At 62.9% G+C, this 112,838-nt stretch carries 109 protein-coding genes and 2 pseudogenes (2 of these 111 cut by a window edge); 55 read left to right on the top strand and 56 right to left on the bottom strand.

From position 1 onward, the window contains the following. The 3 genes from ftsH to AC57B1_RS38585 form a co-directional block, all read right to left on the bottom strand. A protein-coding gene (gene ftsH / locus AC57B1_RS38595) for an ATP-dependent zinc metalloprotease FtsH (protein ID WP_496420280.1) crosses the window boundary here: on the bottom strand, window positions 1-709 show its 5' end (the start). It extends 1,265 nt beyond the left edge of the window; the window shows 709 of its 1,974 coding nt (coding positions 1-709); its start codon is at window positions 707-709; its stop codon lies beyond the left edge, outside the window. Window positions 710-758: 49 nt separating this feature from the next. After that, on the bottom strand, window positions 759-1,271 hold the full coding sequence (locus AC57B1_RS38590) for a BCAM0308 family protein (RefSeq protein ID WP_496420279.1): 513 nt from the start codon (window positions 1,269-1,271) through the stop codon (window positions 759-761). A gap of 121 nt (window positions 1,272-1,392) precedes the next feature. Continuing rightward, on the bottom strand, window positions 1,393-2,043 hold the full coding sequence (locus AC57B1_RS38585) for a BON domain-containing protein (protein ID WP_408354614.1): 651 nt from the start codon (window positions 2,041-2,043) through the stop codon (window positions 1,393-1,395). Between the two features lie 406 nt (window positions 2,044-2,449). Between AC57B1_RS38585 and AC57B1_RS38580 the strand changes: the two genes are divergently transcribed. The 4 genes from AC57B1_RS38580 to AC57B1_RS38565 all read left to right on the top strand — a co-directional run bounded on the left by AC57B1_RS38580 (window position 2,450) and on the right by AC57B1_RS38565 (window position 7,224). Beyond that, a complete protein-coding gene (locus AC57B1_RS38580) occupies window positions 2,450-2,923 on the top strand; it encodes a hypothetical protein (RefSeq protein WP_091793578.1) in 474 nt (157 codons plus the stop codon). Window positions 2,924-3,056: 133 nt separating this feature from the next. Beyond that, the gene (ppsA, locus tag AC57B1_RS38575; protein ID WP_408185774.1) at window positions 3,057-5,483 is read left to right on the top strand and encodes a phosphoenolpyruvate synthase; all 2,427 of its coding nucleotides are present in this window, start codon (window positions 3,057-3,059) and stop codon (window positions 5,481-5,483) included. Between the two features lie 37 nt (window positions 5,484-5,520). Continuing rightward, entirely contained in the window at window positions 5,521-6,453 is a 933-nt protein-coding gene (locus AC57B1_RS38570) for a 1-phosphofructokinase family hexose kinase (protein WP_496420278.1), read from the top strand. Window positions 6,454-6,549: 96 nt separating this feature from the next. Further along, complete coding sequence (locus AC57B1_RS38565) at window positions 6,550-7,224, top strand: phosphoribosyltransferase (protein WP_496420277.1); 675 nt, start codon at window positions 6,550-6,552, stop codon at window positions 7,222-7,224. A gap of 11 nt (window positions 7,225-7,235) precedes the next feature. Here the strand turns inward: AC57B1_RS38565 and AC57B1_RS38560 are convergent, their stop codons facing one another. Continuing rightward, on the bottom strand, window positions 7,236-8,246 hold the full coding sequence (locus AC57B1_RS38560; protein WP_496420276.1) for an acetyltransferase: 1,011 nt from the start codon (window positions 8,244-8,246) through the stop codon (window positions 7,236-7,238). Between the two features lie 420 nt (window positions 8,247-8,666). On the opposite strand from AC57B1_RS38560, the gene AC57B1_RS38555 reads away from it, so the two are divergent. Continuing rightward, window positions 8,667-9,248: a lipocalin family protein gene (locus tag AC57B1_RS38555; RefSeq protein WP_496420275.1), complete on the top strand. Its 582-nt coding sequence runs from the start codon at window positions 8,667-8,669 to the stop codon at window positions 9,246-9,248. Between the two features lie 34 nt (window positions 9,249-9,282). Continuing rightward, the gene (locus tag AC57B1_RS38550; protein WP_496420274.1) at window positions 9,283-10,290 is read left to right on the top strand and encodes an LOG family protein; all 1,008 of its coding nucleotides are present in this window, start codon (window positions 9,283-9,285) and stop codon (window positions 10,288-10,290) included. Window positions 10,291-10,314: 24 nt separating this feature from the next. Here the strand turns inward: AC57B1_RS38550 and AC57B1_RS38545 are convergent, their stop codons facing one another. The 4 genes from AC57B1_RS38545 to AC57B1_RS38530 form a co-directional block, all read right to left on the bottom strand. Next, on the bottom strand, window positions 10,315-10,965 hold the full coding sequence (locus AC57B1_RS38545; protein WP_408354596.1) for a BON domain-containing protein: 651 nt from the start codon (window positions 10,963-10,965) through the stop codon (window positions 10,315-10,317). Window positions 10,966-11,155: 190 nt separating this feature from the next. Beyond that, window positions 11,156-13,648: a cation-translocating P-type ATPase gene (locus AC57B1_RS38540; protein WP_496420273.1), complete on the bottom strand. Its 2,493-nt coding sequence runs from the start codon at window positions 13,646-13,648 to the stop codon at window positions 11,156-11,158. A 2-nt stretch (window positions 13,649-13,650) separates the two neighbouring features. Next, window positions 13,651-14,139, bottom strand: coding sequence for a carboxypeptidase regulatory-like domain-containing protein (locus AC57B1_RS38535; protein ID WP_496420272.1), 489 nt, complete (start codon window positions 14,137-14,139; stop codon window positions 13,651-13,653). A gap of 134 nt (window positions 14,140-14,273) precedes the next feature. Continuing rightward, the gene (locus AC57B1_RS38530; protein WP_408354588.1) at window positions 14,274-15,227 is read right to left on the bottom strand and encodes a universal stress protein; all 954 of its coding nucleotides are present in this window, start codon (window positions 15,225-15,227) and stop codon (window positions 14,274-14,276) included. A 456-nt stretch (window positions 15,228-15,683) separates the two neighbouring features. Here AC57B1_RS38530 and AC57B1_RS38525 point away from each other — a divergent pair, with 456 nt between their 5' ends. From AC57B1_RS38525 to AC57B1_RS38515, 3 genes are all read left to right on the top strand, one after another. Beyond that, window positions 15,684-15,971, top strand: a complete 288-nt coding sequence (locus AC57B1_RS38525; protein ID WP_496420271.1) for a hypothetical protein — start codon at window positions 15,684-15,686, stop codon at window positions 15,969-15,971. A gap of 8 nt (window positions 15,972-15,979) precedes the next feature. Continuing rightward, window positions 15,980-16,234 carry a hypothetical protein gene (locus tag AC57B1_RS38520; RefSeq protein ID WP_408354582.1) on the top strand — a complete coding sequence of 85 codons (255 nt, stop codon included), beginning with the start codon at window positions 15,980-15,982 and terminating at the stop codon, window positions 16,232-16,234. A gap of 73 nt (window positions 16,235-16,307) precedes the next feature. Next, window positions 16,308-16,961 carry a nitroreductase family protein gene (locus tag AC57B1_RS38515; RefSeq protein ID WP_408185764.1) on the top strand — a complete coding sequence of 218 codons (654 nt, stop codon included), beginning with the start codon at window positions 16,308-16,310 and terminating at the stop codon, window positions 16,959-16,961. 61 nt (window positions 16,962-17,022) lie between these two features. Here AC57B1_RS38515 and AC57B1_RS38510 read toward each other — a convergent pair whose 3' ends face one another. The 10 genes from AC57B1_RS38510 to atpD all read right to left on the bottom strand — a co-directional run bounded on the left by AC57B1_RS38510 (window position 17,023) and on the right by atpD (window position 24,336). Further along, window positions 17,023-17,499, bottom strand: a complete 477-nt coding sequence (locus AC57B1_RS38510) for a universal stress protein (protein WP_408354579.1) — start codon at window positions 17,497-17,499, stop codon at window positions 17,023-17,025. Window positions 17,500-17,715: 216 nt separating this feature from the next. Then, on the bottom strand, window positions 17,716-18,567 hold the full coding sequence (locus AC57B1_RS38505; RefSeq protein ID WP_091793541.1) for a F0F1 ATP synthase subunit gamma: 852 nt from the start codon (window positions 18,565-18,567) through the stop codon (window positions 17,716-17,718). After that, complete coding sequence (locus AC57B1_RS38500) at window positions 18,564-20,132, bottom strand: F0F1 ATP synthase subunit alpha (RefSeq protein WP_496420270.1); 1,569 nt, start codon at window positions 20,130-20,132, stop codon at window positions 18,564-18,566. The genes AC57B1_RS38505 and AC57B1_RS38500 overlap by 4 nt, the downstream gene beginning before the upstream one ends. Beyond that, entirely contained in the window at window positions 20,110-20,859 is a 750-nt protein-coding gene (locus AC57B1_RS38495) for a F0F1 ATP synthase subunit B (protein WP_496420269.1), read from the bottom strand. Before AC57B1_RS38495 ends, AC57B1_RS38500 begins: the two co-directional genes overlap by 23 nt. Before the next feature lie 9 nt (window positions 20,860-20,868). Continuing rightward, entirely contained in the window at window positions 20,869-21,117 is a 249-nt protein-coding gene (locus AC57B1_RS38490) for a F0F1 ATP synthase subunit C (protein ID WP_091793534.1), read from the bottom strand. Continuing rightward, window positions 21,114-21,809, bottom strand: a complete 696-nt coding sequence (locus AC57B1_RS38485; protein ID WP_496420268.1) for a F0F1 ATP synthase subunit A — start codon at window positions 21,807-21,809, stop codon at window positions 21,114-21,116. Before AC57B1_RS38485 ends, AC57B1_RS38490 begins: the two co-directional genes overlap by 4 nt. Further along, window positions 21,806-22,099, bottom strand: coding sequence for an N-ATPase subunit AtpR (locus AC57B1_RS38480; protein WP_408354570.1), 294 nt, complete (start codon window positions 22,097-22,099; stop codon window positions 21,806-21,808). The genes AC57B1_RS38485 and AC57B1_RS38480 overlap by 4 nt, the downstream gene beginning before the upstream one ends. Next, on the bottom strand, window positions 22,092-22,409 hold the full coding sequence (locus tag AC57B1_RS38475; protein ID WP_408354567.1) for an AtpZ/AtpI family protein: 318 nt from the start codon (window positions 22,407-22,409) through the stop codon (window positions 22,092-22,094). Before AC57B1_RS38475 ends, AC57B1_RS38480 begins: the two co-directional genes overlap by 8 nt. Further along, on the bottom strand, window positions 22,406-22,864 hold the full coding sequence (locus AC57B1_RS38470) for a F0F1 ATP synthase subunit epsilon (RefSeq protein WP_408185758.1): 459 nt from the start codon (window positions 22,862-22,864) through the stop codon (window positions 22,406-22,408). The genes AC57B1_RS38475 and AC57B1_RS38470 overlap by 4 nt, the downstream gene beginning before the upstream one ends. Continuing rightward, window positions 22,861-24,336 (bottom strand): F0F1 ATP synthase subunit beta, encoded by a 1,476-nt coding sequence (gene atpD, locus AC57B1_RS38465; protein ID WP_496420267.1) that lies wholly within the window; start codon window positions 24,334-24,336, stop codon window positions 22,861-22,863. Before atpD ends, AC57B1_RS38470 begins: the two co-directional genes overlap by 4 nt. Window positions 24,337-24,598: 262 nt before the next feature. Between atpD and arcD the strand changes: the two genes are divergently transcribed. Genes arcD through argF form a run of 3 tightly spaced genes read left to right on the top strand, consistent with a single transcriptional unit; the run spans window position 24,599 to window position 28,368 of the window. After that, window positions 24,599-26,080, top strand: coding sequence for an arginine-ornithine antiporter (gene arcD, locus AC57B1_RS38460; protein WP_496420266.1), 1,482 nt, complete (start codon window positions 24,599-24,601; stop codon window positions 26,078-26,080). Between the two features lie 26 nt (window positions 26,081-26,106). Further along, a complete protein-coding gene (locus tag AC57B1_RS38455; RefSeq protein ID WP_496420265.1) occupies window positions 26,107-27,324 on the top strand; it encodes an arginine deiminase in 1,218 nt (405 codons plus the stop codon). Between the two features lie 45 nt (window positions 27,325-27,369). Beyond that, window positions 27,370-28,368, top strand: coding sequence for an ornithine carbamoyltransferase (argF, locus tag AC57B1_RS38450; RefSeq protein ID WP_408354552.1), 999 nt, complete (start codon window positions 27,370-27,372; stop codon window positions 28,366-28,368). Window positions 28,369-28,433: 65 nt separating this feature from the next. Here the strand turns inward: argF and AC57B1_RS38445 are convergent, their stop codons facing one another. After that, complete coding sequence (locus AC57B1_RS38445) at window positions 28,434-28,931, bottom strand: phasin family protein (RefSeq protein ID WP_496420264.1); 498 nt, start codon at window positions 28,929-28,931, stop codon at window positions 28,434-28,436. A gap of 47 nt (window positions 28,932-28,978) precedes the next feature. Continuing rightward, a complete protein-coding gene (locus tag AC57B1_RS38440; RefSeq protein ID WP_091793490.1) occupies window positions 28,979-29,668 on the bottom strand; it encodes a CBS domain-containing protein in 690 nt (229 codons plus the stop codon). Between the two features lie 264 nt (window positions 29,669-29,932). Between AC57B1_RS38440 and adhP the strand changes: the two genes are divergently transcribed. Next, window positions 29,933-30,958, top strand: a complete 1,026-nt coding sequence (gene adhP / locus AC57B1_RS38435; protein ID WP_496420263.1) for an alcohol dehydrogenase AdhP — start codon at window positions 29,933-29,935, stop codon at window positions 30,956-30,958. Between the two features lie 85 nt (window positions 30,959-31,043). On the opposite strand, the gene AC57B1_RS38430 is transcribed toward adhP, so the two are convergent. The 3 genes from AC57B1_RS38430 to AC57B1_RS38420 all read right to left on the bottom strand — a co-directional run bounded on the left by AC57B1_RS38430 (window position 31,044) and on the right by AC57B1_RS38420 (window position 32,595). Next, window positions 31,044-31,310, bottom strand: a complete 267-nt coding sequence (locus AC57B1_RS38430) for a UDP-glucose 4-epimerase (RefSeq protein ID WP_496420262.1) — start codon at window positions 31,308-31,310, stop codon at window positions 31,044-31,046. Window positions 31,311-31,441: 131 nt separating this feature from the next. Next, entirely contained in the window at window positions 31,442-32,092 is a 651-nt protein-coding gene (locus AC57B1_RS38425) for a BON domain-containing protein (protein ID WP_091793486.1), read from the bottom strand. Between the two features lie 74 nt (window positions 32,093-32,166). Continuing rightward, entirely contained in the window at window positions 32,167-32,595 is a 429-nt protein-coding gene (locus AC57B1_RS38420; protein WP_091793483.1) for an Hsp20/alpha crystallin family protein, read from the bottom strand. Window positions 32,596-32,902: 307 nt separating this feature from the next. Between AC57B1_RS38420 and AC57B1_RS38415 the strand changes: the two genes are divergently transcribed. Further along, window positions 32,903-34,552: a bifunctional aminoglycoside phosphotransferase/ATP-binding protein gene (locus AC57B1_RS38415; protein WP_496420261.1), complete on the top strand. Its 1,650-nt coding sequence runs from the start codon at window positions 32,903-32,905 to the stop codon at window positions 34,550-34,552. A gap of 152 nt (window positions 34,553-34,704) precedes the next feature. On the opposite strand, the gene AC57B1_RS38410 is transcribed toward AC57B1_RS38415, so the two are convergent. Then, entirely contained in the window at window positions 34,705-35,175 is a 471-nt protein-coding gene (locus AC57B1_RS38410; RefSeq protein WP_496420260.1) for a hypothetical protein, read from the bottom strand. Between the two features lie 275 nt (window positions 35,176-35,450). On the opposite strand from AC57B1_RS38410, the gene AC57B1_RS38405 reads away from it, so the two are divergent. After that, window positions 35,451-36,572, top strand: coding sequence for a PAS domain-containing sensor histidine kinase (locus AC57B1_RS38405; protein WP_496420259.1), 1,122 nt, complete (start codon window positions 35,451-35,453; stop codon window positions 36,570-36,572). Here AC57B1_RS38405 and AC57B1_RS38400 read toward each other — a convergent pair. After that, a complete protein-coding gene (locus AC57B1_RS38400; protein ID WP_496420258.1) occupies window positions 36,517-37,377 on the bottom strand; it encodes a potassium channel family protein in 861 nt (286 codons plus the stop codon). The two genes, AC57B1_RS38405 and AC57B1_RS38400, sit on opposite strands and share 56 nt — an antisense overlap. Before the next feature lie 13 nt (window positions 37,378-37,390). Continuing rightward, a complete protein-coding gene (locus AC57B1_RS38395) occupies window positions 37,391-37,651 on the bottom strand; it encodes a hypothetical protein (protein ID WP_496420257.1) in 261 nt (86 codons plus the stop codon). A gap of 57 nt (window positions 37,652-37,708) precedes the next feature. On the opposite strand from AC57B1_RS38395, the gene AC57B1_RS38390 reads away from it, so the two are divergent. From AC57B1_RS38390 to acs, 6 genes are all read left to right on the top strand, one after another. Further along, complete coding sequence (locus AC57B1_RS38390; protein WP_496420256.1) at window positions 37,709-37,903, top strand: hypothetical protein; 195 nt, start codon at window positions 37,709-37,711, stop codon at window positions 37,901-37,903. Between the two features lie 294 nt (window positions 37,904-38,197). Beyond that, a complete protein-coding gene (locus AC57B1_RS38385; RefSeq protein ID WP_408354527.1) occupies window positions 38,198-38,437 on the top strand; it encodes a type 2 periplasmic-binding domain-containing protein in 240 nt (79 codons plus the stop codon). Between the two features lie 57 nt (window positions 38,438-38,494). Beyond that, complete coding sequence (locus tag AC57B1_RS38380; RefSeq protein ID WP_408354524.1) at window positions 38,495-39,958, top strand: MBL fold metallo-hydrolase RNA specificity domain-containing protein; 1,464 nt, start codon at window positions 38,495-38,497, stop codon at window positions 39,956-39,958. A gap of 100 nt (window positions 39,959-40,058) precedes the next feature. After that, the gene (locus tag AC57B1_RS38375) at window positions 40,059-41,090 is read left to right on the top strand and encodes an Acg family FMN-binding oxidoreductase (protein ID WP_496420255.1); all 1,032 of its coding nucleotides are present in this window, start codon (window positions 40,059-40,061) and stop codon (window positions 41,088-41,090) included. A 39-nt stretch (window positions 41,091-41,129) separates the two neighbouring features. Continuing rightward, on the top strand, window positions 41,130-41,801 hold the full coding sequence (locus tag AC57B1_RS38370) for a nitroreductase family protein (RefSeq protein WP_496420254.1): 672 nt from the start codon (window positions 41,130-41,132) through the stop codon (window positions 41,799-41,801). A gap of 312 nt (window positions 41,802-42,113) precedes the next feature. Further along, on the top strand, window positions 42,114-44,090 hold the full coding sequence (gene acs, locus AC57B1_RS38365) for an acetate--CoA ligase (protein ID WP_496420253.1): 1,977 nt from the start codon (window positions 42,114-42,116) through the stop codon (window positions 44,088-44,090). Between the two features lie 316 nt (window positions 44,091-44,406). On the opposite strand, the gene AC57B1_RS38360 is transcribed toward acs, so the two are convergent. The 3 genes from AC57B1_RS38360 to AC57B1_RS38350 are packed head-to-tail and all read right to left on the bottom strand — an operon-like array spanning window position 44,407 to window position 46,357. Beyond that, window positions 44,407-45,447 (bottom strand): zinc-dependent alcohol dehydrogenase family protein, encoded by a 1,041-nt coding sequence (locus AC57B1_RS38360; protein WP_408354512.1) that lies wholly within the window; start codon window positions 45,445-45,447, stop codon window positions 44,407-44,409. A gap of 42 nt (window positions 45,448-45,489) precedes the next feature. Further along, window positions 45,490-45,963 (bottom strand): universal stress protein, encoded by a 474-nt coding sequence (locus AC57B1_RS38355; protein WP_408354509.1) that lies wholly within the window; start codon window positions 45,961-45,963, stop codon window positions 45,490-45,492. 40 nt (window positions 45,964-46,003) lie between these two features. Further along, window positions 46,004-46,357 carry a hypothetical protein gene (locus AC57B1_RS38350; RefSeq protein WP_496420252.1) on the bottom strand — a complete coding sequence of 118 codons (354 nt, stop codon included), beginning with the start codon at window positions 46,355-46,357 and terminating at the stop codon, window positions 46,004-46,006. 255 nt (window positions 46,358-46,612) lie between these two features. Here AC57B1_RS38350 and chrA point away from each other — a divergent pair, with 255 nt between their 5' ends. Continuing rightward, on the top strand, window positions 46,613-47,830 hold the full coding sequence (gene chrA, locus AC57B1_RS38345; RefSeq protein ID WP_496420251.1) for a chromate efflux transporter: 1,218 nt from the start codon (window positions 46,613-46,615) through the stop codon (window positions 47,828-47,830). Between the two features lie 169 nt (window positions 47,831-47,999). Continuing rightward, a complete protein-coding gene (locus AC57B1_RS38340) occupies window positions 48,000-49,631 on the top strand; it encodes an oleate hydratase (RefSeq protein WP_496420250.1) in 1,632 nt (543 codons plus the stop codon). 188 nt (window positions 49,632-49,819) lie between these two features. Here AC57B1_RS38340 and AC57B1_RS38335 read toward each other — a convergent pair whose 3' ends face one another. Next, window positions 49,820-50,335 (bottom strand): flavodoxin family protein, encoded by a 516-nt coding sequence (locus AC57B1_RS38335; protein WP_408354497.1) that lies wholly within the window; start codon window positions 50,333-50,335, stop codon window positions 49,820-49,822. Window positions 50,336-50,563: 228 nt separating this feature from the next. Here AC57B1_RS38335 and AC57B1_RS38330 point away from each other — a divergent pair, with 228 nt between their 5' ends. From AC57B1_RS38330 to AC57B1_RS38300, 7 genes and pseudogenes are all read left to right on the top strand, one after another. Beyond that, complete coding sequence (locus AC57B1_RS38330; protein ID WP_496420249.1) at window positions 50,564-51,400, top strand: universal stress protein; 837 nt, start codon at window positions 50,564-50,566, stop codon at window positions 51,398-51,400. Window positions 51,401-51,437: 37 nt separating this feature from the next. Next, window positions 51,438-51,944, top strand: a complete 507-nt coding sequence (locus tag AC57B1_RS38325; protein WP_408354491.1) for a universal stress protein — start codon at window positions 51,438-51,440, stop codon at window positions 51,942-51,944. Next, window positions 51,941-52,768, top strand: a pseudogene (locus AC57B1_RS38320) (universal stress protein). Before AC57B1_RS38325 ends, AC57B1_RS38320 begins: the two are co-directional and overlap by 4 nt. A 274-nt stretch (window positions 52,769-53,042) precedes the next feature. After that, complete coding sequence (locus tag AC57B1_RS38315) at window positions 53,043-54,413, top strand: PAS domain-containing sensor histidine kinase (RefSeq protein WP_496420248.1); 1,371 nt, start codon at window positions 53,043-53,045, stop codon at window positions 54,411-54,413. Continuing rightward, window positions 54,410-55,060 (top strand): response regulator, encoded by a 651-nt coding sequence (locus AC57B1_RS38310; protein WP_091793440.1) that lies wholly within the window; start codon window positions 54,410-54,412, stop codon window positions 55,058-55,060. The genes AC57B1_RS38315 and AC57B1_RS38310 overlap by 4 nt, the downstream gene beginning before the upstream one ends. A gap of 207 nt (window positions 55,061-55,267) precedes the next feature. Next, complete coding sequence (locus AC57B1_RS38305; RefSeq protein WP_408354482.1) at window positions 55,268-55,699, top strand: response regulator; 432 nt, start codon at window positions 55,268-55,270, stop codon at window positions 55,697-55,699. A 46-nt stretch (window positions 55,700-55,745) separates the two neighbouring features. Continuing rightward, window positions 55,746-56,480, top strand: coding sequence for a helix-turn-helix domain-containing protein (locus tag AC57B1_RS38300; protein ID WP_408303410.1), 735 nt, complete (start codon window positions 55,746-55,748; stop codon window positions 56,478-56,480). Window positions 56,481-56,569: 89 nt separating this feature from the next. On the opposite strand, the gene AC57B1_RS38295 is transcribed toward AC57B1_RS38300, so the two are convergent. After that, the gene (locus AC57B1_RS38295; RefSeq protein ID WP_091793434.1) at window positions 56,570-57,556 is read right to left on the bottom strand and encodes a zinc-dependent alcohol dehydrogenase family protein; all 987 of its coding nucleotides are present in this window, start codon (window positions 57,554-57,556) and stop codon (window positions 56,570-56,572) included. A gap of 102 nt (window positions 57,557-57,658) precedes the next feature. Beyond that, window positions 57,659-57,943 (bottom strand): DUF1488 family protein, encoded by a 285-nt coding sequence (locus AC57B1_RS38290; protein WP_091800397.1) that lies wholly within the window; start codon window positions 57,941-57,943, stop codon window positions 57,659-57,661. 227 nt (window positions 57,944-58,170) lie between these two features. Between AC57B1_RS38290 and AC57B1_RS38285 the strand changes: the two genes are divergently transcribed. The 3 genes from AC57B1_RS38285 (at window position 58,171) to AC57B1_RS38275 (ending at window position 59,489) form a co-directional block, all read left to right on the top strand. After that, window positions 58,171-58,506, top strand: a complete 336-nt coding sequence (locus AC57B1_RS38285) for a c-type cytochrome (protein WP_408354479.1) — start codon at window positions 58,171-58,173, stop codon at window positions 58,504-58,506. 95 nt (window positions 58,507-58,601) lie between these two features. After that, window positions 58,602-58,976, top strand: a complete 375-nt coding sequence (locus AC57B1_RS38280) for a DUF3564 domain-containing protein (protein WP_408354476.1) — start codon at window positions 58,602-58,604, stop codon at window positions 58,974-58,976. A 36-nt stretch (window positions 58,977-59,012) separates the two neighbouring features. Further along, the gene (locus tag AC57B1_RS38275) at window positions 59,013-59,489 is read left to right on the top strand and encodes a hypothetical protein (RefSeq protein WP_496420247.1); all 477 of its coding nucleotides are present in this window, start codon (window positions 59,013-59,015) and stop codon (window positions 59,487-59,489) included. A gap of 24 nt (window positions 59,490-59,513) precedes the next feature. Here AC57B1_RS38275 and AC57B1_RS38270 read toward each other — a convergent pair whose 3' ends face one another. From AC57B1_RS38270 to AC57B1_RS38260, 3 genes are all read right to left on the bottom strand, one after another. After that, window positions 59,514-59,846, bottom strand: coding sequence for a DUF2964 domain-containing protein (locus AC57B1_RS38270; protein WP_408483215.1), 333 nt, complete (start codon window positions 59,844-59,846; stop codon window positions 59,514-59,516). Then, window positions 59,843-60,361, bottom strand: a complete 519-nt coding sequence (locus AC57B1_RS38265; RefSeq protein WP_496420246.1) for a hypothetical protein — start codon at window positions 60,359-60,361, stop codon at window positions 59,843-59,845. Before AC57B1_RS38265 ends, AC57B1_RS38270 begins: the two co-directional genes overlap by 4 nt. A 67-nt stretch (window positions 60,362-60,428) precedes the next feature. Further along, window positions 60,429-60,848 carry a DUF1810 domain-containing protein gene (locus tag AC57B1_RS38260; protein WP_496420348.1) on the bottom strand — a complete coding sequence of 140 codons (420 nt, stop codon included), beginning with the start codon at window positions 60,846-60,848 and terminating at the stop codon, window positions 60,429-60,431. Window positions 60,849-61,162: 314 nt separating this feature from the next. Between AC57B1_RS38260 and yghU the strand changes: the two genes are divergently transcribed. Together yghU and AC57B1_RS38250 are read left to right on the top strand one after the other, a co-directional pair. Further along, the gene (gene yghU / locus AC57B1_RS38255; RefSeq protein WP_496420245.1) at window positions 61,163-62,038 is read left to right on the top strand and encodes a glutathione-dependent disulfide-bond oxidoreductase; all 876 of its coding nucleotides are present in this window, start codon (window positions 61,163-61,165) and stop codon (window positions 62,036-62,038) included. A gap of 185 nt (window positions 62,039-62,223) precedes the next feature. After that, window positions 62,224-62,946, top strand: coding sequence for a phosphonate utilization associated transcriptional regulator (locus AC57B1_RS38250; protein ID WP_496420244.1), 723 nt, complete (start codon window positions 62,224-62,226; stop codon window positions 62,944-62,946). 9 nt (window positions 62,947-62,955) lie between these two features. On the opposite strand, the gene AC57B1_RS38245 is transcribed toward AC57B1_RS38250, so the two are convergent. The 5 genes from AC57B1_RS38245 to AC57B1_RS38225 form a co-directional block, all read right to left on the bottom strand. Further along, window positions 62,956-64,344 carry an FAD-dependent oxidoreductase gene (locus AC57B1_RS38245; protein WP_496420243.1) on the bottom strand — a complete coding sequence of 463 codons (1,389 nt, stop codon included), beginning with the start codon at window positions 64,342-64,344 and terminating at the stop codon, window positions 62,956-62,958. Window positions 64,345-64,438: 94 nt separating this feature from the next. Next, window positions 64,439-65,569 carry a 2-aminoethylphosphonate--pyruvate transaminase gene (locus tag AC57B1_RS38240; protein ID WP_408354464.1) on the bottom strand — a complete coding sequence of 377 codons (1,131 nt, stop codon included), beginning with the start codon at window positions 65,567-65,569 and terminating at the stop codon, window positions 64,439-64,441. Between the two features lie 35 nt (window positions 65,570-65,604). Then, entirely contained in the window at window positions 65,605-67,332 is a 1,728-nt protein-coding gene (locus tag AC57B1_RS38235) for a putative 2-aminoethylphosphonate ABC transporter permease subunit (protein ID WP_091793413.1), read from the bottom strand. Next, on the bottom strand, window positions 67,329-68,420 hold the full coding sequence (locus tag AC57B1_RS38230) for a putative 2-aminoethylphosphonate ABC transporter ATP-binding protein (protein ID WP_091800390.1): 1,092 nt from the start codon (window positions 68,418-68,420) through the stop codon (window positions 67,329-67,331). Before AC57B1_RS38230 ends, AC57B1_RS38235 begins: the two co-directional genes overlap by 4 nt. A 119-nt stretch (window positions 68,421-68,539) precedes the next feature. Further along, window positions 68,540-69,595, bottom strand: a complete 1,056-nt coding sequence (locus AC57B1_RS38225; protein ID WP_496420242.1) for a putative 2-aminoethylphosphonate ABC transporter substrate-binding protein — start codon at window positions 69,593-69,595, stop codon at window positions 68,540-68,542. A 223-nt stretch (window positions 69,596-69,818) separates the two neighbouring features. On the opposite strand from AC57B1_RS38225, the gene phnA reads away from it, so the two are divergent. Together phnA and phnY are read left to right on the top strand one after the other, a co-directional pair. After that, entirely contained in the window at window positions 69,819-71,054 is a 1,236-nt protein-coding gene (phnA, locus tag AC57B1_RS38220) for a phosphonoacetate hydrolase (RefSeq protein WP_496420241.1), read from the top strand. A gap of 13 nt (window positions 71,055-71,067) precedes the next feature. Further along, window positions 71,068-72,522, top strand: coding sequence for a phosphonoacetaldehyde dehydrogenase (gene phnY / locus AC57B1_RS38215; RefSeq protein WP_496420240.1), 1,455 nt, complete (start codon window positions 71,068-71,070; stop codon window positions 72,520-72,522). Window positions 72,523-72,921: 399 nt separating this feature from the next. Here phnY and AC57B1_RS38210 read toward each other — a convergent pair whose 3' ends face one another. Further along, window positions 72,922-73,647 (bottom strand): GntR family transcriptional regulator, encoded by a 726-nt coding sequence (locus AC57B1_RS38210; RefSeq protein ID WP_496420347.1) that lies wholly within the window; start codon window positions 73,645-73,647, stop codon window positions 72,922-72,924. A 228-nt stretch (window positions 73,648-73,875) separates the two neighbouring features. Between AC57B1_RS38210 and AC57B1_RS38205 the strand changes: the two genes are divergently transcribed. Both AC57B1_RS38205 and AC57B1_RS38200 read left to right on the top strand, forming a co-directional pair. Continuing rightward, window positions 73,876-75,360, top strand: coding sequence for an MmgE/PrpD family protein (locus tag AC57B1_RS38205; RefSeq protein WP_408354451.1), 1,485 nt, complete (start codon window positions 73,876-73,878; stop codon window positions 75,358-75,360). Between the two features lie 94 nt (window positions 75,361-75,454). Beyond that, entirely contained in the window at window positions 75,455-76,945 is a 1,491-nt protein-coding gene (locus tag AC57B1_RS38200; protein ID WP_496420239.1) for an MmgE/PrpD family protein, read from the top strand. Between the two features lie 239 nt (window positions 76,946-77,184). Here AC57B1_RS38200 and AC57B1_RS38195 read toward each other — a convergent pair whose 3' ends face one another. Continuing rightward, window positions 77,185-77,661: a nuclear transport factor 2 family protein gene (locus tag AC57B1_RS38195; protein ID WP_091793405.1), complete on the bottom strand. Its 477-nt coding sequence runs from the start codon at window positions 77,659-77,661 to the stop codon at window positions 77,185-77,187. 248 nt (window positions 77,662-77,909) lie between these two features. Next, window positions 77,910-78,830: a LysR family transcriptional regulator gene (locus tag AC57B1_RS38190; RefSeq protein WP_496420238.1), complete on the bottom strand. Its 921-nt coding sequence runs from the start codon at window positions 78,828-78,830 to the stop codon at window positions 77,910-77,912. 59 nt (window positions 78,831-78,889) lie between these two features. On the opposite strand from AC57B1_RS38190, the gene AC57B1_RS38185 reads away from it, so the two are divergent. The 3 genes from AC57B1_RS38185 to AC57B1_RS38175 are packed head-to-tail and all read left to right on the top strand — an operon-like array spanning window position 78,890 to window position 81,975. Beyond that, window positions 78,890-79,774 carry an SDR family NAD(P)-dependent oxidoreductase gene (locus tag AC57B1_RS38185; RefSeq protein WP_496420237.1) on the top strand — a complete coding sequence of 295 codons (885 nt, stop codon included), beginning with the start codon at window positions 78,890-78,892 and terminating at the stop codon, window positions 79,772-79,774. A 10-nt stretch (window positions 79,775-79,784) separates the two neighbouring features. Continuing rightward, window positions 79,785-80,969, top strand: coding sequence for an NADH:flavin oxidoreductase (locus AC57B1_RS38180; RefSeq protein ID WP_496420236.1), 1,185 nt, complete (start codon window positions 79,785-79,787; stop codon window positions 80,967-80,969). 49 nt (window positions 80,970-81,018) lie between these two features. Next, the gene (locus AC57B1_RS38175; RefSeq protein ID WP_496420235.1) at window positions 81,019-81,975 is read left to right on the top strand and encodes a helix-turn-helix transcriptional regulator; all 957 of its coding nucleotides are present in this window, start codon (window positions 81,019-81,021) and stop codon (window positions 81,973-81,975) included. Between the two features lie 188 nt (window positions 81,976-82,163). Here AC57B1_RS38175 and AC57B1_RS38170 read toward each other — a convergent pair whose 3' ends face one another. After that, the gene (locus AC57B1_RS38170) at window positions 82,164-82,694 is read right to left on the bottom strand and encodes a MarR family winged helix-turn-helix transcriptional regulator (protein ID WP_408468809.1); all 531 of its coding nucleotides are present in this window, start codon (window positions 82,692-82,694) and stop codon (window positions 82,164-82,166) included. A 248-nt stretch (window positions 82,695-82,942) separates the two neighbouring features. Here AC57B1_RS38170 and AC57B1_RS38165 point away from each other — a divergent pair, with 248 nt between their 5' ends. Continuing rightward, entirely contained in the window at window positions 82,943-83,737 is a 795-nt protein-coding gene (locus AC57B1_RS38165) for an SDR family NAD(P)-dependent oxidoreductase (protein ID WP_408185722.1), read from the top strand. Here AC57B1_RS38165 and AC57B1_RS38160 read toward each other — a convergent pair. After that, window positions 83,725-84,054: a hypothetical protein gene (locus AC57B1_RS38160; RefSeq protein ID WP_496420234.1), complete on the bottom strand. Its 330-nt coding sequence runs from the start codon at window positions 84,052-84,054 to the stop codon at window positions 83,725-83,727. The two genes, AC57B1_RS38165 and AC57B1_RS38160, sit on opposite strands and share 13 nt — an antisense overlap. Between AC57B1_RS38160 and AC57B1_RS38155 the strand changes: the two are divergent. The 4 genes and pseudogenes from AC57B1_RS38155 (at window position 84,047) to AC57B1_RS38140 (ending at window position 87,295) form a co-directional block, all read left to right on the top strand. Continuing rightward, window positions 84,047-84,954 (top strand): annotated as a pseudogene (locus AC57B1_RS38155) (Rossmann-fold NAD(P)-binding domain-containing protein). The gene AC57B1_RS38160 and the pseudogene AC57B1_RS38155 sit on opposite strands and share 8 nt — an antisense overlap. A 12-nt stretch (window positions 84,955-84,966) precedes the next feature. Beyond that, complete coding sequence (locus AC57B1_RS38150) at window positions 84,967-85,299, top strand: NAD(P) transhydrogenase subunit alpha part 2 (protein WP_074763055.1); 333 nt, start codon at window positions 84,967-84,969, stop codon at window positions 85,297-85,299. Next, window positions 85,299-86,753, top strand: coding sequence for an NAD(P)(+) transhydrogenase (Re/Si-specific) subunit beta (locus AC57B1_RS38145; RefSeq protein ID WP_496420233.1), 1,455 nt, complete (start codon window positions 85,299-85,301; stop codon window positions 86,751-86,753). Before AC57B1_RS38150 ends, AC57B1_RS38145 begins: the two co-directional genes overlap by 1 nt. 269 nt (window positions 86,754-87,022) lie before the next feature. Then, the gene (locus tag AC57B1_RS38140) at window positions 87,023-87,295 is read left to right on the top strand and encodes a hypothetical protein (RefSeq protein ID WP_408353943.1); all 273 of its coding nucleotides are present in this window, start codon (window positions 87,023-87,025) and stop codon (window positions 87,293-87,295) included. Window positions 87,296-87,986: 691 nt separating this feature from the next. On the opposite strand, the gene bamA is transcribed toward AC57B1_RS38140, so the two are convergent. Next, entirely contained in the window at window positions 87,987-90,242 is a 2,256-nt protein-coding gene (gene bamA, locus AC57B1_RS38135) for an outer membrane protein assembly factor BamA (protein ID WP_496420346.1), read from the bottom strand. Window positions 90,243-90,623: 381 nt separating this feature from the next. Here bamA and AC57B1_RS38130 point away from each other — a divergent pair, with 381 nt between their 5' ends. From AC57B1_RS38130 to AC57B1_RS38120, 3 genes are all read left to right on the top strand, one after another. After that, the gene (locus tag AC57B1_RS38130; protein WP_496420232.1) at window positions 90,624-90,824 is read left to right on the top strand and encodes a hypothetical protein; all 201 of its coding nucleotides are present in this window, start codon (window positions 90,624-90,626) and stop codon (window positions 90,822-90,824) included. Then, window positions 90,817-91,206, top strand: coding sequence for a hypothetical protein (locus AC57B1_RS38125; protein WP_091793382.1), 390 nt, complete (start codon window positions 90,817-90,819; stop codon window positions 91,204-91,206). The genes AC57B1_RS38130 and AC57B1_RS38125 overlap by 8 nt, the downstream gene beginning before the upstream one ends. Before the next feature lie 164 nt (window positions 91,207-91,370). Next, window positions 91,371-93,656: an LPS-assembly protein LptD gene (locus tag AC57B1_RS38120; protein WP_496420345.1), complete on the top strand. Its 2,286-nt coding sequence runs from the start codon at window positions 91,371-91,373 to the stop codon at window positions 93,654-93,656. Window positions 93,657-93,727: 71 nt separating this feature from the next. Here AC57B1_RS38120 and AC57B1_RS38115 read toward each other — a convergent pair whose 3' ends face one another. Then, window positions 93,728-94,975, bottom strand: coding sequence for an ATP-binding protein (locus AC57B1_RS38115; RefSeq protein WP_496420231.1), 1,248 nt, complete (start codon window positions 94,973-94,975; stop codon window positions 93,728-93,730). Further along, window positions 94,959-95,699, bottom strand: coding sequence for a response regulator (locus AC57B1_RS38110; RefSeq protein WP_496420230.1), 741 nt, complete (start codon window positions 95,697-95,699; stop codon window positions 94,959-94,961). Before AC57B1_RS38110 ends, AC57B1_RS38115 begins: the two co-directional genes overlap by 17 nt. Before the next feature lie 362 nt (window positions 95,700-96,061). Between AC57B1_RS38110 and AC57B1_RS38105 the strand changes: the two genes are divergently transcribed. Genes AC57B1_RS38105 through AC57B1_RS38095 form a run of 3 tightly spaced genes read left to right on the top strand, consistent with a single transcriptional unit; the run spans window position 96,062 to window position 101,979 of the window. Continuing rightward, the gene (locus tag AC57B1_RS38105) at window positions 96,062-97,300 is read left to right on the top strand and encodes an efflux RND transporter periplasmic adaptor subunit (protein ID WP_496420229.1); all 1,239 of its coding nucleotides are present in this window, start codon (window positions 96,062-96,064) and stop codon (window positions 97,298-97,300) included. Between the two features lie 12 nt (window positions 97,301-97,312). Continuing rightward, window positions 97,313-100,537: an efflux RND transporter permease subunit gene (locus tag AC57B1_RS38100; RefSeq protein ID WP_496420228.1), complete on the top strand. Its 3,225-nt coding sequence runs from the start codon at window positions 97,313-97,315 to the stop codon at window positions 100,535-100,537. Continuing rightward, window positions 100,534-101,979 carry an efflux transporter outer membrane subunit gene (locus AC57B1_RS38095; protein WP_496420227.1) on the top strand — a complete coding sequence of 482 codons (1,446 nt, stop codon included), beginning with the start codon at window positions 100,534-100,536 and terminating at the stop codon, window positions 101,977-101,979. Before AC57B1_RS38100 ends, AC57B1_RS38095 begins: the two co-directional genes overlap by 4 nt. A 258-nt stretch (window positions 101,980-102,237) precedes the next feature. Here AC57B1_RS38095 and guaA read toward each other — a convergent pair whose 3' ends face one another. The 3 genes from guaA to guaB all read right to left on the bottom strand — a co-directional run bounded on the left by guaA (window position 102,238) and on the right by guaB (window position 106,221). Then, the gene (guaA, locus tag AC57B1_RS38090; protein WP_091800376.1) at window positions 102,238-103,821 is read right to left on the bottom strand and encodes a glutamine-hydrolyzing GMP synthase; all 1,584 of its coding nucleotides are present in this window, start codon (window positions 103,819-103,821) and stop codon (window positions 102,238-102,240) included. Between the two features lie 204 nt (window positions 103,822-104,025). Further along, a complete protein-coding gene (locus AC57B1_RS38085) occupies window positions 104,026-104,754 on the bottom strand; it encodes a hypothetical protein (protein ID WP_408302759.1) in 729 nt (242 codons plus the stop codon). 6 nt (window positions 104,755-104,760) lie between these two features. Further along, the gene (gene guaB / locus AC57B1_RS38080) at window positions 104,761-106,221 is read right to left on the bottom strand and encodes an IMP dehydrogenase (RefSeq protein WP_408353955.1); all 1,461 of its coding nucleotides are present in this window, start codon (window positions 106,219-106,221) and stop codon (window positions 104,761-104,763) included. Between the two features lie 283 nt (window positions 106,222-106,504). Here guaB and AC57B1_RS38075 point away from each other — a divergent pair, with 283 nt between their 5' ends. Then, the gene (locus tag AC57B1_RS38075) at window positions 106,505-107,479 is read left to right on the top strand and encodes a DMT family transporter (protein WP_496420226.1); all 975 of its coding nucleotides are present in this window, start codon (window positions 106,505-106,507) and stop codon (window positions 107,477-107,479) included. A 215-nt stretch (window positions 107,480-107,694) separates the two neighbouring features. Here the strand turns inward: AC57B1_RS38075 and AC57B1_RS38070 are convergent, their stop codons facing one another. After that, the gene (locus AC57B1_RS38070) at window positions 107,695-108,027 is read right to left on the bottom strand and encodes an RnfH family protein (RefSeq protein WP_408185708.1); all 333 of its coding nucleotides are present in this window, start codon (window positions 108,025-108,027) and stop codon (window positions 107,695-107,697) included. Beyond that, on the bottom strand, window positions 108,024-108,461 hold the full coding sequence (locus tag AC57B1_RS38065; RefSeq protein WP_091793362.1) for a type II toxin-antitoxin system RatA family toxin: 438 nt from the start codon (window positions 108,459-108,461) through the stop codon (window positions 108,024-108,026). Before AC57B1_RS38065 ends, AC57B1_RS38070 begins: the two co-directional genes overlap by 4 nt. A gap of 100 nt (window positions 108,462-108,561) precedes the next feature. Between AC57B1_RS38065 and smpB the strand changes: the two genes are divergently transcribed. Then, the gene (gene smpB / locus AC57B1_RS38060; protein WP_496420225.1) at window positions 108,562-109,008 is read left to right on the top strand and encodes an SsrA-binding protein SmpB; all 447 of its coding nucleotides are present in this window, start codon (window positions 108,562-108,564) and stop codon (window positions 109,006-109,008) included. A 139-nt stretch (window positions 109,009-109,147) separates the two neighbouring features. Here the strand turns inward: smpB and AC57B1_RS38055 are convergent, their stop codons facing one another. From AC57B1_RS38055 to ppsA (AC57B1_RS38045), 3 genes are all read right to left on the bottom strand, one after another. Further along, a complete protein-coding gene (locus AC57B1_RS38055) occupies window positions 109,148-110,080 on the bottom strand; it encodes an SPFH domain-containing protein (protein WP_091793360.1) in 933 nt (310 codons plus the stop codon). Between the two features lie 50 nt (window positions 110,081-110,130). Next, window positions 110,131-110,586 carry an NfeD family protein gene (locus AC57B1_RS38050; RefSeq protein ID WP_091793358.1) on the bottom strand — a complete coding sequence of 152 codons (456 nt, stop codon included), beginning with the start codon at window positions 110,584-110,586 and terminating at the stop codon, window positions 110,131-110,133. Between the two features lie 167 nt (window positions 110,587-110,753). After that, on the bottom strand, window positions 110,754-112,838 hold the 3' portion of the coding sequence (gene ppsA / locus AC57B1_RS38045; protein ID WP_408185707.1) for a phosphoenolpyruvate synthase. The gene runs 318 nt beyond the window's last position; only the last 2,085 of its 2,403 coding nucleotides appear in the window; the start codon falls outside the window, past its right edge; it ends in the stop codon at window positions 110,754-110,756.

The raw sequence follows: 112,838 nt of genomic DNA, 5'->3' as shown, positions 1-112,838 counted from the left end.
ACCCGCTTATCGAAAAGAACGGCACACCCGCCTCTCCCGCCACGGCTTTTGCGAGCAAGGTCTTACCGGTACCCGGCGCACCGACGATCAGCACACCCTTCGGAATCTTGCCGCCGAGGCGGCGATAGCGCTCGGCGTTACGCAGAAATTCGACGATCTGTTTCAGTTCGGCTTTCGCTTCGTCAATGCCGGCGATGTCGTCGAACGTAACGTCGGTATCCTGCGCCACGTAGATTCTGGGCTTGCTTTTGCCGATCCCGCTGAAATCGCGCAAACCACCGCCACCGCGCCGCATGAAAACACTCCAGACGGCCGCAAACATCAGGACCGGAAAGATCCAGCCCAGCAATGCCGCCAAGCCCATCTTGTCGGCCACACCGGTATAGCGGACGCCCGAGCCGGCCAGATCCTCGATCAGATGCTCGTCGCTCACCCGCACGGTCGAAAAGCGCCACGGCGCGCCATTGGCGGCGATTCCGCTTGCGGCGGAGGCCGGCAACAGCGCAGCCGCGCCGGGCATCCGGACGCTGCCGGTGATCTGCTCCGTGCCGATTTCCAGATTGTCGAGTTGCCGGGCGACCAGCAGCCGGTGAAAGTCGCTGTACGCGATCGATTCGATCGGCTGCCGGTACAGGAAGATCTGCGCCAGCAGCAGGAGTACGACGCCGATCGGTATCAGGAAGCCAGTGAAATTGGATTTTTCATTCATCGCCGTTTGCGTCGATCGTCGGTCAGTTGGGGAAAACCGGCCGCGCCTGTCACTTCGGCGATGAACGGGCCCAATGGGCACGCAGTAGCCCTTCGTTGTCCCGGTAGCTGATCTCCAGCGTTCCCTGATGCGCATGCAACATGGCCGCGCCGAGCCGGCGAACCAGATGCGGCCCCGTCGTCTGCACGACGATACGCTCCGGGTTTTGCTGGATATCCATGATCCGTTCGAGCGGATGTTCCTTGCTCTCGCCATCCGCCTGGTGATGAAGCAGCGCCAGAACCTCGTCCGCGCGGCTCAGCAAATAGTCACCGTCGAACGTGATTTCTCCAGCCGGCGCCTGCTCGTGGATCCGCTTGCACGCCGGGCATTGCAACTGATGCATCTGCTCGGCCGACATGTGCCACGTCCAGCGGCCGTCGTCATAGATCGCGCCGCAGTCAGGGCAACGCGATGCGCCGGCACTCCGTCCGCGCGGCCGGTAACTGTCGTAGATATGGGCCTGAGGCTGTTTGTCGCGGCGCATCTGTTTGCGCTTCAATCGTGCTTGTATCGCGGTCATTTCGGAACCCCTCGTCATAGAAGTCGCAGTAGTTGCGAACAGGGTAGGAAGGCGCGTAGCGCCCACCGTGTTTCAGATCAAGCGCAGACGTTCCGGCGCGCGCATGCTGCGCCGATGCCATTCATGCGACGACCAGTTGGTCGACCACCCACCGGACGCCCTTGGTGCCCCAGGCGACGCCGCAGGCCACCCGCTTGTCGAGCAGCGAATCGACCACGCCGGTCAAGCGGACGACACCATCGTGCACGTCGACCGAGATACCGCCCGACTCATGCCGCGAACGCCGTTGCAATGCTTCGGCCACCTGTTTGCTGACGTCGGCGGCGACCGGATCGATTCGTACCTCGATCTGATTGGCCACGCCTACGACCCCTCGCATCCGGCTCACGAGTACTTCGGCCATCTGCCGCTGGAAGCCGTAATCCACCTCGCCGGTCAGCGTGACGCAACCGTGTTCCACCAACACCTGTATCGCGTCTTCCGGAAGTCCTTCCTGCCATCGCAACGCCGAGACGATCGCGTCAGCCAGTTCCTCGTCCGTGTGCTTCAGCGGGGACGGCGCGCGAACCACCAGGTCGAGCACCACCGCACGACTGCCGGCCACCCGCTGCACGGCTTTCTGCACGGCGAGTTTCTGGGCGCAACTGTTCACGGAACCTTCGAGCGTGACGATGCGGTTGAGCACCGTGGCGGTGATGGTTCTGGCATCGAGCGCAGGATCCCAAAGCAACTCCTGATCCACGTCATGCTTGAGTTCCAGATCTGATTTCATCGATATCTCCTGCCGCTATGCGCCCTTCGCCGCGCGCGATGCGCGCCGTGAATGCGAAAGAATCCGGGACCGGATGCGTGAACCATAGTCCCGCGCCGGCGACTCCCGATTGACTCAAGTCAAGCACGCCCGGACCACGTCACGCTCATGCGCCGCGTCGCGCTGTTCTCGTTCGGCAGTGACTTCAGGGTTGATGCACATCAACGGTGTCCAAGGTCGCGCGCATATGCTGAAAGAGTCACGGTGAAGCGATGCAGACCGTTTGGTTTGGTGCGCGGCTCGATGCGCGGCTCAGTGCGCGGTTCGGTGCGCGGCGAGATCCGCGCCTGCATCACGTCGTGAACACCCGACGCTGTTAGAACCGGCATGGAACGACGACGTCCCCATGCCCATAGGAGGAGACGACATGAACTGGCTGGCAGAATATTTCGCTCAGCGGACTAGCCCGCTGACGCTCGCCCTGTGGGCCTATCCGCCCCTTCTTGTCGGGCCGGAAGGGCCTGTTGCGCCGCCGGCTTACGCTTTGTGCTATCCCGGCGTCCAACTGACTTTCACACCGCCAGAGACCGTCACACACGGGAAGTTTCGCTTCGAGTTACCCGCGCACTACGACACGGCGGAGCCGTTGAGCGCCGCGACACCCGACGCACTGCTCGATGAGCCATCGCTCAAGTTCTTCAAGAACGTTTCGATCTACGCGCCTTCCCGGTTCAATCCCGACTTTCTGGTCACGATCAACGACGTCTATTCATTCGTGCCGGCGTTTTCATCCGATGGCAGTCCTGGCTTCTCCGGCTCCTGCACCGGCCCGTTCGATGAGCCGACCCACGCTTCCCGTTTGAAGCTTCCCTGGATTTTCCAGGGTTTCCTTACGATTTGACCCCGGACCAGGGCCGACAAGCCCGGCCCATGTTGCCGGCCGCGACCGATGTTCGCGCCTGGCTCGCGCCTGGTTCACGGTTGGTTCACGTCTGCCGGCATATCGGTATCTGGCCGCCGCAAAGGAGTAGCACATGGACGATCAGCACGTTGTCTGGTTCGAGGAACTGCGGCGCACCGATGTGCCTCGCGTCGGCGGAAAGAATGCTTCGCTCGGTGAAATGGTGGCCAATCTCGGGGCGCGCGGCATTAAAGTGCCACCAGGCTTTGCCGTGACAGCCGACGCGTACCGGCACTTCATCGAAGCGAATGGCCTGACGAACATGCTGTCGTCCGTGCTTGCGGAACTGGCTGACGGCAAGATCCCTTTGGCCGAAGCCGGGCAGACTATCCGCCGGGCCATCCTGCGCGGTGAATGGCCCGATGACACGGCTCAAGCCATCCGCCGCGGCTACGCGGAACTGAACCGCCGCGCCGGATCGACCGAGATGGACGTAGCCGTGCGTTCGAGCGCGACCGCCGAGGATTTGCCGGACGCCAGCTTCGCCGGACAGCAGGAAACGTTTCTGAACGTGAGGGGCGAGCGCGCGTTGCTGGAAGCCTGCAGACGCTGCTATGCATCGCTCTTCACGGACCGCGCGATCAGCTATCGGCAGGCGAAAGGATTCGACCACCTGAAGGTTGCTCTCTCGGTCGGCGTACAACGCATGGTGCGCTCCGACCAGGGTGGAGCTGGCGTGATGTTCTCCATCGACACCGAAACCGGATTCGAGAAGATTGTCCTGATCAACGCGGCCTGGGGCCTCGGCGAAAATGTCGTGCAAGGCACGGTCGATCCCGACGAGTATGAAGTGTTCAAACCGCTTCTGTCCGACCCCAAACTGTCGCCCATCATCGAAAAGAAACGCGGCGGCAAGGGCCTCAAGATGATCTACACGAACGAGAGCGAGCGGCCCACCAAAAACGTGCCGACCTCGAAGGCGGAGCGCGCAGCGTTCGTACTGAACGACGAGGAAATTCTCACCCTGGCGCGCTGGGCGTGCACGATCGAAAAGCATTACGGCCAGCCGATGGATATCGAATGGGCCAAAGACGGCAGTACCGACGAAATCTTCATCGTTCAGGCCCGGCCGGAAACTGTCGAGTCGCGCAGGGAGGCCAGTGCCGTCAAGACTTATCACGTCAGGAAGGCGGGCCGCAAGCTCGTATCCGGCGTGAGCATCGGCGAAGCGGTGGCAGCCGGAGCGGTCTGCGTGATCGACAGTCCGCGCGAAGCGGACCGCTTCGTCGACGGATCGATTCTCGTCACACGAACGACGGACCCCGACTGGGTGCCTCTCATGAGACGTGCTGCCGCGATCGTCACCGATTTCGGCGGGCGTACCTCGCACGCCGCGATCGTGAGCCGGGAACTCGGTCTTCCGGCTATCGTCGGTGCGAGCAATGCGACCCATGTGCTGCACGATGAGCAGAACGTCACCGTTTCATGCGCCGAAGGCCGCGAAGGATTCGTGTACGAAGGCACCGCCGACTATGAGGTCGAGGAAATCAATTTCGACAACATCCCCGCAACGCGCACGAGGATCATGCTGAACCTCGCCAATCCGGCTGCCGCGTTCCGCTGGTGGCGAATCCCCGCCGACGGCGTCGGGTTGGCGCGCATGGAATTCGTGGTCAGCAACCATATCAAGATTCATCCAATGGCCCTTGTCCGCTATGACACGTTAAAAGACGAGGACGCAAAAAAGACCATCGCCGAACTGACCGCCGGCTATGAACCCCGAACCGAGTATTTCGTGGACCGGCTCGCGCGGGGTCTGGGCCGGATTGCCGCCGTTCAATACCCGCACCCCGTGATTGTTCGCATGAGTGACTTCAAAACGAACGAGTACGCCAACCTGATCGGCGGCTCCGAGTTCGAGCCGAAGGAAGAAAACCCGATGCTCGGTTTCCGAGGCGCGTCGCGCTACTACTCGGCGCGCTACCGCGAAGGTTTTGCGCTGGAGTGCCAGGCTATTCGCCGCCTGCGCAACGAAATGGGCTTTGACAACGTGGTTGTCATGATTCCGTTCTGCCGCTCGACGAAAGAAGCCGACCGCGTGCTCGAAGTCATGGCGGAAAACGGGCTGAAACGCGGGGAAGCAGATCTCCAGGTGTATGTGATGTGCGAGATACCGTCCAACGTGATTCTGGCCAAGGCTTTCGCGCAACGCTTCGATGGCTTCTCCATAGGCAGCAACGATCTGACGCAGTTGACCCTGGGCGTGGACCGGGACTCCGTCGAACTCGCCGAACTGTTCGACGAACAGGATGACGCCGTCAGATGGATGATCGAGCGTGTCGTGGCCGAGGCGCACAAGGCGGGCGTGCATATCGGTCTGTGCGGCCAGGCGCCGAGCGACCATCCCGAGTTCGCCGGGTTTCTCGTCGAATGCGGCATTGATTCGATGTCGGTGAGCCCCGATAGCTTCATCGCGGTCAAGCAACGCGTTGCCGCCGCCGAGCAGGCCGCGTTGGCGGCATCGGAAGCATCGGCGGTACCGGTGATTTCGGCGGCCTAGCCGCTCGCTGCGCCGAATCGAAGGAGACTGGCCGACCATGCCGGACATCGTGACGATCACACTCAACCCCGCCGTCGATGTCGCGACATCGATCGAACGGGTGGTCGATACTCGCAAGCTCAGATGCAGCGCCGCGCGGCGTGATCCGGGCGGCGGCGGGATCAACGTCGCCCGCGTCATCCAGCGTCTTGGCGGAGACTGCTCGGCCTTCTATCTCGCGGGCGGCGCAACCGGCCAGATGCTAAGACGTCTGCTGGACGCCGAAGCGTTCACCGGCGTGTGCATCGAGATCGCCGGGGAAACGCGCGAGAATTTCTCCGTCCACGAGCAATCCACCGGTCTGGAATACCGCTTCGTGTTGCCGGGGCCGACGCTCGCCGCGCTCGAATGGCAGCGCTGCATCAACGAGGTCCGCGCACTGAGCGCGCCGCCGCGCTATCTGGTGCTGAGCGGCAGCCTGCCTCCCGGTGCGCCGGACGACATTTACGCGCGCTTCGCGAACCTCGCGTCGGCACAGGACACGCGGGTCGTGCTCGACACGTCGGGCCCGGCACTGACCGCGGCGCTCGACGCAGGCGTCTGGCTCGTCAAGCCGAGTCTGAACGAGTTGCGGGATCTCACGGGCCGGCCACTACGCGAAGAACCTGATTGGATCGACGCCGCGCAGGAGATCGTGCGCGCCGGTCGCGCCCGGATCGTCGCGCTGACACTCGGAGAGCGAGGCGCGTTGGTGGTCACCGCCGAGCGGTGCTTGCGGGCGGCGGGACTGCCGATGAAAGTGACCAGTTCAATCGGCGCCGGTGACAGCTTTGTCGGCGCGCTGATCTGGGCGCTGAATCGAAATGCGGGTATCGATGAAGCGTTTCGCTACGGCATGGCTGCGGCATCGGCGACTTTACTCGGTGCGGGCACGACGCTCTGTGAGCGCGGGGAAATCGAGCGGCTCTATCGCGAGATATCGATCAGGTAAGCGACGAGCGCCGCAGTATCGCGTATTCGGAGGGAGACGAGACATGACAATCTATCCTCGCAAGATGGGCCGATTGTGGATCGAAGCGGTGATGCCATGATCTGGAACCGGATAGAGACAGAGCCGCCGTTCCGCGATCGCGCCGGCGCAGGGCGTATGCTCGCGCAGCGACTGGGCGACTACGCAGGGCGCGCCGATGTAATCGTACTGGCATTGCCGCGTGGCGGCGTGCCGGTCGGCTACGAGGTCGCGCGTGCGCTGGCCGTCCCGCTCGACGTGCTGATCGTGCGCAAGCTGGGTGTGCCGCAAGATCCGGAAATGGCCATGGGCGCGATCGCCTCGGGCGGCGCGCTTTATCTCGACGAGCAGACGATCCGGATGGCAGGCGTCAGCCAGTCGGAAGTCGTCACCGTACTCAATGATGAACGCCGCGAGCTGGCACGGCGAGAAGCGCTCTATCGCGGACAGGGTCCACCTCTGAATCTCGAGGGGCGGACAGTGATCATTGTCGACGACGGCGTCGCGACCGGCTCATCGGTACGTGTCGCCATTGCGGCGTTGCGCAGCGGCAAGCCGGCTCGAATCGTGGTTGCCGTACCGGTCGCACCGGAAAGCACGGCCGGGCGGCTCGCCGCCCTCGCCGATGAATTCGTCTGTCTCCATCGCGCGCGTCATTTCGGCGGCGTTGGCCAGTTCTATCAGGAGTTCGAGCAGACCAACGACGCTGAAGTACGCACGCTCCTCGCCCGTCCATCTCAGGACATGCAGTAATGCACGCGGCATCACTTCGTGGCTGGCCGCACCGCCTGAGCAGAAAGTGTCTGAGCCTGAGACGCATCAGCGAACGCTCGTCCAAACGCGACGGCAAATTCCCTCAGCCGGTCATGCGGAAGCCGGCCGATACCCGCCGCAGCTTCGCGCCCTCCTCCACCTGTGAATTGCCTGCACAGTTCGACGGCACCATAAGGATTCGCCAGCGGCGCGCGCACGCTGACGACGTATTCCCCCTGAACGCTCTGGCTCAGCACGGCATGAGCACGATCAGGAGAGCTCGTCGCCAGAAAATTGCCGAAAGCGCCGCGCACTCGTTGTGCCCACGGTTCATTAGGCAGCACATAGATGGTTCCGCCCGCTAACGCGGTATCGGGCGGCAAACTCAGCGCCAGTGCCATGTCCCGGCGTAGCGATTCACAGAGCGTCCGCGCGATCGGCTCGTTCGCCAGAAAGTCGAATGGATCGGCATACGGGCGCAAAAGTTCGTAAAGCCTGACAGGCGGGATCAGCAAATCCGCCTCACTCTCTCCGTAGGCGTTGTAGTTGATCGACTCGCCCAGTTCACGCAACTGGTCGAGTTGCGCGGGCTCGAGCGTACAACTCGCGGCAAGCGTGCGCGCCGCGTGCAGGAGGTTGTCGCCGTAAGCGCCCACGATAGCCCACAACCGCTGTCGCCCGCCCACATGGCGATCCACGAGCAGGCTCGTACACGTGTCGGGCGCGGTGTCGATGTGTGCCTTCAGGTTGGGATGCTCAGGAATGGCTCCGCAAAAGTGATGATCGAAGTACTCCACTTCGGCGCCCTGTCGAAGCAATTCGAGCAACGCGGCCCGATTGGAGTCCAGCGAGATGTCCAGCACGGTCACGGATATGCCGGACCTGGCTGGAACGCGGGCAAGCAGTTCCACGTCGCGTTTGACGCCGGTGATCAGCAAAGACTTCAACGGCTTCGTCAATCGCAATTGATGCAGCGCGCAGATTCCGTCGGCGTCACCATTGAACACATCGAAATGTTTCATGCCTTGTCACCGTACGAGGATGGAGCGTCGTCAAAAAGCAGATCCGCGAGTTCAGTGAATGCGCCCCCCATGTCCGCATTGTGGCCCGCATGGCGCTCTCCTGGGGCGTATTACTGTCACTTTCGCGGGGCTCGTCGCAGCCTTGACACACGTCAATCTGCCATGAGCCGCGAACCGTATGCTCGATCAATAGAGAAACCAATCGGGGTCCGGAGGCGATATGTTGAGAAGCACAGTACTCGTTGGCCTTTTAATGCTGCCGGGCGCGTTCCTCGTCCTCGGCCTCGCCTGCATTCATCCGCGCCTTCGCCGCGAGATCGTGAACTTCAGCGGCCTGTCCAGTCCATTGACGAAGGCCGGGCGCTCATGTGCGGGGATCCGGGCAAGGTTGCTTCATCGCTAACCCATCGGATAAACCCTATGCGCAAGTCAATCGCGTGCATCGCCTCGCTTGCCATGCTCCTTGCGGGGTGCGCGCATGATCCGGCGGTCACGCCGCAAGCGCAAGCATCCCGGTCCGCCTGCGTGGCAGGACCGCCAATCGATCTGCAGCGGTACATGGGCCGCTGGTACGTGATCGCGGACACCCCGTTTCTCAGCGAATCCGATTATGTCGGCAGTTATGACGAGTGGACCTTGCGCGACGACGGAAGCATCGATGACAAGTACCTCGGCCGGCGTCACGGTTTCGATCAGCCGCCGACGGGAAGCCAGTTCGTCGCGAAGGTGATGCCCGGAACCGGCAACACGAAATGGCGAGTGGGACTGATCTGGCCGTTCGAAGTGGTGGTCGTCACCGCGTATGTGGACCCCGATTATCGCTACACGATTCGCTGCATGGCAGACGGCAACATGGTGTGGGTACTCGCACGCGCGCCGGCGATGGACGATGCCACCTACGCCGGCATGCTCGCCCGGCTAGCCGCGATGGGCTTCAACACGGACCGGCTACGGCGGGTTGCGCAAAGCGCCGGGCAAATCGGTCAGCCGGGCTTTCAATGAAAGTTTTGCGGCAACGAAGCGGGCGGGAGCGCACATGACAAGCATCCATAAAAACGAGGTGACGCGGCTCGACACGGCGGTCGAGCATCGTGCGGACCCCACGTGCGCACAGTGTCGGGACGCGCCCGCCGTGGCCGAATCCGTGCGAAGAGCGCGGCGGCTCCACGCGGACGCCCCTTCCGAACGTTCGGCGCGCGTGCGCCATATGATCGAAAGCCCAACCTACCTGGAAGCGGACGAAGACCTCGCCTTTCTGCGGCGCCCGGAAATGTGCGGCATCCGTCTGCAACTCGACTACTGGAAGACTGAGGAGACGTTGCAGCGCCATGCGATACAGCACACGATCGTGGTGTACGGCAGCACACGGATCATCGCGCCGGCCGCCGCCCGCCGCCGGGTCGAGGAAGCGCGGCGGACGCTCGAAAGCCGGCCCGGCGACCCCGAGAGCGAGAGCGCCTTGCAAGTCGCGAAGCAACTGCTCAAGCGCAGTCGCTACTACGGGATCGCGCGCGAATTCGGCCGTATTGTCGGCAGCGCGCGGTGCACGGGAGCGCTGTCGTCGCTCGCCGTCGTCACCGGCGGCGGCCCCGGCATCATGGAAGCAGCGAATCGGGGTGCGTACGAACTCAAGGCGCCGAGCATCGGCTTGAATATCGCGTTGCCGCGTGAGCAGGAACCCAATCCCTACCTCACACCTGAACTCTGCTTCAAGCTCCACTATTTCGCCATTCGCAAGCTCCACCTGCTGGAACGTGCGCAAGCCGCCGTGTTTTTTCCCGGCGGCTTTGGAACCTGTGACGAGTTGTTCGAAGTGCTGACCCTGTTGCAAACGAACAAGATCCGGCGGCTGCCCGTCGTGCTGGTCGGCGAATCGTTCTGGCGCCGCGCGATCAATTTCGAGTTTCTGATCAGCGAAGGCATGATCGCGCCACAGGACACCGCACTATTCATTTTCTGCGAGACGGCGGCGGATATCTGGTCGGCCATCGTCCGTTGGCATGAAGCACGCGCCGCGCTCGACAACCGGTCACGACAGCCATGAGCGCGGCGGCAGCGGTCTGCCTCGTCAACCGACCACCAGACGGTCGACAACAGCCTTCACACCCGGCGTCGAGCGCGCGGCGCCCGTCACGATGGAGCGTTCGACGCCCGAGCTGAGACGCCCCGACAAGGTCACCTTGCCGTCGTCGACTTCGACGCCCACATGCTTCAACTCGCGATCGGTATGGCGTTGAATGGCTTTGCGGATGCTGTACTCAATGTCGAGCGGAGAGGCCGAACCACGGATCCTGATCTCATTCGTCACGCCCGTCACACCACGCATATGGACGACATTTTTCTCGGCAATGTGGCTGCGGTAACCGTCCTCGACTTCGCCGCTCAATGTCACCCAGCCTTTCTCCACCTTGATCCTGATCGCATGCTCTTCGAGGCCGGCGATCCAGTCCAGAGCCGCGCGCACGCTCAAGGCGATCTCCTCGTCGGTACGCCGCTCGGATTCGCGCAGTTTCACGTCGATACCGACTACCACCGCGACGACACCGGCGATTCTCATCGCGCATTTTTCGGCCGCGACTTTCGCCGCATAGTTTGGAACGTGTCCGGTGATCGTGACCACGCGGTCGACCACGGCAACACCTATCCCGTTTGCGTCGACGGCCGGACTGCTCATCAGTTCGTCCTCGACTTCCTGCTTCAATTGACTGTCCGACTTCATGGAATTTCTCCTCCGGCATGACCTGGCAGCGCGATTGCGCGCGGCTGCGAACTGATTCGACGCGGCAAGCATTCCCGCAGATAGGTTGCACCCCACCGGCAATGCGCCACCTCCTCAGACTATGGCGCTGCGGCACGATGCGATTGATCGAGGTCAAACCTGCCGTGATGGCTTCGCCGCATGGACAGACTCACAGCCACACGGCGAGAACAGGACGCAGAGCGAACAGCCGGGCAAGCGCCGGCCAGGTCATCAACACGCCCGCAGCGAGCGTCGTAAGCAACACGACGGCCCACCCATAAAAGTTCGTCTGTCGTGCGCGGCGCGCCGACGGCCGGTGCGGCAGCGCGCGCACGGCGAACATCAGCCCGACGTTGCATGCCACGAGCAGCAGGAAGCCGGCCGTGCGAGCGTCGAGCGGATCGAATCCGCGCCCGAGCAGTGCCGCATACACGCCTACGACGATCATGGCGGCTACGCACCCGAGCGCAATGCTCAGCCCCAGGATGCGGTTGGACATGAGCCGCTCGCCGATTCGCCGCGGCGGATCACGCATGAGCGAGCGGCTCTCCCGTTCGTTTTCAAAGACAATCGAGCAAACGGGTGTGATGATCATTTCGAGGAACACGATGTGCACCGGCGCTAGCATGAGCGGCCAACCCGCCACCACGGGAAGGGTCGCGGCGGCGATCATCGGAATATGAACCGCGATCGTGTACGCCACCGCCATCTTCAGATTCTCGTAGATGCGCCGGCCGAGCCGCAGGGCCGACACGATCGGCGTCAGGTCGTCACGCAGCAACACCAGCGACGCCACCTCGCGCGCAACCTCCGCGCCCCGCGTGCCCATCGCGATGCCGATATGCGCGGCTTTCAGCGCGGGCGCATCATTGACGCCGTCGCCCGTCATCGCGACGACCTCGCCCGCATGCCTGAACGCGTCGATGAGCCTCAGCTTCTGCTCCGGCCTGACTCGTGCGAACACGCTTGCGTCGACGATCGCGCGTTGCAGCGCGGCATCGTCCATGCCCGCGAGGTCGGCGCCGCTCACGACGCGGGCGCTGTCGATGCCGACTTCCGCCGCGACCGCCCGCGCCGTTGACGGATAGTCGCCGGTAATCATCACGACCCGCACGCCCGCGACCTTCAACTGCGCAACCGCGCCTGCCACCTCCGGGCGCACCGGGTCGAGCAGTCCGACGAGCCCCACCAGCGAGAACGCGAAGTCGTGCTGCTGATCGGGCCACGTTTCGCCGCTATGCCGCGCCCGCGCCACGCCGAGCACGCGCAACCCGCTTTGCGCCATATGCGTGGCGCGCTCCATCAGCACTCGCGCCTCACCGGCTTCGAGGTGGCACAGCGAACAGATCGCCTCAGGCGCACCCTTGCACGCCACCAGCCGATTATCGAGTTCGGGGCTCTCCCATCCATGCGACATGGCGGGCAGTTCAGGCGTCAATGCGTATTCCTGCACGAGCGACCATTGTTCATGCAGCCGGTCCGTGCCGGCCAGACAGGAGCGGCCCGTCTCGTGGAACGCGCGCTCCATGGGATCGAGCGGCTCGATTTCGCTCGCGAGCACGAGGTACTCCAGCAGTTCATGAAACTGCGGGCCGATCTTGACCGCGCCATCCTTCAGCCATAGCTCGTCGCCGCGTGCATACAGCACGCGCACGGACATGCGGTTCTGGGTCAGCGTGCCCGTCTTGTCGACGCATAGCACCGAGGTTTGCCCGAGCGTCTGGATGGCACTCAGACGCCGTGTCAGCACGCCCTCCCTCGCGATCCGGCGCGCGCCCAGCGCCATGAAGACGGTGAATATCACCGGCAGCTCTTCGGGCAAGATGCCCATCGCGAGCGTAATGCCGGCCAGCAGGCCCGGTATCCAGCCGCCCATGCGCCAGCGATAGGCGAAGACGAGCAGCACGCAAATGATCACCGCGAGCGTCGCAAACCGCCTGACGAAGCCGCGCATCTCGACCTGCAAGGGTGAAGGTGGCTCGTTCACTTCGGCAAGGCTCGCGCCGAGCCGGCCAAGCTCGGTCTGTGCGCCCGTCGCCGTGACGTACATGCGGCCCTGACCCCGCACCACCATCGACCCTGAAAACAGACAGCTCCGCGACGGGTTTGCCGGTGATTCGCCGGATGAACCGGCAAACTTCTCGACGGCGACGGACTCGCCGGTGAGCAGCGATTCGTCGACACTCAGTTCGTGGGCTTCCGTCACCGCACCGTCGGCCGGCACCTTCGCCCCTTCCTCGATAATGACGACATCGCCGGGCACCAATTCCGCCGCCGATACGAATTCCCGCTTGCCGTCGCGCAACACCTGCGCTCGCGGCGCCGACAGATCACGCAGCGCTTCCAGCACGCTCGCCGTCCGATGGCTCTGGACAATGGTCAGTACCAGCACGGCAACGACCAGGGCGAGCAGCGTCGATGCCTCCGTCATGTCGCCGATCAGGCCATACAGGCCGCTCGCGCTGAGCAGCAGCAGGAACATCGGCTCGGTGAACGCATCGCGCACGGTGCTCCACCAGAGATGGCGATTGCCCCGCGCGATCACATTGCGGCCGTGCCGCGCCTGCAATGCCAGGACCTCCGCGTGCGTCAGTCCACCCGCCGCATGCCGCGCAGGCACGGCGGACGCCGGCACGTCGGATGTCGCGCCCTGCGTCGCCATGATTACGGTTCGCTCTGGCCGCGCATGGGTGCATGGCAATGCGCACAGCTGGTCCGCGCATTGCCAGTGGCGCGTTCCTGCAAGACGATGTGCAGATCCGCCCCGCCGCGGCGCGGCACGTCGACTGTCTTGCCGATCTCCGTGCTCCCGGCATGCGCGACGATACGATAGCGTCCGGCCGGCAGCATGACGAACAGGAACGGCCCTTCGGTGCGGGTGTCGAGGACAGCGCGCCCCGACGCACTTGCGATCGTCACATCCACATCGGAGAGATAGTTGCCCGCAGCCGTGGTAAACATCATGCGCAGGCTGTAGCGAGGCGCGAGTGCGCGAAAGGCTTTCGCGTCGTCCTCGCCGATGCCGCCCGTCATGTAGAGAACGCCGTCACGGCTGACCGCCTCGGGCAGTGATTGCCCGACAACGGCGGCACTCAGGACAAGAAACCCGAATGCAACGGCGGTGCGCAGCGCGTGTGAGTTAAAGATCGACATGTCGGAAAGATCCCCAGGTTCGTGAGCGCCCGGAGGTGTGTCAGCCGGCGTTTCGCGCCGGCGTTTCGGCCACTCCCCGCGCTCCCATGGCGCGACCGGCGCGCAGTATGTTCAGCCGATGTCCGTCGCCCGTTTCACGTTTCGTGGCCCGGTCGCGCCAGCAGTAAAGGCGTGCCGGTGAGACGCGCGGTGCGCGCGGCCACGCTGCCGAGAAACCAGCGCGCGACGCCGCGCCGCCCATGGGTGCCGACGACGACCAGGTCCGCGTTCCACTGTTGCGCGTCGCGGATGATCGCGTGCGCGACGTCGTCACGTGCGGGGGCCGTTTCGAGCGCCGCGGTCTCGGCCTGATTCGGCAATTCGGCAAAGTCCTTCGCTGCGGCGGCCAGAATCACTTTTCCTTCTTCGACGAACGCCTCCTCGAGCATGCGGATCGGCACGATATCGGTTAGCCGGACGGCGCGATCTATCACATAGATGGCGCGAAGGCGGGCCTCGGGTGTGGCGAGCTGCAGCCCGAAATGCAACGCGTCGCGCGACGCGGCGCTTCCATCCAGCGCGAACAGGATCCGGCGCGGCGACGACTGGATCTCCGTTTCGTAACTGGCCGGCACAACGAGAATCGAACAGGGTGCCTGGGTGGTGACGAATTCGGAAACCGTACCTTCGATCCAGCGCAACATACCGTGATGCTGACGCGCGCCCACGACGAGCAGATCCGCCTGCCATTGCGCCGCGGCGTCGATCAACGCGTTCGCGGTATAGCCGCCTTGCCGCGAAATTTCCACGACGTCCGACTCGACATCGATGCCGGCATCCGCGAATATACTTTTTGCGCGCGCCACGGCGTCACCCGCGTCGCGGGCAAGTTCGGCGCGCGCAAGCTGCAGTTCGCCATCCGTCATCGACCCGAGCGGCAACAGGGTGCGGGGATTCTCGGCGACACTCACCACGCGGACCCGGGCGCCGGGCAGCTTCAGGTGACACACATACGCCGCTGTGCGCGCTGACTCCGGTGAAGTGTCCACAGCCACGAGGATGCGTCGGATTGAGTGAATGGCATGACCGCCAAGGTGCGTTGTGCTCATGATCGGGTCCCCAAAGAGGGCGTGCGTTCGCCCAGCTGACGTCGATATCCGATTCTCTGCGCCCTGCCTGGTCACTCATTGATACACGTCAAGCCACTATCACCGCCGCCCGGACGACCGGCGCCAAATGCAGATTGGAGTTCCGGCCCGCCTATGCACAGGAATGGACAGCGGTCGCGAGCGGAAACCACTCGTTCTATACACCACAGTGAGCATGCGGAGACAAGTGCGGTCCACACAAGCTCACACGGCAAATTGAATTAAACAGGCGTTTTCGCGTGATCTACGTCACGCGCCCTTGACGGCGATCAATCAAACCATCTGGGCGCACCTCTATGCTGGTCGATACAGTGGGACTGAGTCGCGCGTTGCGGCGCATTCACATGGCCCCGTCATGGACTTGTCTCGCCGGATAGCAACACGTCCTGTCATCACGAAATGGGGCCCGTCACGCACATGGCTCGAATCGATTCCAATGAACGAGACCTTGCCCATATCGGTTCGATGATCGGGCAACTCGAGCGGCTACTCCAGTGTGAAGCGCCGCGCTCCGCTCACTTTGTTTTCCAGCCGGCCTACTGGCGAGCGCGTATCGAGTCCGCGGCGGCCCAAACCGACGCGCAGAGCCCGATAGGCGCGCGGGCGTCAGCGCTGCTCGCCAAACTGGACGCCCTCGACGGCGCATCGGCGCAACCGAGCGCCACGCGCGAGCAATCGATCGACGAAACGACCCACGGCCTTTAAATGCCGTGATGACGCATTCGCTCGTGCGCTTGCGTGCGCGATGCTGGCGCGCGCTGCCCATTGAACTGCGCGGAATCGCGTTCATGTTCGTCCAGCGCAGCATGGCGATGCGCTGCTCGACGCAGCAGGACTCGACCGGATCGACGCGATCCGTGTCGCGTCTTTGCACAACAGGCATGGGCGTTATTGCCCGCGAGCGTCTCTGCAAGCAGGGACCCGCTTCGCCTGATCTGTATCAATCGGCAGCGGGGATTTCGGACTAACGTGGAATGACACTTGTCGTGGGCAGCGTGGCGGTGCCACGGCCACCCTCGGCGCAATTCAACGGAGTCCGATATGACCGACATGCCACTCCTTGCGTACCAGGCCGCGCCTCTCCTGCGGCCGCCGCTCGCCACCGGCGAAACTCCCGCTGTCATTACGCTGCCCAAGCCCGAATTGCACACCGGCGTGCCGCTGATGACCGCCTTCGCGCAGCGCGCGAGTTGCCGGTCGTTCGCGCCGACAGCATTGCCGCCCACGGTGCTGGGCGAGTTGCTCTGGGCCGCCGACGGCATCAACCGGCCCGCAACAGGCGGCCGCACCGCGCCCTCACCGCACGCGTTCAATGAAATCGACATCTACGCCGCACTGCAAAACGGCGTGTACCGGTACGACGCGCCGAACCATCAACTGGTTCTCAAACATGCCATCGACGCGCGCGGGCAGACCGGCTACCAGGATTTCGTCGGTGAGGCGCCGCTCGACCTCGTCTACGTAGTTCGCACGTCACGCTTACTGGACATGCCCGCGCAGCAGCGCGAGCGGTTTTCCGCCGTGACGGCCGGAGCGATCGCGCAGAACGTCTCGCTGTATTGTGCGTCGGCGGGGCTGGCCTGCGTGATCCGCGGCTGGATCAATGCGCAGCTGCTCGCGAACGCGCTGTCGCTCAACGAAGACGAACTGCCGATTCTCGCGCAGACAGTCGGCTTCAGTCCGATCCAGCACTAGTGGCATTGAGAGCTTGGGCGTGGCGGCGACGGCCGCTGACGCCCGGCCGCCGGCGTCCTTTTTACAGCCCCGACGGTATCTCGTCCTGATCGCGTGGAGTCCTGACCAGCAGCACCGGAACGTGAGCGCTCCGCAAGAACGTTTCCGCAACGCTGCCCTGCAGCAACCTTCCTATGCCGTGCCGCCCTTGCGTGCCCATCACCACCAGGCCGGCGCCCTGGCGCTGCACGCAACGGGCGAGGCAATGCGGGATATCGTCCGCTGCATTCTCTGTCTCCTCGATCTCGGTGTCGCCGGGCACGCCGCGCTCGGCCATGGCCCGGCGCGCTTCGTCGAGCGCGAGACGACCGTCTTCGCGCAGCACGTTACGAAGCTGTTCGGCATTGAAATAGCCCGCGTAGCGCGACACGCACCAAGGATTGACGACGTACACCGCGTGAAGCCGCGCGTGCGTCAGCTGAGCAAATTCGAGCGCTTCATACAGCGCCCATCTGGACGACTCGCTGCCATCCAGAGCCACGACAATCTTCTGATACATGACCGGCTCCTCGTAGACGTTGCAGAACCCCCGCTCGACGTCTTGATACTGTCCATCGCTGCAGATTAGATGGATGATCGACGCGAATGGCTCTGTCGGCCTGACCTGCGTCAAGCAATCGCGCTGCAAGCCGGGAGCGTCACTCTGGCCTCCGGATAACGGTGAGCGCCGCCTGGATAAAGACGAGCGGCGTCGGGACGACGACCCGGCGCTCCGCTAGATCGGCTGCGTGGCGGTCGCCGCCAGTTCCGCGATATCGGCGGTGATTTCGTCCTGACGGACCCGGCGATAGCTTTGCGTCAGTTCGTCGAGCGTGTCTCTCACATTGGTGCGGGCGGCCAGCATCGCCCTCACCCGCGCTTCGTTTTCCGCGGCGAACGAGAGCATCAACGCTTCGCATATCTCGACAAACACATATTCCTCGACCAGCCCAGGCAGCAGACGTTCGACCGGCAAGGTGAGCAACGGTGGCACGGCGCGCGCCGCCACCGGAAACCGCGAAAAATCGAACGGAATCAACCGGTGTTCGACCATCTCGCTGGCAGCAGCGACGCCAGGCAGCGCATGGATGATCGAGACGTGGTCCACCGCGCGAGCGCCAAGACGCACATAGAGCGCATCCGTGACACGGTTGGCCAGCGACGGCACGTCATCGGCATGGGACGCCGCCGGCGAGCTCCATGCGACCGGAAGGTGGCGTTCGTTCGCCGCCATCTCTCCGCGCGTGCCGACGAGCAGGAGTTCACACCGCGCGTTATCCAGACGAGGCCGCACATAGTCCAGAACCTGCTCGTTGAACGAGCCGACGAAGCCCTGTTCAGAACACAGCGCGATCACGATCCGCGCGCCATGATCCGGCTCCGACAGGGCGGCTTGCGCCGCTCTTCCATGAGCAAGGACGGCGCCGATCGCAGCCCCCACGGTCGCGGCCGAAGAGCGGATACCCGGCAGCCGCCGCTGCGCTTCACGCGAACGCGCCGCAGCGATGCCACGCATTGCGCCGATCACGGCGTCCAGTTGTTGCGCGGTCGCCGTGCGCGTTTCGATTTCCGCGAGTCGGCCGCTCATTTCACGCTCCCGGCCGGGGCGGCGCCGTTTGGCGTTTGCAGCGTCGCTTGCAACGTCAGGCGCTGCACCAGTTCGCGAACCGCCGTGACGAGCCCCGCTTGAGTCGAGGCGTCCAGCGGCGCATCCGCCCATCCGGCTGCCATGCTGCCGCCCGGCAATTGTTCGGCGAGCTGGCTCCGCACTTCGGCGGCGATGGCCGGTGGCACGCCGTCGAACACGCCTTCGGACAACGCGGCCAGCAACGCGATTTCATCGAGCGTGCGCAGCGGCTTGAAGCGTGGCTGCGCGATCAATGCCCGGATGCGCTCCCCGCGTGCGATCTTGCCGGCCACATGAGCATCCGTCAGACCGCCGAAGCGGGAGAACATCTCTAGCTCCAGGAACTGCGCGTAATCGAGCCGCAAGCGGCCTGACACGTCGCGCAAGGCGGGATGCTGCGCCTTGCCGCCGACACGGCTCACGCTCAACCCGACATCGACGGCCGGACGCTGGTTGGCGGCGAACAGCGCGGTGTCCAGCACGATCTGGCCGTCCGTGATCGAAATCAGATTGGTCGGGATATAGGCAGACAGGTTGCCGGCGTCGGTTTCCGCAATCGGCAATGCCGTCAACGACCCACCGCCGAGCGCCGCCGACAGTTTCGCCGCGCGCTCGAGCAATCGCGCATGCACGTAGAAGATGTCGCCGGGATAGGCCTCGCGTCCTGGCGGCTCGCGTGTCAGCAGCGCCAACTCCCGGTGCGTCGCCGCGTGTTTGGTGAGGTCGTCGATCACGACCAGCGCATGCTGTCCGCGGTCGCGAAAGTATTCGGCGATCGTGACGCCCGCAAACGGTGCGATCCATTGCAATCCGGCCGCCGAAGCCGCCGCCGCGACCACGAACACGCAGCGCTCGGGCGCGCCGTACCGCCGCACGGATTCGATCACTTGCTGCACCGCTGTCGAGCGTTGGCCGACCGCCACGTAGACACAGATCATGTCCGAGTGCTTCTGGTTGACGATGGCGTCGAGCGCCAACGCGGTCTTGCCCGTTGCACGATCGCCTATGATCAGCTCCCGCTGTCCGCGTCCGACCGCGAAGAGCGCGTCGACGATCAGCACGCCGGTTTCGACAGGCTCGCTGACCAGATCGCGATCGATGATCGCCGGCGCGGGCCGCTCGATCGGCATGCGCTTCGCCGCGGACACCGGTTCGTCGCGATCGAGTGGCCGGCCAAGCGGATCGATCACACGACCGAGCAAACCTTCGCCCACGGGCACTTCGATCACCGCGCCGGTGCGCGTCACGCGCGCGCCGGCTTCGACGGTGGCGCCGTCGTCGAGTAACACGACGCTCATGAGATCGGCCTCCAGCGAGTGCACGAAGCCGCTCGCGCCGCTTTCGAATCGCAGCAGTTCGTCGAGCGCCGCATCGGCCAGTCCCGAGACAAACGCGATCCCGTCACCGATCCGCTCGACACGGCCGAGCGTATCGGCATAGGGCGCGCATGCCGTGCGGGCCAGCGCCCCGCGCTGCGCCGCAAGCCAGGCGTCGTCGCTCGATTCAGCGGGAAGCATGACTGTCATCGAGCAGCGCCTCCTTGATCCGGACGAGTTCCGCGCCGAAGCTGTTGCGTACCACGGCATGCGGCGAGCGCAGTTCGAGGCCGGCGATCAAATGCGGATCCACTTCGAAGTTGACCGGCACATCACGTTTCAGGCAGGTTGCGAGCATCGTGCGGCACTGCTGCTGTTCCTGCTCGCTCAACACACGCGGCGCGGCGAGTGTCGGCACCGCGCCGTCGCCCCAAAGCGCCGCGCGGGCGGTTTCCGGAAGTTGTGCGACCCCCTCGGCGAGACCGTCGATAAAGCCGCTCACGCGCACGCTCTCGGGCAATCTGTCGAGCAGCTTTGCCGCGATATCGACGGCAAGCCGGCTGGCCCGTTCGGAAGCGAGCTTGTCCTGCTCGGCGCGCGCCCCTGCGGCCTCGCCTTTCGCCGCCGAGCGCAAGGCGTCCGCGTCGGCTTGCGCGGCGCTCAGAAGCGCCTGCTTTTGCGCCGCGGCCTCCACGGCGACCGCCTTCATCGCTTCGCCGTGCGCTGCCGCCAGCTGTTGCGTTTCGTGGGCCGCCTTGTCGCGCTCCTGAATGGCCGCGAGCTTCGCCGCCTCGGCATCGGCGATCAGCGCGCGCGCCGCCTTCTGACGTTCGGCGATGATCCCGGCGACCGGGCGGAACAGAAAACGCGCGAGCAGCCATATCAACACCAGTGCATTGACGGTCTGGAGCGCAAGCGTCCACCAGTCGATTCGCATGGGGCCCGCCTATTTCGCAAACGGGTTGGCGAACAGCAGCAGCAAGGCGATCACGAGGCAATAGATCGCCATCGTCTCGATCATGGCCAGCCCGACGAACAGCGTGCGCGATACGGTGCCCGCCGAATCCGGCTGCCGAGCGATCGCATCCATCGCCGCGGCGACCGCGCGGCCTTCCGCGAGCGCCGGCCCGATCGCGCCAAACGAAACGGCAAGCGCTGCCGCGGCGATACTGACCACTTCGATAAGGTTATTCATGAGACTTCGCCCTTTTTGACACTGACATGGTGCGGATCGCCGATCGCGGCACCGATGAAAACCATCGAGAGAACAGCAAAAATGTAGGCCTGCACCGCGCCCGTGAGCAGATCGAGCGCCATGAGCGGAATCGGCACCAGCAGGCCGGCGAGCGACAGCAGAATGCCGATCACGAACACGCCGCTCATGACGTTGCCGAACAGGCGCACGACGAGTGAAAACGTCCGCGTGATCTGCTCGACGACGTTTAGCGGAATCATTACCCAGCTCGGTTCCGCGAACGACGCGAGATAGCCCGTGGCACCCCGGCTGCGAATGCCATAGACGACCGTCGCGCCAAGCACGATCAACGCGAGCGCGGCATCCGTTTCGAGGTGCGCGGTGGGCGGCGTGACGCCCGGCAGCAGCGCGCACCAGTTGGCAACCAGCACGAAGATGAACAGCGTGCCGATCAGCGCGCGATAGGTTGCGGCCTCGGTTTGCATGGTGTCGCGAATCTGCTGGTCGATGGTTTCGACCAGCAGCTCGACTGCGGTTTGCGTCTTGCCGGGCGCAAGCGAAAGTCTTCGGCTCAGCACGACAGCCGCCAGCGTGACGACGGCCATGATCGCCCAGGTGATCAACACGGGCGAGGTAAGCGGCACGGGTCCAATCCGCAGAAGCGGTGCGATCGTGAGCGGTGATTCGGTCATGACAGGCCTCCGTAGCGCCGTAGCGCGAACCTGCGTGCGAGCAGCACGCCTGCCATGCCGGCGAGCAGCGCGAGCGCACCGATGCGTGCGAGCACCAGCAGCACTGCACAGGTCAACGCAATGCGCGCGAGTTGCAGCGCGAGCGCCGCAACCGTTTTACCCGTTGCGAACAACGGCCAGTTCCAGCGCAACGAAAGGAAATGCCACGCGCCGGCCAACATGCCGAGCGTGAGTCCGATCACGAGTTGGGCGGCGAGCGGCGGTAGCGGCCATGCCAGCGCGCTATTCACGGTGTGTTCCCTGTTGACGATGCATCCATTTCCACGCGGACCAGAAACCGAGCGCCGCCCCTAACATCAGAAGCGGCGCCGAGAAAAATACCCGCGTGCCGAATGTGCGGTCGAGCCAGTGCCCCAACGCGAGCCCGAGCAAAGTCGGCACGACGATGGCCCAGCCAAGAATGCCGATCTGGCCGAGCCGGCTGCCGAGCGACGGCTCCGGCTCTTCGCGCCCGCGCGCCGCGCGCTCCGCGGCCTGTTGCGCCGCGCCGGCCAGCCTGTCGGCATCGGTATTGCGCTTGTCGTGCCGTGGCGTGCTCATTGCGGTGTCGCTCCCGAGCCGGCCGGGTTGGCACTGTCGGTTCCGGGCCGCGGCCGCAAGTAGCGCAGCATCTGACGCACCGCGCGCGCATGCAGCCGCAACTGGTCGACCCGGGCACGGCGCGCCGCGTCGTCTTCGTCGGCGTGGCGGCTGCGCACCAGCACCTCGAGGCCTTCCAGCGAATCGCCCGGAATCGCTTCGCGGCAAGCGATGGACACGGTGGCGCCGCCCAATACCAGCAGCACGCCGCCGTTCACCGCACAGTAGTGCGACACGTTGTCGGCACCCGTCCAGCGAACCACCGACGAGGTCAGTTGCGTGACGAAATCGGCATGACCAATACGGATACCGAACGAACCGCTTGCGTCTTCCGCGCGCAACGAAACGACGTCGACGCCGTCGAACCACACCCGCGACGGCGTGGCGATGGTCAGCTTCAATGCGCTGTTGCTCATGCCACGGGCTCCTTTTCCGCAGCGGCGGGTCGGTGCGCGGCGGCCTCTTCCCTGCTGCGCCCTTCGTCGAGCGAACCGATCATGTACAGCGAACTCTCCTGCCATGTATCGCACTCGCCCGCGAGAATCGCCTTGCAACCGGCAATCGTGTCGGCGAGCGCCACCGAGCGGCCGGCTTCGCCCGTAAACGCCTCGGTGACCGCGAACGGCTGGGTCAGAAAGCGTTGCAGGCGACGGGCGCGGCCGACCAGCGCGCGATCCTCGGCGCCCAGCTCTTCCACGCCGAGCAACGAGATCACGTCCTGCAACTCGCGGTAATGCTCGATGATTCTGCGCACCTCGGTTGCCACCGCCGCATGCTCTTCGCCCACCACCAGCGGATCGAGCAGGATCGACGACGACGCGATCGGATCGACGGCGGGATACATGCCTTCGGCGGCCATCGCGCGGGACAGCACGACCATGCTGTCGAGGTGTGCCGCAATCGCGGTCACGGCGGGGTCGGTGAAATCGTCGGCCGGCACGTACACGGCCTCGATCGCCGTCACCGATACACCACCCACGGACACGATGCGCTCCTGCAAGCCCGCGACTTCGCTGGCCAGCGTGGGCTGATAGCCGACTCTCGAGGGCATGCGCCCGAGCAGACCCGACACTTCAGCGCCCGCCTGGACGAAGCGAAACACGTTATCCATGAGCAGCAGGACGTTCTGCCGGCGTTCGTCGCGGAAGTATTCGGCAATCGTCAATGCCGTGAAGGGCACGCGCCAGCGCGCCCCCGGCGGCTCGTTCATCTGCCCGTACACCAGCACCGTGCGCGGCAACACGCCGGAGGTGCGCATGTCGAGCAGCATCTCGTGGCCTTCGCGCGAGCGTTCGCCGACGCCGGCAAACACCGAGATACCTTCATAGCGCTCGACCATCGCGTGAATCAGTTCCATCACGAGCACGGTCTTGCCGACACCGGCGCCGCCGAACATGGCCGCCTTGCCGCCCTGCGCGAGCGGCGCGAGCAGATCGATCACCTTGATGCCGGTCGAGAACAGCGTGCTGGTGCCTTTCAGCGACGCGAGCGGCGGCGCCGCGCGATGAATCGGACGACGCTCGATCTGCGCGGGAAGCGCCGGGCCGTCGTCGCGAGTGGCGCCGGTCACGTCGAGCAGCCTGCCCAGCACGGCTTCGCCGACCGGCGCTTCAATGGGGCCGCCGCTGGCTCGCACGCGCGTGCCGCGCCGCAACCCGGCGGTCGTCTGCAAGGCCAGCGCGCGCACCATGGTTTCGCTCAGATGCGCCTGCACCTCGGCGAGCACCGGCGCGAGATCGTCCGGCATGACAACGAGCGCATCGCCGACGGCGGGAAGCGAATCACCGTCGAACCGGACATCGACGATCGCGCCGCGCACGGCAACGATGCAGCCATCCCGTGCAGTCGACGGGCTGGCTGAAAACGCTGCTGCTGGACGAGTGGGCATGGTCGGGATTTGCGGGTTTGCGCGGCGGTGATTGACCAATCAAAAGATATTCCTGGAATGCGCCGCGAATCTGACTTTCATCAAATGTCTGAGAGATAAGAGCAAGAAATACGTAGGCCGCGAACAAACCCGCGCAAACCGTTCGCCCAATCGCCTGACATGCCCCCGCTAAGGCGCGACCTTGCGCGGACTGATCCAGATCAACGGCCAAGCCTTCACGAAGTGACCTAATCCAGCTATCTGAAGAACGGTGAGGTCCGTCATGAAGAACCTGGCAGATTCATTTGCGGCACCCGCCACTCCCGCCCCGGCCGGCCGGAGTGGCAATGCCGTGGCAAAACCATTGCGGCTCGGCCTGCTCACCGCGCTGGTGATCGGTTCGATGATCGGCAGCGGCGTGTTTTCCCTGCCGCAGAACATGGCTTCCGGCGCGGGCGCCGCGGCTGTCCTGATCGGCTGGCTGATCACCGGCGTCGGCATGTTGATGCTCGCCTTCGTCTACCAGACGCTCACGACCCGCAAGCCCGAACTCGACAACGGCATCTACGCTTACGCGCGGGCCGGTGCCGGCGACTTCGTCGGCTTCAATTCGGCTTGGGGTTACTGGGTCAGCGCGTGGATCGGCAACGTCGGCTATCTCGTCATCGTGTTCGGCACGCTCGGCTACTTTTTCCCCGTCTTCGGCGAGGGCAATACGCCCGCGGCCGTGCTGGGCGCCTCCATCGCGCTATGGATCATGCATGCGGTGATCCTGCGCGGCGTACGCAGCGCGGCGGTGCTCAACGCGATCACCACCGTTGCCAAGGTGATTCCGCTCGTGCTGTTCATCGTGCTTGCGGCCATTGCATTCAGAAGCCATGTGATTGCGCAGGACTTCTGGGGCAATGCGAAGCTCGGCAGCGTCTTCACGCAGGTCAAAAGCACCATGCTGATTACCGTCTGGGTGTTCATCGGCATCGAAGGCGCCAGCGTGTTCTCAGCCCGCGCGCAGCGGCGCGAGGATATCGGGCGCGCCACCCTGCTCGGCTTCGCGGTCGTACTGGTCCTGCTGATGGCGGTCTCCCTGCTGTCGCTCGGGATCGTCCCGCAGGGCGAACTCGCCGCGATGAAGAATCCGTCAATGGCCGGCGTGCTCGACAAGGCCGTCGGCGCCTGGGGCGCGGTGCTCATCAGTCTCGGCCTGCTGGTATCGGTCGGCGGCGCGTTACTGGCGTGGACCCTGCTGGCGGCGGAAACGCTCTTCACGCCGGCGAGCGGCGGCGTCATGCCGAAGTTTCTGGCGCGCGAAAACAGTCACGGCGTCCCTGCCAATGCACTCTGGGTCACGAACGGACTCGTGCAACTGTTTCTCATCATCACGCTCGTCTCCAACGCGACTTATCTGGCGCTGATCTCGCTCGCGACTTCGATGATCCTGATCCCGTACCTGTTCTCCGCCGTCTACGCGACTCGCATCGCCATACGCGGCGAGGGCTACGCGGCGGCGGAAGGCACCCGAACCCGCGACATGCTGATCGGTGCGGCCGCAACCGTTTATTGCTGCTGGCTGCTCTACGCCGCCGGGCCCAAGTATCTGCTGCTCTCCGCCCTGCTCTATGCGCCTGGCGTGCTTCTGTACGGCTGGGCAAAGCGCGAACGCAGCGCACGTCTGTTCAAGCCGTTCGAAGCGGTGATCCTCGCGGGCCTGCTCGTTCTGGCGGCCGTGGCGGCATGGCTGCTGTCCACCGGCGCGCTCGGCTTGTAATCCGGCGACTTCAGGAGAAAAACCCGATGACATTCGGCGTCTATTCCGAAACAGGCACGCTGCGCAAGGTCATGGTCTGCCGCCCGGGACTTGCGCAGGCACGCCTGACACCCGCCAATTGCCGCGACTTGCTGTTCGACGACGTGCTGTGGGTATCGCAGGCGAAGAACGACCATTACGCGTTTGTCAGCACGATGCAGGAGCACGGCGTCGATGTGCTCGAAATGCACGATCTGCTGGCCGACATCCTGCGAGGCCGTGAGGCGCGCGACTGGATCCTGGAACACAAGCTCGCGCCCGGCACCGTGGATGCGGAACTGGCGGCACAACTGCGGCCGTGGCTCCAGGAGATGGAGTCGAGTGAACTGGCGACTCGCCTGATCGGCGGAATCGTTCGGGCGGAATTGCCGTTCAAGGCAGACGGGTTGCTCGCGCAATGCACGCCGCCCGCGGGATTTATTCTCCCGCCGCTACCCAACACGCTCTTTACGCGCGACAGCAGTTGCTGGATCAACGACGGCCTCGTGCTCGGATCGATGTACTGGCCGGCGCGGCAACAGGAAACGCTGCTCGCCGCCGCGATTTACCGCTTTCATCCGCTCTTCAGCAGCGGGACGCGCATCTGGTGGGGCGGCCCGGAGGCGGAGCACGGTGGCGCGACGCTCGAGGGCGGCGATGTCATGCCGCTGTCGCGCGACCTCGTGCTGATCGGCATGGGCGAGCGGACCTCGCCGCAAGGTGTCGCGCAACTCGCACGCGCGCTGTTCGCTCGCGAATCGGTCAAGCAGGTGATCGCCGCACAACTGCCGCGCTCGCGCGGCGCGATGCACCTCGACACCGTATTCACCTTCTGCGATCGCGATCTGGTCACGATCTTTCCAGAAGTGGTCGATGCCATCCGTTGCACGAGTCTGCGCCCCGGCAAGCTGCCGGGCCAGCTCGACGTGCGCCCCGAAAGCGCACCGTTTCTGCAAGTGGTCGGGCAGGCGCTGGGCATCGGCACGCTGCGCACCGTCGCCACCGGCGGCGACACGTGGGAATCCGAGCGCGAGCAATGGGACGACGGCAACAACGTGATCGCGCTCGCGCCGGGCATCGTCGTCGCCTACAACCGCAATGTGTACACCAACACGCTCCTGCGCAAGGCGGGAGTGGAAGTCATCACGATCCCGAGCGGCGAGTTGGGCCGCGGACGCGGCGGCGGCCATTGCATGACCTGCCCGATCGAACGCGCCCCCCTCTGACCCTCTGACGCGAAACACGCGCCGCACCCTTTGGAGAATTCGCCTATGGCATTCAATCTACGCAATCGCAGTCTGCTGAACATGCAGGACTTCGCGCCGCGCGATATTCGCTTCCTGCTCGATCTCGCCGCCGAACTGAAGCGCGCCAAATACGCGGGCAACGAAGTCCCGCGGCTCAACGGCAAGAACATCGCGTTGATTTTCGAAAAGACCTCGACGCGCACGCGCTGCGCATTCGAAGTTGCCGTGCACGACCAGGGCGGCCACGTCACCTATATCGACTCCGCAAGTTCGCAACTCGGCCGCAAGGAGTCGCTCAAGGACACGGCACGGGTACTCGGACGGCTCTACGACGGTATCGAATACCGAGGCTTCCATCAGAGCGTGGTCGAAGATCTTGCGACCTATTCGCATGTTCCGGTCTGGAACGGCCTCACCGACGAGTTCCATCCGACCCAGGTGCTCGCCGACCTGCTCACCATGCAGGAATTCGGCGAGAAGCCGTTGCATGAGCTGTCGTTCTGCTACCTCGGCGACGCTCGCTTCAACATGGGCAACTCGCTGCTGATCGGCGGCGTGCAGATGGGCATGGACGTGCGCATCGCGGCGCCACGCGAATTGTGGCCGCATGACGAACTGGTCGCGCAAATGCGCCTGCTCGCCGAGCGCACCGGCGCCGGCGTGACGATCGTCGAGGACCCGCATGAGGCGGTGAGCGGCGTCGATTTCGTCTACACGGACGTCTGGGTGTCGATGGGCGAACCTGTGGACGCGTGGGGTCCGAGGATCGAACTCCTGCAACCCTATCAGGTCAACGCCGCGCTGATGAAAGCGACCGGCAACCCGCGCACCCGCTTCATGCATTGCCTGCCGGCCTATCACAATCTGGACACCGAAACCGGCCGGATGGTCCACGAGCATTTCGGCGTGACCGAACTCGAAGTCAGCGACGAGGTGTTCGAATCGGATGCGTCGATCGTCTTTACCCAAGCCGAGAACCGCATGCACACCATCAAGGCCGTGCTTGTGGCGACCCTCGCTTAAAGTCGGCGCACGATGCGCAGCTTCGACACCGACTCGACACTGACCTAACCTCCAACCGAAGTCCGCTATTCCGTGTGCATCGGTTGGATGGGCTTTTTGTGCCCGGACGTTTTCTCATTTTCAGTAGCGTCCGCCCCTGCGACGGCGGGCGCGGCAGACGTCTGCGGCTCGCCCACCACCTCGGCAGGCACGAGCGACTGGGTGGCGAGGCCGCCCACCAGGCTGTCGGCCGGATGCCGTTGCCGACCCGCGCCAACGGCGGGCGGCGCGGCGTCCCGCTGCAGGTCAGACAGGATCTCGAAGAACTGCCGGCTGTACGAGAGCGCCTGGGCCACGCCCACAGGCGCCAGCAACGTGGGAAGACACAGCATCTCCGGCAGATTGTCTGCCGCGCATGTCCGTGCCATCGCCTCCTGCGTTTCGGCAAGTCCAAACCGGATCGCCTCCAGGTTCAACGCGGTGAGCCGCTCGAAAGCCTCGAAGCTGCGCGTCGTAACGCCGAACAGATTGTCGAAACCGGCGCTTTCCATGTTGAGCCATTGCCCGGGAATGATCTGAGCCATCATGCCTCCAAAAATTGATTGCCGAAACGCGCCGGCTCGCTGGTCCGCTAGATGCCCGGCATGACTGGATACGGCTCGGTGTGATCCTCCACACGTTTGACGCCGGGAATGTTCTGCGCCGCCACGCGAACTGCGTCGACGGCTTCCAGCGCATGAAATACGCCCCACAGATGCACCACGCCATCGGTAACGACGATATTGCGGCCGGCGAAGCTCCATTTGCGGCCCGCCAGTTCGCCCATCAGCATCGCGCGGATCTCGGCGTCCGAGAGCGTCACATCCGATGTCGGTTCGTCCGGCACGCTTGCGAGCGCCTGCACGAGATTGGCGCGGCTCACGAGACCCACGAGCCGTCCCGCTTGCGTCACGGGTACACGTTTGATGCGCCGCGTCTCGAGAATGCCGGCCACTTCGCCAAGTGGCGTGTCGGGTTGCACGGTCACCACGTCGGCGGTCATGACGTCGCGCACCTTCACCGCATGGGTCTTGATGTAATCCCGCGCTTCATGGTTCGCGGACCAGACGTCGAGCCAGGAAGCGCGCTTGCGCTCGTCGGTGCCGATTTCGGTGCGGCGAAGCAGATCGCCCTCGCTGATCATGCCCGTGATACGACCCTCCGGATCCAGCACCGGCGCACCGCTGATGCCGTTGTCGACGAAAATTCTGGCGACGTCCCGCACAGTCATGTCGGGGGTGACAGAGATGACGTTGGTGGTCATGACATCGGATGCGCGCATAGTGAGCCTCCTGAACAGTTAGGATCATTGAATTCGCGGGATCGACCCGCCTCGATCGTCAATATCTCGAAGCCGGTGAGCCCTCGGGTGACTTCAGATTAGGCCGCCACGGCATCCTCCCGTTTGACGTGGATCATCTCCAAGGTGGTACAGCGCGAGCGTGATCCGAATAGCGCCGCGTAGCCATTGGATGACCCAAGTCAATTGCACCGTATGCATGACAGAGATACTGGTCGCCACGCGTTCAACGTCTGGAGAAAGGTTATGGCCCAAGTGATGAAAGCTGCTGTGGTTCACGAGTTCGGCGCTCCGCTGCGCATCGAAGAGGTCCCCGTCCCGAAGCCCGGTCGCGGTCAGATTCTCGTCAACATCAAGGCGTCCGGCGTATGTCACACGGATCTGCACGCGGCTGACGGCGACTGGCCGGTCAAGCCCACGCTGCCCTTCATTCCCGGCCATGAAGGAGTCGGCTATGTCGCTGCCGTGGGCGAGGGCGTCAAACACGTGAAGGAAGGCGATCGAGTCGGCGTGCCGTGGCTTTATACCGCCTGCGGTCATTGCGAGCACTGCCTTGGCGGCTGGGAAACCTTGTGCCATGAGCAGCAGAATACGGGCTATTCGGTGAACGGCGCCTACGCGGAGTACGTGCTGGCCGATCCGGACTATGTCGGCCATCTGCCAGCGGAAGTCACGTTCGAAGATATCGCGCCGATCCTCTGCGCGGGCGTGACCGTCTACAAAGGCATCCGCATGACGGACACGCGGCCGGGTCAATGGATCACGATTTCGGGGATCGGCGGGCTCGGCCACGTCGCGGTTCAATACGCGATTGCCATGGGCCTGCGCGTGGTAGCGGTCGACATCTCAGCGGATAAGCTCGCTCTCGCCCGCGAACTCGGCGCTACGCTCACGTTCAATGCTTCCGAATGCGACGCCGCGGCGGCGATCCAGAAGGAAATCGGCGGAACGCACGGGGTACTCGTCACCGCCGTATCGCGCGGCGCCTTCGCTCAGGCACTGGGCATGGTGCGGCGCGGCGGCACCATTGCGCTGAATGGTCTGCCGCCGGGCGAATTCCCGCTGCCGATTTTTTCGACCGTGCTCAACGGCATTACCGTGCGCGGCTCCATTGTCGGCACGCGCAAGGACTTGCAGGAATCGCTCGAATTTGCGGCGCAAGGCCGTGTGCGCGCTCGAATCCATCTCGATCGGCTGGACAATATCAATCAGGTTTTCGCCGATTTGAAGAGCGGCAAGGTAGATGGACGTATTGTCCTGAAGCTCGACTGAAACTCGACTGAGCGAGTGACGGGATGGCGATATAAGCGAACTAAAAAAAGCGAACTAAACCGAACGCGCGACAGAAGTCAGTAAATCACTTAGGTTCGGTCGGACATCCCCCCGGCAGAACCGATAGCGTATTCGACATCTTGAGGCGGACCCAGTCCATGCCTTCGCGCAAACCCGCCAGAACCGCTTCGCGCTCGGTGGGAAAAACACTGCTGTGTCTGAACTCGTGTTTGAAGATGCCCTCTGGGGTGTGGTGGCTGAGCTGGATCGAGCAATCGAAGCCGCCCGCTGTGCGATGTGTGGTTGCGGCGACCGACCAGTCGCCGTCACCCACACTACCCGAGATCGTCATGTGTCGCTCCTTGATAATGTGCGCCGCCCATGGACTGCCGTCCATGCTGCACCGTTCATGCACCCGCGCACGGCTTACGCCACCTGCGCGGCGCCCGTCCCGTCCGCAGCCAGGCGGCGCATGGCGCCTGTCTATCCCACGGTCAGATTGTCGATAACCGCATGGACACCCGGCGCCGACCACGCCGCACCTCGCACGGCGGAGCGCTCCGCCATCGAATCGACCGAGCCCGTCAGCGTGACGGTTCCGTCATCCACCTTCACGGCAATGTGCTTCGCCTCGCGTTCGGCGTGACGTTGCAGCGCCTTGCCGATCTGTTCGCCGATATCGAGCGCGGCCACGTTGCCGCCGATCCGCACGAGGTTCGACACCCCTGTCACGCCGCGCATGTGCGACACGGTACGCATCGCGACATGGCTCTGATACGCCCAGTCGACCTCGCCGCTCAACGTCACCCAACCTTTCTCGACCTGCACCTTGACCGACTCTTCGCTCAAACCGACCGTCCAGCGCAAGATGGAACGAACGGCGTTGGCGATTTCTTCGTCGGTGCGCACATCGGAATGCGGCAGGCGAACGTTCAGTTCCACTACGACCGCCTTCACGCCGGCCACACGTTGCGCGGCCTTTTCCGCCGCGAGCTTCTCCGCATAGCTCACTGGATGCCCGGACAACGTCACGACCCGGTCATGCACTTCAACGCCGATGTCCGTGACGGTCACCGCAGGATCCCAAGCCAGTTCGTCTTCGACCTGCTGCTTCAATTCCATGTCCGACTTCATTGCGTGCTCCTTGTTGGCATACGGCTAAAAGCCCGCGCGGCCCACGAAACCGCGGTGCTCCGCGCGGCCCCGGATCAATTGATCTGCAGGCGCTTGCGTTCGGAAGCCGCCTTCTTCGGCAGCGTGAGCGAGAGCACGCCATCTTTGTACTCCGCTGCCGCCGCGCTCTCGTCGACTTCGCTCGCCAATGAAAAGGCGCGGCTGACAGCGCCTGCATAGCGTTCCCGGCGAATCACCCGTTCGCCCTCTTTCATTTCCTGATTCCGCTCGACTTTCGCGCTGATCGAAACAAGGTTGCCGTCGATTTTTACGTCGATGTCCTTTTTCTCGACGCCCGGCAGTTCGGCCTTCACGGTGTACGCGTTATCGCTTTCCGTCACGTCGACCTTGATATCGGCAAGCGGCGCTTCGCCGCCCGCGCCGCGCAGCGGCCGGAACAAACCTTGAAAGAGTTCGGACATGGGTTCGAGGGGAAACGGATCAAATCGGCTCAAGTTGCTCATCGTACTGCTCCTGATTTAGTCAATCACATCATGGATTTGCATTCGCGTCGCACGCCTCATACCGCCTCTTTCACGCTAGATCTTCAGGACGGGAGCGGTGCACTGCAGCGCGCCTCGATGCACGGTGTTCACCGTCGCGACGAGCAGGCTGTACCGGTAACTCTATGCTCGCCTTCGACTCGCGAATTGACGTGTGTCAAGCGGCCCACAACGCAGTCCGACACCTCGAAAAGCATGACGTCGGTCAACCCCGCACGATGGGCCGCATCTATTCTGAAAGAACCATGATCGTGCGACGGAGAGTTCCATGCCCGCTGACTTTTCACCGGCACATCAGCGTCCGGTTCACCTAGGGCAGCGCGAGCGGCTCGCGCAACGAGGCTGGCGTGCGCTCGACCGCGCCATGCAGAGGTCGTCTACCTACGGCCATCCGGCGGGACGCATTCGCCGTATCGAGACACATATTTCGGTCGTGTACCTGGCCGGGCGTTACGCATACAAAGTGAAGAAGCGCGTCGATCCTGGCTTCGTGGACTTCACGCAGGGGCAAGCGCGCGAGCGCTCGTGCGCCGACGAGTTCAGACTGAACCGGCGGCTCGCACGTGAACTCTATTGCGGCGTCGTATCGATTACGCGCCGCGGACGCGCGTATCGCATCGCAGGGACAGGCGGAACCGCCGAGCACGCGGTCCGGATGCGACGCTTCGACGAACACGACGTGTTCAAGGCGTTGCAGGCGCGCGGCGAACTCGGCTTTGCCGAAATAGACGCCTTGGCCGCGCAACTCGCCACGGTCCACCGGCAGTCACCACGCAAGCCGACTCGCGCGGTCTTCGGGTCGGCGCCGTTTGTTCAGCAGCAGATGCGTACCGTGCTGGAGGCGCTCGAACGTGAGACCGGGGCGCGCTTGCCTGCGCGCCTCTCTGCCTGGTGCGAGAGCGAAGGCAAACGCCTTGCCGGGCACTTCGACGCGCGCCGTAGAGGCGGCTTTGTGCGCGAGTGTCATGGAGACCTGCACCTCGACAACATCGTGCGCCGCGGCAAGCGCGTGCTCATGTTCGATTGCATCGAGTTCGACGACGCCTTGCGCTGGATCGACGTCGCCAGCGACCTGAGCTTTCCCTTGATGGATCTGCAGGCATGCGGACGGCAGGATCTGGCAGCACGGCTGTTGAACGGCTGGCTGCAACGCACGGGAGATTTCGCGGCGTTGCCTGCGCTGCGTTACTACATGGTCTATCGCGCGCTGGTGCGTGCCCTCGTCGCCTTGTTGAAAACACGAAATCAACCGCACGATGAGCACTTCGCGCGAGCCGCTGCCTACCTGAATCTGGCGGAGCGCCTGAGCGCGCCACAGCGGCACTACTTGCTGCTATGTCACGGCTATTGCGGATCGGGCAAATCGGTGGCGAGCGAAGCGTTAGTGAACCTGCTCGGCGCCGTGCGACTGTCGAGCGATATCGAGCGCAAACGCGGTCGTCCGTTCACCCCCGTCGATCCCCGGCCTCTGCCAGCAAACGCGTACACGCCGCACTCGATCGATCAGCATTACGACCTGCTGCAAGGGCTGGCGCAACAGGTGCTGCTGGCGGGCTACCCCGCGCTGGTCGACGCGACTTTTCTCAAGCGAGCGCATCGTGCCCGCTTCGTCGCGCTCGCGCGCTCGCTCGGCGTGCCCGTTTTCCTGCTCGATTTTCATGCGCGAGCGCGTCAACTCGAACAACGTGTGCAGGCGCGCGCCGCCGCTTCGAACACTGCGTCGGATGCCGGCCCGGTCGTGCTGATTCGCCAGATGGCCAACGAGGAACCGCTATCCGCCGAAGAAATGCAGCGAACGGTGAGCTTCGATACGGAGGTCCCGCTCGCTGATTTCGGCCGTCTGGATTACTGGCGAAAACTGCTGCGGCGGCTGTGCGAACCCGAAGCGGCCGCGTCGACGGAAGCGGCGCGTGGCTAGCGCGGACGCACACGCCCGCCAAAACGGTAATCCTTCAACGTTTCAGCGCATGTACATGTCGCCGTTGATGGACGCAACGCCTTCAGCCGACAGGATGCCCTCGCTCCTGCGGCTGGCCCACCGGCGGTCGGCGCCGGGGCCGAACTCGCCGATTAGCGTTCATGGAGGACATCGCCGCCGAGTGCTCGCCCGCGAGGCATGCCCGCCGCGCTTTCCACGCGCTGTAGCCACTCCTGCCAAGGCTGCATGACGGGATTCATCGCGGCCTGCGTGGGCCATTGGTCAGTCGAAACCGCCTGCCAGGTCGCAAACGCTTCACGCATGCCTTCGAAGGATCCGGTTTGCAGCCGCACCGCCGCGCCGAGGCCTTGCTGCCAGAGATTGGTGGTGGTCGCCATGTAGTCGCGCAACACCGTTTGCCACGATACGGCGAGCGCGCTCCAGTCCTTTGCCGCCGAAGCGGCATTGCCAATTGCGCGTGCCGCCTCCAGATCACGCCGTATACGCTGCATCTCGAACTCGCATGCCTGCTGCCTGGCCTGGTGGCCGAAGCTCAGCGCCTGCAGCACGAACGAGAGATTGGCGCGGAACAGCTCGAAGGGCGTGACGGATTTGCCGGTCATAATGGACCTCCTGACGTGATGAAGCGATCCGCCTGCGCGCTGTGGGACGCAGCGACGAGCACGCGCACGGCAGTAGTCAGTCCAATGTAGGCGTGCCCCCTGGAAGCCGGTTGACATGCATCAATCATCGAATGGCTTGCTGCGCGCGTGAATGGCACGCGCAGTTGCGCTGGCTATCGTCGGCGAAAAGGAATTATTCGGCGTAACCTCGGTGGATATCGCTATCATTGCAGTGGACCGGTCGTTCGCCATTGACCAACTTTTCGGAGATGCCAGTGGTATTCAACTGGAAAGATGCAAACCGTAAATCCGCCTCAGCCAACGACTCCGACGTACCGGTGGAGGACCGCTATCATCTGCTGATTGACGCGGTGCAGGATTACGCGATCTTCATGCTCGATCAGGACGGCCGCGTGGCGAGCTGGAACGGCGGCGCGCACAAGATCAAGGGGTATGCGCCCGACGAAATCATCGGCCGCCATTTTTCGGTCTTCTATACACCCGAAGACGTCGCCGCCGCGAAGCCGGAACGCGAACTGGCGCTCGCTATCGCGCAGGGCCGGGTGGCGGATCAGGGCTGGCGCGTTCGGCGCGACGGCTCGCGGTTCTGGGCGGACGTGACGATCACGGCAGTTTATGATGCGGCCGGTGCATTGCTCGGTTTCGCCAAGGTTACGCGCGACATGACCGAACGTATGCGCCTCGCCGAACTCGAGCATGCGAGCGAACTGGCCGCGCAGATCCAGCACACGCGCGAAGACGAGCAAAGACGAATTGCCCGCGAACTGCATGACGACCTCGGCCAGCAGCTCACGGCGCTCAAGATGGGCGTCGTCGCGCTGGAACGGCGCATGGGCGAGAACGCGAGTGATCCGGAAGGACTCACCGCCGCGAGCGAACTGCAACGTCAGATCGACGCTATGGTGGCGTCTCTACGGCGTATCGCCGCTGACTTGCGCCCGCCATTGCTGGACGACCTCGGCCTCGTCGCGGCGCTGGAATGGCTGACGGACGATTTCACGCAACGCTTCAACGTGATTGCCACGCTTCACAATACCGTCGACGATACGGGCTTCACGCCCTCCGCGTCTTCCGCGCTTTTTCGCATCGTGCAGGAAGCGCTGACGAATGTGGCCCGGCATGCGCAGGCTAGCCGGGTGGTGGTCGAAATATCGAGCGACGCAAACACCTGCTCGCTTCATATCGAGGACAACGGCCGCGGTGCGCTGCTCGAAGACACCGGCAGGCGCGGCTCGTTCGGTCTGCTCGGCATGGGCGAACGCGTACGCCAACTGCATGGCCACCTGGCGATCAACACCGCGCGAGGCCACGGCTTCCGAATCACCGCGAGGATTCCGCTGAGCGCGATTCGCCCGGATGAGACACAGCCGGGCTGACCGGCTCGCTTGCAACCGCGGCAACGCGTGTTTCGCCGCCTGCGGACTGCACATCCTTTCTCAGCTCGGCAATCTCGTCGCGCAATGCCTTGATATCGCGATGCATTTCGCGCCGCAGAATCCGCTCTTCCTGTTCGACGAAAATCGCGGCAATGCTGGCAAAAACCAGCGACAACAGACCGTAGCCGAGCAACACCACGAAGGCCGCGAGAATACGTGACGCGGGCGTGGTCGGCGCCATGTCCCCATAGCCGACTGTCGCACTGCTTTCGAATGCGAGCCAGACGCCTTCAGCGTACGTATGCACGCCCGGTTCGAGCCAGTAAAACCCCGCACCCGCGGACGCGAGCAGCAACACGGCTGTCACCAGCAGCAATCCCAGGCGCCCAGGCGAGAAAAACCCTCGTAACGACAACACGATGCGCGCCGCCACCAGCCCCACGAAAACAATGCGCAACACCCATTCGGCAGACGACCACGTCGACACGCCCCACGCCACGCTGATCGCCGAGCTGGCCGCGATCAGGACATCGTAACCGTTGCGCATGAGGAAACGCTTGGGCTTGCGGCTCAAACAGGCCATTCGCGCCAGCACCACCACGTATCCGGCGGACATGCAGGCGTAGAGCGCACGGCCGGCCAGATGAAACGGGGAGGCGGCGGCCAGTTCGAAATAGAACGCGGGAATGGCAAGCAGGCTCAAAGCGAACAGCGCCCACTGCATCCAGCGCCATGCCCGCACAGCTCGCGGGTCGTCGTGAGGGTCGACGCCGGCGAGACCGGCAATGTACCAACTCTCCTTCATATCGCCACCGTCGTCATGACGCCGCGCCGACGAACGCGCGGAAATCCGTTTCGACCGAGCGGATCTGTTTAGCACACGTTCCGTACAACCATCCGGGGTTGCCGTCCGCGCGGTACATACCCCGGCACATGCCTTTGACCTCGATGGTCGACACGCCGCTGGCGTTGCTTGTCCGCATTGCCCACACATAGACGGCGCCGAACATGTGCGGCTCTGCCGTTTCGATCGTCGTGTCGTCCGCGCGCCGGATCGGCGTCACTGAGCGTTGTGCCACGTACAGTCTCGTGCGGCTCCATATCCGGTCGCATTCGGCAGAAGAAGAACAGTCCACGTGCGCCTGATCGCGCGCCGTTTCCAACGCGATCTCGGTGTCGCGGTGCGCAGCGACACTCGCTTCGGTGCTGCAGCCAGCAAGGATGATTATCGGCAGCGCAAAAGCTGCCAGCCGCCCGTATTTCATATCAGCCTGCCCATTGTTACGTTCAACCGCGCAATGCGCCGTTGCACACCACTGGCCTGTTTTTAGAAAGCTACCCATTTACAAAAGTATGGGCAGGACGCCCGAAGACATTTGACCTGGATCATCGTCCAGCGTGGGAACAGCATCGCGCTACGCCGCGTTTTCCCTAACATCCATCGTGGCCGGCCGTGTAGGGAAAGGCTGACATTGACGCAGCAACACCTACCCTAGTCTCAGCGACACCTGATTTATCCCGCCTGCTCGATGACCAATACTGAATTCATCCGAAACACCAATCGATACGTTCACACGGCAGGAAACGCAGTCTTGTCATACCTGCCCTGTCATCAGGAGACCATCATGCCGACCACCTCTTTGCACGCCCACACGATGTCGCCTGACGGCACGCTGCGCGAAGCACTCGACGCCACCGACGATATCAACCGGATTCTCACGCTGGCCCGCGAGGCGGGCATGCTGGTCACGCTCGACGGCCAGATCGGCGGCGAAAAATACCAGAGCATTGCCGGCTCGCTCAACGCCTTCCGGCGCTTCGCTCGAGCGCTTTGCAACGGCTCCACGCAAGCCGCGGCGCGTTGAACGCGCGTTGAACATCCCTCACGGCCATGTGCGGCCATTTCTGACGGAAGGTGCGACATGAAGCTGACCTTTCTTGGTGCGGCGGAAACCGTCACCGGCTCGAAGTATTTACTGGAAGGCGCGGGGCTGCGGATTCTGATCGACTGTGGCCTGTTTCAGGGCACGAAGAATCAGCGTCTGCGCAACTGGAATCCCTTGCCAATCGACGTCGCAAAACTGGACGCCGTTATCCTGACCCACGCGCATCTGGATCACAGCGGCTACCTGCCGGTGCTCAGGCGCATGGGCTATCGCGGGCCGGTCTATTGCACTCGCGGCACCCGTGACCTGTGCCAGGTGATGCTGCGCGACAGCGCCAGACTGCAGGAAGAAGAAGCCGCTTACGCCAACCGCCACGGTTTGTCGAAACATCATCCGGCGCTGCCGCTGTATACGCTGGAAGATGCCGAGAATGCGCTTGAGCTGCTCAAGCCGCGCGAGTTCGACGTGCCGAAACAATTGAACGACCATGCGTGTTTCCGCCTGCTGCCGGCCGGCCACATTCTCGGCGCCGCGAGCGTCGTGCTGTGCGTCGAGGGCAAGGTCATCGCCTTCTCCGGCGACCTCGGCCGCCCAGACGACCCGATCATGCGCGCGCCTATGCCGCTCGCCCGTGCCGACTACCTGGTCGTCGAATCCACTTACGGCGACCGCCTGCACGACAGGACCGATCCCGCCACCGAACTGGCGGAAGTCTTCGCGAGCACTTTCCGGCGCGGAGGTGTCGTCGTGATTCCCTGTTTCGCGGTCGGGCGCGCGCAATCGATCCTTCATTACATCGTGCAACTGAAAGCCACCGGCCGCATGGCGAACGTGCCGGTTTTTCTCGACAGTCCGATGGCGACGAGCGTCACGCAGCTGTACCGGCATCACGTCGGCGAACACCGGCTGAGTTCGACAGAAGCCAACGCAATCAGCAACGCCGCGCACATGGTGCACACCGTCGAGGAATCCAAAGCAATTCTGGGTCTGAATGGTCCACGAGTCATCATCGCGGGCAGCGGCATGGCGACGGGCGGCCGGGTCGTGCATCACCTGAAAGCCTTCGCCCCCGATCCTCGCAACACGATCGCGCTGGTCGGCTACCAGGCGGCCGGCACGCGCGGCGCGGCGCTCGCCGCCGGCGCGCCGACGATCAAGATTCACGGCGACTACGTGCGTGTGCGCGCTTCGGTGGTGAGCCTGTCGTCGTTGTCGGCTCATGCCGATTACGCCGAGACACTGTCGTGGCTACGCTCGATTCCGCAGCCGCCGCAGCGCACCTTCGTCACGCACGGTGAACCCGCCGCCGCCGACGCGATGCGCCGTCACATCGAGGAAACCTTTCACTGGCGCTGCGAGGTGCCGCTTTACCTCGAGAGCGTCGAATTGCCCGGATCGGCGGGAACGGTGGGCGTCGATCCGTGTGCCGCCATCGCGAATGCAGCGCCGGACCACAGCGTGCCGACGTCGACTGGCGCAAGCGACCGGTCCAACGAATAGAAGCCGTCGCTCTCCGTTCAATTCGAACTGATCCAGATCAATCCGCGCGCGGCGCGCACCTGACACAGTGGCAGAATGGAATCGTGCAGGAGACCATGACATGAGCGCACTGCCGCAGACGGGCGCCTGGGCCGTCGACGAACATCAGCTTGCCCCCACCGCCAGCGTCGAAGCAAAACTGCGATTTGCGCTGCGCTATGCGGTGCTGGCGCCGTCCAACCACAACACGCAGCCGTGGCACTTCATCCTGGATGGCGACAGCGTGACCGTGTGCGCGGATCGTTTGCGCGCACTGCCCGTGGTCGATCCCTTCGATCGCGAACTGATCATGAGTTGCGGCGCGGCGCTGTTCAATCTGCGCGTGGCGCTGAGTTACTTCGGGCTCGCCTACGCCATCACGCTGTTTCCATCGCGCGCCGATCCCGACGTGCTGGCGCATTTGCGAATCGTTTACGACGGTCATTGCGACGCCAGTCTTGCGCCGCTCTTCCAGGCAATTTCTCGCCGCGTCACGACCCGCGAAATTTTTGCGGATGAGCCGCTGCCCTCGCTGATCCAGCAACAACTCGCGGATGCCGCCGAGGCGGAAGGCGCGGATGTGGTCTGCATCTCCAGCGCGCCGCTGCGCGAGAGTCTTGCCGAGCTGGTCGCCGAGGCCGATCGGGTCCAGTTCAAGGACCCGCGTTTTCGCCGCGAACTGGCTAGCTGGATTCATCCGCGGCGCCGTGAAGACGGCATGCCCGCGCTGTCCGCCGGGATGACCGTGCTGCTCGATCTGGCCGCGCCGTTGCTCACGTCGGTAATCCGGACCTTCGACCTCGGCGGCGGACTCGCCGCGGCCCATCATGCGCTGGCTGCGGGGTCGCCGCTACTCATCTGCATATCGACATCGACGGACGACGCCTCCGCGTGGCTGGCAGCCGGCCAGGCGCTCGAACGACTGTTGCTGGTCGCCGCAAACGCCGGGATCACGGCCTCGTATCTGAACCAGCCGATCGAACTGACCCTTCTGCGTGAGCGGCTGGGCGCCACGCTGGCCATGGACGCCGTACCGCAACTGCTGCTGCGCGTCGGCCGCGGCAAGCCGGCGCCTCATTCGCCGCGCCGTCCGCTTGCCGAAGTTGTGTCCTGAGGACCGACGCCTGCCCAACGCCTTTTCGATGAGGCTGCGATGAAACACTTCTTCAGACTCGGCACCGCCACGCGCGATCCCGCTCGCGCGCGCCCGGTCGTTGGCCAGCCGGTCTCGCATATCACGCTGCCACCGCCTGTGCGCAGCGGCGGCCGACCGATCATGGACGCCTTCTCGGAGCGGCGCACCACGCGCCGCTTCGCGACGACCCAACTCGACGAAGCAACGCTTGGCCAGTTGCTCTGGGCCGCCAACGGTGTCAACCGCAGCGGGGCCGATGACAGTGGTGGACGCACGGCGCCATCAGTCCTCGCCCTGCACGAAATCGACATCTATGCGGCGCTGGCTGGCGGCATGTATCGCTACGACCCGTCGGAACACTGCCTCGAACTGGTGAGCGCTGCCGACTTGCGCGCACTGACGGGCTACCAGGACTTCGTCGGCGAAGCGCCACTCGAACTGGTCTACGTGGCTGACCTCGCACGCATGCACGACATCGCCCCGTCGCAACGTGAGCCGTTCGCGTATGCAAGCGCTGGCACGATCGTGCAGAACGTCTACCTGTTTTGCGCCGCCGCGGGGCTCGCGGTTGCCGCGCGAAGCTGGCTCAACCGCAGCGCATTGGGCGCCGAAATGCGTCTCTCGCGCGACAGCTTGCCCGTGCTGGCACAAACCGTCGGCCACTTCGATCTTGGCGATCCAGCCTCCTGAACGATCCTGATCAGATGCGGCGCCTGTGCGCGGCATCCACTGCCTCACGTCTGCGCATTTGACGTCCGCGGCTCGTGTCGCGCGCGGAAAATCCCACGGCGACCTTGGCGGCGCGGCGCGTTCCAGTTGATGTGTATCAATGGCGCCGGCCGCCGCGCCTTCATAGTGAGCCCATACGCACGCTGATCTGACGCCGGCCCGTCTACGCTGCAATGCGAGTTCGGATGCCGGCGCCGCATGGCCGACAAGAGCCATCCCGCATCGGTAAAGCACTAACATGCTTTATCCCTTCATGACTCATGTGAGGAGACTATGTCTACCATCGATACCGCCTCGTCCGACTCCACCGCATTGCAAATACCCCTTACCCGGGATGCCAGCATCGACGGCATGGAAGCCTATCGCGCCCTCGTTGCCGAAGCGAGCCAGGATCACGAAGCTTTCTGGGCGCGTCTTGCCCGGGAACACCTGGACTGGCGCCGCCCATTCACGAAAGTGCTGAACGATACGGACGCGCCGTTCTATCGCTGGTTTGAAGACGGCGAACTGAACGCGTCGTACAACTGCCTCGATCGCAATCTGATCAACGGACTGGCGGAGAAGACCGCGATCGTGTTCGAATCGGACGACGGCAAGATCACTCATGTCACCTATCAGGCCCTGTATCACCGCGTATGCCGGCTCGCCAATGCGCTGCGAGCGCGTGGCGTGAAAAAAGGCGACCGCGTGGCGATCTATATGCCGATGTCGGTGGAAGGCGTGGTCGCGATGCTCGCGTGCGCGCGCATCGGCGCACCGCACTCGGTGGTGTTTGGCGGCTTCTCCGCCAAGTCGCTGCATGAACGCATCGTCGATATCGGCGCGTGCGCCATCATTACCGCCGACGAGCAGGTTCGCGCCGGCAAGACGCTGCCCCTCAAAGCGATCGTCGACGAAGCGCTTGCGATGGGCGGCACCGCCGGCATCAAGACGGTGGCGATCTATCGGCGCACGGGCGGCCAGATTCCGTGGATTGCCGAGCGCGACAAATGGCTTCACGAACTCGAAGCGGCCCAGCCGGACACCTGCGAACCCGAGTGGGTCGGCGCGGAACATCCGCTGTTCGTGCTCTATACCTCCGGTTCAACGGGCACGCCCAAAGGCGTCCAGCACAGCACCGGCGGCTATTTGCTGTGGGCTGCCGTGACGATGAAGTGGACCTTCGACATCAAGCCGGCGGATGTGTTCTGGTGTACGGCTGACATCGGCTGGATCACCGGTCACACCTATATCTGCTATGGCCCGACCGCGGTCGGCGCGACGCAGGTCATTTTCGAAGGCGTGCCCACCTACCCGAACGCGGGACGGTTCTGGGAGATGATCCAGCGCCACAAGGTCAGCATCTTCTATACGGCGCCGACGGCTATCCGCTCGCTCATCAAATCCGCCGAGGCGAATCATGCGGTGCATCCGGACAGCTTCGACCTGAGCAGTCTGCGTCTGCTCGGCACGGTCGGCGAGCCGATCAACCCGAGCGCCTGGACGTGGTACGCGCGGCACGTGGGCGGTGGCCGTTGCCCTGTGCTCGACACTTTCTGGCAGACGGAAACGGGCGGACACATGATCTCCCCGCTGCCGGGCGTGACGCCGCTCGTGCCGGGTTCATGCACCTTGCCGATGCCCGGTATCGACGCGGCAATCGTCGATGACACCGGGCAGGAAGTGCCAAATGGAAACGGCGGCGTGCTCGTCATCCGCAAACCGTGGCCTTCCATGATCCGGACTATCTGGGGCAATCCGGAGCGCTTTCGCAACGGCTATTTTCCCGACGAACTCGGCGGCAAGCTCTATCTCGCGGGCGATGGCGCGATCCGCGACCGCGACACCGGCTACTTCACCATCACTGGCCGTATCGACGACGTGCTGAACGTGTCAGGGCACCGGCTCGGGACGATGGAAATCGAGTCGGCGCTGGCCGCGCATCCGTTGGTGGCTGAAGCCGCGGTGGTCGGGCGTCCCGATGAAACAGCCGGCGAGGCGATCGTCGCGTTCGTGGTGCTGAAGGCCGAGCGCCCGTCCGGAGCCGACGCGAAGCGCGTGGCCGACGAATTGCGGGCGTGGATCGGCAAGGAGATCGGCCCGATCGCCAAGCCCAAAGACATCCGCTTCGGCGACGCGATGCCGAAAACGCGCTCCGGCAAGGTGGTACGCAGGCTGTTGCGTTCGGTGGCCAAAGGAGAGGTCATCGTGCAGGACACGTCGACGGTGGAAAACCCCGCGGTGATTTCGCAGTTCGCCGACGCCGCCTGACCTTGCCGGGACCTGCCGCCTGACCGATGAGCGACTAGCCCTCGCTCATCTCTTCCGAAGCAATCCCAATCCCCGCAGCAATCCCATGCCGCGCGTGCACGGTGAGTGCACGCGCGCAACCCTCATTTTCAGCGTTCCTGTAAGGGACCCGTGGTTCAGGAAAAGCTGCGCAACGCGCAACCTGGGCCTTCTGCTCACGGTGCCTGCTGCCACAGCGTCGCGGTTGCGCCACCCTGAACTGAGCGGCGCTGCGGCGGATCGAATCGACTTCCTCGCCAGCATCCTGGCTCCCGGCTGTGCCGACCCGACACCGCCGCTACGACATTTCGATGATGACCTTCAACGCATGGGAATCCGCCGCGGAGCCGAAAGTCTCGTAGGCGTTCAACACGTCTTCGAGATGGAAGCGGTGGGTGATCAGCCTGGCAGGATCGAGCTTGCCGGAACCTACCGTCTTCAGCAACATCGGCGTACTGACGGTATCGACAAGGCGTGTGGTGATGGAGATGTTGCGGTCCCAGAGCGTTTCCAGATGCAGATCCGCCTTGACCCCATGCACGCCGATATTGGCGATCACGCCGCCAGGGGCGACCAGCGCCTCGCACAACTCGAAAGTTTCAGGCACGCCCACCGCCTCGATCGCGCAATCCACGCCGACATGGCCGGTCAGTTTCATCACCTCGGCTATGGGTTCGGCCACTCTGCTGTCGATGCACGCTGTCGCCCCGAAACGGCTCGCCACCTCCAGGCGGCTTGCATCGCGATCGATCATGATGATCTGGGCCGGCGAATAGAACTGCGCGGTCAGCAGCGACGCCAGTCCGATCGGGCCCGCGCCGACAATTGCGACAGTGCTGCCAGGCTGGACCTTGCCATTGAGGACGCCGCATTCGAAGCCGGTCGGCAGGATGTCGGAGAGCATCACGAGCGCTTCTTCGTCGGCACCGGCGGGAATCGGATAAAGACTCGTCTCCGCATGCGGAATGCGCACGTACTCTGCTTGTGTGCCGTCGATGCGGTTGCCGAGAATCCAGCCCCCGGTCGTGCAATGCGAATACATACCGCGCCGGCAATACTCGCACTTGCCGCACGAGGAGATGCACGAGATCAGCACGTGATCGCCCTCTTTCAACGAACTCACCGCTGCGCCGACCTGCTGCACGATGCCCACCCCTTCGTGACCGAGAATGCGGCCGGGTTGGCACGTCGGAACGTCGCCCTTCAGGATGTGAAGATCGGTGCCGCAGATCGTCGTGCGCGTCACCTTGACGATGGCGTCGGTGGCGCAGGCGAGTTGCGGCATGGGTCGCTCGTCGAGCGATTTCTTTCCAGGGCCGTGATACACCAATGCTTTCATGATTTTCCTCGTTGATCAGTCAGGGCCGCCGCGAGATGAGCATCACGCCGGTGTGGCATGCTCCGTGTCCACCTCTTCGCGAACCAGCAGCACCGGACACGTCGCAAAGCGCGCGAACCGCTCGGCCACGCTCCCGAGCACCATGCGCCGCAAACCGCGGCGCCCGTGCGTGCCCATCACGACCAGGTCCGCGCCACGGCGTTCCGCACAGCGCAGCAACGCGCTGGCAATGTCCTCGGCAATGCCTTGCGTCTCGACGATTTCCGTATCGCCCGCGACATCGAGTTCGCGCATCTGGTCGAGCGCGCTGGTCAGGAAGCTTTGCCCCACCTGCCGCGCCGCGTCTGTCAGCAGATGCGGATCGCAGGCGCCCGCGTACGTAAAGGCCGCCGACTGATCCAGCACGAAAACCGCCGTCAATTTGCCGCGCGCGAGCCTGGCGAGCTGGATCGCTTCGGACAGCGCCCGCTTTGAGGCTTCACTGCCGTCGAGCGCCACTACGATGTTGGTGTACATGACTCACTCCTGAAGAAGACGCTGAAACATCCGTTGCCAATCAGTGGCGCGCGGCACCCTGTTCGAGAAGCCGTTCGGCCGCATCGAAGGCCTCCCGTATCGCGCCATCGGGATCGTGACCCTGGCGATGTTCGAGCGGCACCAGTTCACCCGTGCGCAGCACCAGATCGAGACGTGCGTCGAACAGGGTGTGGTTCGGCGCCGCGCCTGGCGCGGCGCCTCGCGCGCCGGGCATGTCGTCGAGCGACCGCTCGTGAATGGCCTCGATCGCCAGATGGCAACCGGAGATGAATCTGCCGAACCGCTCGAGCCGCACCAGTTGCGCCGCTGCCTCGGACTCGATTTGCGCGGATCCCGCAAATCCGAAGTAGACGATCTGCATATCAATTCCCATACTGCCTCCGCGCGTGCTGTCCCGCCGGTCGACCGTTGCTGCAGCGAAGCCACATAGGCAACGAGCCGATTAAGAGATCATCGGCACTATTGGCGCGTTGCGATTGACCTGCATCAATGGCTGGGCAGAGCCGCGCAGCCTGCATGAGCGCGTGTTCGAACGCGGCCGCGTTGGCGAGACGCAGCACCCCGGGGACGGGCGGCGTGTGCTATTTTCTGGAGCCCAACGCGGTACAACCGGTGTATGAACTTTCCCATGCATGACGCGAATACAGAGACGCCCTTCGACCTGCCGTCCCATAGCTCGCCGTGGACGCTGTTCTGCATTTTTCTGAGGCTCGGCCTGACTTCGTTCGGTGGCCCGGCGGCTCACCTTGGCTATTTCCGCGATGAATTCGTCAGCCGCCGCCGCTGGCTCGATGAACACACGTTCAGCGACGTGGTCGCGCTGTGCCAGTTTTTGCCGGGGCCGGGCAGCAGCCAGGTCGGCATCGCAATCGGCCGTCTGCGTGGCGGCATTGCCGGCGCGCTCGCAGCCTGGCTCGGCTTCACGCTGCCATCGGTGCTCCTGCTCGTGGTCTTCGCATACGGCTTCACGCTGCTGTCGGATGCGACCTCGCTTCATCTGCTGCGAGGGCTGAAAATCGCGGCGGTCGCGGTGGTCGTCCAGGCGGTCTGGTCGATGGGACGCATGCTCTGTCCCGACCGCCTACGCGCGACAATCGCGGCGGCTTCCGCAATCACTGTGATCCTGCTCGGCGCGGGCCTCGGGCAGATCGCGTCGATCGTCACCGCGGGGGTGGCCGGCGCGGCGCTGCTGACTACTTCGACCGAGGTGCCGAGCGCGCCACCCGGCATGCCCGGGTCCAGAACCGGTGCGCTCGCCTGCCTCGCGGCCTTCGCACTGCTACTGTTCGGCCTGCCTGCGGCAGCAGCCTATCTGCAAAGCTATCCGCTCGATCTGTTTGCGGCGTTCTACCGGGTGGGCTCGCTGGTATTCGGCGGCGGCCATGTGGTGTTGCCGCTGCTGGAAGCGGTCGTCGTGCCGCGCGGCTGGGTTCCCGCGAACACCTTCATGGCAGGCTACGGCGCGGCGCAGGCGGTCCCCGGCCCGCTCTTTTCGTTTGCCGCATTTCTCGGCGCCACCAGCAGCGGTCATCCGGCAGGCTTCGCGGGCGCACTGATCGCTACGGTGGCGATCTTCCTGCCCTCGTTCCTGCTGGTCGGCGCGGCCTTGCCGCTTTGGGGCAGGCTGCGCGCGTTCGCGTCGATGCGCCGCGCCATGGCCGGCATCAACGCCGCCGTAGTCGGCATCCTGCTTGCCGCGCTGTACGACCCCGTGTGGACCAGCGCCGTGCACACCGGCCGCGATTTCGCGCTGGTCGTCGCCGCGCTCGTGCTGCTCGGGTGGTGGCGAGTGCCGTCGTGGGCGGTCGTGCTGATAACGGTCGTGCTCGCGTGGTGGTTCGTGTGAGGCCGATAGCGGGCCGCTAGCGCTCGCTTGCCGAACAGGCACGCGGATCACTCGCGCCGCCCTGTCAGGCCCCGTCGCACCGCGTTGATCCAACTCAACGAGATTCCCCCGCCGCGCGAGTATGGTTTAGCAATACGTCCACGGCCATCATCCCTCGGGGGATCATCACATGAAAAATTCCGATTACCTGGCCACGCAAGCGGCCGCGGATCCGGCCCGCGACAAAGCGAACGCAGCGGGCCATTTCTATCTCGTCGGCGGCGGCATCGCGTCACTCGCGGCCGCCGCCTTTCTGATTCGCGACGCCGATATGCCCGGCGCCCGCATCACGATCCTCGAGGCGCTCGACAAGCCCGGCGGCAGCCTGGACGGCGCCGGCTCGCCACAGGAAGGCTATGTCGTGCGCGGCGGCAGGATGCTCGAAAGCAAGTATCTATGCACCTACGATCTGTTCGACTCGATTCCCACGCTGGACGGCCACAGTAGCGTCACGAAGGAAATCTTCGACTGGAACGAAACGATCCGCACGTCGTCGAAAGCACGCTTCGTGCGCGACGGGCAGCGCGAGGACGCGCCCTCTTACGGTCTCGCCGAAACGCATCTGCTGACGCTCGGCCGCCTCTCGATCGAACCGGAAGCCATGCTCGGCGACAGCCGCATTTCCGATCACTTCGAGCCGGACTTTTTCGAAACCAACTTCTGGTACATGTGGTGCACGACGTTCGCCTTCCAACCCTGGCACAGCGCCGCCGAATTCCGGCGCTACCTGCTGCGTTTCGCGCATATGACGTCGGGCTTCAACCAGTTGCACGGCATCATGCGCACGGTCTACAACCAGTACGATTCAATGGTGCGGCCGCTGCGCAAATGGCTCGACGAACGCGGAGTGAGATTTCGAACCAACACGCGGGTCGTCGATCTGCGTTATGACGAAAGCGGCCAACTGAACCGGGTGGCAGGCATTGTCTGCGAACAGGATGACCGGCGTATCGAGATCCCCGTCGCCGCACAGGACAAGGTCATCGTCACGCTCGGCTCAATGACGGCAAGTTCGAGCCTCGGCGGAACGGACCGCGCCGCCGTGCTCGACCATGACGACAGCAGCGGCGCGTGGGCGCTGTGGAAAACCATCGCTGCGGGGCGTGCCGAATTCGGCCATCCATCGGTCTTCGCCGATCACATCGACGAATCGACCTGGCTTTCCTTTACCGCGACGCTGCACGACCGCACGCTGTTCCGCCTGATCCGCGATCTGAGCGGCAACGTGCCCGGCGAAGGCGGCCTGATTACCTTCCCGCACTCGAACTGGCTCGCCTCGATCGTGCTGCCTCATCAGCCGCATTTCATGGGTCAGCCGAAGGGCGTCGAGGTGTTCTGGGGTTATGGATTATACGTTGACCGGCCGGGCAATTTCGTCAACAAGCCGATGGCCGAGTGCACCGGCCGCGAAATCATGACGGAGCTGCTCGGTCATCTGCACATTCAGGCGGAAGCGCCGCGCATTCTCGACGACGCCGTCTGCATTCCATGTCTGATGCCGTTCATTACCAGCCAGTTCCTGCGACGCAGGCGCGGCGATCGCCCGCAGGTGGTGCCCGAGGGCTGGGCGAACCTCGCGTTCATCGGACAGTTTTGCGAGTTGCCGAACGACGTCGTGTTCACGGTCGAATACTCGGTACGTTCCGCGCAAACGGCTGTGTACACGCTGCTCGGCCTGAACAGATCCGCGCCGGCAGTGTACAAGGGCCAGCACGATCCGCGTGTGGTGTATGGCGCGGTTTCCGCATTGCACAGCCACTGACCGGTTAAGCCTGTTGCGAAGCGACCGATGAGCGTCCGATGACGGGCGCTTTCGCGCTTTCACTTTTACGGCGACTCGTAGGCGAGTCGTCAGCGACTCGGCGGCTTCTTGCCCTTACACCGGTCGCGGCGAAGGTGCCGCGCGCGGCAGCGCTGATGATCGTGCTGCCGACCTGAACGGCGCGTCGCTCAGCTAGTCCATGCAAGCGCGTCATAGTTGGCGAGATGGCGTTTCAGCACGCTCACGAACAGCACCAATGAAGCGGCCACCGCGCCGCGCTGCACTTCGGCTGCGCGCACCTTGCATTGCGCGACGGGCGCCTTGCCGGCCAGCGCGCGCATTTCGTCGAAGGCGGCCTGACTGCCGAGGCCGCCCAGGCTGCAAAAAAACGCGACATGTCTGAACTTCCACCGGTTTTCGAGCAGATAGGCGCGAACCGGTGCGGAGACGGCGCCACCCCAAACGGGCGTGCCCACCACCACGAGATCGTATTGCCCGGTGTCCCGCCCGGCCGGGACGATCTCGGCGGGCCGCTTGAGCCACGAGTCGATCAGGCAGCGCATATAGCCCAAGCCACCGCGCCGATCGGTGCAATCGCAGATCTCTTCGAGATCGGCAGACAGCATCTTTGCCAGCGCAAACGCGAGCGTGCGCGTGGTGCCGGTACGCGAAAAGAAGACGACTAGAACACGGGCTTCAGACATGACTCGCTCCTTCCGGGGAAAACGCACGAGCGCGCATGACGCCATGCATGTCCGGAGCATAGGTGGGAGCAGGCGCGGCTTCATGACGCAAGTCAAAAAACGTTTTCACGCGGCGCGCTGGAAGCACCATTGATCTGCGTCAATGAGACCGGCGCCGCCGTTCTTAGACTCAAGCTCACTGATTCGCGCGTCAAGCCTGCGCGTCACCCCTCTCGCGGAGCGACTGTCATGAGCTACAAAACTATCGTTGTTCATCTGGACACCAGCCAGCACGCCCATCCGCGGCTCGAGATCGCGCTGCGTCTGGCCAATCAGTTCGGCGCGCATCTGACCGGCGCATTCGCCGTGTTCTCGCCGGACCCGCGTTCGCTCTATGTGATGGCCGGAACCGCGGAGTATTACCGAACGCATCAGGAAATGCGCGCGGAGCGCAGTGCGGCGCTCGAACGGCTGTTCCACGCCGAACTCCGGCGCGCCGGCGTCTCGGGGGAATGGGTCGCCATCGACGAGCCCGCCAGTGTCGCCATCCCGCGCGTGGGTCGCTGCGCCGACCTCATCGTGGCCGGTCAGGACAATCCGGCGGATCCGGAGTCGTATGTCGGCGACTTCTTCCCGGAGAACCTCGTTCTGTCGAGCGGCCGCCCGGTATTGCTCGTGCCGTATGCCAGCAATGAAAGATCGACGGGCGGCCGCGTATTAGTCGCGTGGGACGGCAGCCGCGAAGCCACGCGCGCCGTGCACGACGCACTGCCGTTCATGCAGTCGGCGAGCGCCACCACGATTCTCACGATCAATGGCGAGCACAACGGCGAAGGCGTCCGCATTCCCGGCGCGGATATCGCCGCCGTGATCGCGCGGCATGGCGTGCGGGTCGAGGTCACCGACATCGAAACGGGACCCGGCGGACTGGTCGGCGAGGTACTGCTCTCGCAGGTCGCCGACAGCGGCGCCGATCTGCTGGTGATGGGCGCTTATGGCCATGCCCGCTGGCGCGAACTTGTAATGGGCGGCGCTACGCGCACGATTCTGCGCTCGATGACCGTGCCGGTACTGATGTCGCACTGATCGCGGCACCCGTCCTTCTGATTCTGGAGAGTTCGCCATGTATAAACAGATTCTGGTTGCCGTCGACGGCAGCGAAACCTCGTCGCGCGCGCTGGCCGCCGCGATCGAACTGGCGCGCGACTCGGGCGCGCGGCTTCAGCCGCTTTACGTGGTGGACGTGCCGTTGATGTCCTACGACGTGCCCGGCTACGACCCGTCCTATGTGCGCGATGCCCTTGTCGAGGAAGGCAAGCACGTGCTCGCCGACGCCACCGCGCTGATGTCCGCGGCAGGCGTGAACGGACCCTCGCGCATGGTCGAAACCGACCTGACGGGCGACGACACCGCGCACCGCATCCTGCTCGCCGCGCAGGAATTCAACGCCGACGTCGTCGTGATGGGCACGCACGGCCGCCGCGGTGTGCAACGGCTGGTGCTTGGCAGCGTGGCTGAACATTTTCTGCGCATCGCCACCTGTCCGGTATTGCTGATCTCCGCGCATTGCCCGGCGCCGGCCGCAAGCCCCGCACAGGCCGAGAGCGAGCCTGTCAAGGATCCGTCATGAACTGCAAAACCCTGCTGGTGCATCTCGACGACAGCGCTCACAGCGCCGCCCGGCTCGACTATGCGCTCGACCTGGCCGCACGCCACGACGCCCATCTGATCGGCCTCTACCTGGTTTGCGACGAGCCCGAGGGACCGCTCTTTCTGCACGGAGAGGACATCTGGACCGCCAGCCGTCAGGTGCAACGGGACAAGAATCTCAAGAGCGCGCACGCGGTTTTCCTTGCCGCGGCGGAGCGCGCCGGGCGCAGCGTCGAATGGCGCGCGCCAGGCGGAGCACCGACCGGCACGGCGATCCTGCATGCGCGCCACGCGGATCTGCTGATCCTCGGCTAGGACGATCCGGAAGACAGGAGCGCATTTATCGCGCGCGATTTCGTCGAGGACGTGATCATTGCTTCCGGGCGGCCGGCGATCGTACTGCCGTATGCGGGACCGGTACGGCCTCAGATAGAGAATGTGATGATCTCGTGGGACGGCGGCCGGGAATGCGCACGGGCGGTGACCGATGCGCTGCCGCTCATCCGCGGCGCCGGGTTCGTCACGATCATGAAGGTCGAGCGCCATCCGCAGTATGGCGCGCCGAGCGGCATCGACGTGGCGGCCTGGCTCGCGCGGCACGGCATCGAGGCGGGTTTCACGGCCATGCCGAAAGTGTCCGGCGTCCACACCGGCGCGATGCTGCTCAATGCGCTGGCCGACCGTCACATCGATCTGCTGGTCATGGGTGCGTACGGCCACGCGCGGGCGCAGGAGCGGCTGCTCGGCGGCGTCACGCGCACCATGCTGCAGTCCATGACCGTGCCGGTGCTGATGTCCCATTGAGCACCGCGTCGATAGTGAGGGCGCGCGCGAGCGCCCGTCTTGATGGAATGAGCCGGACGCCCACGGCCTGCGACACCCGGCGGGACTGGCATGAACCCGGCGTTTCACGGACAATGAGCGCAAACACAAATTCTCCGCGCGGTGTTTCGCCGGCCTGCGGCCACCCGAACCACGGAATCGCCCGGAATAGACGTGCTTGCCGTGCACGCCGCCGTACAGACGCCCTCGGGCGGCGCGCGCTATCCTTGTCCGCAGTCATTCCAAAGAGATGCACATGTCCGTCAGCGGTAAGACGCCCACATCGCGCCCTGCGAATTTGCGTGAGCGATTGGGTTCGTTTGCGGGTTCGTTTGCGGGTTCGTTTGCGGCGCGGCCCGCGCTCGCGGCCGTTGCCTCGTTCGTCGTCACGCTGGCCGCCATGCTGACAGCGCGGCACTGGTTCGACCCGGCATTGCTGATTTGCGTCGCCGCCGCCCTGCTGCTGGCCACGAGCGCGTTTTTGCTCGCGCGCGCGCGGCGCGAAAGCGTATCCGCACGCGGCGAGGCCAGCACCCGGCACGATCAGTCCGCCGTGAATGAAGCCCGCATGATGGCGATCATCCGTTCGTCGATGGAAGCGATCATCACCATCGACGACCAGCACCGGGTCGTCATCTTCAATCCGATGGCGGAACAGGTGTTCGGCTGCTCCGCCATGGATGCGATCGGTTCGCCGCTTGCCCGTTTCATCCCGGAGCGGTTTCGGGCGGCGCACGCGCAGCACGTCGCGCAGTTCGGCGTGACGGGCGTATCCGACCGCCAGATGGGCAAACAACGCGTGCTGGCGGGCCTACGCGCCAACGGCGAGGAATTCCCGCTCGAGGCGTCCATTTCGCAGATCCGCGATGGCGACATCCGCCTCTATACGGTGATGCTGCGCGATATCACGGAACGCGTCAAAGCAGAGCGCGCGCAACGGCAGGCGCGCGAGGAGTTGCGCGAGCTGTCGGCCAATTTGCAGAATATCCGTGAAGACGAGAAAACGCGTATTGCGCGCGAACTGCACGACGACCTTGGCCAGCAACTCACCGCGCTGAAAATGGACATTTCGTCGGTTGAACAGGCGCTCGACGGGTCGGCAAGCGAGCCGGTGCGTGGACAGTTGCAAGGCATGCGCCGACTGATCGACGTGACCGTGGCCTCGGTCCGCCGCATCGCGGCCGATCTGCGTCCGGTCATGCTCGACGACCTCGGATTGATTCCCGCGATCGAGTGGCTCGCCACCGACTTCACCAACCGCTACGGCATCGACGTGGAGCGTGACATCGAAACCGGCGACGCGCGTTTCAGCCCGGCAGGCGCCACCGCGCTGTTCCGGATCGTGCAGGAAGCGCTGACGAACGTGGCGCGCCATGCCGACGCCACGCTGGTCACGCTAAGCCTGCAGGCGGGCGATCAGACCTTCGTGCTGCGCATCGCCGATAATGGCCACGGCGCGCACCGCACGGCCGAGCCGGCAGCCAAATCCTTCGGCCTGCTCGGTGTTCGCGAACGCGCGCACATGCTCGGTGGCGCCGTCGACATTCAAACCGCCCACGGCCAGGGCTTTGTGCTCACCGTCACCATTCCGGCTGAAAACGTGCAGATGCAGGAGATGCAACTATGACCCGCGTTCTGATCGCCGACGACCACGCGCTGGTGCGCGACGGTCTGCGCCACATCCTGAAGAACGCAAGCGGCTTCGAAGTGATCGGCGAAGCAGACGACAGCGCCAGCACCGTTGCGCTGATCCGCGAGCGGGCTGCCGACGTCCTCGTGCTCGATCTGTCCATGCCGGGGCGCAACGGCGTCGAGTTGATCAAGCAGATCAAGGAGGAAAAGCCGGCGCTGCGCATCCTCGTGCTGACCATGCACGCCGAACAGCAATATGCGGTGCGGGCGTTCAAGGCCGGCGCGTCCGGTTATCTGACCAAAGAAAGCGCGAGCGCCGAACTGGTGGCCGCCGTGACCAAAGTCGCTGCCGGCGGCGTCTACGTCAGCCTTGCCATGGCCGAGCGGTTCGCGCAGAGCCTGAACGAACCGGCCGATCTGCTGCCGCATCAGCGTCTGTCGGATCGGGAATTCGATGTCCTGAAACGTATTGCCGCAGGCCAGACGATCACGGAAATCGCGGTCGAACTGTGTGTGAGCAGCAAGACCGTCAGCACGTACAAGACGCGCATCCTGGAGAAGATGCAGATGCCGCACGAGGCCGCCCTGGTGCGCTACGCGATGCGCCACAAACTGGTCGCCGACGACGACGCCGACATCTAAACGGCTTCGCGGCGCCTCCGCTCGCGGGCGGCGCCGCATGTTCCCTATCCGGCCCGAACCACAAAGCCTGCTCCTTTCGCACCCAGGGACTCTCCTGGTGCGCCCCGCCTCCATGTAGGAAACTCCCTACAAAGCTTCACGCTCACCTACTCGAAGTTCATTCGGCGCCGATTTTATTTTGAGACAGCGCAGCCGATACTTCGAGCCATGAACTCAAGCCCCGAGAACCTTACCCTCCGCGTCTTTCTGGTCGACGACGCAGTATCGGTCCGGCGCCGCATGGCCGCGCTGCTTGGCGCGCTGGACGGCGTGGAAATCGTCGGTGAAGCCGAGGAATCCGGCGCCGCGCTTGCAGGCGTCGAGACTGGCGCAGCCGATCTGGTCGTGACGGAGTTGCATCTGAGCGGAGGCACGGGCATGGAGTTGCTCGCATCGCTTGCCAAAAGAATGCCTCACGTAATCGCCATCGTGCTGACGAACCACTCGGGTGCATGGTTTCGGCGCGCATGCCTGATGAGCGGTGCCCACTACTTTTTCGACAAGACCAGCGAATTCGATCTCGCACGAAGCACGATCCAGCGGATCGCCAGCGAACATCGCACGCGCGCCTTTCTACAATCCGGAGCACATCATGTCTGACGTCCTCGCCTATTCCGTCCCCGCGCCTGTTGCCGTCTTCCCGCCGATGTCGCCCGTTGCCCGGGAAGTGCCGGTGCCCGTGCAAGTGCCGCGCAAGGACGCGCTGGGCTGCACGACCTGCTCGATGCGCTCGATCTGCATGCCGCAAGGTCTGACGGCGGCAGAGATCAAGCAGGTCGAATCATTGATCTGCCCGTCGCGCACGATCAAGCAAGGCGAGACCATTTATCGCGCGAACGATTCGTTCCAGAGTATCTACGTGGTGCGCGTCGGCTCGTTCAAGACCGTCGTCATGCATCGCGACGGCCGCGAACAGGTGACAGGCTTTCACCTCGCCGGCGATTCGCTTGGGCTGGACGGCGTGTGCTCCGGTCATCACAACTGCGACGCCATCGCGCTCGAGGACAGCAAGATGTGCATTATCCCGTTCCATCTACTCGAAGCGATGTGTCGCGAGGTCAAGGCGGTCCAGCAACACGTGCACCGCATGATGGGCAGCGAGATCGTGCGCGAATCCTCGCAGATGATGCTGCTCGGCACGATGTCCGCCGAACAGCGCGTCGCGACGTTCCTTCTGAATCTGTCGGACCGCTTGAGAATGCGCGGCTATTCGCCGGCCGAGTTTTACCTGCGCATGACCCGTGAGGAAATCGGCAGCTATCTCGGCATCAAGCTCGAAACGGTGAGCCGGATGCTCTCCAAATTCCAGCGTGATGGATTGCTCGACGCACACGGCAAGAATATCCGGATTCTCGACCATGAGGGTCTCGTGCGGGTTTGATTCGCGCTCGGAGTTCGCTCGGAAATCAGGATCTGCCGCCAGCGCGAAACAGGCGTCAAAGCACGCCAATGAGCGAGTATCCGCGCACGCTACCCGACGGCGAGCACTGCGGCACCTGTCAACTTGCCCTCCCGCAGATCGCTGAGCGCCCGGTTCGCCTCCGTCAGCGCATAAGTTGTCGTGTCGATCTCGAGACGATGCTCGGTAGCAATTCGCATGAAAGCGAGTCCGTCCTCGCGCGTCAGATTGGCGACGGATACCACGTGCCGCTCGCCCCATAGAAATGCGTACGGGAACGACGGAATGTCGCTCATGTGGATCCCGCCGCAGACAACCGTCCCCCCTTTCGCGACAGCGCGCAATGCTTGCGGAACGAGCGCGCCGACCGGCGCAAAAATCAGGGCTGCATCCAACTCGGCCGGAGGCGTTTCGTCGCTGCCGCCCGCCCACGCTGCCCCGAGACGCAGCGCGAGTTGCTGGGCCGCGTGATCGCCGGGGCGCGTGAACGCATACACCGTGCGCCCTTGATGACGCGCGACCTGCGCGACGATATGCGCCGCTGCGCCGAAACCGTAAATACCGATCCGTTGGGCGTCGCCCGCCATGCTCAGCGTGCGATATCCGATGAGTCCCGCGCACAGTAACGGCGCCGCTTCGATATCCGAGTACTGCGCGGGCAGATGGAAGCAGTAGCGACTGTCGGCGACGGTGCGTTCGGCGTAACCACCGTCGATCGTGTAGCCCGTGAAGCCCGGTGCGTCGCAGAGATTTTCCCGCGCCGACAGGCAGTAGCGGCAATGCCCGCAGGTATGGCCGACCCATGGCACGCCCACCCGGTCGCCGAGCGCGAAGCCCGTCACACCTGCACCGAGCCCCGCCACGGTGCCGACGATCTCGTGGCCTGGGATCACAGGCTGCTTGGGATGCTCGAGTTCATGATCGACCAGATGGAGATCGGTGCGGCACACGCCGCATGCGTGAATCTGAATGAGAATCTGCCCGGGACCGGGCGTCGGATCCGGCACCTCCTGCTCACGCAGCAGCGCTGCGCTACCGTCGAACACCATCGCACGCATAGGGTTCTCCTCAAACCGGGTAAGCCGGCGTACACATCGAGTGCTGCCGCGGCGGCATGGCAATAAGGACACTGCAGTGACCGACGGCTGCCTCGCACGGGCTCACTCGCAAAAGCGGAAGTAACCGCTATGCATCAGCACCGGTTTGCCGCCGATCTCGTGGAGCAATTGTCGTGCAGCGTGTTCGATGGGATGCCGGTTCGAGTTGAACGCGGCAATCAGATCGTCTTCGCGCAGCGACGCAGCACCGAAATGATCTTCGAGCGCCTCAGCGGTGATCGCGCACTGCACGCGCTCGCCGTCCACTTCGGCCGGAAACGCGATGACGAGATCGCGCGCACAATACTCCGGAAGCTCTTCAGGAAAATGAATCTTCATGACCGTCACCTGGTTCACTGCGCAGGTCGCAAGACTGGAACGGTCGTATTCGCGCACCTACGCGTCGCGCGCCACGCACCGGGGCGAATGCGACCTATGCGTCGCCCGCCTGTCAGCAGCATAGGACCTCTACACAGTACGTCAAATTCAGGCATTGCGTCCTGATTGACGAAAGTCAACGGCACCCAATCTGGCCTCCGTACACTGGACTCATCCTTTGCACAGGAGCGCGTGCCGTGATCGCCCTAGTCCGAAACTGTCTGTCCGCATGTGCCGTGTTAGTGCTGGCCGTCGGCTCCGCTCATGCCGAACCGGAACCGACCGCCCTGGTCGACCAGCAGCACTGCATGTTTTGCCACACACACGATGCGCCATTCCTCGCCCCGTCGTTCCAGCAGATCGCCGAGCGTTATCGCAACGTGCCAAACGCGCAGTTCATGCTCGAGCACAAGTTGCGCCTTGGCGGCAAAGCGCATTGGGGCGATATGCCGATGCCGCCGCCGAGCGAACGCGGCGGCCCGCTGTCGGCTGAAGACGCGCATACGCTGGTGCAATGGGTATTGAGTCAATAAGGAGTCGATGCGTAGTCGATAAGCCCGCCCATCGAGGCCGCGTTATCCGCGGCCCGCCTGGATTGAACGACGACCGTACGTTTCGGAGAAATTTCATGCGTCTCACTGTCCACCTCGACACGTTCGATCGTGTCCATCCGATGGCTTTTGCAATCCTGTGGCTCGACAAGGATGCGCGGCAGTGGTCGCGTGAAGGCCACCTCGGTCTCGAACTGCCCGATTGGGGCACGCTGCATATGGATTGCGGCAACACGCTCGTGTGCGGCCCGCACGACACGACGCCCGTCTGTGTGCTCGAAGGGCTCGATCTGAACGAACTCGACGGACCCTTCGAAGGCGAGACCGGACGCGCCCAGTGGTGCGCGGAACGCGGCCGCACCCTGATGACCGGCCATTGGCATGTGCAATGTATCGACAACGAACGGGTGCAGCCCGAACACGGCCTGTTCGCTTCCGACAGCGACGTGTAAAGCGCTGATTTCATCCACATTGCCGAGGCCATCGCCATGGGACTGAGCACCGATCTGGACGGCGTGCGTCACGCGTATGGGCTTTGCTTCGTGCGCGTACCGTGGGCTTATTTCACGCGCTTGCCGCTCAACGAGCAATGGGGCGACGGCTGGGAACGCGCGCCCTACGAGCGGCACGCCGGCCTGCCTTACGAGGACGCGGCGCAGCAGATCCTGACCGTTGCGTTCGACGGGCCGCTGTTGCCGCCCGACGCCGGATACGACGGTCGCGCGCGCAGCGTCAACGAAATCAACAGCGGCGACGCACCATGGCTGCGTACTCAGGATTTCGTCAACAATGCGCCGGTTCAGATCGTCGCGGGGGTGTCGCTCGAAAGGTTCGTCGAACTCGTGGAACTGGCTGGCGGCCGCGTGTTTGCGCCGCTCGGTTGGGGCGCGCTGCGGCTGTCGCCCGCGGATCCGGCCGAGACGCCGGAAGCTGCGAAGTGCGAGCACCGCGAGGATCCTGCATAAGCACTGCCGCGCAATACCCTGCACTTACCTCTGCCGATCGCTGTCGGCCGTCGAATTGAGCAACATGACAAAGCACGCGACGCCGACGATCAGGGCCGCGACGCCGTAGCGAAACACCGGCGGCTGGTCGAAGAGCAAACCGCGGATGGACGCCCCAATACCTGCCAGTGCAACGAATACGGCGATTGCCGCAAAAATGATTCTGCTTTCTGAGCGGATCATGATGTGCTCCATGGAGTCCAGGCGGAGTAGTGAAGACATCATCGGTCCAGCGGGCTGATTGGGTTTGACGAACATCAATCGCAGGCGTGCGGCGGCAAGAAATCGACAAAGCAGCGGCGAGCCGTGGTTCGTCATGACTTCTTTGTACGCGGCAACGCCGCATTCAGGAAGGGATTGAAGCTATTCGAGCGGGCCGGCGGGCTCGCTTTTTTTGTGCGCCGGCGTTTGTCCGGTTGCGCGCTGCCGGACAATTGCACGAGTAATTCTTCCGTGGCGTTGTCGTCGTCCGTATCGGCCTGTTTTCTGTTTTTTGCGTGGGCAGGCCGAGCTTCGTCGGCGCTTGCACTTGCAGTTTGGCTTGTGGTGCGAGTCGGCAGCGTCTCTCCGGCAATGTGTTCGACCACGGTCATGAACGAAGCTGAAGCCGATTTCAAGGCATCGCCCGGTAGCATTGTCAGCACGACGATTTCATGCAGCGAGCGGCTATCTACGGACCTCGCACCCAAGGCGCTGCGCCAGTCGGTACCCGCTTGCGCAAATGCCCCAATGACACGTTCAAGTACCGCTGGCGACAGGACGCCACCGTCATAGAGGCTGATGACCACACGCTCGAAAACACGAAACGGAGTCGATGCAGAAGCTTTTGGCATGCGTTCTTGCTCCCCGAAGTGACGCCGCGAATCACAACCGCGCGATGTACGGCCGATTGCGCCGCATCTATAGCAAACGCAGCGTGTCGGGATCGGCCTCGCCATCGAAATATTTGCGCAGCGCCTCGACGAACACTTCGTTGTCGCTCGTTGCGCGCGCGAACAGCGTCATCGACGAGCGGAACTTCAGATAATCCGGATAGCCGAAAATGTCCTCGATCGAGCGGTCCGGCACCAGATTGACGAGCCGCGCCGTTTCCCGAAGACGCTGGCCGAGCACCGGATGCCGCATATAGGCCTCGGCCTCCGGCAACGACGAAATCGCAAAACGGCGCGCCATCGCGCTCGAGCCGAGGCCGCTGATTTGTGGAAATACGAACCACATCCAGTGGCTGCGCTTCCGCCCTGCGCCGAGTTCTTCGCGAACGTCGGCATAGACCGGGTTCTGCGCATCGACAAAGCGCTGAAGATCGTACGGATCGTCCATCATGAGCTCCTTTGTCAGGCATTGGATGCGAAGCGGTTTCAATGTGTTAAATGGTAAGCCCACAAAGCATCTTTTCACTACGACTGAGTGGCCGGATGCTTGGGAATCGCGCAGACGCGCATTTCCCTGCCTCAGCATTCCCCGTTCCTGTCCATGCGGATCGCGCGGCACCAACGCGTATCGCAAGCACGATCGACAGGCTGCGGGCCGCGCCCGGTCCATGTCCTGGCGGCGCGCGGCCGCCAGCGCATTTCGCGCCGATTTGTTAATCTCACTGCGAAAACACCTGTCCCCGTGACACAAGGAGCTTGAGCATGAGTGACCGCGCCGATTACGTGCCGCCGAAAGTCTGGACCTGGAACAAGGAGAACGGTGGCCGCTTCGCGAACATCAACCGCCCTATCGCGGGCGCCACGCACGAGAAGGAACTGCCGGTTGGCCGCCATCCTCTTCAGCTGTACTCGCTGGCAACGCCCAACGGCGTGAAGGTCACGATACTGCTCGAGGAACTGCTGGCGAGCGGTCATAGCGGCGCGGAGTATGACGCGTGGCTGATCAGGATCGGCGACGGCGATCAGTTCGGCAGCGGCTTCGCGGAGGTGAATCCGAACTCCAAGATCCCCGCGCTGATGGATCGCAGCGGCCCCAAGCCGATCCGCGTTTTCGAGTCCGGCTCGATTCTGCTCTATCTCGCCGAAAAGTTCGGCGCGTTTTTGCCGACCGAGCCCGGCGCTCGCGCCGAATGCCTGTCGTGGTTGTTCTGGCAGATGGGAAGCGCGCCGTATCTGGGCGGCGGCCTCGGCCACTTCTACGCATACGCGCCGACAAAAATCGAATATGCGATCGACCGCTTCGCCATGGAAGTCAAACGTCAGCTCGACGTGCTCGACCAGCGGCTCGCGAATAACGAATACGTGGCGGGCGGTGAGTACACGATCGCCGACATGGCGATCTGGCCTTGGTACGGCGGGCTCGTCAAAGGGTGGCTCTACGATGCGGCCGAATTCCTGTCGGTGCAGGACTATCGGCACGTTCAGCGCTGGGCCAATGCGATCGGCGAACGCCCGGCCGTGCGTCGCGGACGGATGGTCAACCGTGTCTTTGGCGAGTTGTCGGATCAATTACACGAGCGCCACGACGCCTCCGACTTCGAGACGGGCACGCAGGCCGTATTGGCCGCACAGAAGTAGCGGGAGCAGCGAAGTAGCGGGAGTTGGGCGGACATCGCGGAGCGTTCAACGGTCACGAGCTCCTGATCGAAACCTGCGCGGCCCGCACCGCCGTGCGGATCGTTGTTGACAATAAACAAGGCGTCACGCTATGTTCGGAAAGCCAACCCTACGCACTCCCAACCCTCACTTCCAACCGCTCATCAATGACCACGCCAACCCCATCCAGCGCGATTGAATTGCTGCAGCGGCACTCGCTTGCCACGTTAGTCCAGGAAACGCTTGAACGCGGTATCGCCTCGGGCGAATTCGCCCCCGGCGAAAAGTTGAACGAAGTCGAAGTTTCCGCGCGGCTGAACGTGTCGCGCGGACCCTTGCGCGAAGCGTTTCGAGCGCTGGAACAGGCGGGTTTGCTGAAAACCGAAAAGAACCGTGGCGTCACGGTGCGCGCGTTGTCGCTGCGCGAAGCGGAAGAGATCTACGAAGTGCGGGCAATGCTGGACGAATCCGTGGCCCGCGCACTAGCCGAGCGAATGACGCCTGAAACGCTGGCCACCCTCAAGGGCATCATCGCCGCGATGAAATCGGCGAAGAAAGACCACGACCTCGCCCGGTACACAACACTGAATGTCCAGTTGCACGACGCCATGGTCTCGGGCGTGGGCAACCAGCATTTGCTCGAAACGTATCGCCATCTCGTGCGTCAGCTAGGGTTACTGCGTCAAGCGGCCATCGAAACGGAAAAGAGCGCGCTGACAACGTCGGTCACGGAGCACGAAAAAATCGTCAACGCACTCGCGAAAGGCGACGCCGAGCGCGCCGTCGCGCTCGTGCGGGAACACGTGGCGCACGGCCTCGCCAGAATGCGGCGCGCCCACGAGCGCTGGGTTGCTTCAGCGCCGCTGCCCACCGCGAACCAGACCGGCTGAGCGGCGCCGCTACCCTTTATCCGACTTGCCGGCGGCGCTAGCCAGTTTGCTGAGAAGGCGATCGACGAGCCACGGCTGGCGGTCCTCGTCTTCCGCACGTTCCTTGCGCCGGATTGCATCACGCACCGTTATCGAGCCCACGAAGCGGATCGGTTCGGGCGGAAAATACCCTAACGGGCCATTCGTCAAAGGACTACGCGTCCACTCGTTGTCGAGTTCGAGCAGCAGCGAGGACAGGATCTGTCCGCCCATATACGTCGGTCCAACGCCATTGCCGGAATAGCCAAAGCCATAGAGCACGTTTGGCGCGCCGTCGAGCCGGCCGAAAAAAGGAAAGCCGGTGACAGACCGATCCGATGGGCCGTTCCAGCTCGCAGTGACCGGCACGTCGCGCAGCGCCGGAAAGAACTCGTGCAGACCGCGCGTCAAATCGGCTTCATAAGGCGAGCGCTGATCGAACACCGGGGCGATCCGGCCTCGCCACGCAAACGTGTTGCCGCCCTTGCCCAGCATCAAGCGCCCGTCCGGCGTGCTGCGGTAGTAGTAGACGAAAATCCGCGAGTCGAGCACCGACACACCGTCTTTCAAACCGATTTGCTGCAGCAACTCCGGGCATCGCTCGGTGACGATCATGTCGCTTGAAACGACCGCCAGCGTCCGCTCGAACTGCCGGAAGCGGCTCGCCATCCACGCATTGATCGCGAGCACCAGTTTTGACGCAGTGACGCTGCCGGCGGGTGTGCGCACCGTCACGCGTTCGCCGGCAGCGAAGTCGAGCATCGGCGTGCGCTCGTAAAGACGAATACCCATCGCCATCGCGACGCGCCGCAGCCCGCGCACGAGCTTGCCCGGATGGACCGTTGCGGCGACCGGCGAATACACGCCGCCGAGATTGCGCGCGGAGCCGGATCGGCTCGCCACTTCTTGTGGCGAAAGATGCTGATACGAATTGATGCCGTGTTCGCTCAGCGCGGCAATGACCGGGTCGAGCAGGCCGATTTGCGCGCGTGAAGTCGCCGTGTAGAGCGTGCCGTCGAGCCGCAGTTCGGCGTCGATAGCGTTGTCGGCGCAGAAGTCGCGAATCCGCCCGACGGCCGCTTCGGACGCTTTCACGAGCCGGATCGCCTCCGCCTCGCCAAACAGTCGCCGCAACGTGAAGAACTTGGTCGACCACGTCAGCAGACAGCCACCGTTGCGGCCACTCGCACCCGCGCCGCACAGATCGCTCTCGATGATCACAATGTCGAGGTCGGGCTTTTTCTGTTTGGCCTGAATGGCCGTCCACAAACCGGTGAAGCCACCGCCGACGATGCAGACATCCGCAGTCGTCGCGCCTTGCAAGGCGGGCGCCAACGAACCGTCGGCAAAGAGTGCTTGTTCAATCCAGAACGGACGCATAAATGGCTCGCATTGACCCAACGGTTGTATTCCATTCGGAGAAAGCGAGGCTTGCTCGCGCTTCAAGCAAGAACAAGCCTCCGCGCCGGCCGCTTCAGGCCAGCGCTTTCGCCGAAACCCGCTCGATTCCCATGACTCTGAGCGTGTCGGCAATCGCCGCGACCGCACCCGGAATGCCCGATTCGCCGAAGTGCCCGATACAGCCGACACGGAACGTCTCCAACTGGGTCAGCTTGCCGGGGTACAGGATGTAGCCGCGCTTTTTCACTTCCGTGTAGAAGGTCTTGAAGTCATAGCGAGGATCGTCGGGGGCATGAAACGTGACGATGATCGGCGCCTGAATCGACGGATCGAGAAAGGGTCGAAAACCGAGTGCCGCCATGCCTTCGATCAGCGCGCGGCAATTGCCTGCATAGCGTGCGCCGCGCGCTTCGAGACCACCCTCTTCCACGTATTGCGCAATGGCCTCGTCGAGTGCCGCGACGACATGGGTAGGCGGCGTGAAGCGCCATTGCGTGGTGCGGTTCATATAGACCCACTGATCGTACAGATCCATCGCGAGCGATGGGCTATTGCCCTCGCAGCGCTCCAGCGTGCTGCGGCGAATGATCACGAACCCCATGCCGGGCACACCTTCGAGACACTTCCCGGAGGCCGCCACCACTGCGTCGAACGGCGTTCGGCGTGCATCGATATCAATGGCGCCGAACGAACTCATCGCGTCGATGATCAGACTGCGCCCGTGCTTCGCGACCACCTCGGCAATCTCGTGGAGCGGGTTGAGCACGCCTGCCCCGGTTTCGCAGTGCACGAGCGCCACATGCGTGATGTCGGGGTCGGCCGCCAGCGCGCGATCGACATCCGCCGCTTTGACCTGCGTGTCTTCCGGGTAGTCGATGGTCTGATGGCGCCGGCCGAGTGCGCGGCAAATCTTCGCGATACGCTGGCAGTACGCGCCATTGTTCGGCACCAGCACCCGTCCGTCGCGTGGCACCAGCGTGCCGATCGCGGCTTCCACGGAGAAGGTGCCGCTGCCTTGCAACGGCACGCACTCATGCGTGTCTTCGCCATGCACGATGCGCAGCGTCTGCTGGCGGACGCGCGCGGTGATCTGATTGAAATCGCCGTCCCATGATCCCCAATCGCGCAGCATCGCCTGACGCGTGCGCTCGGAGGTCGTGAGCGGACCAGGAGTAAGCAGAATGGGTGCGGAGGACAGATTCACGGTAGCTCCTTGTAGATCCAGATGAAGTTTCTGTTTCAGCCACGACGCGATGTGCGCCATGCCTGGGTTCTGCGCAATACGCCATGCGACACGCCGGCAAACAGCAGACAGGCGAGCGCCGCTGTCACGAGAACCAGCGTGGCCATCGCCGCGGCCGGTCCGATCTGTCCGGCGTCGTCGAGATTGAGAATGGCGACCGAGGCCGGTTGCGTGTCGGGTGAATAAAGAAACGCGACGGCGGACACGGTCGTCATGCCATTGACGAAGAGATAGCGAGCAATCTGCAGGATGGACGGCAGGCAGACCGGCACGGTGACGCGGAAAAACGTCCTGTAGAAAGGCACTTTTAAGGACGCGGAGACGGCCTCGAACTCATTGTCGATCTGACGCAGCGCGGTCACGGCGGTCAGATGACTCGACGAGTAGTAATGCACCACGGTCACGATCGCGAGTATCGCGAGCGTGCCGTAAAGGCCGTTGAGCGGGTTGGCGGGCGAGTTGAAAAGAAAGATGTAGCTGATGCCCAGCACGAGTCCCGGCACACCCATCGGCAGAATCGCGCACAGATTGATAAAGCCGCGTAACCAGCGCGGTCCGCGCGTCTTCTCGACGAGATACGCGCCGCCGAACACGATGATGGTGCCGCCGATCGCCACGCATGCCGCCATCTTCAGGCTGTTCTTGTAGGCGTCGAAAATCCCGGCGCCGATCAGGCCCATCTTGTAGTGCTGCAAGCCGAGACTCATCTGATACGGCCAGAACTTCACGAACGAGGCAAACACGGAAATGCCGACCACTGCCAGCACCAGAGCGCACACGAGGCCGCAGTAGCCGAGCATCGCCATGTCGAAGCCGCGCGCGGGTTTCGGCTGATAAGGCGTGGAACGCGCGCCGAGTTGCGACTGCTGCTTGCGGCGAATGAAAAAATCGATCGCGAATGCAACCAGCGCGGGACACAGCAGAAGCAGACTGACAACCGCGCTCCGGTTGAAATCCTGCAAGCCGATGATCAGCTTATAAATGTCAGTGGAGAGCACCGAATAAGGCCCGCCGATAACGACCGGCACACCGAAATCGTTGATGCAGATCGTAAACGACACCATCGTCGCGCTGATCAGGCCGTACTTCGCGCCCGGCAGCGTGATCGTGAAGAACTTGCGCACGCGGCGCGTGCCCATTGCGTCCGCGGCTTCGTACAGGCGCCCGTCGGACAGTGAGAGCGCCGTCACGAGAATCATCAGCACATGCGGAAACGCGGCATAGACCAGACTGCATACGATGCCCGGCAGCCCGTAGATCGAATGTCCGTGAAGCAACGGTTTCAGGATGCCCGAGTTGCCGAACCAGTAGATGAACGACACAGCGGAGAGCAACGTCGGTGCGAGCAGCGGCAACAACGCGACCGTGCGCGCGGCGTTTTTCATCGGCATGCACGAACGGGTCAGCGCGTAGGCAAACGTGAATGCCATCGGAATCACGATGGCCGTCACCAGGCAGGCCACCGTGACCGAATGCAGCGTCGAGGTCCACACGCCCGAGTCCGCCAGATAGCCTTTGAAATTGACCAATCCGACAAAATGACCGTCCGCGTCGACGAAGCATTTACCGACCACCAGAGCCAGCGGCAACAGCAAAAACACGCCGAGAAACGCGGACATCAGCACGAGCGCCAACTGCGCGACCCGGTCGTGCCAATGGCTCTTCTGACGCACTTCGGCGTGCGCCTCGTCGCCGCTGCGACGCTCCAACAGAACGGCACTCATTGAAGTCGCTCCTTCGCGGCCGAAAACACGCACACGTGCTCGCGGCTAATGGCCAGATCGAAGCGCGCCCCCTGCTGCAGACTCGTCCGATGCATCTCGTGAAACGACAGGTCAGCGACGATTTCCTGCTCCCCGAGACCGTCCACCTTGAAACTGACCCGGCAGAACGCGCCGAGGAACTCCAGTTTCTCCACCGAAGCCGGCAGCAGATTGTCCGCGGCGCTACCCGGCGCGCTGATATGGATGTCTTCCGGGCGAACGAAGGCCGACACCCTGGAGCCCGGCACCGCGCGCTGCGTTCCGCACCCGTAGCGCAGTGCCAGCGAGCCCGCCTTGAGGTTGCCGTCGCGTGTCACTTCGGCGGGAATCAGGTTGACCTTGCCGATGAAATCGGCAACGAACGGCGACGCCGGCTCGCGATAGATTTCGTGCGGTGTGCCGATCTGCTCGATCACGCCCTGATTCATCACCACGATCCGGTCGGCCATGGAAAGCGCTTCTTCCTGGTCGTGCGTGACCATGATCGTGGTCACGCCGAGCCGCTGCTGCAACTGACGTATCTCCTGACGCAGCCGCACTCGCACACGCGCATCCAGCGCTGACAACGGCTCGTCGAGCAACAGCAGCCCCGGCGAGGTGGCAAGCGCCCGCGCCAGGGCGATACGCTGCTGCTGCCCGCCCGACAGCTGATTCGGATGCTTGCGCTGCGCGTCCGGCAGGCCCACGAGCGTGAGCAGTTCGTTGACGCGATCGGCGATCGCCGCGCGCTTCATCTTGCGATTCACGAGACCGTAGGCCACGTTGTCGAAGATGGTCAGATTGGGGAACAACGCATACGACTGAAAGACGATGCCGTAATCGCGAAGCTGAGGCGGCAGCCGCGAAATATCGCGGCCGTCCTGCGTGATCTGGCCGGCACTCTGCGTTTCGAGGCCGGCGATGATACGCAGCAAAGTCGTCTTGCCGCATCCCGATGGACCGAGGAAACAGATCATCTCTCCCTGCTTCACGCCAAGATTGATGTCCTCCAGAACCGGCGTGTCATTGAACCGCTTGTAGACGTTCTGCACGCTCAAATACGCTGTCATAAACTCCTCCGATGCCAAGCCTGCATGGCGGCGACGCACCGCCGCGCGCTGCTTCACCGTTTGTTCGGGGCGTGCGTACCGCACGCCCGGCGCTCCTCAAGACCCTGTCGAAGCCGGCCCTACTTCTGCTCCTTGCTGCCGTAGCGCTTCTGCCAGTCGCCGAGAATCGCGTCGCGGTTTTTCGCCGACCAGGTGAAATCGTTTTTCACCAGCAGTTCCGAATAGTTGTCGGGAATGCCGGAGAGCTTCTTCGCGACACCGGGATACGCAACGATCGCCCACCATTGCGCGGTGATTTCATTGGCCTCCTTGCTGGCCATGAAATCCGCGAGTTTCTTGGCCGCTTCGGGCTGTTTGGTGGTCTTCATGATCCCCGTGGCTTCCATATCCCACCCCAGTCCCTCTTTCGGGAAGATGAGATCGATCGGGGCGCCCTGGGCCTGCAACTCGTGCCCGCGAAATTCGAATGAGATGCCGATCGGAAACTCGCCGGTGCCGGCCAGCGTGCAGGGCTTCGAACCCGAGTGCACGTATTGCGCGACGTTCTTGTCGAGCGCGTCCATGTACTTCCAGCCCTTGTCGTCGCCGAACGTTTGCAGCCACGAGGTCACGTCCAGATAGCCCGTACCGGAGGACACCGGGCTCGGCATCACGATCATCCCCTTGTAGACGGGCTTGGTCAGGTCTTCCCATGAGGTCGGCTTAGGCAGGTGGCGCTTCTCTGCCTCGACGCGGTTGTAGCAGACCGTCGCGCCCCATACGTCCATGCCGACCCAGTGCGGCGGCGTATTGGCGTCGCTGTACTTGCGCGTCAGGCTGTCGAAGCCTTTCGGCGCGTAGGGCATCAGCATTCCCTGCAGATCGAGCAGCGTCAGACTGGATGCCGCGAGTCCGAGCACGACGTCGGCGCGCGGATTGCTTTTTTCAGCGAGCAGCTTGGCGGTCACCGCGCCCGTCGAATCGCGCACCCAGCGGATTTCGATGTCGGGGTTGGCTTTTTCGAAAGCGTCCTTGTACGGCTTCATGGCTTCGTCTTCGAGCGCGGTATAGACGAGCAACTGCGTTTTCGCCTGCGCGAACTGGACCGCGCCGAATGCGACGGCGGCGGCAACGAGACCACGCGACGCCACATTCCAGCGACTGCTGCGACCCTTTGACCCCTGCTTATCCTTCATTTCCAGACCCCTTGAGAAAGTGGCGTCGCGGCCAGCGACGAAAACGACCGGTGCTACGGGACTGCTGCTTACGAGCTTCGTGACGACTGCTTTTTTTGGATTCGAGAATTTTGTCTGTTGTTGACAATCTACAAAGCATCAATTTTAATGTCAAGTATTGCCACACTTTGCCACATAACGCCTCATCCTCAACACCCGACTTACCCTAGCCAAAGGACACGTCATGAGCGCAACACCGGTTTCCATCGAAGTGAACGGCCGTAGCTACAACTGGATGCATCGACCCGTCGTTGTGGTCTGTGTGGACGGCTGTGCCTATGAATATCTGGAGATGGCGGCAGCGGCAGGCGTTGCGCCCTTTCTCGGCAAGCTGCTGCATCCCGGCACGGCGCTCAAGGGGGAATGCGTGGTGCCGAGTTTCACGAATCCGAACAACCTGTCGATCGTGACGGGCGTACCACCTTCCGTTCACGGCATCAGCGGCAACTATTTTTTCGATCGCGACAGCGGCACCGAGGTGCTGATGAACGATCCGAAGTACCTCGTCGCGCCCACCGTGCTGGCCGGTTTCGCCGAAAAGGGTGCGCATGTGGCGGTCGTCACCGCGAAAGACAAATTGCGCCGCCTGTTAGGCAAAGATCTGGCGGGCGTGTGCTTCTCCGCGGAGAAAGCCGACGAGGCGACGATCGAGGAGAACGGTATCGACAACCTGCTGGAGTTGGTCGGCAAGCCGGTGCCGAGCGTGTACAGCGCCGACCTGTCGGAATTCGTATTCGCGGCGGGCGTGCGCCTGCTCGAAACCCGCGCGATCGACCTGATGTATCTGTCGACCACGGACTACGTCCAGCACAAATGCGCGCCCGGCACGCCCGGCGCGAACGCGTTTTACCAGATGATGGACGGCTACCTGCGGCGGCTCGACGAACTCGGTGCGATTGTCGCCATCACGGCTGATCACGGCATGAATGCGAAGCACAACGAAGACGGCGAACCCAACGTGATCTATCTTCAGGAGCGCTTTGACGAGTGGCTCGGCCATGACGCCGCTCGCGTGATTCTGCCGATCACCGACCCTTACGTCGTGCATCACGGCGCGCTGGGATCGTTCGCCACGGTCTACCTTCCGCCTTCGGCCGATGTCGAGGCGATGCGCCGTCGGCTCTCGGCGGAACCCGGCATCGAAGTCGTGCTGACGGGCGCCGAAGGCTGCGCGCGCTTCGAACTTCCGCCCGCGCGCATGGGCGACCTGATCGTGATCTCGACGCGCGATGTCGTGCTCGGCACACGGCGCATCAAACACGACCTGTCCGGCCTCGATGTACCGCTGCGCTCGCACGGCGGCATCGCCGAACAGATCGTGCCGCTGCTGTTCAATCAACCGGTCGCGAAATCCGTTGTCGAGCGGGCACGGCTGCGCAATTTCGACATCATCGATATCGCACTCAATCACCTTCAATGACCGGGGACCGGATATGAACGCTATTGCGGAAACGAAAGCTCAGTGGCAGGTGCGTCATGAAGCGTTGCGTATTGGTGGAGAGAAAGTCCATCGCGACGAAGTGATCGAAGTGCGCAATCCCTACGACGGCACGCTGGTCGGCACCGTGCCGAAAGCGACGCTGGAAGACGTGCGTCACGCGTTCGAATTTGCGCGCGCGTATCGCCCCGCCCTCACCCGCTATGAGCGGGCGGCGATCCTGCGGCGCGCAGCCGACGCGGTGCGGGCTCGCACGCACGAAATCGCCGCGCTCATCACGGCGGAGGCCGGCTTGTGCTGGAAGGACTCGACCTACGAAGCCGGCCGCGTCGCCGACGTGCTGGTTTTCGGCGCGGGCGAGGTGCTGAAAGACGACGGCCAGATTTTCTCGTGCGATCTCACGCCTCACGGAAAAAAACGCCGCGTCTATACGCAACGCGATCCGTTACTCGGCGTGATTTCCGCGATTACGCCGTTCAACCATCCAATGAATCAGGTGGCGCACAAGATCGTGCCGGCTATCGCCACGAACAATCGTATCGTCGTCAAACCGTCGGAGAAGGTGCCGCTGTCGTGCTATCTGCTGGCGGACATTCTCTATGAAGCCGGTCTGCCCGTGCAGATGCTGCAAGTGTTGACCGGCAACCCTGCCGTCATTGCCGATGAGCTGATCACGAACCCCGCGATCGATCTCATTACGTTTACGGGTGGCGTGTCGATCGGCAAATCGATTGCCGCCCGGATGGGCTACCGCCGCGCGGTGCTCGAACTCGGCGGCAACGACCCGATCATCGTGATGGAAGATGCCGATCTGGACGAAGCCAGCTCACTCGCCGTGTCGGGCTCTTACAAGAATTCCGGCCAGCGATGCACGGCAATCAAGCGCATGCTGGTGCATGAGTCGGTTGCCGATCGCTTTACCGAACTCGTCGTGGACAAGACGCGCGCGTGGAAATACGGGAATCCCGCGGATAGCTCGGTCGACATGGGCACGGTCATCGACGAGGCGGCCGCGCGGTTCTGCGAGCAGCAGGTCAACGACGCGTTGTCGCGCGGCGCGCGGCTGCTGGCGGGTAACTGCCGGGATGGCGCGCTCTACTCGCCGACCGTCGTGGATCGAGTTACGCCCGACATGCCGCTCGTCAAACACGAGACGTTCGGGCCGGTGTCGCCGATCATGCGCTTCTCCAATATCGACGAAGCGATCCGCATGTCCAACTGCACCGACTACGCGTTGTCATCGTCGGTCTGCACGAACCGACTCGACTACATCACGCGGTTCGTCACCGAACTGGAAGTGGGCAGCGTGAATGTACGCGAAGTACCGGGTTATCGACTCGAACTGACGCCGTTCGGCGGCGTGAAGGATTCGGGACTCGGCTATAAGGAAGGCGTGCAGGAGGCTATGAAGAGTTTCACCAATACCAAGACCTACTCGCTGCCATGGTGAGGGCGATATGTTGAGGCGCCTTTTATGCTGAGTTGACACTGACCGCGTGGGACCGTGTGCAGGCGTTCCGGCGGTCAGCAACATTGCTCGTCTCGTGGTTGGTGATAGATGTTTATCTTTCACCAACCACGAAGCTGAAAGAATTCCGTTGGGCCGCTTTTTCCGCTCCGCACTGCCTCGTCCGGACAGCGACGAGCGCTGCGAAGACATCGCGAATGAAGCGCTGCGACTGGCGAACAGCAAAACCGCACCGAGACTTTCGGGCCATCCCGGCCCGACGTATTAATCAATCGGCACGCCGCCCGCAAAGCGCTGAAAAGTTGGGCCACTCGCTCAGTGTCGACCTTGCCCCGCCAAGCGCTCTGGACAGACCATCAGCGCTTCATCGCGCCAACAGCACTAAAGTCCGGAAGCACGATTCGGCGTCGCGCTCTTGCCGCTAACGGGCACGTGATCCCATGCCTGCTCGATTGCCTGTAGCGCGCTCAACACGATCGACCGGTTCAGCGCTGCGGCAAGCACCCCGTCGCGCTCCGAATACGCCTCGCACAGTCGCTGATGATCCGCGCATGAGCGCTGCAAACGTCCTGGCAACGACGTACTCAGACGACGCAAGCGGTTGGTGCGCATGCGCATCGAATCCAGAACTTCCTTGAAAATGCCGTTGCCGCACACCCTGAGTTCCTCGTCGCGAAACGCGACATTCGCCCAGAAGTAGCCATCAACATCGCCTAGCGCGGCAACTTCGGCGAGACGGCGATGCGCGTCCCAGAGCGATTGGATATCGGTGTCGGACGCTTGCTCGACGATCGCGGACGACACCTGAGCGTAAAGAATCGCGCGCAATTGGTAGATCTCGCGCACGTCCTTCAGTTTGACCGCCGACACGCGCGGGCGATGACGCGGAGACCAGTCCACCAGTCCTTCGCGGCTCAACAAGAACAGTGCTTCACGCACCGGCGTGCGACTCACCTTGAAACGTTTCGCGAGATCGACAGAGTTCAGATCGTCACCGGGCAACAAACGACCCTCAATGATTCCGCGCGCCACCCAGTCGACGATCTCCCCCACGGCTGACGACTCGGCGCCCCCTTCGATCCCGTTACTGTCGACATTCTGGCTCATCATACTTCCTCGCTCGAACAATATGGCTGGCGCAGCAGGCGAACCCTCGCTTGCGAGCGGCGCTAGCAATTCCTTACACATCAACGCCACATGGCCATTCCCAAGCACTATCAAAGTGACCACAGCTGGCGGACAGGTTGTCAAATTTCAGCGAAATATTTGACTAGGCCGCTAAAAGTGTCGACACTAAGGTTTCGACACAATGCCATAAAAAACCACGGAGACACCATGTCGATGGATGGAGACTTCATGTCGGCGCGCCGCCGGCTGCTGCGATCGGCGGGCGCGCTGGCGGCGCTGTCGATCTTGCCAGTGCGCGTCGCCAGCGCGGCAACCGAAGACGGCAATGAAGCCGCCAAAGGAGCCGACATCACCGGCCAGCTCGCGCGTTACATGGTGTCAGCGCGCAATACGCCGCTGCCCGAGGCTGCCATGGTCGCGTGCAAGCATCGTATCCTCGATACGTTCGGCGCCATGGTTTCGGGCGCGCGGATGCGACCGGGCATGATGGCTGTGAACTACGTGCACGGACTGGGCGGCGAGCCGCAGGCAACGGTGATCGGGTCGTCGTTTCGCACGACGACCGTCAACGCGGCGTTAGCCAATGCCATGTGCGCGCACTCCGACGAAACCGACGACTTCGAGCCGGTGACAAAGGCGCATCCCGGCAGTTCGGTGGTGCCGGCGGCGCTTGCGGTCGGCGAACATCAGGCACAAAGCGGCGAGGCAATGATCCGGGCCGTGGCGCTCGGCTACGACCTCGCTTGCCGGCTTTTGATGGCGCTCGGTCCGGACCTTGTGCGCGGCTCGCATCGAAGCGCTGAAGGCACCGCTTCGACGTTCGGCTCGCTCGGCGCGGCGGCATCGCTCGCGAGGCTCGACGAAACGCAGATGCGCTATGCACTTTCCTACGCGGCGCAACAGGTGTCCGGACTCTGGAGTTGGGTCAAGGACAAGGACCACATCGAAAAGGCCTTCGATTTTGCCGGCATGGGTGCGCGCAACGGCGTGACGGCCGTCGGCATGGTGCAGTCGGGTATGACCGGCGTCTACGATGTGCTCGACGGAACGCACAACCTGTTCATCGCGCTTTCGACGAAGCCGACCCCGCAAGCGATGCTCGACGGACTCGGCAGCCGCTTCTACGTGACCGAAACGGCCATCAAGACTTACTCGGTCGGGTATCCGATCCAGTCGCCCCTCGACGCGTTGCTGAGCCTGCGCAAGCAGTACGGCCTGACGCCGGATAACGTGCGCAGCATCGTCGTCCGGATTCCGTCGGATGCCGAAGGCATTGTCGGCGACAGCGCGATGCCCGACGTCAACTGTCAGCACCTCGTGGCGCTCGCATTGGTCAAAGGCGCAGTGTCGTTTCGCGACAGTCACGATGTTGCGTTGATGCACGATCCGGCGATCGCCGCGCAGCGGGCAAAAGTCAGTGTGCAACCGGACCCCTCGCTGATGGACCCAGCCGCGCCGCGCGGCGCCAAAGTGGAAGTCACGCTCACGGACGGCCGCACCATCGACCACTTCACTCGCTTTCCGCCCGGCACGAAGGAGAATCCGCTGTCCACCGAGGCCGTCAACGCGAAAGCTCGCGATCTGATGGCGCCCGTACTCGGTGCGACGAAAACCGCCAGGCTGATCGAAACGATCAACCACCTCGAGACACTCAAGGACATTCGCGAACTCAGGCCGTTGATCACGGCATGACGCGTCGTTCCGCGAGCTTCCCGCACCCAATTCGCCTTGAAGGTGATCTCCACCGTACAGGCCATCCGCTATCGAACCTGAAGGAGACAATTTCATGTCCACGATCGATCGCCGTCTATTTCTGAAAACGAGTGCCGCGGGTGCTTTGGCATCGGCGGCCGCCAGCAAGGCGGTATTCGCTCAGGCGCCTGACACGGCCAGCGCGGCCTCCGTAACTGCGCCCACCGGCGGCGAGGCCGCACGGCCGCCAAAAGTCACGCGCATCCTCGCGGAGTTCATTGTCAAAACGGGTTATCAGGACTTGCCCGCGCAGGTCCGCAAGGAGGGAGTACGGACCTTGATGAACTGGGTCGGGGTCGCTGTGGGTGGTTCGCATGACGAAACAGTGGACCGGGCGGTCGCGGCGCTCACCCCGTTTTCCGGGCCGCCGCAGGCAAACCTGCTTGGCCGTACCGAGCGCTTCGACATCATGAACGCAGCATTTATCAACGGCGTCAGCAGTCACATTTTCGACTACGACGATACCCATCTGAAGACGATCATTCATCCGGCCGGTCCAGTCGTCTCCGCCATTCTGGCGTATTCACAGTACCGTTCAGTGTCCGGCAAGGACTTTTTGAATGCGCTCGTACTCGGCGTGGAAACGGAATTGCGTATCGGCAATGCCGTGTATCCGAACCACTACGATGTCGGCTGGCATATCACGGGCACCTGCGGCGTATTCGGTGCGGCCGCGGCGACCGGCAAACTCATGGGGTTGAGCGTTCAGCAAATGGTCTGGGCATTGGGCCTCGCCGCGTCGCAACCGGTCGGGCTGCGGGAATCGTTCGGCTCGATGAACAAGAGCTTCAACCCAGGACGCGCGGCCGCAAACGGTATTTTCGCCGCGCTGCTGGCAGGCCAGGATTACACCAGTTCGGACGGCATGATCGAAGCGAAACGGGGTTGGGCGAACACCATCAGCACCAAACAGGACTACCGCGAAATCACCGAGGGCCTCGGCTCCCATTACGAGTCGACGCTGAACACTTACAAGCCTTTTGCGTGCGGCATCGTGATCCACCCGGCGATCGACGCGGCAATCCAGCTGCGCAATCAATATCATCTGAAAGCCGACCAGATCGACCGTATCGATTTGCGCGTGCACCCTCTCGTTATCGAACTGACCGGCAAGAAGACCCCGCAGATCGGACTCGAGGGCAAGTTCAGCATCTATCACGCGGTGGCGATTGCCGTGATCGACGGCGCGGCGGGTGAGAAGCAGTTCAGCGACGCGAAGGTGCGTGACCCGATGACGGTGGCACTGCGCCAGAAGGTGAATACCATCGTCGACCCGGCCATCAAGCCGGAGCAGGTCGACATGACGATCACACTGAAGGACGGGCGCAAGCTGCATAAATTCATCCAGCACGCGATCGGCAGCACCGAAGTGCCGATGACCGATCAGCAACTCGAGAAGAAATTCTCGGACCTGGCCGAAGGAATTCTATCGCCGGATAGGACCCGCAAACTGATCGACACATGCTGGCACGTCGAACAACTGGACAGCGCCGGAGAAATCGCCTTGTCCGCGCTGCCGCAGTAGCTGAAAAGCAGCCGGAAGTGGCGTCTCACCGGCTCGTGAAGGAGACTGAAGGTTTGGCGAGGCCGCGCTCACCGCCTGAACGAACGACCCGTTTCGAACGCGACGGCATCGCCGCAAATTCACCGCCACATGAGTACTCCCCTGCCGCAATCCGACATTGAGTCGACGATAGGTATCGCCTCCTTACATTTCGCGCGGCAGAGGAGTATGAACCGACGAGAAAGAGACCGGCGTCGTTTCTAGAACCCAAAACTGCTGAGTCCCGGATGATCCTCCGGGCGAGGGCCCAGCGCCCAGAAAAACTTGCGATCGGCTTCTTTGATCGGCACATCGTTGATGGATGCATGGCGCACAGCCATCAGACCGTTTTCGGCGAACTGCCAGTTTTCGTTACCGAATGAACGGTACCAGTTGCCCGCATCGTCGTGCCACTCGTAAGCGAATCGAACTGCAATATGATTTTCCGTGAACGCCCAAATTTCCTTGATCAAGCGGTATTCGTGCTCGCGCTCCCACTTGCGGCGCAGAAAGGGCACGATCTGTTCGCGGCCGGTGATGAATTCGGAACGGTTGCGCCAACGGCTGTCAACCGTGTAGGCAAGAGACACTTTCTCCGGATTGCGAGAGTTCCAGCCATTTTCCCCGGCGCGCACCTTTTGCGTGGCTGTCTCCAGAGTGAACGGTGGGAACGGAGGGATGGGGGTATTTTCAGACATGACAGCTCCTTTGGTTGCGGGCGCCGCCGCATGCAGAGAAACACCGGCGACGCTTTTGTGTTGAGACGCCGCCAGTCTGTCTGACTACCTCGACAGGGGCTTTACTCCGCGCCCAGCGATTTAGGATTCGCACGGAAACATTGTCCGCGCGAAGCGTGCCCCTCAAGTTTTAATCTGCCTCTGAGTCGCCATTCGTGCAGGAGCGATTTATGTGCCGCCAGATTGACCTGGCTAATCCAACAGTACTGCTACCCGTCAGCCAATGCGCTCGCGACGTGCTGCGCGAAGGCCTTCACTTTCGCTGAATTCCGTCGTTCGCGTGGATAGACCAGATGAATAGAGACCGGCGGAGGTCGCCAGTCGGCCAACAGTAGCTGGACCTCGCCGCTGGCGATTTCTTCATGGAAAAGCCAGGTCGGCGAACACCCGATGCCCATTCCCGCGAGGACCGATGCACGGATCACTTCACTGCTGTTACTTTGCAGATTACCCGCTACACGAACGACTCGCGTTGTCCCTTCTGGCTCCAGCGCACCGTTGCCGGCGGTAAAAGTCCAGTTGTTGCGCATGGGCAATTCCGTGTAGACAACGCAGTTGTGCGCAGCGAGATCCTCAGGCTTGACGGGCGCCATCAGTCCCTTCGGAAGCGACGACAAATAGCGGTTGTGTGCGACGATGTGCCGGGGAGAAGTGCCGACCTTACGCGCAATTAAAGTACTGTCCGGCATGTCGCCGATACGAACCGCCGCATCGATTCCCTCTTCAACCAGATCGACAACGCTGTCTTGCAGACGGATGTCGATCTTCACCGCGGGATGCGCAGCCAGGAAGGTCTGAATCATTGGCATGAGCTTGATTCGACCGAACCCAACCGACGCCGCGATTCGCAGCCATCCAACCAGTTGCTGCTCACCACGCCGCAACTCGCCCTCGGCCTCGTCCATCTCGGCCACCAGGCGTCGCACCCGGTTGAAATAGCGTTCACCTTCTTGCGTCAGGGCGAGCGAGCGGGTCGTACGCGTCAGCAGTTTGGTGCCGAGTTCGCGCTCCAACGCCGCCACCTGTTTGCTGACCGCGCTCTGCGTCGTGTTGGTTTGAAGTGCGACCGCCGAAAAACTGCCTGCCTCGACGACGCGGACAAAGACGGTGATGGCCTGCAGCTTATCCATTTTGAGCGACACCTATTCCCGGGTGGACTTAATGATATGAGCGCCCACCGTCTATATCAATGCCAAAAAAACCAGCAAAGTCCACCCATCGAAAGCGAGATCCACCCAGCACGCAATCCAACCCGTCCCACGGAGGTTTTATGAGCACCCATTCTTCAGGCAAAGGTACTGCAGTTATTACTGGCGCATCGGCCGGCATCGGCAAGGTCTATGCCAACCGTCTTGCAAAGCAGGGATATGACCTCCTGTTGATCGCCCGGCGTGCCGATAGTCTGAGCGAACTGGCCCAAAGCCTGTCGGCGCAGTTTGGCATTCGTGCGACGTTCCTCGCCGAAGACCTGACGACGCAATCCGGCGTCGAGACGGTGGTGACCGCCATTACCCGCGACGCAACCATCACGATGCTCGTCAACAATGCCGGCGCCGGCACGCTCGGCGGTTTCACGGACTCGAAGCTCAGCAACCTCGAAACGATGAACGCACTGAACGTGGATGCACTCGTCCACCTGTCGTACGCCATTCTTCCGTTGTTCAAGCAGCGGGACAAAGGGACGCTCGTCAATATCAGCTCCGTCCTCGCGCTTCATACACTTCCTGTCAGCACCGTGTACAGCGGCACCAAGGGTTATGTCCTGAGCTTCACTCGCGGGCTTCAGCAGGAAGTCGCGGGCACCAACGTAAAAGTCCAACTGGTCATGCCGGCGGCGACTCACACAGGTTTCTGGGACATCGCGGGCTTCCCTGTCTCCAACCTGGATAAGAGCGTTGTCATGAGCGCCGACCATCTCGTCGACGCCGCGTTGGCCGGTTTGGCACAAGGCGAATCGATCACCTTGCCGTCGGTTGAAGACTTGAGGTTGTGGGAAGAGTACGACCAGGCGCGCGAAAAGCTGTTCCTGGCGTCCCAATCGGGCAAGCCGGCTTCCCGTTACAACGTCGCGTAACCGCTTCTGCATGAATGAGGTTCGTTGGCGAACCGCCGACACAGCCGCCAAGTTTATCGGCATAACCGATTCGAGGCTTCGAATGAGCGAAAAGACTAACCTGTTTACTCCGTTTCACGGCGCGGGACTTGAATTGGCGAACCGGATCGTGATGGCGCCGATGACGCGGCGTAAGAGCCCGGGCGGCGTTCCTGGCGAGGACGTGGCTGCGTACTATCGACGCCGCGCCGAGGGAGGCGTCGGCCTGATCATCACGGAAGGCACGACGATCGGGCGGCCGGCGGCGTCGAGTGACGAAGCCATTCCGAACATCCATTCGCCCGAAAGCATCCTCGGGTGGAAGCATGTAGTCGACGGCGTCCATGCTGCCGGTGGCAAGATTGCGGTCCAGCTCTGGCATATGGGGCTGCGGCGCGAACCCGGCACAGGCCCCGAACCCAGCGCACCGTCTGAGGGTCCCTCCTCAGAGGGAGCCCACTCGCATGCAATGACCGACAGCGAGATCGCGGACGCGATAGAAGCTTTTGCGCAAGCCGCACAAACAGCGCGCGCGATCGGCTTCGACGCCGTCGAGATACATGGTGCGCACGGCTATCTTGTCGACCAGTTCTTCTGGGAGGCGACGAACCGCCGCACCGATTCGTACGCGGGCAGCATCGCTGGGCGCACTCGATTCGCCACTGAAATCGTCAAGGCAATCCGCAACCGGGTCGGCTATGACTTCACCGTGTCGCTGCGTTTTTCGCAGTGGAAAGTTCAGGATTACAGCAGCCGGCTAGCCCGCACGCCCGGCGAACTGGAACAACTGCTGATTCCTCTTGCGGACGCAGGTGTGAGCATTTTTCATGCTTCCACGCGCCGTTTTTGGGAACCTGAATTTACGGATTCCTCACTTAATCTTGCGGGCTGGGCAAAAAAGATTACCGGCTTGCCGGCTGTGACTGTCGGCTCCATCGGTCTCGAAGGGCCGGATTTTCTGCACACGCTCCACGCTCGAGACACCGATCGGCAATACGGCCAGCACCAGGCTGCCTCGCTGGACTCGCTGTTGCTCCGCCTCGGCGATGGAGAGTTCGACCTCGTTGCGGTTGGACGTGCGCTGGCGGCTGATCCGAATTGGGTGAGGAAAGTCAGGGACGGCGCTCAGGACTCGATCGTGACCTTCGAGCAGTCGACCTTGGCAGAACTGATCTGACTGGCTGCCGCCATGTCGAAGCTCAACATTGTGAAAGGACGGACACGCTATGGCATCGTTTCCCGCATCGAGCATTCCTAGCGAAGTGCACTGGCGCTGCGCCGACGCAGATCAGGTCGAGGCTCGTGCGAATCCTGGCGCAGTCGTCGTGACGCGATGGACTCACGCCGGTGATGCGCCACTCGAAGTGGCGAACCCGGGCAATGACGAATTGCATTGTATTGCGCTGAACCTGAAGTGGGCTAACTTCACGTTCAGCCATGCCGGCCGGCGCGTCGCGCAGGGTCGAATGACGCCGGGCATTGCGCAGGTCACTGCGCCGGGCGTATCGACCCGAACCATTTTCAACTCGTCCGCCGACCTGGCTCATCTGTTCGTTTCACAGCAGGTATTGGCGGAGTGCTATCAGGACCTTTTCGAGGGTGCCAGCGCAGGCGCCATTGTGCTCGACAGTCCCGACATGATCCGCGACCCGGTGCTTGAAAGTCTCATCCAGGCGCTCATTGCCGCACGGAGCAACGGCGCTCTCTTCGGCAAGATGTTCGTCGAGCAGGTGAGCCTCGCCGTCGTGTCGCGAATCGTCGCTCGCCACTATGCTCGCGTTGCTGTTCAGCGTGAGGCGGCACCGTTGCAACCATGGCGTCTGAATCGCGCGATGGATTTTATCGAGGATCACCTGTCTGAGCAGGTCAAGCTGGAAGACATTGCCGCGAGCGCGGGTCTCTCGCGTATGCACTTCGCCTCCCAGTTTCGGCGCGCCACCGGCGTGCGGCCTCATGAGTATCTGCTGAAACGACGTATCGACCGCGCGCAGCAACTGTTGCGATCGTCCCCGCAAAGAGTGCTCGACGTCGCGCTCGAGTGCGGCTTCCAGTCGCATGCGCATTTCGCGACCGTGTTCAAGAAAATAGTCGGCGAGACGCCCGCTTCCTGGCGGGCGATGGTGGATCACCCCGTGGCTGCCGTCTTGCCAACGCGTTGCTCAGAAGAGGCAGCAACATCATGAACATCGCTGCCATGAATCGCCCGGCGCCGTTCCGCGCATTCCCTGTACCAGGCACGCGCGAATACCGGCGCTCCTCCTTGCACTGGCGTCTACACCCGAGCCGTCGTCAAGGTCCAGAGATTGCGAGAATCTACACGCTATCGAAGCCTGGTCTTCCGGGCGAACACGGTCTCGCGAGCGTCTTTCGCCTAGCTGCGACCGTACGCCGCCAGAAACTCATCGGATGCGACGTGGTCAGCCAAAGCACGCAATGCGGAGGCGGAATCGCTCCCAAGGACCTGTTCGACGCGCTGATTTGCGGTGGCCCAGAGCACAAGAGCCTCGTGCAGCCGCGCCTCTCCAGCGGTGGTGAGCGCTCCGCGCTTCGCCCGTCTGTCGTGCTCGTCGGGCTGCAGTTCGACAAAACCATCTCGGACGAGGGGTCGGAGCGCATGTGTAACGGCAGAAATCTGGATCGCAAGTTTCGTCGCCAGATCCTGGAGCGTAGGGGCCTGGCCCCCGGACTCGGCAGTCATGCGCTCGATTTCCGCCAGCAATCCCACCTGAGTGGCCTTCAGCCCGAGCGGTGCGAGCGCATCGTCGTACAGCGTGCCCAACCGGCGCGCGGCGCGCCTGAGCGCAGTGTTTGTGCACACCAACGACTCGAAGATGCTCTTTTCTTCGTTCCGGGGCACGCGCGGGCTGCCAGCGCCCGCCATATCAGCAGATTTCTTCTTCATGGCGTAAGGATCGTTGAGTACTGCAGTATTGACAAGCCCCCGCAACATTTGTTTCCGCAGATCGGCGCGGTCGACGCCCGACGACCCTCTGCAATCGGGGCTGCCGCCTTCAGTTCGATCGCTGAAACTTTCTCCTGACGAAAAATAGTTGAGCACTTCACTATTGACACGAGCCCATAGCATGGCTTTATACTTGAGCCCTCAATCAATATGGTTGAAGGCTCAACCTAACCCACTGGAGTAGCAAAATGACTGCAAGCAACAAAACCGCCCTGGTCACCGGTGCCTCGTCAGGCATTGGCGCCGTCTATGCCGACCGTCTGGCTGCGCGCGGCTACGACCTGATCCTGGTTGCCCGGCGCGCGGATCGCCTGTCGGCACTGTCGCAGAAATTGTCGGAAACCTATGGCGTCAAGGTTCAGGTCCTGGTAGCGGACCTCGCCAAGGAAGCTGATCTCGCCAAGGTCGAGCACGTGCTGGCCAGCGATTCCAGCGTGACACTGCTGGTCAACAATGCTGGCCTGGCGCGCTTCACCCCGTTGGGGAAGACGCCCGTCAGCGACTCGATGGCACAGATCAATCTCAACATCGTGGCACTGACACGACTCACCCACGCTGTGCTGCCGCGTTTCCTCGAACGTAATGAAGGGGACATCATCAATGTTGCGTCGGTGCTGTCGGTCCACTCGTGGGAGGTCAGCTCCGTGTACAGCGGCACCAAGTCTTTCGTTCTGGCATTCAGCCGCGGTCTCCAGGATGAATTGAAGAACACGGGTGTGAGACTGCAGGTTGTTCTGCCGGCGACCACGGCAACCGAGATCTGGGACGAGTCGGGTATCCCTCTGTCGGCCTTGCGCCAGGAGAGTGTGATGAGCACCGAAAACATGGTCGATGCAGCCCTGATTGGTTTTGACCGAGGCGAGAAGTTGACGTGGCCGTCGGTCGCTGATGAAAGCCTGTGGGAAAAGTACGACGCCGCTCGCGCCGCTCTGTTCGCCGCTACCCAGACCGGCACGCCCGCGCCGCGCTATCAGAAGGCGTAACGCGCGCGAAGCTGCGGGCCGCCCACATCTCTGAGTGGCGGGACATTCGCCGTTGCCGGAATCTTGTTTCCGACAACGGCGGTATCGGCGCTCGACACGATTTGCCCCACGGCGGCGCCAATAGATCGAGTGTCACGGCGACGCCATGGCGGTTCGATATCGGAATCACACTGCCCGTGCGCTTGCACCTCCCCTTCGCTGTTGTCTCGATCAATCAGGGGACGACGGATAAGCAAGGCGAAATTGAACACGCAGCTATTGAGCACATGCAATTCAAAGAGCACGTTTAACCAGAAGGTAAGTGGGTAAATGAACATCGGAATTCCAACGGAGACGCGCGCGCACGAAACCCGCGTCGCCGCGACGCCCGAAACGGTCAGGAAGTATGTGAGCCAGGGCCACCGGGTCACGATCCAGAGCGGCGCCGGCACCGGCGCAAGCTTTCCAGACGATGCCTTTACGGCCGCCGGCGCGGAGATTGTCGACGCCGCGACCGCTTTCGGCGCCGATCTCGTCCTCAAGGTCCAGTCACCGACCGACGCCGAACTGCCGCTGCTGAAGCGCGGCGCGACGCTGGTCGGCATGCTCGATCCTTTTAATGCCGAAAACTCATCAAAGCTGGCGGCTGCGGGCATTACCGCGTTCGCTCTGGAGGCCGCGCCAAGAACCACGCGTGCGCAAAGCCTCGACGTATTGAGTTCACAGGCGAACATTGCCGGCTACAAGGCGGTGCTGCTGGCCGCCACGCTCTATCCGCGCTTCATGCCGATGCTGATGACTGCCGCGGGCACCGTCAAGGCGGCACGCGTGCTGATTCTCGGCGCGGGTGTGGCGGGTTTGCAGGCTATCGCAACGGCCAAGCGTCTGGGCGNGCACCGACGCTGATCTCGGTCGACACCGTGCAGGCGATGAAACCCGGCTCCGTGCTGGTCGACCTCGCCGCAGGACGCGGCGCGGAGTACGAAGGCCGGCGCGGCGGCAACTGTCCGCTCACCGAAGCGGATCAGGTAGTGATCAGGCATGGCGTGACGATCGTCGGCTATACGAATCTGGCCTCGATGGTCCCCGCCGATGCGTCCTCGCTCTACGCGCGCAACCTGCTCGACTTCCTCAAGCTGATCATCACGAAGGAAGGCGCCCTGAACATCGATCTCGCGGACGATATCGTCGCGGCCACGCTGCTGGCCCGTGATGGTGAAGTCACGCGCAAGTCTTAACGGAGAACGGCGATGGAAGTCATCAACCACACCGTCATCAACCTGATCATCTTCGTGCTGGCGATCTACGTCGGCTACCACGTGGTCTGGAACGTCACGCCCGCGCTGCACACGCCGCTGATGGCCGTGACCAACGCGATCTCGGCGATCGTGATCGTCGGCGCGATGCTCGCAGCGGGGCTGACTTTAGGCACGCCCGGCAAATTCTTCGGCACGCTGGCCGTCGCGCTCGCGGCCGTCAACGTGTTCGGCGGGTTTTTAGTGACGAGGCGAATGCTCGAGATGTTCCGCAAGAAAGAGCCGAAGAAGCTGATCGCTGACAAGACGGCCAAGGAGAACGCGTAATGAGTCTGAACGTCGTCACGCTGCTTTATCTGGTCGCGTCGGTCTGCTTCATCCAGGCGCTCAAGGGGCTGTCCAATCCTAAAACCGCGCGCATCGGCAACACCTTCGGCATGGTCGGGATGGCGATCGCGATCCTCACCACCATCGCGCTGATCGTCAAGCAGGCGAACGGGCTCGGCTCGAATCTCGGCCTGGGTCTCGGCCTGCTGCTGGTCGCGCTGGTGATCGGCGGCGCGGTCGGTGCGTTCGTCGCCGCGCGCGTCGAGATGACCAAGATGCCGGAACTGGTCGCGGCGATGCACTCGCTGATCGGTCTGGCCGCCGTGTGTATCGCGTATGCGGTGGTGTCGGAGCCGTCCGCGTTCGGTCTGGTCGATCCGGAGAACACCGCGCCCGGCTTCCTGCCGTATGGCAATCGCGTCGAACTGTTCATCGGCACGTTCGTTGGCGCGATCACGTTCTCGGGTTCGGTGATCGCGTTCGGCAAGCTGTCGGGCAAGTACAGGTTCCGGCTGTTCCAGGGCGCGCCGGTCGTGTATGCCGGTCAGCATCTGATCAACCTGCTGCTCGCGCTCGCGATGCTCGGCTTCGGCGTGATCTTCTTTCTCACGCAATCGTGGCTGCCGTTCATCATCATGACGCTAATCGCGTTCGTGCTCGGCGTGCTGATCATCATTCCGATCGGCGGCGCGGACATGCCGGTGGTCGTGTCGATGCTGAACTCGTATTCGGGCTGGGCGGCGGCGGGCATCGGCTTCTCGCTGAACAATCCGATGCTGATCATCGCGGGCTCGCTGGTCGGCTCGTCCGGTGCGATTCTGTCGTACATCATGTGCCGGGCGATGAACCGCTCGTTCTTCAACGTGATTCTCGGTGGCTTCGGCAACGAGCCGGGCGCGGCGGCGGCGGGCGGGTCGGCTGAGCAGCGTCCGGTGAAATCCGGTTCGGCCGATGATGCAGCGTTCATGCTCGGCAATGCCGAAACCGTGGTGATCGTGCCGGGTTATGGCCTCGCCGTCGCACGTGCGCAGCATGCGTTGAAGGAACTGACCGACAAGCTGGTGGAGAAAGGCATCGAGGTGAAGTACGCGATTCACCCGGTGGCCGGCCGCATGCCTGGGCACATGAATGTGCTGCTCGCCGAAGCCGAAGTCGCTTACGACATGGTCTATGAAATGGACGACATCAACGGCGAGTTCGGGCAGGTCGACGTGGTGCTGGTGCTCGGCGCGAACGACGTGGTGAACCCGGCGGCGAAGAACGATCCGAAATCGCCGATCGCGGGCATGCCGATTATCGAGGCGTACAAGGCGCGCACGGTGATCGTCAACAAGCGTTCGATGGCAGCAGGCTACGCCGGGCTCGACAACGACCTGTTCTACATGGACAAGACGATGATGGTGTTCGGCGACGCGAAGAAGGTGATCGAGGATATGGTGAAAGCGGTCGAGTGAGCGATGAGAACGTCAACGCTCACAAATGAAACGTGAGCGTTGGCAGTTCTGCTCGAAAACGGACTCACCGCAATACCGACTGGCCGGCAGACCCGCACGGAGACAGTCAGCCAGATCAGAGCGTCGAAGATAGGTAACTTTTAACCGAGAAGGTTGCCACGAATTTATTTCTTATCTAACTGCCACTTATCTTTATTTCGCATTACCAACTTTCATTTTTATCCTTAAGCGTTATCTTTCGTAGATTTTTTCTCTAACGGAGCTTCAATATGTCAGCCACCCTTTATCGACTTTCGTTGACACTCGTCGCGACCATCATCACGACGACTGCTTTTGCTCAAGGAGGCCAGGGAATCGGCCGATCGGGCAGCTATGAAGGCCCTCCCAACTATGGACCGGGCGTCAAGACTCGCGCGGAAGTTCGCGCAGAGCTTGAGTCTTCACGTACCGTGACACCCGCCGCTCAAGAAGAACACAATCGCGAAATCGTGCGTTCCGTTACCGGCGTCGTCAACGACTCCTCGAAGACAACTGTCAGGTAAAAAGGATCTTGAAGACCAGGACGAATTCGTCGGTAACAACTCTTCGTATTTCGACGGCTACCCGGCCGTTTGAGTGAATAAAATGCGCCGGGACCGGACCAAACTGTCAGAGCGGGTATTCGAGCGCCGACGATGTCAGTCGTGTCATCGGCAGAGACGCGTCATCACGACCAGTTGGATCCCGGCAAGCCCACTCAAAACCCGTGATTACGCTCACAGCCCATCGCGCAAGCGATCGTACCTATCGCTGCGATCGTTCCCATCCCGCTGCCCAACCCAACCCCTAATCCAAGGTTTTCCAGCGTAGTCGAGCAACCTCGCAATCCGCCTATTCCCGCCAGCAGTGTGGTCAAAAGAAGCCGCCGCACATTCGCTCCCGACAAAAGCACCTCGCATACGCGAGGATTCATGAATGGGCCTGCTTTCATGCTCCACTCGTGTTTTAAAATGACCAAGCAGTCTCGCCGCCTATGTTACAGATCAGGTCCCCGCTGATAAGACGCGATTAGATAGCCTTCTGGCGCAGCGCTTACGAAAGTTTTTCGGTCGGACCGATATCCGCCGCACGCCGCAGGCTGATGTGACCTTCTGCTTGCGCACAACATCCTGACGCTGGTCTCTCGACCGATAGCGCCGCAGGCAGCAACCGCGCAGCCTCTGCGCGGCTCAGGCCCGCAGCCTTGCGACTCGCTCAGAACGACGTGCCGATCTGAAACTGGAACTTCTGATATTTGTCAGTCGCGTGTTTGACGATCGGGAAGCCGAGCGAAAGCTTGAGCGGACCAATCGGTGAAATCCATTCGAGACCCGCACCATAGCTGTAACGCAATCCGTTGGCGCCGGTACTGTTGCCTTCGTCGCCCCAAACATTGCCGGCGTCGAGGAAGGTGAATACGCGCAGCGTCCGGTCCCAACCACTGCCTGGCAACGGGAACGTCATCTCGACGTTGGCCACTACCATGCGCGATCCGCCGATCGGGTCGCCGGTCGTCTTGTCGGTCGGACCAAGCGAACCGGACTCGTAGCCGCGCACCGAGCCGATCCCGCCCGCATAGTAGTTCTTGAAGATCGGATAGGCCTTACCCGCAAATCCATTGCCATAGCCGCCCTGCAGATTCAGGCCGAGAATGAAGCCGCGCGAGAACGAGTAGTAATACTGCGCCTGCACGTCCGCCTTGTAGTATTCTGTGCCGCCGGCCGGCGTGCCGACTTCGCCGTTACCCTGAATGAAGTAGCCGCGACTGGGCACCAGTGCGCTGTCTCGATTGTCGCGAGCCCACCCCGCCGTGAGGGGCACATTGTTGACCACGTGGCCGAATTCGGCGACGTAGTCCTTGTAACTTTGCGGCGTGGACGAATCCGTCGAGAGGCGGTTCTGTTCAAGTCCAACGCCGAAATAGACGGTATCCGCCTCGGAAAACGGAATGCCGAATTTCAGATCCGCGCCCACCGTAATGATGCGAAAGCTCGTGTCCGTGTAGTAGTAGAGTGGGTAGTTGGTGCGGTAGTACACGTCGGTGATCCGCTTGATGCCGTCCACGGTGAAATAGGGATCGGTTTGCGTCACGGTCAGCGTGCGGTAGGTCTTCGCGGTGTTCACGTTCACGGCGAGGCTCGTGCCCGAACCGAACACGTTGTCTTGCGAGATGCCGGCCGAGAGCACGACCTTGTCCGTCGACGAAAAGCCCGCGCCCAGCGTAATCGCGCCAGTGGGTTTCTCGCTGACCTTGACGTCCACGTCGACCTGATCGGGCGAGCCTTCCACCGGCACCGTGGTGACATCCACATCGGTGAAGTAGCCGAGCCGGTTGACCCGGTCTTTCGACAGCGTGAGACGGTTCGAATCGAACCAGGAGCTTTCGAGCTGACGCATTTCACGGCGCACCACTTCATCACGCGTACGCGTGTTGCCGATCACATTGATGTGGCGCACATACACGCGGCGGCTCGGGTCCACCTGCAATGTCAGATCGACCGTATGGTGTTCCTGATCGATCTTCGGCACCGCATTGACGGTGGCGAATGCATAGCCATACTCCCCCAGCCTGTCGACAATGGCCTTGGTGGTGGCCTGCAGCTTCTCGGCCGAGAAACGCTCACCGGCTTTTATATTGACGAGCTTTCTCAATTCCGCTTCGCGATCGAGCAGATTGCCCGCGAGTCCGATCGACGTAATCGTATACGGCTCGCCCTCGTGCAGCGTGACGGTGAGGTACATCTCCTTCTTGTCGGGTGTCAGCGATACCTGAGTCGACTCGATGTTGAACTCCAGATAGCCGCGATTCAGGTAATACGCGCGTACGTGTTCCAGATCGCCGGTGAGTTTGTCCTTCGCGTACAGGTCGTTCTTCGTGTACCACGAGAACCAGTTCGGCGTGGACAGTTGCATCTCGTCGCGCAACGTATCGGTACTGAATGCCTGGTTGCCGATGAAGTTGATCTGGCGGATCTTCGCGCTCGGCCCCTCGGCGACCGAGAACAGCACGGCCACCCGATTGCGGTCGATCGGCGTGATCGTGGTGACGACTTCGGCGGCGTAATAGCCGCGGGTCAGGTACTGGCGCTTGAGTTCCTGTTCGGCTTTGTCGACCAGCGCCTTGTCGTAATAGCGGCCCTGCGACAGTCCGACCGACCCGAGTGCCTTGGTGAGGTTTTCCTTGTCGAATTCATGGATACCCGCGAAGTCGATCGTACCGACGGCCGGACGTTCCTGCACGTACACGATCACAACATTGCCCTCGGTCGAGATCCGCACCTCGTTGAAGAAGCCGGTGGCATAGAGCGCGCGGATCGCTTCGGAAGCCTTATCGTCGCTGAACATGCTGCCCTGTTTGATCGGTAGATAGGCGAACAGCGTGCCGGCCTCGACACGTTTCAATCCCTCGATGCGGATGTCTTGCACCACGAAAGGCTGCGCGGCCTGGGCGGGCCCGCTTGTCAGCGTCATGCCGGCGAGCGAGAGCGCGCCGCCTAAACGGCTCGTTAATACTTGAAGTTTCATCTTGGGTTTCAGTCCTGATGCATCGCGCGACAGAGAAGAAAGCGTGCGGGCGCTGCATTCGAAACGACGTGCCTTGGCTCTGGAAAGCGCGAAGTATAGGGACGTGATTGCCCTGGATCGTTACTGAAAACTTTCCGTACATTAGGGTTGCTAACGTGCGTAGCCTGCTCGTTGGGCAGGCGCATTCGCTTTGCAGACCGCACGTCGAAATAAAGCGTTACAGAACCCAAGGAAGCGTAGGGCGCGTGTAACCCAGCGGCCGGCGTGCGCTGCTATCGTCAAATTGTCGATTCCGCTACCTGCGAAACGCGATTTGGAGAAGCGATCATGATTGAATATCTTTCACCCACCGTTCTGGCGGCGGTCCTGCGTGCCAGTTCAACGCCGATCTTCTCGATCCATCTGGCTCTGGCGTCGCTGCTCACTCCACGCGAGGCGCCCGGCAGCGCCGCGAACATCGCGAACACGGCGGATCGCCAAGCCGCGAGCCGGACAACGCCCCGACTGGAGGACACGAACCGTGTCTGATGCGTCGACCTTCATGCTCAATTCCATTACCGACATGCAATTGACGGCGGATGGTCAATACCTGCTCATTCACGGCAATCAGCCCACCGCAGCGTTGCATCGCTCGGTACTCAACGACTTGCTGGTTGCCCTGCCGAATGCCATCGAGCACGCCGACCGCGTGATTCATAACGATCAGGACATGGGCTTTGCGTTGCACTGCCAGGGCTGGGAAGTCGGTCGGCTCAACGGTATGGAGATGGTGGTGATCCGCTTCCGGCTATCCGGCAGCGCGGGGTTGTCCTTTTCGTTGCCGGCCGGGCAGATTCCCTATCTGCTGCAGGCGCTCGGCGGCGCAGCGGGTGTAAGCGAGCCCCGCTCGAACGACATGACGCTTCAGTAAAGCCCGGTCTATCCACCCGCGCATGACGCTGTTCGACCGGGCGCGTGCCCGGGCTCCTCTTCACCACGCCGAATCGCAGCGTCCCTCCTCCTTTCCGGGCATTACCTGTCTTGATACTACGCCGTGTATTTCAGCGTCTACGTTTGCGGCCGCTCGTTCCTCTCGTGCTATGCGCGGCAGGATGCGCGCCACTTGCCGGTTACGCGCAATTGGCCGGCACCGCAGCGGTGCCCGAATCGCTCGACGGCATCTGGGGCCTGCGCCTCGCGCCGCAATTGAGCGAACATCCCCTGCGGCCGGGCGACAAACCCGTCACCTCGGCGATAGCCGATTCGATGACCACCACGACCGGCACTGACGTGTCATTGAAAGGACACGCGCAATTGCGGCGCCCGGCATCGATTGTCGAGGCAGACGCGCTGCATTACGACGTCGACCGCGACAAGGTCGACGCCTACGGCCATGTGCGCCTCGCCGACAACGGCAACGTATTCGACGGGCCGGACGCGCATTTTTATGTGGATGCAAACCACGGCTATATCAGCGTGCCGAAGTACCGGTTCAATCTCAGCGGCGGATGGGGCAGCGCCGAGCGCGCGGATGTGGTCGATAACGAACGTACCATCGTTTATCGCGGCACATACAGCACCTGCCAATGCGAGTCCGCGCCGGCGTGGTATCTGAAGGCATCCGAATTCGATATCGACAATGGCAACGACGAAGGCATCGCGCACTACGGCGTGCTGTTTTTTCAGGGCATGCCGCTGCTGGCGAGCCCATGGCTGTCGTTTCCATTGTCCGGCGCCCGCCGCAGCGGCTTCCTGCCGCCGACGTTCTCGGTCAGTTCCACCAACGGCGTCGACGTCGCATTGCCGTACTACTTCAATCTCGCGCCGAATTACGACCTCACGCTCACGCCGCGCATCATGTCGCGTCGAGGCGAGATGCTGACCGCCGACTACCGCTATATGCAGCCGGGCGATTCGGGCACGATATCTCTCGCATGGCTGCCGCACGATGCGATTACCGGAACACAACGCTACTCGATTGCGTTGAATCAGAACTGGAATCTCGGTTCCGGTCTGAACGCCTACGTGAACTACAACCGCGTGTCGGACTCGACGGTGTCGACCGATCTGGCCTCGGGCGTGGCGTTTCCAACCGGCTCCACCACGCTCTACCAACAGGAGGCGGGCCTCACCTACAGCAACGGTCCGTGGAACGTGCTGGCCCGCGAACAGCGCTGGCAGACTTTCTCGAGCGAATCGACCTATAACCGCGAACCGCAGGTGAACGTGCACTATGCACGCTACGACGTGGGCGGATTCGACTTCGGCGCCGAAGCGGACGCGACGCGTTTCACGATCTCATCGTCGGATATGACGCAAGGCAACCGCTTCGTGTTCAATCCTTACGTCAGCTATCCGATCGAGCGCCCAGGCTGGTTCATCACGCCGAAGCTCGCGTGGCATTTCGCAGCCTACGACCTGACCTCGATCGGTACCGACGTGCCCGCCGGGGAGCCGAAGTCGTTCAGTGTGAACGTACCCACCTTCAGCCTCGACTCGGGCATGCGGTTCGAGCGCAGCGTGCGGCTTTTCGGGCAATCGTACATACAGACCCTCGAACCGCGGCTTTTCTATGTGTACACGCCGTATCGCGACCAATCGTTCGCGCCGCTGTTCGATACGGCAACGGCCGATTTCGGGCTCACGGAATTGTTCATGCCCAACAGCTTCGTCGGCAACGACCGGGTGTCCGACGCCAATCGCGTCACCGCCGCACTAACCACGCGTTTCATCGATCCCGCGAGCGGCGACGAGCGCGCCCGTTTCATCCTCGCGCAGCAGTACGACTTCCGCACCCCGCGCGTGACCCTGCAGACGGACGACGCGGCCAGTACGGTCGCTCGTACCGGCGTGATCGCGGGCGCTTCGTACAAGGTGGGGCCGGATTTCACGACCGAACAGGCGGTGGAGTACAGCCAGGCCAACCATTACCTGACTCATGCGGAGGCCGGCTTCGGCTGGGCGCCGGGCACGCGCGAGGTGTTGAACGTCGCGTATCGTTATACGCGGGCTAACAGTACGCTCGACTATCAACCGGTCAACCAGTTCATCGTGTCGGAGCAATGGCCACTCGCGCGCAATATGGTGAGTGTGGCCCGGGTGAATTACGACATGAGCACGCACCGCCTGATCGCAGGATTGCTGGGATTTCAGTACGACGCGGATTGCTGGTCATTGGGTGTCGCATTCGAAAAGTACACCAACGCCACCAGTTCGACCACGTCGCCGAGCACCGGTACGCGCGTGTTGATGCAACTTCAGCTCAAGGGTTTCTCGCAGGTGGATAACGGGCTGCTCGATCAGTTTCGCGCGAATGTGCCGGGCTATACACCGGCGTCGACGGTCAACGAACCGACCTCGCGGTTCAGTGACTATCCGTAAGAGAGGTGCGCCCGCTCCTGCCTGGGTTGCTTCTCTGACAATTCGTCATGCTGACCGTCGCCATGCTGCGACTATGCCGGAAACGTCATCGACACCACCAGCCCTCCGTCCGGCGCGTTATCCGCATGAAACTCGCCGCCGTTATACCGCACCAGACGCCGCACGATCGCGAGGCCCAAGCCGCAATGGGCATCGCCGCCGCGCGCTTCGTCGAGCCGCCCAAAGGGTTGCAGCGCGCGGTCGAGCTGGTTGCCAGGTATGCCGCTGCCGTGATCGCGCACCACGAGCGTGAAGCGGCCGTTTTCCCGTGACGTCGAGATTTCCACCGGCGGTTCGCCGTACGTGAGCGCGTTCTCGATCAGATTCGTCAGAATCCGGTCGAGGTCGACGAGCGGCAACTCGAAGCCGTCACCGGCGCGCAGATTCAGACGCACGAGTGCATCGTCAGCGAGACTGTCGCCGTAGTGGCGGCGGCAATGCGCATCGACGTGGGTACGCGGTGAAGTGTCGGCCGTCTCGCGTGCAAAGTCCAGAAACTGCGTGACGATCCGCGACAACGACTCTGCATCGCGCAAGAAGCCGCGACGGTTCGCTTCGTCGGGCAGCAGATCTGCGCGCACCTGCATACGCGTAATCGGCGCGCGCAGATCGTGCGCCACGCCGGCCAGCATCACCGCGCGCTCCTGCTCGGCTTGCGCGAGTTCGTGCACCATCTGGTTGAAGTCGCCGATCAACTCCTTCACTTCGCGCGGACCGCTCGCCTTCACAACCGGCGCGCGATGGCCCACGCGGAACTCGCGCGCCGCAAGCGCCAACCGATGCAACGGCCGCTGCAAATGCCACGCAGCAACCAACGCGACGATCACCGCGAAGATCAGCATCATCGCCGATGCACCGAGAAAGCGTCGCGCCGGCAACATCGAATTCTGCAGCTTGATCCAATCCGGATTGCCCGCGTAGTGCACCCACACCGTGCCATCGTCGGCGTCGGACACCACCTGGCTGCCGGGCGGCAACTTCGCCCGCAAGTCACGTTCGAACGGCCCCGAGGTGTTCTCACACGGCGCGGGACAGCCTGACGCAATCGCGTCGTTCGCTTTCACATACGACACGCCGAGTATCGCCGATACGTGCGAAGCGGCAAGCGTGCCGTCATGTTCGGCTTGAACTGCGAGAAGCAGAGCGCGCTGCGCATGAGCCGTGTCGATCTGGCCGCGCTCACGGTCCACGAGCAACAGGGCGGTAATGTGAACCAGCACGATCAGGCTCACCGTCATCAACGAGAGCCGGCCGAACAGCGTGTTAAAGGGATTGGTCATCGTCACTGCCGCCAGGCACGAACATGTAGCCGGTGCCACGTATCGTCTGAATCACGCGCGGATTGGCCGGATCGTCTTCGAGCAGACGGCGCAGGCGCCACACCGGCACGTCGATACCGCGCTCGGTCACTTCCGAATAGGGACCGTGCAGCAGGTCGACTAGCTTCGAGCGCGACAGCGTTTCCATCGGATGTTGGGCAAGCACCTCGAGCAACGCGTATTCGCCGCCGGTCAGCTTGAGCAGCTCGTCACCTCGAAATAGCGTGCGGCTCGCGAAATCGAGCCTGAAGCGGCCGAAGCGCAGTGCTTCACGCTTTTCGACCGGCGACGCCGCTGCGAGCGCAGGTTGGGCGTGCCGGCGCAGCACCGCATGAATACGCGCGAGCAGTTCCTGTGGCATGAACGGCTTGCCGAGATAGTCGTCGGCGCCGAGTTCGAGACCGACCACGCGATCCACGCCCTCGGCGCGTGCCGTCAGCATGATCACCGGAATCGCGTCGCCATTGGCGCGCAACTGCTTGAGCGCGCTGAGTCCGTCGATGCCCGGCATCATCAGATCCAGCACGATGATCGAGGGCCGCTCGCGTTCAAGCCGACGACTCAAATGATTGGCGTCGTGCAGCACGGACATCTCGATGCCGCGTTGCTGAAAGAACGTTCGGAGCAGGTCGCGAAGGTCGGCGTCGTCGTCAACCAGTAGAACCTGGATGGGCGTGTCTGGCATGGCTGGGCCCTGATCGATGAGGAGAGTTGACGGACGGCATTCCCGCGCGCCTGCCACGTGTCGAAATATATCGAATCGCGCGACGCCAAGGGTTGCGGGTTCTTAGCCACGCTTACAGTTTATTACGGCGGCGCGGCCAGTTCGAGTGTCTTGCGCACGGCATCACGTTCCCATCCCAGCCCCCCACCCCGCAAGCCGCGCTCCGTTACAAGTCGTAATCCCTGTCTAAGCCACCGTAAGACGTTGGTCTTTATGCTGGGCTCCATCTTGCCGCTGGCGCAGCGCCGCGCGGGCTCTTTCGCGAGCGAACGGCGCGCGCCAGACGGACCTTGTTCGAAATCCAGTCGAAGGATGCTCACAGCATGCCCACTCTCATCATCGCGGTTGAACCGTCACGGCGCGTGCCGGCGTTCACGCTGCTCGCGGCGGCCGTTGCCGCTGCCACATTCATGTTGTCCGGTTGCGGCGACGAAGCGTCTCATGGACCCGTGCAGACGGTCCCCGAAGTCAGCGTCCGGACCATCACGCCGCATACCGTCGTGTCGAGCACCGAATTGTCCGGACGGCTCTCGGCGATTCGCGTCGCCGAAGTCCGGCCGCAGGTCGAAGGCATCGTCAGAAAGCGCCTGTTTACCGAGGGCTCGCAGGTCGCGGCCGGCGCCGTGCTGTATCAGATCGACGCGTCCAGTTATCAGGCCGCCTATGACCAGGCGGTCGGCACGCTGGCCAAAGCAGTGGCGACGGCGAGCGCCGCGCAGACCAAGGCCACGCGCTACGCCGAGCTCTCGAAGATCCAGGGCGTGAGCCGCCAGGACTACGACGACGCCGTCGCCGCGCTGGACGAGGCAAAAGCCGACGTCGTCGCCGACCGCGCCGCGTTGAAGACCGCTGCGATCAATCTCGGCTACACAAAGGTGGTGGCACCGATTGCGGGCCGCATCGGCAAATCGAGCGTGACCGAAGGCGCGCTCGTGACCGCCGAGCAGACCACCGCGCTCGCAACGGTGCAGGCGACGAGCGAGATGTATCTCGACGTCACGCGCTCCTCCGCGGACTGGCTGCGTCTGCAGAAGGAATTCGCGAGCGGTCAATTGCAGCAGGCCGGCACGGACGGCGCCGTCGTTCACCTGGTGATGGAAGACGGCAGCACCTATGCGCAACCCGGCAAGCTGCTGTTCTCCGATATCACCGTCGACGCCACCACCGGGTCCGTGACCTTGCGCAGCGTGTTCCCGAATCCGGACGGCGTGTTATTGCCCGGCATGTTCGTGCGCGCGCGACTCGAAGAAGGCGTGAACCAGCAGGCAATCACGGTGCCGCAACTCGCGGTCTCGCGTGCGTCGGACGGCTCCGCCAGCGTGCTCACCGTCGGTGCCGACAACAAGGTCGTGCAGAGAGCCGTGACGGCCGACACTGCATCGGGCAGCGACTGGCTCGTCACGAGCGGCCTCAAAGCGGGCGATCGCGTGATCGTCGCGGGCTCGCAGAAAGCGCGCACCGGCTCGCTCGTCAAGCCCGTCGAAAGCCCCGGCACATCGGGCACTTCGGGCACCTCGGCAGCGCCCGCCACCGCGGACAACACGTCGGCAGCCCATAGTTAAAGCGAGATTCTCATGGCAGGATTTTTTATCAACCGACCGATCCTCGCGTGGGTCATCGCCATCGTCATCATGATGATCGGCGGTGCTTCCATCGGGACGCTTCCGGTCGAACAGTATCCGAGCGTGGCGCCGGTTTCCGTGCAAATTACGGCAACCTATCCGGGCGCCTCCGCCGAAACCATCGCCACGACCGTCACGCAGGTGATCGAACAGAAGCTGAGCGGCATCGACCATCTGCTCTATATGTCGTCCACCAGCAGTTCGTCAGGACAGGCGCGCATCACGCTCACGTTCCAGCAGGGCACCAATGCGGATATCGCGCAGGTGCAAGTGCAGAACAAGGTCGAGCAGGCCAGTTCGTCGCTGCCGGAGACGGTTCAGGAGCAAGGCGTGCAGGTCGCGAAAGCGGCCAACGCTTTCCTGATGATCGTGTCGCTGTCGTCGACCGACGGCAGCATGAATTCCATCGATCTGGGCAATATCATCGCGACGCAGATCGAGGACCCGCTCACACAGATCAACGGCGTGGGCGACGTCACGCTGTTCGGCGCGCAACACGCCATGCGCATCTGGCTGGATCCGGTGAAGTTGCAGGCAGTCGGGCTCACCACCGCCGACGTTACTACCGCGATCACGAATCAGAACGTGCAACTTTCAGTGGGCCAGATTGGCGGCTCGCCGTCCACGAAAACGCAGGCCATCAACGCGACGATTTCCGCGTCGAGCCTGCTCACCACGCCCGCGCAGTTCGGCGCGATCCTGCTGCGTGTGAATAGCGACGGCTCGAAAGTCATGCTCAAGGACGTCGCGCGCGTCGAGGTCGGCGGCGACGACTACAGTACGGACTCGCGCCTGAACGGCAAGCCGGCGGCCTCGCTCGCGGTCAAGCTCGCGAGCGGCGCGAATGCGATGAGCGTCGCGAAAGCCGTACGAGCCAAGCTCGACGAACTGAGCGGGCAATTGCCGCGCAACGTGGTGGTCGACTATCCGTACGACACCACGCCGTTTGTGAAGATCTCGATCGAAGAAGTGGTGAAGACGCTGATCGAAGCGGTCATGCTGGTCTTTGTCGTGATGTACGTGTTCTTGCAGAACCTGCGTGCGACGCTGATTCCGACCATTGTCGTGCCAGTCGCCCTGCTCGGCACGTTCGCGGTGATGTCGGTAGTCGGCTTTTCGATCAACGTACTGTCGATGTTCGGGCTGGTGCTGGCAATCGGCCTGCTGGTGGACGACGCCATCGTGGTCGTCGAAAACGTCGAGCGGTTGATCGCCGAAGAAGGACTGTCTCCGGTCGAAGCCACGCGCAAGGCGATGAAGCAGATCACGGGCGCACTGGTCGGCATCACGACGGTGCTGATCGCCGTGTTCATTCCAATGGCGTTCTTCTCGGGCTCGACGGGCGCGATTTACCGGCAGTTTTCCGTGACGATCGTCGCGGCGATGCTGCTTTCCGTGTTCCTCGCGCTGACGCTCACGCCGGCGTTGTGCGCCACTTTACTGCGGCGTAACGACGTCGAGCATCACGCGAAACGCGGCGTGTTCGGCTGGTTCAACCGCGTGCTCGCGCGCGGCACGGATCGCTATGACTCGGCGGTCTCGCGCGTGATCGGCAATCCGATACGCTACATAGTGATCTATGTGTTGATCGCGGGCGTGGTCGCCCTGCTCTTCATGAAGCTGCCTTCGTCTTACCTGCCCGACGAGGATCAGGGGATCATCATCACCTCGATTTCCGCGCCGGTCGGCACGCCCGCCGCGCAGACGCTGGAAACCGTGAAGAAGGTCGAAGCCTACTATCTCGGGCTTCCGCAGGTCGACAAGATCATTGCACTGACCGGGTTCAGCTTCAACGGTTCCGGACAGAACAACGCGTTGACCTTCGTGAAGCTCAAGGACTGGAGCACCCGGCGCGGCAAGGACGACTCGGCGGCGGCACTCATCCAGCACGCCAACATGCACTTCGCCGCCACGCGCGACGCGCAGATCTTCGCGCTCAATCCGCCGGCCATTCAGGAGCTCGGCACACAGAGCGGACTCGACTTCGAACTGGAAGACCGCGCGGGCCAAGGCCACGACAAGCTGATGGCCGCGCGCCAGCAACTGCTCGCGCTCGCGGCCAAAGACAGCGCGTTATCCGGCATGCGTCCCGGCGGTCTCGACGACACGCCGCAGTTCCATGTCGACATCGACCGTGAGAAGGCGAGCGCGCTCGGGCTCTCCATTGCCGATGTGAACGACACGTTGCAGACGGCGTTCGGCTCTTCCTACGTGAACAACTATGTCGATACGGGGCGCATTCAAAAGGTCTACGTCCAGTCCGACGCGCCATACCGGATGATGCCGTCGGACATCGGCCGATGGTATGTGCGCTCGAGCACCACGAGCAGTTCGAGCACCACGAGCAGTTCGGGCAGCACGACTTCGACGAGCACCAGCTCGACCAGCAGTTCAACGAGCAGTTCAACCACCAGCGGCTACGACGGCGAGATGGTGCCCTTCTCCGCCTTCGCCACGGGCAAATGGACCTTCGGGCCGCCGCAGATCGAGCGCTTTAATCGCACGCTGGCAATGGAAATGACCGCGCAAACCGGCGCGAACACCAGCACCGGCCAGGCGATGGACGCCGTCGATGCGCTCGTCAGGAAACTGCCCGCGGGCTACGGCATCGACTGGACCGGGCAATCGTACCAGGAGCGCATTGCCGGCTCGCAAGCGATCTATCTTTACGCGATTTCGCTGATCGTGGTGTTCCTCTGTCTTGCCGGCCTCTATGAAAGCTGGTCTATTCCGATCGCGGTGATTCTAGTGGTGCCGCTCGGCGTGCTCGGTGCGGTGTTGGGCGCGCATATCCGCGGACTCTCCGACGACATCTATTTCAAGGTCGGCCTTCTCGCGACCATTGGCTTGTCCACCAAGAACGCAATCCTGATCGTCGAATTCGCCAAGGATCTGCAGGCGCAGGGGCGCGGGCTGATCGAAGCCACCGTCGAGGCCGCGCGGTTGCGGTTGCGGCCGATTCTGATGACCTCGCTCGCCTTCATATTCGGCGTCCTGCCGCTCGTGATCAGCACGGGCGCCGGCTCGGCGAGCCGTCATGCAATCGGCACCGGCGTGATGGGCGGAATGATCGCCGCCACGTTCCTTGCGATCTTTTTCGTGCCGGTTTTCTTCGTCGTCGTGCGACGCCTGTTCGGCGAGCACGGCGACACCAAGCAACAGGAAGGTGTTGAATGATGAGACTCAAACTCGGTGCCTGTGCAGCGGCGCTCGCGCTCGCGCTGCTCGCAGGCTGCACGCTCGATCCGCACTATGAACGGCCCGCCGCGCCGGTTGCGGTGGCGTATCCGCACGGCGATGGCTACGAAAGCACGAGCGCCGCGGCGAGTTCGACGAGCGCGAGCAGCACAGGCGCCACGCCGCCGCTGGCCGCCGATACCGCATGGCAAAGCTTCTTTCGCGATGAACGTCTGCAGCGGTTGATCGGCATCGCGTTGGCGAACAATCGCGACCTGCGCGTGGCGGCGTTGAACGTCGCCGAGTACGAAGCGCAATACCGGATCACGCGCGCCGCGCTTGCGCCGTCGATCAGCGCGAGCGGCAGCCTGACCCGCGAGCGCACCCAAGGCGTGACGAGCAGTGTCAGCGATCTCAATGTCGGCACGACGTCGTGGGAAATCGATTTTTTTGGACGCCTGCGCAGCCTCAAGCGCCAGGCGCTGGAAAACTATCTCGCCACGGACGCGTCGCGCCAAAGCACGCAGATCAGTTTGATCGCGACGGTAGCAACCGACTACCTGACCTTGCTGTCCGATGAGCGCCTGCTGCAATTAACAGAAGACACTGTCAAGGCGGATCAGTCCACCTACGAGGTGACGAAGCGTGTTCAGGAGTTGGGCAACGCTTCCCTGCTCGACGTGCAACAAGCCGAGAATTCTTTGGCAAGCGCGAAGGCCAGCCTGGCGGCCTACCGTCGTGCCGTCGCGCAAGACCGCAACAATCTGGTCGCTGTGCTCGGCGCGCCGATTCCCGATGACCTGCCGCCTGCCCGCTCATTCGACGACGAGGCCATGTTCGCCGACATCGGCGCGGGCGTGCCGTCCCTGTTGCTCACCCGTCGTCCTGACATCGTGCAGGCCGAGCATGCGTTGAAAGCGGCGAACGCCAACATCGGCGCCGCGCGCGCGGCGTTCTTCCCGAAGATCGAGTTGACGGCGACGGCCGGCACGTCGAGTTCGACGCTCTCGGGTTTGTTCAAGGCCGGCACGGGAGCATGGGCATTCGCGCCGAGCGTGTCGATGCCGATCTTCGATTACGGAAGCAACAAGGCATCGCTCGATGTTGCGAAAATCGAGAAGCAGATCGAGGTCGCCGACTATGAAAACACGATCCAGACGGCCTTCAAGGAAGTATCGAATGCGCTCACCGCACGCGCCACCTACATCGACCAGGTGCAGGCGGATCGCGAATACGTCACGTCCTCGCAGCGTTACTACACGCTGGCCGAAGCGCGTTACAAGGCGGGTACGGACAGCTTTCTGACCTTCCTCGATGCGCAGCGCACGCTCTACACCGCGCAGCAGCAACTCGCGACCGATACGCTGTCCCGGCAGGCCAATCTCGTGACGTTGTACAAAGTTTTGGGCGGAGGTTGGGAGCAAGCTGAAAGCATTCGGTGAGAAGTGTTTCTCCGCCGACTTGCCAGACGTTAGTGACTCGGTCGTCTCGAACGTATACCGTCAACCGATACCGAGAGACTGGTTTGATGGTATCGAACAAGGCCGTCCCAAAAAAAATGCCGGCACCGTCACCGGTACCGGCATTTTCATCAGCCATTGCCCGGATCACAGAAGACCAAAACGGACAATAACCTCATGTTTTTTTAATGGAAAAACATGGAAAACCGGACCTCCCCGAACGACTGGGAACAGTCTGAATCATTCCCACTCGATCGTTGCCGGCGGCTTACCCGAGATGTCATACACCACCCGGTTGATGCCACGCACTTCATTGATGATCCGGTTGGACACATGGCCGAGCAGCTCATGCGGCAGATGCGCCCAATGCGCGGTCATGAAGTCGAGCGTCTGCACGGCGCGCAGCGCGACGACATACTCATAAGTCCGCCCGTCGCCCATCACGCCAACGCTCTTCACCGGCAGAAACACCGCGAACGCCTGGCTCGTCAAATCGTACCAGGACTTGCCGGTTTCCTTGTCGATGAACGTGCGCAGCGTCTCGATGAAAATCGCGTCCGCGCGGCGCAGCAGGTCCGCGAAGTCGCGCTTCACTTCGCCGAGAATCCGCACGCCCAGACCCGGGCCCGGGAACGGATGGCGGTACACCATGGCCGGCGGCAAACCGAGCTTGACGCCAAGTTCGCGCACTTCGTCCTTGAACAGTTCGCGCAGCGGCTCGAGCAGCTTCAGATTCAGCGTCTCAGGCAGGCCGCCCACGTTGTGGTGGCTCTTGATCGTCTGGGTGGCTTTCTTGCCCTTGCCGGCCGATTCGATCACGTCCGGATAGATCGTGCCTTGCGCCAGCCACTTCGCATCGGTCAGCTTGCCGGCTTCCGTCTGGAACACTTCGACGAATTCCGCGCCGATGATCTTGCGCTTCGCTTCCGGATCGGTCACACCGGCGAGCTTGCGCAGGAACACTTCGCTCGCGTCGACGTGAATCACCTTCACGCCCAGGTGGTCCGCGAAGGTCGCCATCACCTGCTCGGCTTCGTTCAGGCGCAGCAGGCCATGATCGACGAACACGCAGGTGAGCTGATCGCCGATCGCGCGATGCAGCAGCGCCGCCGCCACCGACGAATCCACGCCGCCCGACAGACCCAGAATCACGTGCTCACTACCGACCTGCTCGCGAATTTTGGCGACGGCTTCGTCGATATAGTGGCCCATTTCCCAATCGGGCTGCGCGCCGCAAATCTGCAGCACGAAGCGTTCGAGCATGGCGCGGCCCTGCACGGTGTGCGTGACTTCCGGGTGCCATTGCAGACCGTAGAAGCGGCGCTTTTCGTCGGCCATTGCCGCGATCGGGCACGATTCCGTCGACGCCATCAGCGCGAAGCCCGGCGGCATTTCCAGCACCTTGTCGCCGTGGCTCATCCACACCTTCAGCATGCCGTGACCTTCCGGCGTGGTGAAGTCGCTGATGCCTTCGAGCAGGCTCGTGTGATTGCGCGCACGCACTTCGGCGTAACCGAACTCACGCAGGTGGCCGATGTCGACCTTGCCGCCCAGCTGCTCGGCCATAGCCTGCATGCCGTAGCAGATGCCCAGCACCGGCACGCCGAGTTCGAACACGGCCTGCGGCACGCGCGGCGTATCCGTTTCGGTGACCGAGCTCGGGCCGCCGGAGAGGATCACGCCCTTCGGCGCGAAGTCGCGAATGAACGACGCATCGACGTCGTACGGATGAATTTCCGAATACACGTTGGCTTCGCGAACGCGACGTGCAATCAGTTGGGTGACTTGCGAACCGAAGTCGAGGATCAGAATCTTGTCGTGCATGGCAGCGGACGGAGTCAAAGAGTAAGCGGATACGGAATGCCGCGCACAGCGCGCGGCGTTGAATTCAAAGCGGTCCACGTGGGGACGATCGAGCGTGAAGCGTAACGATGCAGCGGTCTGGCGCGTGCAACGCCACAGCCAGTTGCCTGCGGCGAGCGCGAACGAAATCCGGTCACTGCGGCGGATGGCGTGGCGCGCGACGCCTCAACCATGAAACGGCGGCCGGGGCGCGTTGGCGGCGCCGTCGCGGGCTTCGTCACGCGCGGCAGCGGCTTCTGCCCGCGCTGCGCGTTCGGAGGCTGTCAGGCCGGCTTCGTCGGCCACCGGATGAAGCGGCGCTGCTGCGACAGGACTGGCGGGATTGACTGGACGCGTAACCGGCACCACGGGCTCGACGACCGGCTCGGCGTGATACACCGGAAAACCCGCTGTCACGCGGCCCGGCTCGCGCCGGTTGGCAGCGTCTTTCGCGGCGTCTTTGGCCGCCTGCTTTTCGGCGCGTTCAGCAGCGGCGGCTTCGACCAGCCGCACTTTCTCGCGCCGCCGCACCGCGCCCGACAACCGCACGCCGCCCAGACCGATCACCAGCAGCACCACACCCGTCAGCACCGCGACGATCTGCCCGAAACCGGTCAGCGCCGGCGTATGCAGACCGAGCAGCCAGACCAGCATCAGCACGCCGGTCAGCCAGTTCACATGGCCGACCGTCCGGGCGACCGAGGACGTCAGCGCGCCGTCGATCGACGCGTGCAAGGCCAGCCACGCAAGCCCGATCAGCGCCACGCCAAACCCCTGGCCGACCAGGGCCGGCTGGGTTTGCACCAGAAGCAGCGCGTTGTACAACGAAGTCCAAGGCGTCAGCAGAAACAGCAGGCCGAACGCAAGCAACAGCAAGGCATCGAGGATGAGTACACCGCGCAGCAATGGCTTCATTGGCGTTTAGTCCACGTGGTAGTTGGGTGCTTCCTTGGTGATTTGCACGTCATGAACATGCGACTCGCGCAAGCCCGCGCCCGTGATCTGCACGAACTCGGCCTTGTCGTTCATCTCGGCGATGGTGCGGCAACCGCAGTAGCCCATGCTGGCGCGCACGCCGCCGATCAGCTGGAACAGGATCGCGTTGACCGAGCCCTTGTAGGCGACGCGGCCTTCGATACCTTCCGGCACCAGCTTGTCGATGTTCGCGGAGTTGTCCTGGAAGTAGCGGTCAGCCGCGCCGTCCTTCATCGCACCGACCGAGCCCATGCCACGGTAAGACTTGTACTGGCGGCCCTGGAACAGGAACACGTCGCCCGGCGCTTCTTCCGTGCCGGCGAACATGCTGCCCATCATCACGGCGTTCGCGCCGGCGGCCAGCGCCTTGCTGACGTCGCCGGAGAAACGCACGCCGCCGTCGGCGATGACCGGCACGCCCGTGCCCTTCAGCGCTTCGGAAACGTTCGAGATCGCCGTGACCTGCGGCACGCCCACGCCCGCGACGATCCGCGTCGTGCAGATCGAGCCCGGGCCGATACCGACCTTCACGCCGTCCGCGCCATATTCGACGAGCGCCTTGGCAGCCGCCGCGGTGGCGATGTTGCCGCCGATCACTTCGACCTGCGGGAAGTTCTGCTTGACCCATTTGACGCGCTCGAGCACGCCTTTGCTGTGGCCGTGCGCCGTGTCCACCACGATCACGTCCACACCGGCCTGCACCAGCAGTTCCACGCGCTCTTCGTTGTCTTCGCCCACGCCGACTGCCGCGCCCGCGCGCAGCTTGCCGTGTTCGTCTTTACACGCGTCCGGGTGCTCGGTCTGCTTGGTGATGTCCTTGACGGTCATCAGGCCGCGCAGTTCGAATGCGTCGTTGATCACCAGCACGCGCTCGAGGCGGTGGCTGTGCATCAGCGCCTTGGCTTCGGCGAGCGGCGTGCCTTCCTTGACGGTGACGAGGCGCTCGCGCGGCGTCATGATGTTGCGCACCGGCTCGTCCAGACGCTCTTCGAAGCGCAGGTCGCGATTGGTGACGATACCCACCAGCTGCGCGCCTTCGACGACCGGGAAGCCCGAAATGCCATGCTGACGCGACAGCGCGATCACGTCGCGCACCTTCATTTGCGGCGGTACGGTGATCGGATCGCGGACCACGCCCGACTCGAAGCGCTTCACCTTGGCGACTTCACGCGCCTGCTCGGCAGCCGTGAGGTTCTTGTGGATGATGCCCACGCCACCCATTTGCGCCATGGCGATGGCGAGGCGGGCTTCGGTGACTGTGTCCATGGCGGCGGACACGAGCGGCATATTCAGGGAGATGTTGCGGGTCAGCCGGGTCTTGAGGCTGGTGTCGCGCGGCAGAACATCGGAGAAAGCCGGGACGAGGAGCACGTCATCGAACGTGAGTGCTGTTTGGATCAGACGCATGGCAAATCCTATAGGCGCAAAAGCGAATTATACGCGATACCTCCCTGGTTTTCACTGCACTAACAGCAGCTTAGCGAATTTCGGGCAGTTTTTTCGCATCATCGGCCCGGCGGGATTTCGCTTGTCTGTTCGCCTCGGGTTCGATCCGGTTTCGTTTGCGCGTTCGGGCGCAATGGGGCGCAAACGGGCGCCACCGCGTCCGAATGCAGAATCGAACAAGACACCGAAGCCGCCGACCGGCTATTCTGCCGACCATTCCAGTTTTTTCTTGCAGGAGCAGTCGATGCAGCGCGGTGTGGTTTATGGAGTCCTGGCCGGAGCCCTATGGGGCATGGTTTTTCTGGTGCCGCGCGTGCTGCCCGATTTTTCGCCGCTGCTGCTGAGCGCCGGCCGCTACACCATGTACGGCGTGGTCTCGCTGGCCGCCGCGCTGCCCATGGGGCGCTCGCTCGTCAAACGGCTGACCCGCGAGGATCTCGCCGCGCTGGTGAAGCTGGCGCTGGCCGGCAACCTGCTCTATTACCTTCTGCTGACGGCGGCCGTCCACCTGATCGGCATCGCGCCGGCTTCGCTGATCGTCGGCGTGCTGCCCGTCACGGTGACGCTGCTCGGCCGGCGCGATCATGGCGCGGTGCCGCTCGGCCGCCTCGCCTGGCCGCTCACGATGGTGATGGCGGGCATCGTCTGCATCAACATCGACGTGTTTACGGTCGCCGACAGCACGCCGGTAAGCGTCGCCACCAAGCTGCTCGGCCTCGCCTGCGCGGTCGGCGCGCTCGGCTGCTGGACGTGGTTCGCGGTCGAAAACGCCCGCTACCTGCAGCGTCAGACGCATTTCAGCGGCAATGAGTGGTCGGTTCTGTGGGGCGTGGTGACGGGCGCGCTCGGCGCGGCGCTGTGGCTCGTGGTTGCCGTACTGCCGTCGGGCGGCCCGCAAGGCGATCTGGCCGACGGTCGCTGGCACAGCTTCTGGATGCTCAATCTGGGCCTCGCGATCGGCGCGTCGTGGCTCGGCAACGGGCTGTGGAATGCCGCATCGAAGCGCCTCCCGCTGACGCTCTCCGGCCAGATGATCGTGTTCGAGACGTTGTTCGCGCTGCTTTATGCGTTCATTTATGACGAGCGCCTGCCGCGTCCGCTGGAACTGGCGGCGATTCTGCTGCTGGTGGCCGGCGTGTGCTGGTCGGTGCGCCAGCATGCGGACGACGCGCCCGACGTGACACGAATCAAGGATAAGCCGCAAGTGACGGCGCCTTGAGGCACCTTGAGGTGCCTCAAGGTGCGGCGAGGCGAAGCGCTGTGCGGAGCCGCGCGGCGAGATGCGGCGCCGTGAGGTGACGCGCGGTGAGCCGCGATACGGCGCCGTGACGTGCGGCGAGGCGAGCCCGAAGATGCCTGCCGGGGCTTACCGCCTTGCACCGCGGCGGCCGCAGCGGATCGAGGCGGCTTCCCGCCCCACCCGGTCGAATTCGCCTACCGCGAATCCTTGTTCTGCCAGCGGCGCCCTTCGATCGAGCCCGCCTTGCGGGTTTTCTCGACGCGGCGCTGACGCGACACCTTGGGATCGACCAGCAGCGGCCGGTAAATCTCCACCCGATCGTGGTCGGCCAGCACCGCGTCGAGCGGCTTGAGCTTGCCGAATATGCCCACCTTCTGCGTGGCGAGGTCGATCTGCGGGAAGCGCCGCAAGATGCCGCTCGCGTCCAGCGCCTGCTGCAGCGTGGCGCCTTCCGGCAGTTCGACGGCAATCAGCGCCTGCTCACCGGCTAACGCGTAGCAGACTTCGATCGACAAGCGCGCGCTCATGCCTTACCGTAGCGCTGATCGGCGCGCTTCACGAACGATTCGACAAACGTATTGGCGATGTGGTTGAACACCGGCCCAATGATCTTCTCGAGAATGATGTTGGTGAATTCGTAGTGCAGCGCGAATTCGATCTTGCAGGCATCGGCCCTCAACGGCGTGAAACGCCAGAAGCCGGTGAACTTGCGAAACGGGCCGTCCGCGAACTCCATGTCGATGCGCGTGGGCCGCTCCATGCTGTTGCGCGTGGCGAAGTGCTGCTTGATGCCCTTGAAGTTGATATCGATCCTCGCCTCCATGCCGGTTTCGTCCCGGCGGCGGATTTCGACTCCCCCGCACCAAGGCAGGAAGTTGGGGTAATCGGCGACGTCGGTGACGAGGTCGAACATCTGTTCCGCCGAATGGCGGATCAACACGGTTTTCTGGACATCTGCCATAAATTGAACAGCGCGTGGCAAGGGTGGACAAGCGCGGCGGGCTTTCCTTGCCCCGCTTTGCTAAAATCGTGATTTTAAACGAGTTGGGCACTTTCCATTCATGAGCATCATCGACAACAGAAAAGCCTTCTACGACTACTCGGTCGAAGAACGCTACGAAGCAGGGCTCGTGCTCGAAGGATGGGAGGTCAAGGCGCTGCGCGCCGGGCGCGGCCAGATCAAGGAAGGTTACGTGATCATCAAGAATAACGAACTGTTCCTGATCGGTACGCACATCAGCCCGTTGCCCGAAGCCTCGACCCATATCAACCCTGACCCGGTCCGCACACGCAAGCTGCTGCTGCATAGCGAAGAAATCAGCAAACTGATCGGCAAGGTCGAGCAGCGCGGCTACACGCTCGTGCCGCTGAACTTCCACTACAAGGGCGGCCGCGTCAAATGCGAGATCGGTCTGGCCAAGGGCAAGAAGCAGCACGACAAACGCGAGTCCGAGAAGAAGCGCGATTGGGAACGTGAAAAAGCGCGTTTGATGCGCTCGCCGAGCTGACCGGCGGTTCGAGCGGACGCTGCGCGGATATGCCGCGCTTCGTTCGCCGCCAGCGCGCGGCAACGAACCTGCAAGCACTCAAATGAAATTGGCCCGCACAGTCTGCGGGCCATTTCTTTTTTCAGCAGCTAAAGCACGCTCAGCGCATCTCCGTCGTGCCCTTCCCTTTGTTCACGATCGTGAGCGCCGAGGCGATCATCGAACTCATATCCGCCAGATTGCCCGGCACGATCAGCGTAGTGCCCTGCTTCGCCAGATTGCCGAACGCGTTCACGTATTGTTCGGCCACCTTGAGATTGACCGCTTCCATCCCACCGTTCGACTGAATGGCCGCTGCAATCTTCTGAATCGCCTGCGAATTCGCTTCAGCCACGGCCAGAATCGCCGACGCCTGACCCTGCGCCTGATTGATCGCCGCCTGGCGTTCGCCTTCCGACTTCTGGATCGCCGCCTCACGCCCGCCGGACGCAATGTTGATCTGCTCCTGCTTGCGCCCTTCCGACGCGGCAATCAGCGCGCGCTTTTCCCGCTCGGCGGTAATCTGCGCCTGCATGGCGTGGAGGATCTCCTTGGGTGGCGTCAGGTCCTTGATCTCGTAGCGCAGCACCTTCACGCCCCAGTTCGACGCCGCTTCGTCGAGCGACGAAACAATGCTGTGATTGATGAAGTCGCGCTCCTCGAAGGTCTTGTCGAGTTCGAGCTTGCCGATCACCGAGCGCAGCGTGGTTTGCGACAACTGTGTGATCGCGAACACGAAGTTGCTCGACCCGTACGACGCCTTCATCGGATCGGTGACCTGAAAGTACAGCACGCCGTCCACCTGCAACTGCGTATTGTCGCGCGTGATACAGACCTGGCTTGGCACCTCTAGCGGAATTTCCTTGAGGATGTGCTTATAAGCGATCCGATCGACAAACGGAAACGCGAAACTCAAACCCGGTGTCAGCGTGCGGTGATAGCGGCCGAGGCGCTCCAGCACCCACGCATGCTGTTGCGGCACGATCTTGATAGTCTGCGCCGCCAGTACGATCACGATGATCAGAAGCACCGCCCCGACGATGGTCGAATCCATGACTGCCCTCCGGTCCCTGGTTGGAATAGTTGTGTGTGCTGCGAGAAAGCTCAGGCCGTGGTGGCCCGTTTGGCTGAATGGCGGGCCGCCACGACGAGGAGGCAACTGCCACGCATTTCCGTGATTTCGTAGAGCTGCGCGTCTTCCGGTTCACCCGCGGCCAGTTCGACATCCCATGCCGCGCCACGATAATTGGCGCGCGCCCGGCGCTCGTGCCAGGCAGGCACGGTCAGCGTTTGACCAATGTCGAGATTGACGTCGGGGTTGCGCGACGCCTCCTTGCGCGTTTTGCGGCCAAACCGCGAACGCCTGAGCAGCAGCACCGCCGCCAGTGCGACCACGGCCGCGGCGGCGAACTGCACGTCGGCCGCGGCGCCCGCGAGGTGCGCGATGGCGGCCGCCACACAACCCAACGCGATCATCAGCAGATAGAACGTGCCGCTGAGCAACTCGAGCACGACCAGCACGCCCGCCCCGATCCACCAGAACAATCCACCTGGCGCCACGTCGACCTCCACAAAGCAAAACACCCCGGATCTACCGGGGTGTTTATAGCACGAAGCGAACCCATTTTAACGAGCGGTGCAGTACGGTTTAACGTGCAATGAGCGCACGTTTGAAATACCGCGTCGCGCGTTATGCATGCCGCTTAGAAAGCGGCATGCTGCTCGCTTCACTTCGCCGACTTTGCCAGTTGCTGCCACGTCTCGACGATCGTATCCGGGTTCAGCGAGATCGACTTGATGCCTTCGTCGGTCAGCCACTGCGCGAAGTCCGGATGATCCGACGGGCCCTGGCCGCAAATACCGACGTACTTGTCGAGTCGCAGGCAGGTGTCGATCGCGCGCTTCAGCAGGAACTTGACCGCCGGATCGCGTTCGTCGAAATCTACAGCCAGCAGTTCCATGCCGGAGTCGCGGTCGAGGCCGAGCGTGAGCTGCGTCAGGTCGTTCGAACCGATCGAGAAACCGTCGAAGAATTGCAGGAATTCTTCGGCAAGGATCGCGTTCGACGGCACTTCGCACATCATGATCAGGCGCAGACCCTTCTCGCCGCGCTTCAGGCCGTACTTCGCCAGCAGCCCGACCACGCGCTCCGCCTGCTTCAGCGTACGCACGAACGGCACCATGATCTCGACGTTGTCGAGGCCCATCTCTTCACGCACCTTCTTCAGCGCGATGCATTCCATCTGGAACGCTTCGGCGAAGTCTTCGGCGATATAGCGCGAAGCGCCACGGAAACCCAGCATCGGGTTTTCTTCATCCGGCTCGTAGCGCGAACCGCCGATCAGCTTCTTGTACTCGTTCGACTTGAAGTCCGACAGACGCACGATCACGGGCTTCGGATAGAACGCCGCCGCGATCGTGGCGATACCTTCGGTCAGCTTGTCCACGTAGAACGCGCGCGGCGATGCGTGACCGCGAGCGACGCTCTCCACCGCCTTCTTCAGGTCCTGATCGATATTCGGGTACTCGAGAATCGCCTTCGGGTGAACGCCGATGTTGTTGTTGATGATGAACTCGAGCCGCGCCAGACCCACGCCTGCGTTCGGCAGTTGCGAGAAGTCGAAAGCCAGTTGCGGGTTGCCGACGTTCATCATGATCTTCACCGGAATCGGCGGCAGTTCGCCGCGCTGCACTTCGGTGATTTCGGTTTCGAGCAGACCGTCGTAAATCTTGCCTTCGTCGCCTTCCGCGCACGACACCGTGACCAGCGCGCCTTCCTTCAGCACGTCGGTTGCGTCGCCGCAGCCGACCACGGCCGGCACGCCCAGCTCACGCGCGATGATCGCCGCGTGGCAGGTCCGTCCGCCGCGGTTCGTGACGATTGCCGAAGCACGCTTCATGACCGGTTCCCAGTTAGGGTCGGTCATGTCGGCGACCAGCACGTCGCCCGGCTGCACACGGTCCATTTCCGACGGATCGTGAATCACGCGCACTGGACCCGCGCCGATCTTCTGACCGATCGCGCGGCCCGTAGCGAGTACGTTCGATTGACCCTTCAGCTTGAAGCGCTGTTCGGCCTTGCCCACCGCCTGGCTCTTCACCGTTTCCGGGCGCGCCTGCAGAATAAAGATCTTGCCGTCGCGGCCGTCTTTGCCCCACTCGATGTCCATCGGACGCTCGTAGTGCTTTTCGATGATGACCGCGTATTTGGCCAGTTCGATCACGTCTTCGTCCGTGATCGAGAAGCGGTTGCGCTGCTCATGCGAGACGTCGACGGTCTTCACGCGGCCTTCTTCGCCCGCCTTGGTGAATTCCATCCTGATCAGCTTCGAGCCGATCGAGCGGCGGATGATCGGGTACTTGCCTTGGGCGAGCGTGGTCTTGTAGACGTAGAACTCGTCCGGATTCACCGCGCCTTGCACCACGGTTTCGCCGAGACCATAGCTCGACGTGATGAACACGGCGTCCTTGAAGCCCGATTCGGTGTCCAGCGTGAACATCACGCCGGCCGCGCCGACGTCCGAGCGCACCATGCGCTGCACACCAGCCGACAACGCGACTTCAGCGTGGGTGAAGCCCTTGTGGACGCGATACGAGATAGCGCGGTCGTTGTACAACGACGCGAACACGTGCTTCATGCGATCGAGCACGTCGTCGATACCGACCACGTTGAGGTAGCTTTCCTGCTGGCCCGCGAACGATGCGTCCGGCAGGTCTTCCGCCGTTGCCGAGGAACGCACGGCGAACGACAGCTCTTCAGGCGAGCTGTTTTGCAGGGTTTCGAAGCCCGCGCGGATATCAGCCTCGAGTTG

It is taken from the genome of Paraburkholderia sp. BGA-UO-ETr-F21, assembly GCF_059567925.1.
The sequence above is the reverse complement of the archived record's forward strand: the minus strand, read 5'-3'. Positions and strand labels throughout refer to the sequence as shown.

Excerpts from the sequence above, each read along its gene's own strand:
- AC57B1_RS38500 (WP_496420270.1), bottom strand. The coding sequence starts at position 20,132 with ATGACAGTCATGCTTCCCGCTGAATCGAGCGACGACGCCTGGCTTGCG.
- AC57B1_RS38565 (WP_496420277.1), top strand. The coding sequence starts at position 6,550 with ATGATCTGGAACCGGATAGAGACAGAGCCGCCGTTCCGCGATCGCGCC.
- AC57B1_RS38360 (WP_408354512.1), bottom strand. The coding sequence starts at position 45,447 with ATGAAAGCATTGGTGTATCACGGCCCTGGAAAGAAATCGCTCGACGAG.
- AC57B1_RS38550 (WP_496420274.1), top strand. The coding sequence starts at position 9,283 with ATGACAAGCATCCATAAAAACGAGGTGACGCGGCTCGACACGGCGGTC.
- AC57B1_RS38560 (WP_496420276.1), bottom strand. The coding sequence starts at position 8,246 with ATGAAACATTTCGATGTGTTCAATGGTGACGCCGACGGAATCTGCGCG.
- AC57B1_RS38245 (WP_496420243.1), bottom strand. The coding sequence starts at position 64,344 with ATGCGTCCGTTCTGGATTGAACAAGCACTCTTTGCCGACGGTTCGTTG.
- AC57B1_RS38350 (WP_496420252.1), bottom strand. The coding sequence starts at position 46,357 with ATGGGAATTGATATGCAGATCGTCTACTTCGGATTTGCGGGATCCGCG.
- AC57B1_RS38235 (WP_091793413.1), bottom strand. The coding sequence starts at position 67,332 with ATGAGTGCCGTTCTGTTGGAGCGTCGCAGCGGCGACGAGGCGCACGCC.
- argF (WP_408354552.1), top strand. The coding sequence starts at position 27,370 with ATGGCATTCAATCTACGCAATCGCAGTCTGCTGAACATGCAGGACTTC.
- AC57B1_RS38440 (WP_091793490.1), bottom strand. The coding sequence starts at position 29,668 with ATGCGCGCATCCGATGTCATGACCACCAACGTCATCTCTGTCACCCCC.
- AC57B1_RS38410 (WP_496420260.1), bottom strand. The coding sequence starts at position 35,175 with ATGACCGGCAAATCCGTCACGCCCTTCGAGCTGTTCCGCGCCAATCTC.
- AC57B1_RS38175 (WP_496420235.1), top strand. The coding sequence starts at position 81,019 with ATGGCATCGTTTCCCGCATCGAGCATTCCTAGCGAAGTGCACTGGCGC.
- AC57B1_RS38210 (WP_496420347.1), bottom strand. The coding sequence starts at position 73,647 with ATGAGCCAGAATGTCGACAGTAACGGGATCGAAGGGGGCGCCGAGTCG.
- AC57B1_RS38315 (WP_496420248.1), top strand. The coding sequence starts at position 53,043 with ATGTCCGTCAGCGGTAAGACGCCCACATCGCGCCCTGCGAATTTGCGT.
- AC57B1_RS38505 (WP_091793541.1), bottom strand. The coding sequence starts at position 18,567 with ATGAGCGGCCGACTCGCGGAAATCGAAACGCGCACGGCGACCGCGCAA.
- phnY (WP_496420240.1), top strand. The coding sequence starts at position 71,068 with ATGAACGCTATTGCGGAAACGAAAGCTCAGTGGCAGGTGCGTCATGAA.
- AC57B1_RS38310 (WP_091793440.1), top strand. The coding sequence starts at position 54,410 with ATGACCCGCGTTCTGATCGCCGACGACCACGCGCTGGTGCGCGACGGT.
- smpB (WP_496420225.1), top strand. The coding sequence starts at position 108,562 with ATGAGCATCATCGACAACAGAAAAGCCTTCTACGACTACTCGGTCGAA.
- bamA (WP_496420346.1), bottom strand. The coding sequence starts at position 90,242 with ATGACGCTGACAAGCGGGCCCGCCCAGGCCGCGCAGCCTTTCGTGGTG.
- AC57B1_RS38295 (WP_091793434.1), bottom strand. The coding sequence starts at position 57,556 with ATGCGTGCGATGGTGTTCGACGGTAGCGCAGCGCTGCTGCGTGAGCAG.
- AC57B1_RS38490 (WP_091793534.1), bottom strand. The coding sequence starts at position 21,117 with ATGAATAACCTTATCGAAGTGGTCAGTATCGCCGCGGCAGCGCTTGCC.
- AC57B1_RS38190 (WP_496420238.1), bottom strand. The coding sequence starts at position 78,830 with ATGGATAAGCTGCAGGCCATCACCGTCTTTGTCCGCGTCGTCGAGGCA.
- AC57B1_RS38485 (WP_496420268.1), bottom strand. The coding sequence starts at position 21,809 with ATGACCGAATCACCGCTCACGATCGCACCGCTTCTGCGGATTGGACCC.
- AC57B1_RS38105 (WP_496420229.1), top strand. The coding sequence starts at position 96,062 with ATGCCCACTCTCATCATCGCGGTTGAACCGTCACGGCGCGTGCCGGCG.
- adhP (WP_496420263.1), top strand. The coding sequence starts at position 29,933 with ATGGCCCAAGTGATGAAAGCTGCTGTGGTTCACGAGTTCGGCGCTCCG.
- AC57B1_RS38415 (WP_496420261.1), top strand. The coding sequence starts at position 32,903 with ATGCCCGCTGACTTTTCACCGGCACATCAGCGTCCGGTTCACCTAGGG.
- AC57B1_RS38515 (WP_408185764.1), top strand. The coding sequence starts at position 16,308 with ATGACCGACATGCCACTCCTTGCGTACCAGGCCGCGCCTCTCCTGCGG.
- AC57B1_RS38540 (WP_496420273.1), bottom strand. The coding sequence starts at position 13,648 with ATGGCGACGCAGGGCGCGACATCCGACGTGCCGGCGTCCGCCGTGCCT.
- AC57B1_RS38130 (WP_496420232.1), top strand. The coding sequence starts at position 90,624 with ATGATTGAATATCTTTCACCCACCGTTCTGGCGGCGGTCCTGCGTGCC.
- AC57B1_RS38430 (WP_496420262.1), bottom strand. The coding sequence starts at position 31,310 with ATGACGATCTCGGGTAGTGTGGGTGACGGCGACTGGTCGGTCGCCGCA.
- AC57B1_RS38270 (WP_408483215.1), bottom strand. The coding sequence starts at position 59,846 with ATGACGAACCACGGCTCGCCGCTGCTTTGTCGATTTCTTGCCGCCGCA.
- AC57B1_RS38075 (WP_496420226.1), top strand. The coding sequence starts at position 106,505 with ATGCAGCGCGGTGTGGTTTATGGAGTCCTGGCCGGAGCCCTATGGGGC.
- AC57B1_RS38370 (WP_496420254.1), top strand. The coding sequence starts at position 41,130 with ATGAAACACTTCTTCAGACTCGGCACCGCCACGCGCGATCCCGCTCGC.
- AC57B1_RS38555 (WP_496420275.1), top strand. The coding sequence starts at position 8,667 with ATGCGCAAGTCAATCGCGTGCATCGCCTCGCTTGCCATGCTCCTTGCG.
- AC57B1_RS38200 (WP_496420239.1), top strand. The coding sequence starts at position 75,455 with ATGTCCACGATCGATCGCCGTCTATTTCTGAAAACGAGTGCCGCGGGT.
- yghU (WP_496420245.1), top strand. The coding sequence starts at position 61,163 with ATGAGTGACCGCGCCGATTACGTGCCGCCGAAAGTCTGGACCTGGAAC.
- AC57B1_RS38585 (WP_408354614.1), bottom strand. The coding sequence starts at position 2,043 with ATGAAATCAGATCTGGAACTCAAGCATGACGTGGATCAGGAGTTGCTT.
- AC57B1_RS38070 (WP_408185708.1), bottom strand. The coding sequence starts at position 108,027 with ATGAGCGCGCGCTTGTCGATCGAAGTCTGCTACGCGTTAGCCGGTGAG.
- AC57B1_RS38355 (WP_408354509.1), bottom strand. The coding sequence starts at position 45,963 with ATGTACACCAACATCGTAGTGGCGCTCGACGGCAGTGAAGCCTCAAAG.
- AC57B1_RS38530 (WP_408354588.1), bottom strand. The coding sequence starts at position 15,227 with ATGAGCACAACGCACCTTGGCGGTCATGCCATTCACTCAATCCGACGC.
- chrA (WP_496420251.1), top strand. The coding sequence starts at position 46,613 with ATGCATGACGCGAATACAGAGACGCCCTTCGACCTGCCGTCCCATAGC.
- AC57B1_RS38475 (WP_408354567.1), bottom strand. The coding sequence starts at position 22,409 with ATGAGCACGCCACGGCACGACAAGCGCAATACCGATGCCGACAGGCTG.
- AC57B1_RS38425 (WP_091793486.1), bottom strand. The coding sequence starts at position 32,092 with ATGAAGTCGGACATGGAATTGAAGCAGCAGGTCGAAGACGAACTGGCT.
- AC57B1_RS38180 (WP_496420236.1), top strand. The coding sequence starts at position 79,785 with ATGAATGAGGTTCGTTGGCGAACCGCCGACACAGCCGCCAAGTTTATC.
- AC57B1_RS38385 (WP_408354527.1), top strand. The coding sequence starts at position 38,198 with ATGCCGACCACCTCTTTGCACGCCCACACGATGTCGCCTGACGGCACG.
- AC57B1_RS38085 (WP_408302759.1), bottom strand. The coding sequence starts at position 104,754 with ATGAAGCCATTGCTGCGCGGTGTACTCATCCTCGATGCCTTGCTGTTG.
- AC57B1_RS38570 (WP_496420278.1), top strand. The coding sequence starts at position 5,521 with ATGCCGGACATCGTGACGATCACACTCAACCCCGCCGTCGATGTCGCG.
- AC57B1_RS38510 (WP_408354579.1), bottom strand. The coding sequence starts at position 17,499 with ATGTATCAGAAGATTGTCGTGGCTCTGGATGGCAGCGAGTCGTCCAGA.
- AC57B1_RS38470 (WP_408185758.1), bottom strand. The coding sequence starts at position 22,864 with ATGAGCAACAGCGCATTGAAGCTGACCATCGCCACGCCGTCGCGGGTG.
- AC57B1_RS38160 (WP_496420234.1), bottom strand. The coding sequence starts at position 84,054 with ATGTTCATTTACCCACTTACCTTCTGGTTAAACGTGCTCTTTGAATTG.
- AC57B1_RS38495 (WP_496420269.1), bottom strand. The coding sequence starts at position 20,859 with ATGCGAATCGACTGGTGGACGCTTGCGCTCCAGACCGTCAATGCACTG.
- AC57B1_RS38535 (WP_496420272.1), bottom strand. The coding sequence starts at position 14,139 with ATGTCGATCTTTAACTCACACGCGCTGCGCACCGCCGTTGCATTCGGG.
- AC57B1_RS38525 (WP_496420271.1), top strand. The coding sequence starts at position 15,684 with ATGGCTCGAATCGATTCCAATGAACGAGACCTTGCCCATATCGGTTCG.
- AC57B1_RS38520 (WP_408354582.1), top strand. The coding sequence starts at position 15,980 with ATGACGCATTCGCTCGTGCGCTTGCGTGCGCGATGCTGGCGCGCGCTG.
- guaA (WP_091800376.1), bottom strand. The coding sequence starts at position 103,821 with ATGCACGACAAGATTCTGATCCTCGACTTCGGTTCGCAAGTCACCCAA.
- AC57B1_RS38150 (WP_074763055.1), top strand. The coding sequence starts at position 84,967 with ATGGAAGTCATCAACCACACCGTCATCAACCTGATCATCTTCGTGCTG.
- AC57B1_RS38300 (WP_408303410.1), top strand. The coding sequence starts at position 55,746 with ATGTCGCCCGTTGCCCGGGAAGTGCCGGTGCCCGTGCAAGTGCCGCGC.
- AC57B1_RS38590 (WP_496420279.1), bottom strand. The coding sequence starts at position 1,271 with ATGACCGCGATACAAGCACGATTGAAGCGCAAACAGATGCGCCGCGAC.
- AC57B1_RS38545 (WP_408354596.1), bottom strand. The coding sequence starts at position 10,965 with ATGAAGTCGGACAGTCAATTGAAGCAGGAAGTCGAGGACGAACTGATG.
- AC57B1_RS38445 (WP_496420264.1), bottom strand. The coding sequence starts at position 28,931 with ATGGCTCAGATCATTCCCGGGCAATGGCTCAACATGGAAAGCGCCGGT.
- AC57B1_RS38420 (WP_091793483.1), bottom strand. The coding sequence starts at position 32,595 with ATGAGCAACTTGAGCCGATTTGATCCGTTTCCCCTCGAACCCATGTCC.
- AC57B1_RS38170 (WP_408468809.1), bottom strand. The coding sequence starts at position 82,694 with ATGAAGAAGAAATCTGCTGATATGGCGGGCGCTGGCAGCCCGCGCGTG.
- AC57B1_RS38325 (WP_408354491.1), top strand. The coding sequence starts at position 51,438 with ATGTATAAACAGATTCTGGTTGCCGTCGACGGCAGCGAAACCTCGTCG.
- AC57B1_RS38100 (WP_496420228.1), top strand. The coding sequence starts at position 97,313 with ATGGCAGGATTTTTTATCAACCGACCGATCCTCGCGTGGGTCATCGCC.
- AC57B1_RS38580 (WP_091793578.1), top strand. The coding sequence starts at position 2,450 with ATGAACTGGCTGGCAGAATATTTCGCTCAGCGGACTAGCCCGCTGACG.
- AC57B1_RS38165 (WP_408185722.1), top strand. The coding sequence starts at position 82,943 with ATGACTGCAAGCAACAAAACCGCCCTGGTCACCGGTGCCTCGTCAGGC.
- ppsA (WP_408185774.1), top strand. The coding sequence starts at position 3,057 with ATGGACGATCAGCACGTTGTCTGGTTCGAGGAACTGCGGCGCACCGAT.
- AC57B1_RS38115 (WP_496420231.1), bottom strand. The coding sequence starts at position 94,975 with ATGACCAATCCCTTTAACACGCTGTTCGGCCGGCTCTCGTTGATGACG.
- AC57B1_RS38330 (WP_496420249.1), top strand. The coding sequence starts at position 50,564 with ATGAGCTACAAAACTATCGTTGTTCATCTGGACACCAGCCAGCACGCC.
- AC57B1_RS38305 (WP_408354482.1), top strand. The coding sequence starts at position 55,268 with ATGAACTCAAGCCCCGAGAACCTTACCCTCCGCGTCTTTCTGGTCGAC.
- AC57B1_RS38065 (WP_091793362.1), bottom strand. The coding sequence starts at position 108,461 with ATGGCAGATGTCCAGAAAACCGTGTTGATCCGCCATTCGGCGGAACAG.
- AC57B1_RS38195 (WP_091793405.1), bottom strand. The coding sequence starts at position 77,661 with ATGTCTGAAAATACCCCCATCCCTCCGTTCCCACCGTTCACTCTGGAG.
- AC57B1_RS38400 (WP_496420258.1), bottom strand. The coding sequence starts at position 37,377 with ATGAAGGAGAGTTGGTACATTGCCGGTCTCGCCGGCGTCGACCCTCAC.
- AC57B1_RS38225 (WP_496420242.1), bottom strand. The coding sequence starts at position 69,595 with ATGAAGGATAAGCAGGGGTCAAAGGGTCGCAGCAGTCGCTGGAATGTG.
- AC57B1_RS38380 (WP_408354524.1), top strand. The coding sequence starts at position 38,495 with ATGAAGCTGACCTTTCTTGGTGCGGCGGAAACCGTCACCGGCTCGAAG.
- AC57B1_RS38185 (WP_496420237.1), top strand. The coding sequence starts at position 78,890 with ATGCCAAAAAAACCAGCAAAGTCCACCCATCGAAAGCGAGATCCACCC.
- AC57B1_RS38375 (WP_496420255.1), top strand. The coding sequence starts at position 40,059 with ATGAGCGCACTGCCGCAGACGGGCGCCTGGGCCGTCGACGAACATCAG.
- AC57B1_RS38275 (WP_496420247.1), top strand. The coding sequence starts at position 59,013 with ATGGGACTGAGCACCGATCTGGACGGCGTGCGTCACGCGTATGGGCTT.
- AC57B1_RS38055 (WP_091793360.1), bottom strand. The coding sequence starts at position 110,080 with ATGGATTCGACCATCGTCGGGGCGGTGCTTCTGATCATCGTGATCGTA.
- guaB (WP_408353955.1), bottom strand. The coding sequence starts at position 106,221 with ATGCGTCTGATCCAAACAGCACTCACGTTCGATGACGTGCTCCTCGTC.
- phnA (WP_496420241.1), top strand. The coding sequence starts at position 69,819 with ATGAGCGCAACACCGGTTTCCATCGAAGTGAACGGCCGTAGCTACAAC.
- AC57B1_RS38145 (WP_496420233.1), top strand. The coding sequence starts at position 85,299 with ATGAGTCTGAACGTCGTCACGCTGCTTTATCTGGTCGCGTCGGTCTGC.
- AC57B1_RS38230 (WP_091800390.1), bottom strand. The coding sequence starts at position 68,420 with ATGACAGCGTATTTGAGCGTGCAGAACGTCTACAAGCGGTTCAATGAC.
- arcD (WP_496420266.1), top strand. The coding sequence starts at position 24,599 with ATGAAGAACCTGGCAGATTCATTTGCGGCACCCGCCACTCCCGCCCCG.
- AC57B1_RS38205 (WP_408354451.1), top strand. The coding sequence starts at position 73,876 with ATGTCGATGGATGGAGACTTCATGTCGGCGCGCCGCCGGCTGCTGCGA.
- AC57B1_RS38260 (WP_496420348.1), bottom strand. The coding sequence starts at position 60,848 with ATGGACGATCCGTACGATCTTCAGCGCTTTGTCGATGCGCAGAACCCG.
- AC57B1_RS38110 (WP_496420230.1), bottom strand. The coding sequence starts at position 95,699 with ATGCCAGACACGCCCATCCAGGTTCTACTGGTTGACGACGACGCCGAC.
- AC57B1_RS38280 (WP_408354476.1), top strand. The coding sequence starts at position 58,602 with ATGCGTCTCACTGTCCACCTCGACACGTTCGATCGTGTCCATCCGATG.
- AC57B1_RS38140 (WP_408353943.1), top strand. The coding sequence starts at position 87,023 with ATGTCAGCCACCCTTTATCGACTTTCGTTGACACTCGTCGCGACCATC.
- acs (WP_496420253.1), top strand. The coding sequence starts at position 42,114 with ATGTCTACCATCGATACCGCCTCGTCCGACTCCACCGCATTGCAAATA.
- AC57B1_RS38335 (WP_408354497.1), bottom strand. The coding sequence starts at position 50,335 with ATGTCTGAAGCCCGTGTTCTAGTCGTCTTCTTTTCGCGTACCGGCACC.
- AC57B1_RS38340 (WP_496420250.1), top strand. The coding sequence starts at position 48,000 with ATGAAAAATTCCGATTACCTGGCCACGCAAGCGGCCGCGGATCCGGCC.
- AC57B1_RS38095 (WP_496420227.1), top strand. The coding sequence starts at position 100,534 with ATGATGAGACTCAAACTCGGTGCCTGTGCAGCGGCGCTCGCGCTCGCG.
- AC57B1_RS38265 (WP_496420246.1), bottom strand. The coding sequence starts at position 60,361 with ATGCCAAAAGCTTCTGCATCGACTCCGTTTCGTGTTTTCGAGCGTGTG.
- AC57B1_RS38250 (WP_496420244.1), top strand. The coding sequence starts at position 62,224 with ATGACCACGCCAACCCCATCCAGCGCGATTGAATTGCTGCAGCGGCAC.
- atpD (WP_496420267.1), bottom strand. The coding sequence starts at position 24,336 with ATGCCCACTCGTCCAGCAGCAGCGTTTTCAGCCAGCCCGTCGACTGCA.
- AC57B1_RS38455 (WP_496420265.1), top strand. The coding sequence starts at position 26,107 with ATGACATTCGGCGTCTATTCCGAAACAGGCACGCTGCGCAAGGTCATG.